We start from the raw sequence: 114,815 nt of genomic DNA on the forward strand, positions 1-114,815 counted from the left end.
GAGCTGATGCACCGGCACAAGACCGGGGCGCTCATCGAGGCCAGCGTGCAACTCGGCGCCCTCGCCAGTGGCCGTGCCGATGCCGACAACCTCGCCTCGCTGAGCCAGTATGCACGCGCCATCGGCCTGGCCTTCCAGGTCCAGGACGATATTCTCGACGTGGAAAGCGACACCGCGACGCTCGGCAAGCACCAAGGCGCCGACATCGCCCGGGACAAACCGACCTACCCGGCCCTGCTCGGCATGGACGCGGCCAAGGCCTACGCACTGGAGTTGCGCGACCAGGCACTGCACGCCCTGCGGCCGTTCGATACCGCCGCCGAGCCGCTGCGCGAGCTGGCGCGCTACATTGTCGAACGACGCAATTGACCTTTCGCCGAAATCGCAGTCAAACCCCTACCGGACCCGGGGCCGTTCTTATCGAGGGGCCCATCGGGTAAACTGCCGCTCTTTTTTCCAACGACAACGATCCGCCTGATGCCCAAGACGTTCTATGAGATTCCTCGGGTGCGCCCCGCGACGCCCGTTCTTGACCGAGCGGCGACCCCCGAGCAGCTGCGCCGACTGGGCGAGGCGGAACTCGAAGAGCTTGCCAACGAACTGCGCCAGGAGCTGCTGTACAGCGTCGGCCGCACCGGCGGGCACTTCGGCGCCGGCCTCGGCGTGATCGAACTGACCATCGCCCTGCACTACGTCTACGACACACCGGACGACCGGCTGGTCTGGGACGTCGGCCACCAGGCCTATCCGCACAAGATCCTCACCGGCCGCCGCGAGCGCATGGGCACCCTGCGCCAGAAGGACGGCCTGGCCGCCTTTCCGCGCCGGGTCGAGAGCGAGTACGACACCTTCGGCGTCGGTCATTCCAGCACCTCGATCAGCGCCGCCCTGGGCATGGCGGTCGCCGCGCGTCTGAAAGGCGAGCAGCGCAAGTCCATCGCGGTGATCGGTGACGGCGCACTGACCGCCGGCATGGCCTTCGAGGCGCTCAACCACGCCCCGGAAGTCGGCGCCAACATGCTGGTCGTGCTCAACGACAACGACATGTCGATCTCGCGCAACGTCGGCGGCCTGTCCAACTACCTGGCCAAGATCCTCTCCAGCCGCACCTATTCGAGCATGCGCGAAGGCAGCAAGAAGATCCTCTCGCGCCTGCCAGGCGCCTGGGAAATCGCCCGCCGCACCGAGGAATACGCCAAGGGCATGCTGGTGCCTGGCACCCTGTTCGAGGAACTGGGCTGGAACTACATCGGCCCCATCGACGGCCACGACCTGCCGACCCTGATCGCCACCCTGCGCAACATGCGCGACCTCGACGGCCCGCAGTTCCTCCATGTGGTGACGAAGAAGGGCAAGGGCTTCGCCCCGGCCGAGGCCGACCCCATCACCTGGCATGCGATCAGCAAATTGGAACCGGTGGGCGCGCCGCCAGCGCCGAAGAAGCCCGCGGGGCCGAAATACTCCAACGTCTTCGGCCAGTGGCTGTGCGACATGGCCGCCGCCGACCCGCGTTTGACCGGCATCACCCCGGCGATGAAGGAAGGCTCCGACCTGGTGGCGTTCAGCGAACGCTATCCGGACCGCTACTTCGACGTCGCCATCGCCGAGCAGCACGCGGTCACCCTGGCCGCCGGCATGGCCTGCGAAGGCATGAAGCCGGTGGTGGCGATCTACTCGACGTTCCTCCAGCGCGCCTACGATCAGCTGATCCATGACGTCGCGGTGCAGAACCTCGATGTGCTGTTTGCCATCGACCGCGCCGGCCTGGTCGGCGAGGACGGCCCGACCCATGCCGGCAGTTTCGACCTCTCCTACCTGCGCTGCATCCCCGGCATGCTGGTGATGACGCCCAGCGACGAGAACGAGATGCGCCGCATGCTCACCACCGGCTACCACTTCGAAGGCCCGGCCGCGGTGCGCTACCCGCGCGGCAGCGGCCCCAACGCCAGCATCGAGCCGGCCCTGGAACCGCTGGAAATCGGCAAGGCCGTGGTGCGCCGTCAAGGCAGCAAAGTGGCGCTGCTGGTGTTCGGCGTGCAGCTGCCCGAGGCGCTGCAGGTCGGTGAGGCGCTGGACGCCACGGTGGTCGACATGCGCTTCGTCAAACCACTGGACGAAGCCCTGCTGCGCGAACTGGCGGGCAGCCACGAGCTGCTGGTGACGGTCGAGGAGAACAGCATCATGGGCGGTGCCGGCAGCGCGGTGGCCGAGTTCTTAGCCGCCGAAGGCGTACTGCGACCGATCCTGCACCTGGGCCTGCCGGACTACTACGTCGAGCACGCCAAGCCCAGCGAAATGCTCGCCGAATGCGGCCTGGATGCCGCCGGTATCGAAGCGGCGGTGCGCAAGCGTCTGGCGGCACTCGGCAAAGCCTGAGGTCGTTTCGGTGGATGGGTGGAGCGTCATCCACCCTACGTTTGACGCAGCCGTAGGGTGGAAAACTGCGAAGCATTTTCCACGGGTGGCCATCCGTCTTTTACACGCCTGCCCCACCCCTGAACCTACACCGTGTTCACGGCGCTGCGGTGGATGGGTAAAGCGTCATACACCCAACGTCTGACGCGGCCGTAGGGTGGAAAACTGCGAAGCATTTTCCACCAACCAGCGCCTCGACCATCTCCTCCGCGCATTCACCGCAACAGCAAATCCCCCTCGATCGGCACATAACGCGTCGCCGCGCGAATCAACGACTGCGCGGTGAGCCCCGGCACGCCGTAGGCAGTGGCCTCGACGCCAGCAGCGCGCACCCGTTCGAGCAGCAGGTCGAAATCACCGTCACCAGATGCCAGCACCACCTCGTCGACCCGCGCAGCTGAATCCAGCACATCGATGGTGATACCCACGTCCCAGTCGCCCTTGGCCGAGCCGTCGCTGCGCTGGATATAGGGCTTGAGCTTCACCGTGAAGCCAAGGTTGCGCAGTATCTGCTGGAACTGCTGCTGACGTGCGTCACCGCGCTCGATGGCGTAGGCATAGGCCTCCACGATGCTGCCGCGCCGGCTGACATCGGCCCACAGCGCCGAATAATTGAAATGACAGCCATGGGCCTGGCGCACGGTGTAGTAGAGGTTCTGCACATCAACGAACAGGGCGATCTTCTTCACGCGGCAGCCTGAAATCTGAATGGACCGCCAGTATGGACGGCGACATCGCGCATGTCCCGTCCTTGCCGCATCCGTTACAGTGGCGCCCCGAAACGACTACCTCACCTTCGGTCTGCAATGAACGTTCTTGCCATCCTGCGTGACGCCTGGTTCTTCTACTCCCGTCACTTCCTGACCATCGTCCGGCTCTGCCTGCCGCTGATCCTGCTCGAAAGCGCGACGCGCCTGGCGCTCGATCACTGGCTCGGCGAAGACGTGCTGCCCGCCCTGGACCTGCTGGTGGGCCTGATCTTCTATCCGCTGTACGTTGGCGCGCTGATCCTCTTTCTGGACGCGCGCAGCCGTGGCCATGATCCGGCTCTGGGCGCGGTCTATGCCCGGGCGCTGCCGTTGTGGCCGGCGTTGGCGGTGCTCTCGGGGCTGGGCACGCTGTTGATCCTGCTCGGCGCCTCGCTGTTCGTGCTGCCGGGCATCTGGGTAATGGTCAAAATCGCCTTCGCCGAGTACCTGCTGGTCTTGCGCGGGCTGACACCGCTGGCAGCGCTGAAGCAGAGCTTCCTCCTCACCCGCGGGCATTTCCTGCTGATCCTGGGCTGTGTGATGACCGTGCTGTTGCCGGTCTGGATGCTCGAGGTCTGGATCGCCGCTCAGCTGTTCGCCGAGCAGACGCCGCCACTGCTGCCGGCAATGCTGCTGGATGGCGTGGTCGGCCTGCTGCAACTGCTGCCGACCATCATGCTGTTCCGCTGCTTCATGCTCTGCAGCGAACCGCCGGCAAGGCAGTCGGAGCCCGGCTGAGTCGCCGTTCGGCTGGTCCCGCGGCCAGGCGCCGATGGCCTGCTAGGCTTGCTTGGCCATTCAAGGAGAACGCACCATGGCCGAACAGAACCCCAGCATCCTTTCCCACATTTCCCTGGGCAGCAATCGCTTCGACGAGGCGGTTGCCTTCTATGACCAGGTCCTCGCCACCCTCGGCTGCAAACGCATCCTCGAACACCCGGGTGCGGTCGCCTGGGGCCGCGAATACCCGGAATTCTGGGTCCAGCGCCCGTTCGACGGCGGCACGGCCTCCGTCGGCAACGGTACCCATGTAGGCTTCTTCGCCGCCGATCAGGCTGCCGTGGATGCCTTCCACCGAGCCGCCATTGCCGCCGGCGCGGTCGATGAAGGCGCCCCGGGGCCACGGCCGGAGTATGGCGAGCCCTATTACGGGTGCTTCGTCCGTGATCTGGATGGCCACAAGATCGAGGCGGCCTACTGGGACGCCGCGCTGATGGAGCAGCTCTACGGCAGCGGCGAGTGACCGCGGAGCATCAGGTTCGACTGCCGAGCAGCCGTGGCAGCAGCAGCTGCTGGTACAGCCGCGGACACCAGCGCGCCAGCAGTCGCGCCTTCCAGTCGAGATTGGAGTGCACCAGCAGCGGGCGCCGACGCAGCGCGCCCTGGTAGATCGCCTCGGCGACATCCTGTGGCGAGGCGACCCGGCCGATGTCCAGCACCGGCGACGGCGCGGTGGAGCCGTCGCCGACCAGCACGTTCTTGCGCAAGTCGGTGGCGGTGTAACCGGGGCAGACCAGCATCACATGCACCCCGGTATCGCTCAGCTCGCCGCGCAGCGTCTCGAACAGCCCGTGCAGTGCGTGTTTGCTGGCGTTGTAGGCGGCGCGGTTGGGCACCGGGGCATACTGCGAAAGCGAGCTGAGCACGATGATCTGCCCGTCCCGGGCGATCAGGCTGGGCAGTGCCGCCTGGGTGCAATGCAGCGCGCCGTAGAAGTTCACCGCCATCACCCGCTGGAACACCGCCAGACTGGTGCTCGCCACCGGGCTGCGATGGGTAATGCCGGCATTGTTGACCAGCACATCGATGCCGCCATAGCGCTCAATCACCAGCGTCACCGCGCGCTGCACCGCCTCGGCATCGCTGACGTCGCAGCACAGCCCCAGCGCTTCGGCGTTGTGGTGATCGGCCAGGTGCTGCACCAGGCCATCCAGCGCATCCTGATGCAGATCGAAGATCACCAGCCGCGCGCCGGCCTGGGCCATACGCACCGCCAGGGCACGGCCGATTCCGGCGCAGCCACCGGTGATCAGCACCAGTTTGCGGTTGAACACCTTGCGATCGAACACCTTGCGCTGCATATCTTTACTCCTCGCCCGCGACATCGCGCCTTGCCTTGAGCATAGGTCGAGATAAGCAGACATACCTCACGCCGCCGCAATATGCCTCATGGACAACGGCGCAACGCCTGCGCATGCTTGCCGGAACAGCGCAAGCCAGTGATCGATCCTTTGAAAGCATTCCTCCAATTGGGCGTGGCCCTGCTCTGCAGCCTGTCTGCCGTGGCGATGGCAGATTCCGTTTCGCCACGAGTCCTCAATATCGGCTATTACGAATTCGCGCCTGCCATCTATACCGACGCCCACGGCACGGCACGCGGCGAGCTGGCCGAGCTGACCCGCCGCGTGGCGCGCCAGGCCGGCTATGAGGCACGCTTCCGTCCGCTGCCCAGCGCGCGCCTGTATGCGGCACTGGAAAACGGCAGTATCGACGTCTGGCCAGGTGCCCGGGGCAAGCCTGAGCTCACCGCGCATACCCTGGAGGGGCGGCATACCCTCAGTCAGATCAACCTCAACCTGTACCACCGTGCAGGCACACCGGCGCCGCGCATTCCCGAGGATCTGGCCGGCAAGTCGCTGATCCTGATCGGCGGCTACAGCTACTGGCCGAACGTCAACACGATGCTCGAGAACCCGGCGCTCGATCTGCGCCTGCTGCGCACCAGCAACCACCTTTCGGCGCTGGAAATGCTGCGGCGCAAGCGTGGCGACTATCTGCTGGACTATCAGATTCCCGTGGAGCAGGCCCGGCAGCGGCTGCAGATGGAAGAGCTGCCCTACCTGCGCCTGACCCAGGTGCCGATCCACTTCATCGTTTCGCGCCACGCGCACGACGCCGAAACCATCGTCGATGCACTGGACCAGGCCTACGAAACGCTGCGCCAGGCCGGCGAAGACCTCAGCCTGCCCTCCGACTGAGCCTCACTGCCCGCGGGGCTTGGCCCGGGCGGTGGGCTCGGCGACCAGCGGATCGTCCGGCCAGTAGTGCTTGGGGTAGCGCCCCTTCAGATCCTTCTTCACCTCGGCATAGGTATTGGCCCAGAAGCTCGCCAGGTCCTGGGTGACCTGTACCGGCCGGCGCGCTGGCGACAGCAGGTGCAGCTTGACGACCTGCCGGCCGCCGGCGATACGCGGCGTGTCGGCCAGGCCGAACAGCTCCTGCAGGCGCACCGCCAGCACCGGCGGCTGCTCGCTGTAGTCCAGCCTGATGCGCGAGCCGGAGGGCACCGTCACGGCCACCGGTGCCTGCTCCTCCAGGCGCTGCGGCAGCGGCCAGGGCAGCAGGGTGGCGAGCATCGCGGCGAGATCCAGCTGGGCGAAGTGCGCCAGCCGCGTGACCTTGCCCAGGTAAGGCAGCAGCCAGTCCTCCAGGCGTGCCAGCAGCGCGGCGTCGCTGACATCCGGCCAGTCGCTGATGCCACCCGCAGCCAGATCGAGCTGGCGCAGCAAGCCGATACGCGCCTGCCACTGGCGCAGCTCCGGCGTCCAGGCCAGCAGTTCCAGCCCCTTGCGCCGCACCAGGGCGAGCAGTGCCTTGCCGCGTGCCGCTTCATCCAGCGTCGGCAGCGGTTCACGACCGAGCACCAGCTCGCCGACCCGCCGCTGTCGCTCGGCGCGCAGCACGCCCTCGCGCTCGTCCCATTCCAGCTCGTCACGCACGACGACCTGCTCGGCCAGCGCCCCCTCGAACAATGCCGCGTCCAGCGCCACGGCGCGATAGATGCGCTCCTCACGCTGGCCCTGATGGCTGCCCAGCTCGGCGATCACCAGCCACGGCTCCTTCATCAACTGGTCCGGCTCGCCGAACTGCGCCGCGCGGCCGTTGGCCAGCCGATAGCCACCGCCGCCCTCGCGGCGCTGTCGGGCCACCCGGTCCGGATAGGCGAAGGCCAGCAGCGCGGCCAGCGCGTGTTTCTCATCGAGTTGAGCAGCCGGCGCCGCCGCGGCACCGCGCAGCAAGCTGCGAAACTGCCGGGCCATCTGCCGGACGCGCTGTACCCCAGCACCACGACCATCCTGCAACTGATGCAGGCGCAGGGCGAGATCGGCTCCGCCGCCGCGCTGCCCGCCGGGTTGAATGTCACGCTCGACCAGCAGCGCCGCGACATCCGCCGCCAGCGCGCCAATACCCAAGCCATGCCCGCGCAGCAGCATGTGCGCCAGGCGCGGATGCACCGGCAGCCCGGCCATCGCCTGGCCGTGGCGGGTCAGCTGCCAGCCGCCGTGCTCGCTGCGCTGCAGCGCACCGAGGCGCTCCAGCAGGGCCTGCGCCTGGCCGTAGGCGGCGGTCGGCGGACGATCGAGCCAGGCCAGCTCGTCCGGCTCGACACCCCAGCGCGCCAGCTGCAGCGCGACGCTGGCGAGATCCGCCTGGAGAATTTCCGCCTCACCGTAGGCCGCCAGCTGCCCGTGCTGCTCCTCCGACCACAGCCGGTAGCAGGCGCCCGGCTCCAGCCGCCCGGCCCGCCCCGCCCGTTGCGTGGCCGAGGCGCGGGAGATGCGCCGGGTTTCCAGGCGGGTCATGCCACTGCCGGGATCGAAGCGCGGCACCCGCGCCAGCCCGGCATCCACCACCACGCGCACGCCTTCGATGGTCAGGCTGGTCTCGGCGATATTGGTCGCCAGCACCACCTTGCGCAGGCCCGCCGGTGCCGGCTCGATCGCCGCGCGCTGCTGGGCCAGCTCCAGCTCGCCGTGCAGCGGGCAGAGCAGAATGTCGCCGCGCCCCTCCAGCTGTTCGGCCAGCGTCTCGTTCACCCGGCGGATCTCCGCCTGCCCGGGGAGAAACACCAGCACGCTGCCATGCTCGTCCTGCAACGCCTGCAGCACCGTCTGCACCACACGCGGTTCGATGCGCTCGCCCGGCGCCAGCGGCCGGCCCCAGCGCTGTTCCACCGGGTGCATGCGACCCTCGCTGCGCACCACCGGCGCATCGTCGAGCAACGCCGACAGGCGCTGGCCCTCCAGCGTCGCCGACATCAGCAGCAGCTTCAGCGGCTCGTCGCGCAGCAGCTGACGCGCATTGAGCGTCAGCGCCAGGGCCAGATCCGCATCCAGGCTGCGCTCCATTCGTCGAAGATCACCAGCCCGACGCCTTCCAGTGCCGGATCGTCCTGCAGGCGGCGCGCAAGGATGCCCTCGGTGACCACCTCGATGCGGGTACTCGGCCCGACCTTGCTGTCCAGGCGGATGCGGTAACCCACCGTCTCGCCGACCCGCTCGCCGAGCTCGCTGGCCAGGCGTTCGGCGGCGGCGCGGGCGGCCAGCCGGCGGGGTTCGAGCATGATGATGGTCTGCCCGGCCAACCAAGTTTCGCCGAGCAGCGCCAGCGGCACGCGGGTGGTCTTGCCGGCGCCGGGCGGCGCCTCGAGCACGGCTTCGTCGCGCTGCTGCAGAGCCTGGCGCAACGCCGGCAGGGCTTCGTCGATCGGTAGGGAATTCATGAGCACTCGCTTCGGGCAGACGATTCAACAACCGAAGCGCCCGCCCGAAGCTGGGCGCATCAGTTGACGCTGTAGCCGCGTCCGGTCAGGCAGGCACCGAGGGCACGCTTGTAGGTGTCGGCAACGCTGGCCGCCGGAGCCGTCCGGGCGCTGGCCGGGTCGAAACCGCTCTGGCTGACCGCCCAGCTATGGCACTCGTAGCGGTCGCGGCTCTGCTGCTCGGCACTCTGGCCCTTGGCCGGATAGGCGATCACATCATATCGCGCGGCCTCGCTGGCCGGCAGCGGCGGCTGGCTGACGGGTTCGTAGACGTTGCGCTCGGCATTCCACAGGTAATAGGTACCGGCGGCGATGAAGTAGAGCATGCTGCCGATCCAGATTTCCCGCGCACCGGCCGGAAGACCGTGGCCGTGACGCGGGCCCGGCACATGCTGCGGCCCCGGTCCCGCCGGCCCTCTATGCCCACCCGGCCCCGGACCGGGTGGTGCGGCGGTGACCGGCAAGGCGATGCAGAGGGAAAGAACGGCGCCAAGCGCGGCGCGCGGCAGTAACCTGGACATGATTGAACTCCGGGATGGGATGAAATCGCAGCGCGATTATCTGCCCGGCCGATGCAGCGGTCCGTCAGGCCTCGGTAAGGACTGGGTAAAGCCACCCCATGCGTCAGCGCACACGCCGAACACCCGAGCCCGCGGCATGGTCTGATATCGAGAAAACATCATCCAGCTGTCTTCCGGCCCTTGTATAGTTGCGCCACTTTTCCAGGAGGTCCTTATGCGTACTCGTAACCGATTCATCGGCGGCGTGTTGGCCGCTTCCCTGTTCACCCAGCTGACCGCCTGCGGCACGCTGTTCTACCCGGATCGCCGCGGGCAGATCGAAGGCCGCATAGACCCAGCGATTGCAGCTTTGAATGCGGTTGGTTTGATCTTTTACCTCCTCCCCGGCCTGATCGCCTTCGGCGTCGACTTCGCCACCGGCGCGATCTACCTGCCCGACGACGAGTACTCCATGGCCCCGGAAAAGCTGCAGGAAGCCATTGGCGCCGACGGCCAGATCGATCAGGCCCGCCTGAAAGCCATCATCGAGAAGGAAATCGGCCGCAGCCTGCCGCTGGACGACCCGCGCCTGATCCAGCACAACGGCAGCGTCGAGCAGCTGGCCGCCTTCGGTCTGCGCCCCGCGGCCTGATGACTCGCGCGGATAACGGCCAGCGATGAGCATCAATCGTGACCACGCCCGGCTCATGCGCCGGGCGACCGCCGCAGCCCTGGCGACGGCGATCCTGCTGGCGCTGAGCAAGGCCGTGGCCTGGTGGCTGAGCGGCTCGGTGAGCCTGCTCGCCGGCCTCACCGATTCGCTGCTCGACGGCGCCGCGTCGCTGCTCAACCTGCTCGCGGTGCACTACTCGCTGCGCCCGGCCGACGAGGACCATCGCTACGGTCACGGCAAGGCCGAGGCGCTGGCGGGGCTCGGCCAGGCGGCATTCATCTGCGTCAGCGCGATCCTCGTCGGCGTGCAGGGCGTTGACCGCCTGCTGCATCCGCAACCGCTGGGCGCGCAGGGCGTGGGTATCGCGGTGATGATCTTCTCGCTGCTGATGACCGCCATCCTGCTGAGCTACCAGCACCACGTGGTCAAGCTCACCGGCTCCACCGCCATCCGCGCCGACTCGCTGCACTACCGCTCCGATCTCCTGCTGAATACCAGCATCCTGCTCGCGCTGGTGCTGGCCAGCTTTGGTTGGGAGCGAGTGGACGCGCTGTTCGGCATCGCTATCGCGCTGTACATCTTCTGGAGCGCGATCAGCATCGTCCGCGAAGCCGGTGCCGTGCTGATGGATACCGAGCTGTCGCCAGAAATCAGCGAGCAGATGCAGCAACTGGTCTGCGAAGTGCCCGGCGTGCATGGCTGCCACGATTTCCGCACACGGGTTTCCGGCACGCGCTGGTTCGTGCAGTTGCATCTGGAGCTACCCGGGGACCTGCCGCTGTCACAGGCACATGATCTGTGCGTGGCGGTGGAGAACGCGATTCACGATCGCTATCCGAATGCGGAGGTGCTGGTGCATGCCGACCCGCTTGAGGTAGCGCCGCCTAAGCGGTGAGCAGTTCGACTAGCGTTTAGCGTTTGCGTCGGGGCGATAAAGCCCTACCTGTATCGCTTGTAGGGTTAAAGCGTTTTTGGTCACTTTTTCCGCGCTTGGAAAAAGTGACTCGCCCAGCAGGGCGAAACCATGCCAACAGCCAACTCGGCAATCGGCAATCGGCAATCGGCAATCGGCAATCGGCTCGACATCCAAACCACCACACCGCACAAAACGCACATAACGAAAAAGACCACGCCTGGGCGTGGTCTCTTCGATTCGTCTGGCCGATGGTAACGGCTGCTTCGCACGGTGCCTCGTGAGCGCCGGAGGCCCGGACCGTCGGTCTCGGTAAGACTTTCGGTGACCGCAGCGGGGATCGCGTGCCGTGGTCGTTCTGCCGGGGGCTGAAGTTGAGATAAAGCTTACGCCGCCCCGACCGGCACCGGATTGCGAAGATTGCTGATCACGGTATCACTTGCGCAATCGACAGCCCTGGATCCATCATCACGCGCAATCCGATCCCAAAGGCCTCCCTCCATGAGCAAACTCGACCGCTACGACCTGCGCATTCTCGCCGAATTGCAGCACGACGCCCGCATCTCGAACCAGGAGCTGGCCGAACGCATCGGACTGTCGCCCTCGCCCTGCTCACGCCGCGTCAAGCAGCTGGAAGACGACGGCTATATCGCGCGCCAGGTCGCCCTGCTCGACCGCAAGAAGCTCGGTCTGACGCTGACCGCCTACGTGCTGATCGGCATGGACCGGCACACCCCGGAGCGCTTCGAGCATTTCGAGGGGGTGATCGGACGCTGCCCGGAGGTGCTGGAATGCAGCCTGGTCACCGGCATGGATGCCGACTACCAGCTCAAGGTGGTCGTGCCCGACATGGACCACTACCAGCAGTTCCTGCTCGGCACCCTGACGCGTATCGAAGGCGTCTCCAGCGTGCGTTCCAGCTTTGTCCTGCGTCAGGTGGCATCGAGTACCGAGCTGCCGCTGGAGCATTTGCGCAGCTGAGACGCAGCGCACAGCTTGCACCCTACTTTTCGCAGGGTTACTGCCTATAATCCGCGCCCTTGTTTTCCGGCCCGCCTGGGCGAGCCGGACTGCCGAATGCGACGCCCCATGCAGGCGCCGTTCCAGATCCTTCGTGCAAGGGACGCCCCATGAACGACACCAACCGCGTCATGCAGAGCTATGGCCGCTGCTGCGCGAGCCCCAGCTTCTTCGATGATTTCTACGTGACTTTCCTCGCCAGCTCGCCGGCGATACGGGAGAAGTTCGCCCGCACCGACATGACCGCGCAAAAGCAGCTGCTACGCGCCGGCATTCTCAACCTGGTGCTGTTCGCCCGCGGCATGCCGGACACCAAGCTTCGCGCGCTGGGCGAGAGCCATTCACGGGCACGCCTGGACATCCGCCCGGAGCTCTATGACCTATGGATCGACGCGCTGCTCAAGACCATCCGCCAGCACGATGGCGAACTGCAGCAACAGGACCTGAAGGCCTGGCACATGGTCTTGAACAAGGGCATCGACGTGATCAAGGCGGCCTACTGAATACCGGTGAGACATTTCGCCGCACCGGCGCCCGGTCGGCGCGATCCGAACGCTTTCCGAGCTCGACCGTCCAACCAGCGGTGGCACACCCGCCACTCGCTGGCGGCGTATACTGCGCCGCTTTCGCGCCCGGCCTGCCACGGGCGCATTCGTCGAAGTCACTCAGGAGATCCCTGTGGAGCCCGAAGTTTTCGAAAAGTGGATGATGATCGTGCTCGTCGGTGGGCTGATGGCCTTCATGGCGTTCATCATCTGGGACCTGGCCAAGAAGTCGAAGGCCGGTCGCCTCGGCACCGCCATTCTCTTCCTCGGCCTAGGCCTGTGCCTGTTCGCCTTTCTCGCCAAGCCGGTCATCGGTTACGTCATCGAAGTGACTCAGGGCATCCCGCACTGAGTTGAGGCGCCAGCCGGTGCGCTACAGCTGCGCCGGCACCTCCCGCCACTCACCCGGCTGCAGGCCATCCAGCGCCCAAGGGCCGATGCGCACCCGCACCAGGCGCAGGGTCGGCAAGCCAACCGCCGCCGTCATGCGCCTGACCTGGCGATTGCGCCCTTCGCGAATCACCAGTTCCAGCCAGCAGGTCGGCACGCTCTTGCGAAAGCGTACCGGCGGGTTGCGTGGCCATAGCTCGGGCTCATCGAGCTGCCGCGCTTCGGCCGGCAGGGTCATGCCGTCGTTCAGCTGGACGCCATCACGCAAGCGCTGCAGCTGCTCGGCGCTGACCTCACCTTCCACCTGCACCCAGTAGGTCTTGGGCAGCTTGTGCTTCGGGTCGGCGATGCGCGCCTGCAACTGACCGTCGTTGGTCAAGAGCAGCAGCCCCTCGCTGTCGCGATCCAGGCGCCCGGCGGGGTAGACGCCCGGCACCTGCACGAAATCCTTCAGCGTCGCGCGGCCATCGGCATCGTTGAATTGCGTCAGCACGTCGAACGGCTTGTTCAACAACAACAGGCGTGGCTCGGCCGGCGGTGCCTTGGCGACGCGCCGCGGCGCGGATGCGCGCGCGGTTCGCGCAGGCGGACGCGAGGATGGAGGACGCGGTGGACGGGGCATGGCGACGGGTCTCGATACGGGTCGGCCATGCTAGAAGTGACACCCGGCAGCTGCAAGTGGCGCAGCCACTCGGCGCGGCACTGAAATCGGGCAAAGCGGCCACCCGCGGTGCACCACCGGCCTTCGCGTGCACCAGCATGGCTCACCGCGAAAGTTGCCCGATCGACCTTGGATCGGCGCAAAGCGGCGTCGCAGAAGGCTTTGCGCCATTTGGCACGGATGCTGCCATTGCTCCTGGCGTTCCGATGTTTTCAGCCCACAGTTGCGCACGGACAGCCAAGGAGCCCCACAATGAAACGCCGTCCCCTGATCAAGTCCACCCTCGCCGCCAGTGCCCTGATGCTCAGCGGCCTGTTCCCCTTCACCCTGCAGGCCGCAGAGACCATCAAGGTCGGCATCCTGCATTCGCTGTCCGGCACCATGGCCATCTCCGAGACCTCGCTCAAGGACATGGCGCTGATGACCATCGACGAGATCAACTCCAAGGGCGGCGTGCTCGGCAAGCAGCTCGAACCGGTGGTGGTCGACCCGGCTTCCAACTGGCCGCTGTTCGCCGAGAAGGGCCGTCAGCTGCTGACCCAGGACAAGGTGGCGGTGACCTTCGGTTGCTGGACCTCGGTATCGCGCAAGTCGGTACTGCCGGTCTATGAAGAACTCGACGGCCTGCTGTTCTACCCCGTGCAGTACGAGGGCGAAGAGCTGTCGCCGAACGTCTTCTACACCGGCGCGGCGCCAAACCAGCAGGCCATCCCGGCCGTCGAGTACCTGATGAGCGAAGACGGCGGCAGCGCCGAGCGCTTCTTCCTGCTCGGTACCGACTACGTCTACCCGCGCACCACCAACAAGATCCTGCGCGCCTTCCTGATCAGCAAGGGCGTGCCGGAATCCAGCATCGAAGAGGTCTACACCCCCTTCGGTCACAGCGATTATCAGACCATCGTCGCCAACATCAAGAAGTTCGCCGCCGGCGGCAAGACGGCCGTGGTGTCGACCATCAACGGCGACTCCAACGTGCCCTTCTACAAGGAGCTGGCCAACCAGGGCCTGGACGCCACCGACGTTCCGGTCGTCGCCTTCTCGGTCGGTGAAGAAGAGCTGCGTGGCATCGACACCAAGCCGCTGGTCGGCCACCTGGCCGCCTGGAACTACTTCCAGTCGGTGGAGAACCCGGTCAACGAAGCCTTCGTCAGCAAGTGGAAGGCCTACGCCAAGGCCAAGAACCTGCCGGGCGCCGACAAGGCCGTGACCAACGACCCGATGGAGGCCACCTACGTAGGCATCCACATGTGGGCGCAGGCGGTCGAGAAGGCCGGCAGCACCGAGGTGGACAAAGTGCGCGATGCACTCGCCGGGCAGACCTTCAAGGCACCGAGCGGCTACACCCTGACCATGGACGAGAAGAACCACCACCTGCACAAGCCGGTGATGATCGGCGAGGTCCAGGAGGACGGCCAGTTCTCGGTGGTCTGGGAAACCGAAAGCCCGGTCCGCGCGCAGCCGTGGAGCCCGTACATCCCGGGCAACGACAAGAAGCCGGATTACGCGGTGAAGTCGAACTGATCGACGCCGTTGTGGTGGATGAAGCGCCATCCATCTGACGAGCACTGCCCTACGGCCCTGCATTCGTAGGGTGGGCTTCAGCCCACCATCAGCCCTCGGTGGGCTGAAGCCCACCCTACAAACAGGCCACCTTCGACGCTGTAGCGGCGGATGAATGTCGCTTTTCTCATCCGCCTGCCAGCCGTCACTAGCTCCATTAAGAGAGCCCGCGACCTCCCCTGGGGAATGCACAGATGAACACTGCCCTGCACCGATTATTGCTGCTGCTCCTGCTCGCCCTGCCCTGGGCAGTGCACGCCGGAGAAGCAGCCGACTACGCCAAGGCCAGCCCGGCCAAACAGGCCAGGCTGCTGGAAAGCTGGGCCGCCGCGCCCGCGCCTGAGCGGCTGCCGCTGATCGAAGCGCTGCGCGCCAATCGCGTAGCCATCGACCAGAACAAGACGCCCTTCATCGAGGAAAACGGGGCCTACCGTGCCCTCGAAGGTGATGCCGAGCCGGTCGGCACGCCGAAGAAGCTGCGTCTGAACAACCGCCTGCGCGGCCTGCTCAACACCGCCCTGGCGAGCCACCAGCTGTTCGCCGAAGACCCCGCGCAGCGCCTCGCCGCGGCCAAGCGCCTGCAGCGCAGCGGCCAACCGGAACAGCTCGAGCTGCTCCAGCAGCGCCTGGACGCCGAGTACGATGCCGCCGTCAGCGAAGCGCTGACCCTGGCGCTGGCCAACCTGCAGCTGACCGCAAGCGACCCCGCCGTACGCCTCGCCGCGGTGCGCCTGCTCGGCGAAACCGGCGCGCCCATGGCCCGGGTGCGCCTGGAGAACCTGCTGGCCGACGAGGCGGAAACCGACGCCAACGTGCGCAAGGCCGCCGAGACCAGCCTGGCTCAGGTCAAGCGCAAGCTCCTGATCGGCGAACTGCTCGGCCAGGCTTTCAGCGGCCTGTCGCTGGGCTCGATCCTGCTGCTCGCCGCCCTCGGCCTGGCGATCACCTTCGGCCTGCTCGGGGTGATCAACATGGCCCACGGCGAGATGCTCATGCTCGGGGCCTACACCACTTACATGGTGCAGGTGCTGATGGCGCGGCTCGCCCCGGAGGCCCTCGCCTTCTACCCACTGGTGGCGCTGCCGGTGGCCTTCTTCGTCACCGCCGCGATCGGCATGGCACTGGAACGCACGGTGATCCGCCATCTGTACGGCCGCCCGCTGGAAACCCTGTTGGCGACCTGGGGCATCAGCCTGATCCTGATCCAGCTGGTACGGGTGCTGTTCGGCGCGCAGAACGTCGAGGTCGCCAACCCGGCCTGGCTGTCCGGTGGCCTGCAGGTGCTGCCGAACCTGGTGCTGCCGTACAACCGCATGGTGATCATCGGCTTCGCGCTGTTCGTGGTGCTCCTGACCTGGCTCTTGCTGAACAAGACGCGCCTGGGCCTGAACGTGCGCGCGGTAACGCAGAACCGCAACATGGCCGCCTGCTGCGGCGTGCCCACCGGGCGCATCGACATGATGGCGTTCGGGCTGGGCTCCGGCATCGCCGGGCTCGGCGGCGTGGCCCTGAGCCAGATCGGCAACGTCGGCCCGGACCTCGGCCAGAGCTACATCATCGATTCCTTCCTGGTGGTGGTGCTCGGCGGTGTCGGCCAGCTGGCCGGCAGCATCTTCGCCGCCTTCGGCCTCGGCATCGCCAACAAGATCCTCGAACCGCAGATCGGCGCCGTGCTGGGCAAGATCCTCATCCTCGCGCTGATCATCCTCTTCATCCAGAAGCGTCCGCAGGGGCTCTTCGCTCTCAAGGGGAGGGTCATCGATTGAACCAGCCACTTACCCTCACCGCCGCGCAGAAAGCCGGGCCGAAAGCCACGGTCATCGCCCTCGGCCTGGCGCTGGCCGTCCTCGTCGCCATGCCGCTGCTGCACCTGCTGCCGGCCGAGCATGCCCTGCACGTTTCGGCCTACACCCTTACCCTGGTGGGCAAGATCCTCTGCTACGCCATCGTCGCCCTGGCGCTGGATCTGGTCTGGGGTTACGCGGGGCTCTTGTCCCTCGGCCACGGCCTGTTCTTCGCCCTCGGCGGTTACGCTATGGGCATGTACCTGATGCGCCAGAGCGCCGGCGACGGCCTGCCGGCGTTCATGAGCTTTCTCGCCTGGAACGAGCTGCCCTGGTACTGGTACGGCACGTCGAGCTTTCTCTGGGCCATGTGCCTGGTGGTGCTGGTGCCCGGCGTGCTGGCCTTCGTCTTCGGCTTCTTCGCCTTCCGCTCGCGAATCAAGGGCGTGTACTTCTCGATCATGACCCAGGCGCTGACCTTCGCCGGCATGCTCCTGTTCTTCCGCAACGAGACCGGCTTCGGCGGCAACAACGGCTTCACCGATTTCAAGACCATCCTCGGTTTCTCGATCTCGGCGCCGGCGACCCGCGCCACGTTGTTCCTCGCCACCGTGGCGCTCCTGGCCGGCAGCCTGTACCTGGGCTTTCGCCTGGCGCGCAGCAAGTTCGGCCGGGTGCTCACCGCCCTGCGCGATGCCGAGAACCGGCTGATGTTCTGCGGCTACGATCCGCGCGGCTACAAGCTGTTCATCTGGACGCTGTCAGCGGTGCTCTGCGGCCTGGCCGGTGCGCTCTACGTGCCGCAGGTCGGCATCATCAACCCCAGCGAGATGGCACCGACGCAATCCATCGAGGCCGCCGTCTGGGTCGCACTCGGCGGACGCGGCACGCTGATCGGCCCGCTGCTCGGCGCCGGCCTCGTCAACGGCATGAAGAGCTGGTTCACCGTGGCCTTCCCCGAATACTGGCTGTTTGCCCTCGGTGCGCTGTTCATCGTCGTCACCCTGTACCTGCCCAAGGGCGTCATCGGCCTCATCAAGCGGAGGGGCGAAGAATGAAAACCGTACCCTGCAGCGCCGTCATCGACGGCTTCGACCCCACCGGCGGTGGCCTGACCCGCGATGCCATCGGCCTCGGCCGGGTTGCCGAGAAGGGCCTGGACGTACGCCACGGCACCATCCTCAGCCTGGAAGACATCAACGTCAGCTTCGACGGCTTCAAGGCGCTGACGGACCTCAGCCTGTACATCGGCGTCGGCGAGCTGCGCTGCATCATCGGCCCCAACGGCGCCGGCAAGACCACCATGATGGACGTCATCACCGGCAAGACGCGCCCCACCAGCGGCAGCGCCTGGTTCGGCGAAACCCTGGACCTGACCCGCATGAGCGAGGTGGACATCGCCCAGGCCGGCATCGGCCGTAAATTCCAGAAGCCCACGGTGTTCGAGGCGCTTTCGGTGTTCGAGAACCTGGAGCTGGCGCAGAAGACCGATAAGTCGGTATGGGCGAGCCTCAGGGCCAGGCTTTCCGGCGAGCAGAAGGACCGCATCGACGAAGTGTTGGAGACCATCCGCCTCGGCCAGTCGCGTCATCGCCCGGCCGGGCTGCTGTCCCACGGGCAGAAGCAGTTCCTCGAGATCGGCATGCTGCTGATGCAGTCGCCGCAGCTCTTGCTGCTCGACGAGCCGGTAGCCGGCATGACCGATGCCGAGACCGAGTTCACCGCCGAGCTGTTCAAGTCCTTGGCGCGCAAGCATTCGCTGATGGTGGTCGAGCACGACATGGGCTTCGTCGAAACCATCGCCGACCACGTCACCGTGCTGCACCAGGGCCAGGTGCTGGCCGAGGGTTCGCTGCAACAGGTGCAGGCGGACGAGCGGGTGATCGAGGTGTATCTGGGGCGTTGAGCAAAAAGGTGGATGGCTTCGGCCATCCACCCTACGCCCGTCGAATCGTAGGGTGGATAACGCCGCAGGCTTATCCACCGAAAGCGGCGCAGCTTTTTCCACGCGTCACGAAAGAAACAAGGACATCGACATGCTGCAAGTCCAGCAACTGCACCAGTACTACGGCGGCAGCCATATCCTGCGCGGCCTCTCGTTCGAGGCGAAGGTCGGCGAAGTCACCTGCCTGCTCGGACGCAACGGCGTCGGCAAGACCACCCTGCTCAAGTGCCTGATGGGCCTGATCCCGGCCAAGGAAGGCGCGGTGAACTGGGAGGGCAAGCCGATCACCGGCTTCAAGCCGCATCAGCGCGTGCACGCCGGCATCGCCTACGTGCCGCAGGGGCGCGAGATCTTCGGCCGCCTGACCGTCGAGGAAAACCTGCTGATGGGCCTGTCCCGTTTCAGCGCCAGGGAAGCCAAGGAAGTCCCCGAGTTCATCTACGAGTTGTTCCCGGTTTTGCAGGAAATGAAGCACCGTCGCGGCGGCGATCTCTCCGGCGGCCAGCAACAGCAGCTCGCCATCGGCCGCGCGCTGGCGAGCAAGCCGCGCCTGTTGATCCTCGACGAACCCACCGAAGGCATCCAGCCCTCGGTGATCAAGGAGATCGGCGCGGTGATCAAGAAGCTCGCGGCCCGCGGCGACATGGCGATCTTCCTGGTGGAGCAGTTCTACGACTTCGCCGCCGAACTGGCCGACCAGTACCTGGTGATGAGCCGCGGCGAGATCATCCAGCAGGGCCGTGGCGAAAACATGGCCGCCGAGAGTGTGCAACGCCTGGTGGCGATCTAGCCTTGCTGCAGCGCCCTCACGGGGGTGCCTGATCGGTGTCAATCTCCGGCTCTCCCGCCGGGCCGATGATTGACAGCGTTGGCTCCAGCAGGGGGTGCACGGCATGCACGATGCGTTCGACTCTTCCGCCCCGACCGAACATGCCAGGCCGCTGATCTGGCTGTCCTGGCTGTTGGGCGCGGCCATGCTCGGCGCACTGGTGGTCGGCGTCCTGCAGCTGGCCGACGCCAGCCACTTCGCCCTGGTTCTCAGCCAGGCCGAGCCGGCCTGGCTGCTGGTCGCCATTGCGCTGCAGGGGCTGACTTACGTCGTCCAGGGTCAACTGTATCGCCAGGTACTGACGGCCGCGGGCACGTCGCTGCCGTTGTGGGACGCCACCAAACTCAGCCTGACCAAGCTGTTCATCGACCAGGCCCTGCCTTCCTCCGGATTCAGCGGCGCGGTGGCAGTGGTCGCCCTGCTGCAGCGCCGCGGCATCGCTGCGTCTCAGGTTTCCAGCTGTTTCATCGTCAGCGTGTCGACCTATTTCGTGGCCTACCTGCTGGCGCTCGGCGCCGCCCTCTTCATCGCGATCGACAGCGGCCATGGCAGTCTCGCCGTGATCGCCACCAGCGCAGCCTTCATGCTGTTCTGCGGCCTCATGGCGATCGCCGCACCGTTGATCGCCGGGCTGCCGCAGGGCGCCCTGGCCAGGCGCCTGCAACACGTGCGCTGGATGCAGCGCCTGCTGGCGATGGTGTTCGCGGCCGAGCCCCGGCTCACGCGCAATCCGCGCCTGCTGAGCTGGGCCAGCGGCTATTCCCTGCTGATCGTCCTGCTTGACGCCCTGACCCTCTGGGCGCTGCTTCACGCGGTCGGCCACGCGGCGCCCTTCGCCGGCATCTTCGCCAGCTTCATGCTGGCCAGCGTGTTGCGCAGCGTCGGCATCGTGCCGGGTGGGCTGGGTGCGTTCGAGGCCGCCGCAGTAGCGACCCTCAGCTGGGCCGGCGTGCCGCTGGCGGCCGGCCTGTCGGCAACGCTGCTGTTTCGCGTGTTGAGCTTCTGGCTGCCGATGCTGCCCGGCTTCTGGCTCTCCCGGGACGCCTTGCGGGCCGGGGCCGCAGACCACCACGAGACGGTCACGCCGGACTACTGGAGCCAGCCGCTGGATGAGCTCTATGCCAGCCTGAAGAGCGGCCCGAACGGGCTCGCCAGCGACGCTGCCGCCGCGCGTCAGCCGTCGGTCAGGCGTACGTACCGGCCGAACCTGGCGCGGCAGGTCGGCGCCTCGCTGCTGCGCCAGCTGTCCAGCCCGCTGGTGCTGATCCTGTTGATCGGCGCGCTGGTGGCGCTGATCGCCCATGACTGGCTGGATGCCCTGATCGTGCTGGCCATCGTCATCGCCAGCGCGCTAGTCGGCAGCCTGCACGAGGTCCGTTCCAACCGCGCGATTGCGCGCCTGCGCGAACAGGTGGCCAGCCGCGCCGATGTCTGGCGCGACGGGCGCCTGCAGAGCCTGACCGCGGATGAAGTGGTGCCCGGCGATATCGTCGAGCTCTCGGCAGGCAGCCTGATTCCGGCCGATGGCCGGCTGGTCGAGGCGCGCGACTGCTTCGTCAACCAGGCCCTGCTGACCGGCGAGACCTTTCCGGTGCAGAAGCAGGCGAGCCGGATCGCCAGCGACGCCGCCCTGGCGCAGCGCGACAACTGCCTGTTCCGCGGCACCTCGCTGCGCAGCGGCACGGCGCGCCTGCTGGCCGTGCGCTGCGGCCTGCATACCGAGCTGGGCCATATCGAGCGCTCGCTGGTGTTGCGCCCGCCGGAAACCGAGTTCGAGCGTGGCCTGCGCCAGTTCGGCGGTCTGCTGCTGCGCGTGATGCTGGTGATGGTCACGGCGGTGCTCGGGCTCAACCTGTTTCTCGACCGACCGCCGCTGGACACCCTGATGTTCGCCATCGCCCTGGCCGTCGGGCTGTCGCCGGAGCTGTTGCCGGCGATCCTCAGCGCGACCCTTTCGGCCGGCGCGCGACGCATGGCGGGGCGCGGCGTGATCGTGCGCCATCTCAACGCCATCGAGAATCTCGGCGCGATGGACACCCTCTGCACCGACAAGACCGGCACCCTCACCCGCGGCGTGGTGGCCCTCGACGGCGCGCTGGACGCCGACGGCCAGCCCAGCACCACGGTGCTGCGCATGGCCTGGCTCAACGCATCGCTGCAGACCGGCCTGCGCAACCCGCTGGACGAGGCGATCGGCGACTACGCCCGCGACAAGGCGCCGGCCATGACTGGCGCCGACAAGCTCGATGAAATTCCCTACGACTTCGTCCGCAAGCGCCTGAGCGTGCTCTTGCGCGACGCCGGCGAGCCCACGCCACGGCTGATCTGCAAGGGTGCGCTGGATAACGTGCTGCAGGTGTCGGCGTTCGTGCAGCAGGGCGATGCCGTGTTGCCGTTGACCGCCGAGCGGCGTGAGGCACTGGCGGCCCGCTTCGCTGCCTGGAGCGCCGCCGGCTATCGGGTGCTCGGCCTTGCCTGGCGCTCCATGGAAGGCGAGCGCTGCACCGTCGATGATGAGCAGGCGCTGGTCTTCGCCGGCTTCCTGCTGTTCTTCGACCCACCCGAGCCCGGTGTGCGCGAGGAGCTGGCAACGCTGCGCGAGCTGGGCGTGGCGGTGAAGATCATCAGCGGCGACAACCGCCTGATCGCCCGGCAGGTGGCCGAGAGCGTCGGCATCGATGTCGAGCGCGTCATCACTGGCGCCGAGATCGGGCAGATGCGCGACGAGGCGCTGATCAACCTGGCGCCGCGGGTCAGCCTGTTCGCCGAGGTCGATCCCAACCAGAAGGAGCGCATCATCCGTGCGCTGCAGAAGACCGGCCACGTGGTGGGCTTTCTCGGCGACGGCATCAACGACGCGCCGGCACTGCATGCCGCGGACGTCGGCATCTCGGTGGACAACGCGGTGGACGTGGCCAAGGAGGCGGCCGATTTCGTCCTGCTGCGCCACGAGCTGGGCCTGGTCCGTCAGGGCATCGACGAAGGCCGGCGTACCTTCGCCAACACGCTGAAGTACATCTACCTGACCACCAGCGCCAACTTCGGCAACATGATAAGCATGGCCGTGGCCTCGTTCTTCCTGCCCTTCCTGCCGCTGCTGGCCAAGCAGATCCTGCTCAACAACTTCCTCTCCGACATTCCGGCCATCGGCATCGCCGGTGACCGCGTCGATGCCGACTGGTCACGCACGCCGCATCGCTGGGACATCGGCGAGGTGCGTCGCTTCATGATCCTGTTCGGCCTGATCAGCTCGGCCTTCGATCTGCTCACCTTCGGCGTGCTGCTGTACCTGGTGGGCGAGCAACCGGAGCTGTTTCGCAGCGGCTGGTTCGTCGAATCGCTGATCACCGAACTCGCCATCATCTTCGTGGTGCGCACGCACAAGCCGTTCTACCGCAGCCGGCCGGGGCGCTTCCTGCTGGTCAGTTCACTGCTCATTGCGCTGCTGACCGTGCTGCTGCCCTACACGCCGGTGGGCGGCTGGTTCGCCCTGCAGCCACTGCCGGCCACGGTGCTCGGGGCGGTTCTGCTGATCACGCTGCTCTATGCGGCCTGTTCGGAATGGACCAAGCAGCGCTTCTTCGCCCGGCTCGGCGCATCCCGTCAGCCCTGAGCAAGAGCGCAGCAGGCGCACCACGAAAGGGCATGGCGAACGGGTCGGCAGCAGATCGCACCGTAACGGTGCATATCCCCACAGGTCTCGTCGTCGACGAGGCCTTGCACGCCCCGAAGCTGCGCATACCGTCGGATGGAGGCACGACTATTGCTGTCTGCCCAGTCAACTACCACCGGCAGCCGCGCATGACCGTTCTGACTCACCCCTTCACTCCGCACTGGCAGGCCGAGCTCGAGCTCGGCTATACCCGCATCGGCGACGCGACGCGCCCGGTGCTGCGCCGCCATAGCGGACCGCTACGGGTGCAGAAGCATCTGTATCCCGAAGGGCCGGAGGTCTGTCAGCACATCATCGTGCACCCACCGGGCGGCATTGCCGGTGGCGATCGGCTGGATATCAGCGCCTCGGTTGCAGCCGGTGCCTGGGCGCAGCTGACCAGCCCCGGTGCAGCCAAGTGGTATCGCGCCGCCAGCCCGGCCTTTCAGGACCTGCGCCTGCGCGTCCAAACCGGTGCCACGCTGGAATGGCTGCCGCAGGAGACCATTGTCTATTCCGCAGCGCAGGCCGAGCTGAGCACGGTCATCGAGCTGGAAGGCGATGCGCGGCTGTTCTACTGGGACATGGTTGCCCTCGGCCGGCCGGCCGCGGGCGAGCGCTTCGACGCCGGGCATTTCCAGGCGCGCCTGGATATCCGTCGCGACGACCAGCTGATCTGGCACGAGCGCCAGCGCATCGCCGGCGCCGATGCGTTGCTCGGCTCACCGATCGGCCTCGACGGGCGTTCGGTGTTCGCCACCCTGATCGCCAGCGGCGAGCTCGACGCGGACCTGCTGGAACGCTGCCGTGAATTGCCCAGCCGCGTGCGCGGTGACCTGACGCAACTGCCAGGGCTCATCGTGGCGCGCTGTCTGGCCGACGAGGCGCTGCACGCCCGCGCCTGGCTGATCGACCTGTGGCGAATGTTGCGCCCTGAACTGCTGGGCCGCGAGGCGGTGCCGCCTCGCATCTGGAGTACCTGAATGACCGGTGGGCACGGCTGCGCCGCTGCCCTCCCTACGCCGGCGCGCCTGCGTGCACGTCGCCCTGAACAACGCTGCGTGGTCTCGACCACCGGCCGGTGGATACGAAGAGCGACATCCACCCTACGACTGGAGCGGTTATGGATCTGTCACCAAGAGAGAAGGACAAGCTGCTGATCTTCACCGCTGGCCTGGTGGCCGAGCGCCGACTGGCGCGCGGCGTGAAGCTCAATTATCCGGAGGCCATGGCCTACATCTCCGCGGCGCTGCTCGAAGGTGCCCGCGACGGGCAGACGGTCGCCGAACTGATGCACTACGGCACAACGTTGCTGAACCGCGAACAGGTGATGGAAGGCGTGCCGGAAATGATCCCGGAGATTCAGGTCGAGGCGACTTTCCCGGACGGCACCAAGCTGGTCACCGTGCATCAACCAATCGCCTGAAATGTCGGTCAATGTCTACTGCAAAGACCCAAGACCCGCTTTGAAGGATTTGAACGTGCAGATACGTGACGCCCTGGATGCCGACCTCGAAGGCATTCTGCATATCTACAACGACGCGGTGCAGAACAGCACGGCGATCTGGAACGACCACACCGTCGACCTCGCCAACCGCCAGGCCTGGCTGGCCGAGCGCCACGAACAGAATTACCCGGTGCTGGTGGCCATCGACGAGCAGGGACAGGTGGCCGGCTATGCCTCGTTCGGCCCTTGGCGGCCCCACGACGGCTTTCGTCATACGGTGGAGAACTCGGTCTACGTCAGCCCCGACCATCGCGGCAGCGGCATCGGCCGCAGCCTGATGAAGGCCCTGATCGAGCGCGCACGGGGATTGGAAAAGCACGTGATGATCGCCTTCATCGAAAGCGAGAACCGCGCCTCGATCCATATGCACCAGCAGCTCGGCTTCATCCATGTCGGCCAGATGCGCCAGGTAGGCTGCAAGTTCGGCCGCTGGCTGGATCTGACCATGATGCAACTGACCCTGAACAGGACGCCCCAGCCATGATCCCCGGCGAATACCAGATCCAGGACGGCGATATCGAGCTAAACGCCGGCCGCCGCACCCTCACGCTGAGCGTGGCCAACAGTGGCGACAGGCCGATCCAGGTCGGCTCGCACTATCACTTCTTCGAAACCAACGACGCGCTCGCCTTCGACCGCGCCGCGGCGCGCGGCATGCGCCTGAACATCCCGGCCGGCACCGCGGTGCGCTTCGAACCGGGCCAGAGCCGCGAGGTGGAGCTGGTCGAGCTGGCCGGCGATCGCCGGGTATTCGGCTTTGCCGGGCGGGTAATGGGCGCGCTCTAGAGCGCAGCCGCAAGCGACAAGCAAGCTTCGTAGGGTGGAAAACGCCGAAGGCTTTTCCACCACCCAGATTGCCGGTGGACAAGCTTCGCGTTGTCCACCCTACGGACAGGATGAGATGCAATGAAGATTTCCCGCCAAGCCTATGCCGACATGTTCGGCCCCACCGTTGGCGACAAGGTGCGCCTGGCCGACACCGACCTGTGGATCGAAGTCGAAAAAGACTTCACCACCTATGGCGAAGAGGTGAAGTTCGGCGGCGGCAAGGTCATCCGCGACGGCATGGGCCAAAGCCAGCTGTGCGCCGCCGAGGTGGTCGATACCCTGATCACCAACGCGCTGATCCTCGACCACTGGGGCATTGTCAAGGCTGACGTGGGTCTCAAGGACGGCCGCATCGCCGCCATCGGCAAGGCCGGCAACCCGGACATTCAGCCCGATGTGACCATCGCCATCGGCGCCAGCACCGAAGTGATCGCGGGCGAAGGCATGATCCTCACCGCCGGCGGCATCGATTCGCACATCCACTTCATCTGCCCGCAGCAGATCGAAGAGGCGCTGATGAGCGGCGTGACCACCATGATCGGCGGCGGCACCGGCCCTGCTACCGGCACCAACGCCACCACGGTGACGCCCGGCCCCTGGCACATGGCGATGATGCTCAAGGCCGCCGACGCCTTCCCGATGAACATCGGTTTCACCGGCAAGGGCAACGCCTCGCTGCCGGAACCGCTGATCGAGCAGGTCAGGGCCGGCGCCATCGGCCTCAAGCTGCACGAGGACTGGGGCACTACGCCGGCGGCCATCGACAACTGCCTGTCGGTCGCCGATCAGTACGACGTGCAGGTGGCCATCCATACCGACACGCTGAACGAATCGGGCTTCGTCGAGACCACCCTCGGCGCGTTCAAGGGCCGCACCATCCACACCTACCACACCGAAGGCGCCGGTGGCGGCCACGCGCCTGACATCATCAAGGCCTGCGGCTTCGCCAACGTGCTGCCCAGCTCGACCAACCCGACCCGGCCCTTTACCCGCAACACCATCGACGAGCACCTGGACATGCTCATGGTCTGCCACCACCTCGACCCGAGCATCGCCGAGGATGTGGCCTTCGCCGAGAGCCGCATCCGCCGCGAGACCATCGCCGCCGAAGACATCCTGCATGATCTCGGCGCGTTCTCGATGATCAGCTCCGACAGCCAGGCCATGGGCCGCGTCGGCGAGGTGATCACCCGCACCTGGCAGACCGCCGACAAGATGAAGAAGCAGCGCGGCGCCCTGCCCGGCGACGGCGCGGGCAACGACAACTTCCGCGCCAAACGCTACATCGCCAAGTACACCATCAACCCGGCAATCACCCACGGCGTCTGCCACGAGGTGGGCTCGATCGAAGTGGGTAAGTGGGCCGACCTGGTGCTCTGGCGCCCGGCGTTCTTCGGCGTGAAGCCGAGCCTGATCCTCAAGGGCGGCGCCATTGCCGCGAGCCTGATGGGCGACGCCAATGCCTCGATCCCGACACCGCAACCGGTGCACTACCGGCCGATGTTCGCCAGTTACGGCGGTTCGCTGCACGCGTCGAGCTTTACCTTCATCAGCCAGGCAGCCTTCGAGGCCGGCGTGCCTGAGCAGCTGGGCCTGAAGAAGAAGATCGGCGTGGTGAAGGGCTGCCGCTCGGTGCAGAAGAAAGACCTGATCCACAACGACTACACGCCGGACATCCAGGTCGACCCGCAGAACTATCAGGTGCGCGCCGATGGCCAGCTGCTCTGGTGCGAGCCGGCCGAAGTGCTGCCGATGGCGCAGCGCTATTTTCTGTTCTGATCGACTGATGCGTAACCAGTCGCCGCTCACCGGCGCGGCGCAACCCGCTGCGCTCGGCTGACCGCCGCCTGCAGAAGAGGTTGGCCATGTTAAAGTGGCCGGCCTTTTTTCGCCGCTCAGGGCCTGCAGATGGTGCGATCCATCCTCGACGACCTGCTCACTGTCCAGCGCATCAGCGCCGTCCCGGCCATCCTGCAGGTGGTCAGCGAAACCACCGGCCTGCGCTTCGCTGCGGTTGCCCGCGTCACCGAGACGAACTGGACCGCATGCGCCGTGCTCGATCGCATCGAGTTCGGCCTGAAGGTCGGTGGCGAGCTGGATATCACCACGACGCTGTGCAGCGAGATCCACGCCTCGCACCAGCCGATCATCATCAGCCAGGTCAGCGCCGACCCCGATTACTGCAACCATCACACGCCGCAGATGTATGGCTTCGAAAGCTATATCTCGGTGCCGGTGCTGCGCGCCGACGGCGGTTTCTTCGGCACGCTCTGTGCGCTCGATCCACTGCCACGCGACCTGTCCAGCCCGGCAACGCGGGCAATGTTCGAATCCTTCGCGCGCCTGCTGACCCTGCAGATCGAAGCCGAGGAGCAGCAGCAGGCCACCCGTGCAGCGTTGGCCGACGAGCGCATCACTGGCCACCAGCGCGAGCAGTTCATCGCCCTGCTCGGGCACGACCTGCGCACCCCGCTCGCCTCGATCCAGGCGGCCAGCGATCTGCTGGTCCGGCGCTCGACGGAACGCGGCACGCAGCAGCTCGCCGAGCATGTGCGCACGTCCAGCCAGCGCGCCTCGCGCATGGTCGATGATCTGATGGATTTCGCGCGCGGCCAGCTGGGCAATGGCATACCGCTGAACTGGACCGCCGCAGCCAACCTGCATCTCACGCTGATGCAGGTGGTCACCGAACTGCGCACCGCCCATCCACGCCGAGTCATTCTCGAACAGGTGCCGGAGCTGCCGGTGTTCGAATGCGACCCGGACCGGATCGCCCAGCTGCTGGCCAACCTGATCACCAACGCGCTGCACCATGGCGCCAGCACAGGTCCGGTGATCGTGAAGGCCGAGGTGATCGACGAGCACTTCCAGCTGGCGGTGCACAATCGCGGCACGCCAATCCCGGCGCAACGGCTGGGACGACTGTTCCATGCCTATTCCCAGGAAGACGACACCTCGCGCAACGGGCTTGGACTGGGGCTGTTCATCGTTGACCAGGTGGCCAAAGCCCATGGCGGCGGCATGCAGGTAACCTCCAGCGCCGAGGCCGGTACCACCTTCACCTTCCGCATGCCGCTGCAGCGCGCCTGATCAGCGCAGCTGGCTGTCCTTGCTGCCACGGCGGTTATAGCCGCTGAACCTGGCGTCTTCCTTGTCCTGCTCGGCCTGGCACTTGATGCACAGCCTGACGCCGGATACCGCCTGGCGCCGTGCTTCGGGAATGGCCGCGCCGCACTCCTCGCAATGCTTGAGGCTCTCGCCGCGGGCGAGCTTGCTACGGGCACGCTGCACCGCGTCTTCGACTGTGCTGTCGATCTGCTCCTGGACGGCACCGTCACCTGCCCAACCTGTCGCCATGCTCCACCTCCCGCATCGGCTCGATGCTGTTCTGCGTTGGAGTCGCTGCGCCGCCGGATGCTCACCCCGGGTGGTACCGCCCATCGAATGACGCCGGGCAATCGACGGATGGCGCAACCCGAGCGGCACAGTCACCTATCCTGCCTCGGTTCACGCCGACGGCTTAGTGCCTCGGGCATTTGCGAACCGGCAGGGCAGCCAGCATGAAGCGCATCTTACCGATCATAACCAGCCTGCTCCTGGCAGCGGGCTGCGCCAGCGAACCACAGGTGCTGGAACGCGATCTGGGCACCTTCGATCTCAAGCTGGGCACCGAGCCCGCCCGCAGCATGGCTCAGGGGCTGGTGCAACCGAGTACCGGCAATGCATTCCATGGCGGGCTCGATCTCACCCATGCCAGCGGGCTGTATGTCGGGCAGTGGTCCCCCAGCGTCGGCCTGGTCGAGGGAAGGCAACTCGAGGTGAACTCCTATCTCGGCTACGCACAGCAGAACGATCATGGCCAACTCGGCTACGAGATCGGCCTGATGCGCTACAGCTTTCCGGAACTGCCCGAATGGGATCGACACGAATACTACGGTGGCCTGACGCTGGGCGATCGCCGCCTCGGTGCGGCGCTTAACAGTGCCGCCGGGCGCACCGACAGCACCTTCTACTTGGACTTGGGCACGGTGACGCCATTCGCCGTCGGCGTCCGCGTGAAGTACTCGAGCCACGCGCTGGCCACACCGCATTATCTCGACGGTGGCGGCAGCGTGGACATGTTCAGCGACTGGTCGCTCGACCTCTCGCGGCCCTGGCTGGGCCTGCAACTGAACCTGTCCTACAGCGGCTCCAGCCTGAGCGGCCAGGCCTGCAGCGCCTACTCGGGACAGAACCCGCGTTGCGACGGCCTGCTGACCTTCCGTGCCGAGCGGCAGCTGTTCTGAGCGCGGCTCATTCCTTGACCTGCATGTACTCCTCGGCCCAGACGACGTATTCATCGGCCGTGGAGTATTTGACCGACAGCTGCGAAGCGTTCAGGTCCAGCGCATCGACCTGGCGTTGTTCGCGCAGGCAGTCGTAGGTCGCCTTGATCGCGGCGAAGTAGGCCGCGTGACCGTTGACCACGATGCGTACGCCGAGCGCCGCCAGCCGCGCGTTGTCGCGCAGGTTGGGGTTGCCGTAGGTGACCAGCATCAGCGGCTTGCTGAGTTGGCTGGCGATGCTCTCCAGGTGGTCGAAATCTTCGATGCCGACCAGGCAGATGGCATCGGCACCAGCCTTTTCGTAGGCCTGGGCGCGGGCGATGACTTCCTCGAAGCCGATCACGCCAGCATTGGTACGGCCGATGATGGCCATTTCCGGGTCGACTCGCGCCTCCAGCGCCGCGCGGATCTTGCCGACGGCCTCGAACATGCCGATGAGGTCGGTGGAGCGGCGGCCGAATTTGGGCGGCAGCAGGGTGTCCTCGATGGTCAGCGCGGAAATCCCGGCGCGTTCCAGTTCGGAAACGGTGCGCATCACGTTCAGCGCGTTGCCGTAGCCATGATCGGCGTCGGCCAGCACCGGCAACTGGGCGACACGGCAGATACGCGTGGCCTGCTCGACGAATTCGCTCAAGGTGATGAGGTTGAAGTCCGGCGCGGCGAGGACCTGCAGCGAGGCCACCGAGCCACCGAGGATGCCCACTTCGAAGCCGAGGTCGGCGGCGATGCGCGCGGACATCGGGTCGAACACCGAGGCGGTGTGGAAGCAGCGGTCGGCGTTCAGCAGCTCGCGAAAGTTGCGGCGCAGGTCGTGATGAGAGAGTCGCGGCATATAGGCTCCATGGGTGCACGCAAGGGTCGATTCGCCCTGTCTTTTCATTTCAGTGTTGTTGAGAAGCTGCCTGGTCGGCCGAATGGCACATTCGCTGTTCTATCCCATGACTGGCCGCTGGCGGCGCTGCACATAAGCCATGCACAGGCCGCTGGCGATGATCACCGCCATGCCGATCAGCGCCCCGGCATCCGGCGCGTGATCGAAGGCGACATAGCCGACCACCCCGGCGAAGACGATCTGGCCGTAGGTGAACGGCGCCAGCGTCGCCGCGCTGGCGAAGCGGAAGGCGTTGGTCAGCAGCAGGTGGCCGAGCATCGCCATGCCACCGAGCGCGCCCATCAGCAGCGCGTCGTGCAGCGTTGGCGTGCGCCAGTTGAAGACCACCAGCACGCTCAGGGTCACGCAACCGACCAGGCTGGTCAGGTAGTTGCTGGTCACCGGGTGATCGGTGCCGGCCAGACGCCGGGTCACCAGCTGGTATACGGTGAACGACAGCGCCGCGCCGAAGGGCAACAGCACCGCCGGGGTGAACAGCGCCGAACCGGGGCGCACGATGATCACCACCCCGAGCAGACCGAAGGCCACGGCCAGCCACTGGCTGCGACTGACCCGCTCGCCCAGCAGCGCCGAGGCGATGGTTACCAGCACCGGTGTCAGAAAGATCACCGCAGTGGCTTCGGCCAGCGGAATGAAATGCAGGCCGTTGATGAACAGCAGGCTGACGCTGACCAGGCTCAGCCCGCGCAGCAATTGTGGCCACGGGCGCAGGGTGCGAAATACGCGCTGGCCCATGCGCGGCACGAACAGCGCGGTCATCAGCACCGTCTGCGCGACGTAACGAGCCCAGATGACCAGAAACACCGGGTAGATTTCCGAGAGGTGTTTGGCCAGCCCGTCATGACTGGCCAGCAACAGACCCGACAGCAGTATCAGCAGGACGCCGTAGAGCGGGTGATGGTGATCGTTCAACGCAGGCCTCAAACCACTTGTTAGCAGGCTAACCATTATGCCTGTCATCTTGTCGCACCGCTGTACCAATCAGCTGAAACCTTTCACCTGAGCCTGGGCACGGTCGCGACTGTCCGGCTGCGGGTGACAACGGAGCTGCGGATGGGCCGCCCGGCGGCAAGCGGAGCGCCGGCATTTCGCGTATGATCGCCGGCTTTTTGCCGAGCCGCGCGGCGTTTCGCGGCGTTCGAGTGTAGTCGTGATGTACCAGTTGAGAGCGATGCAGGAGCGCGATATCCCTGCCGTCCTGGCGATCCAGGAAGAATCCTATGCCGCCGAGGTCCTCGAAGACGAGGCGGTGATCCGTTCGCGTCTGGCGGCATTTCCGCAGCTGGCGTGGGTGGCCGAGGATGACGACGGCGTATGCGCCTACCTTTTCGCCTATCACTCGCGCCTGGGCAAAGTGACCCCGCTGGACGGGGAGTTCTGCACCGACGGCGAAGCCGATTGCCTCTACCTGCATGACCTCGCCGTGGCCGGACGAGCCGCAGGCCGCGGCATAGGCCCGGCACTGGTGCGGCACAACCTGCAACAGGCCGGCACCGCACAGCTGCGCTATTCGGCACTGGTCTCGGTGCAGGATTCCACCGGCTTCTGGTCGCGCCTGGGCTACGAAGCCCACGACGAACTCGACCCGCCGCAGGCCGGCAACCTGGCCAGTTACCAGATCCCGGCGGTGTATATGGTGCGCGATCTGCACCAGTAAGGCGCACGCATCAGACCCGCCCCCGACACGTGCACCGTGAAGGTGCGCCCAAAGCCCCATTATCAGGCACGCAGGCCCGACAGCCGCCGTGATCGCGATACATGGGCTCGGTTGGCAAGCCACTTGCTCTTGTTCCGGAAACGATCCGACCGGAACTCTGCACATGCTGGTGATTCGCCAACGCATCGAGGCCCGCCCCGAGTGGCAGGCCGAACTCGAACTGACCTACGACGCGCGCAGCAAGAGTCGCCTGCGCTGCTTCAGTACCAGCGGCGAAGACGTCGGCCTGTTTCTCGAACGCGGCCAGCCGCCGCTGCACGATGGCGAATGCCTGCTCGCCGGTGATGGCCGCGTGGTGCGCGTACGCGCTCGGCCCGAACAACTGCTGCACGTCACCTGCGCCAGCGCTTTCGAACTGACCCGCGCGGCCTACCACCTGGGCAATCGCCATGTCGCCCTGCAGGTCGGTGACGGCTGGCTGCGCCTGCTCGACGACTACGTGCTCAAGGACATGCTGTTGCAGCTGGGCGCCCAGGTCGAACATATCGAAGCGCCCTTCCAGCCGGAGCATGGCGCCTACGGTGGCGGCCATCACCACTCCCACGCCGGCGAGGCGGAGTTCAGCTACGCACCGCGCCTGCACCAGTTCGGCGTACGCCCGTGAACGCAGCGGCCGCACCCGGCTCGGCCTGGGCTCTGCTGCGGCTGGCCAGCCCGCAGCTGCCGATCGGCGGCTACAGCTATTCCCAGGGGCTGGAAATGGCGGTGGAGAACGGCCGGGTGAGCGACGCCGACAGCGCCCGGCGTTGGCTGGAGGATCAATTGCTGCTCAACCTCGCCCGCTTCGAGGCGCCGCTGCTGCTGGCGCATTGCGAAGCCGCCGAGCGGGATGACTGGCCGCGCCTGTTGCAGCTCGCCGCCGAGCACCGCGCCAGCCGCGAAACCCGCGAACTGCAGCTGGAAAGCCGGCAGATGGGCTATTCCCTCGCGCAGCTGCTCGACGGCCTGCCAGAACTCGACCCGCCGGCACGTGACTGCCTCGCGGCCGCCGGCGAGCCCGGCCTGGCCCTCGCCTGGGCACTGGCCGCCCGCGCCTGGCAGATCATGCCCGCCGATGCCGTCGTCGCCTGGTTGTGGGGCTGGCTGGAAAACCAGCTGGCGGTGCTGATGAAGACCCTGCCGCTGGGGCAGCAGGCGGCGCAGCGGTTGACCTCGCAGTTGTTGCCGGTCCTGAGCCAGGCGCAACGGGAAGCCAGTCAGCTGCCGGAGCGGGAATGGGGCAGTGCGCCATTTGGACTGGTGCTGACCAGCATGGCGCATGAGCGGCAGTACAGTCGGTTGTTTAGGTCATGAGAGAACTGGCGCGAGCCCCGTGCTACGGGCGCAGCTGCACAGGAGCAGGCCGAGGCGGTGCACAGGTGGTGGCGGGAGCAGCTTCCCTCGACGGCGCGGCGTCGTTATGGGCACTGACCTTAGGTTTCGCCCTGTTGGGCGACTCGCTTTTTTTCAGTCGCGAAAAAAGTAAGCAAAAACGCTTGCCCCTGCATTCGGCCCTTCGCTTCGCGAAGGGTTCGTTCTCTCCGCCGCCGCTCCGAGGGTCGCCGTACAAGGGCCATCCATGGCCCTTTACGGCTCTTGCGGCATCCATGCCGCTCGCCCCTCTCCACAACGACTCCGTTCACCCTCCTGAAGGGGCAATTGATGTCGCCTGATCGTCCGTATAAGAAAAAACAAGCTGAGGGTAACGCCAGCGACCTACAGACAGCCCTGCCGCTATCTCTCGCCCGCGATGTAGGGTGGAAAACTGCGCAGCATTTTCCACCGCAGGCTACAAGCACGCTCTCGCCGAGCCATGGCGTATTACTTTTCAAACCGGTGGGTAAGCTTCGCGCTACCCACCCTACGGACCCGTTTAGAAACTTCCAACCGGCTCGGACCACATCCCCCGGAGTAATGCCGGAGGGAGGGGAGTTTTGCGTAGCAAACCGGGGACGCCCAGTCCGGATGTCGGGGTCGCCTTCTCTTTGGTTACTTTCTCTTGGCGAGACAAGAGAAAGTGACGCGCCGTGCAAGGCGCAACCGGTAGTCCCAGCCGAGGAAAGCGCGGCGCCTGACAACACTGCGTACGCCACCATCGATCACCCAACGATTTCTATTCCCCCCTGCCCCAATCGGCAGCGGCACGCCCTTCGCATCAACCCCGAGGCAGCCTCTCTGCCTTCCAGAGGAGAACTCCCATGAACACCCAACCCCTGCGCGTCGGCATTGGCGGGCCGGTCGGTTCCGGCAAGACCGCCCTGACCCTCGCCCTGTGCCAGGCCCTGCGCGACCGCTACAACCTCGCCGTGGTGACCAACGACATTTACACCCAGGAAGACGCCCAGTTCCTCGTGCGTAACGAGGCCCTGGCGCCGGAGCGGATCATCGGCGTGGAAACCGGCGGCTGCCCGCACACGGCAATCCGCGAGGACGCCTCGATCAACCTCGAAGCCGTGGAGCAGCTCAACCGGCGCTTTCCCGGCCTGGATCTGATCATTGTCGAGTCCGGCGGCGACAACCTCTCGGCGACTTTCAGCCCGGAGCTGTCGGACCTGACCATCTACGTGATCGACGTGTCGGCCGGCGACAAGCTGCCGCGCAAGGGTGGCCCGGGCATCTGCAAGTCCGACCTGCTGGTGATCAACAAGATCGACCTGGCACCGATGGTCGGTGCCTCGCTGGAGGTGATGGATCGCGACGCCCGCAAGATGCGCGGCGAACGGCCGTTCGTCTTCAGCAACCAGAAGGTCGGCCAGGGTCTTGAGGAAATCATCGCCTTTATCGAAAAACAGGGAATGCTCAGCGCCGCCTGACGTCCGACCGCTCACCCCAAGGAGTCTTTATGAACCTGCGCAAACCACTGCTCGCCACCCTCCTGCTGCTCAGCCCGGCATTGGCGCTGGCTCACCCCGGGCATGACCATGCCGGCGTGCTGTCCGGTATCGCCCACCCGATCTTCGGTCTCGACCACCTGCTGGCGATGGTTGCCGTCGGACTGTGGGCGGCCCAGCAGACTGGCAAGGCGCGCTGGGCGCTGCCGCTGACCTTCGTCGCCACCATGCTGCTCGGCGGGCTGGCCGGTTTCGCCGGAATCGAAATGCCGCTGATGGAAACCGGTATTGCCGGCTCGGTTCTGGCCCTCGGCCTGCTGGTAGCCCTGGCAATTCGCCCGCCGCTGGTCGTTGCCGCAGCGCTGACCGCGCTGTTCGCCGCCAGCCACGGGGTCGCCCACGGACTGGAACTGCCGGAGCTGTCCAGCCCATGGGGGTATGCCGCCGGTTTCGTTGTTGCCACCGCCGCTCTGCATGCCGCCGGTTACGCACTGGTTCGCTTGCTGCCGCAGGCCGCCGCACCGCTGGTGCGCATCGCCGGTGCCGCCTCGGCAGTCACCGGCGCCTGGCTGCTGGCCGGCTGAGAACCAGCCATGCCTCAGTGATAGCGCCGCCGCAGCGCGACATTGAGGCGATCGACCACCTCGGCCCAGTCGGCATCCTCGAGAATCTCCTCGCGCAGGAAAGCCGCCTGGGCCGGCGTCCAGAACGACGCGTCGGCCAGATAGACATCGTCTGCCAGCGGCGAATGGGTTTCGATGAATCGCCTGATCGAGACATCGTCGTTGGGCAGGCCCAACTGCTCGAACAGGTTGTGGAAGGCGTGGATCGACTGTTCCATGTTGACCTCCGGTGCTCGCGGGAATGAACGCTATGAGTATTGCTCATTCCCGCGAAAGCGCCGGCGTCAGCGGAACGGTGGCTCGTCGAAGCTGCGCAGCTTGCGCGAGTGCAGCGAGTTGAGCTGGTTGCGCAGCAGTTCGAGTGCGGTGATACCGATCTTCAGGTGCTGGGTCACGGCCCGCTCGTAGAACGCGTTGGCCGAGCCGGGCAGCTTGATTTCGCTGTGCAGCGGCTTGTCCGATACGCACAGCAGTGTCCCGTAGGGCACCCGCAGGCGGTAGCCCTGGGCGGCGATGGTGCCGCTCTCCATGTCCACCGCAACGGCCCGCGACAGGTTGATCAGCGGTCGCTCCTGCGCCCAGCGCAGTTCCCAGTTGCGGTCGTCGTAGGTGAGCACGGTGCCGGTGCGCAGGCGCTTCTTCAGCGCCTCGCCCTGCTCGCCGGTGACCTTGGCTGCGGACTCCTGCAGCGCCTGCTGGACCTCGGCCAGGGCCGGCAGCGGAATGTTCGGCGGCAACACGCGATCGAGGATGCCGTCGCGGCGCATGTAGGCGTGGGCCAGCACGTAGTCGCCGATGGACTGCGACTGCCGTAGCCCGCCGCAGTGTCCGATCATCAGCCAGCAATGCGGACGCAGAACGGCCAGGTGATCGGTGATGTTCTTCGCGTTGGACGGGCCGACGCCGATGTTGACCAGGGTGATGCCGTGGCCGTCCTCGGCGATCAGGTGATAGGCCGGCATCTGGTAGCGGTGCCACATCACGCCACCGATGATCGCCTGCGCCTCGCCCTCTTCCATGCCGCGCTCGATAACCACGTTGCCCGGCAGCACCATGCGCACGAAGCGGGTTTCGTCGCGCAGCATGTCCAGGCCGTGGCGGATGAACTGGTCGACGTAGCGGTGGTAGTTGGTCAGCAGGATCCACGGCTGTACGTGGCGCCAATCGCTGCCGGTGTAGTGCACCAGCCGGCGCAGCGAGAAATCCACCCGCGCGCCATCGAACAGTGCCAGCGGATAGGGATCGGCGTGCTCCCAGTCGTAGAGCCCGTCGGCGATATCGTCGGTAGCGGCGGACAGGTCGGTGCTGGGGAATACCCGCGCCAGCTCGGCGGCGGTCACGCCGGTGCCGGCCAGCTCGTCGCCCTGCTCGATGACGTACGGATAAGGGATGTTGCGGTCGCTCATGCCGACCTCAACGGTGACGTTGAAGTCCTGGATCAGCGGTTTCAGCTGATCGAGCAGATAGGCGCGGAACGCCGCCGGATGGGTCACGGTGACGCTGTACACGCCGGGTGCCTGGACCTTAGCGTAGGCACGGGTCGAGGCCGGCACTTCGCCGTGGCACTCGTAGGTCAGGCGCAGCTGCGGGTAGCGGAACAGGTTGCGCTCCGCGGCGCTGGGCTCGGTGCGGCTGGCGACGTAGCGTTTGAGCGCCTGGTTGAGCGCCGCTGTGGCCTGCGCGTGCAGCTCGGCCAGCTTGTCGACCGCCTCCTCAGCGCAGGTGGCGACGGTGAAGGATCTGGATTCGTTGGAAGTCATGGCTCATCCTGGCTTAACACACAGGCCTATCTTGGCTGCATTTGGTGACGGATGTATACGCAGCCGAGCGGATGGAGCCGCACCGGAGACGCCGCGCGCTGGAAATGTGCGCCGTCATCGGCGAAAAAAAATCCGACACCAGAGCCTGGCGTCGGATTCGGGCACCGCTTCGAGCCCGCCGCCGATGCATTGCTGCATCAGCCGCACAGGCTCCTACCGATTACTTGTCCAGCAGCATGGTACCGTTCTTGGCGAAGTTGGCATGCCAGGAGAAGGCTTTTTCCAGCACGTGCGGGGTGTGGCCGCCACGCTGTTTCGCCTCTTCGAGGTAGGCGAGCGCCTGGGCCCTGTAATCCGGGTGCATGCAGTTGTTGATGATTCGCGCCGCCGCCTCGACGGGCGCCAGCCCGCGCAGATCGGCATAGCCCTGCTCGGTGATGATCACGTCGACGTCGTGGTTGGTGTGATCCACATGGGTGACGAACGGTACGATGGAGGAGATCTTGCCGTCCTTCGCCGTCGAAGTCGTCACGAAGATGCTGATACGTGCGTTGCGGGCGAAGTCACCCGAGCCGCCGATACCATTCATCATGTGGGTGCCGTTGACGTGCGTGGAGTTCACGTTGCCGTAGATGTCGGCTTCCAGCGCAGTGTTGAAGGAGATGATCCCCAGCCGACGGATCACTTCCGGATGATTGGAGATCTCCTGCGGACGGAACACCACCTTGCCGGCGTACTTGGCGAGGTCCGAGGCCAGGTTGTCCACGCGCTTCTTCGACAGGGAGAAGGCGGTGGCGGCGGCGAACTTCACCACTCCGGCGTCGATCAGGTCGAAAACGCCGTCCTGCAGCACTTCGGAAGCGACGGTCAGGTCCTTGAACTCGGAAGTCTTCATGCCGGCCAGCACCGCGTTGGCCACCGAGCCCACACCGGACTGCAGCGGAGCCAGGCTGTTGGTCAGGCGTCCCAGCTTCACTTCCTCGCGCAGGAAGTCCAGCAGGTTGTCGGCGATCTTCTGGGTTTCGGCGTTCGGCTCGAACAGCGGGGAAGGAATGTCCGGCTCGCTGGACAGCACGATGCCGCGCACCTTGGCCGGATCGACCGGGATACCGATCGAGCCGATGCGCTTGCTGACGTTGTAGACCGGGATGTCCTTGCGCGAATCCTCGCCGGCCGGGCCGGGAATGTAGATGTCGTGCATACCTTCGTACTCGCGCGGAGCAGAGGTGTTCAGCTCGATGATCACGTGCTTGGCGTTCTGCACGAAGATCGGTGAGTTACCGACCGAACCGGTCGGGATGATCTGGCCATCCTCGGTGATCGCCGCCGCCTCGATGATGGCGTAGTCGACCTGCGGCAGCACGCCCTGACGCAGCAACTCGGCGGTGTGCGACAGGTGCTGATCGATGTAGAGCACCTCGCCGGCGTTGATCTTCTTGCGCTGCACCGGGTTGCCCTGATACGGAATGCGCTTGTTGATGATGCCGGCTTCGGCCATCGACTGGTCGGCTGCCGGGCCCATGGACGCGCCGGTGAACAGGTTGACCTTGAATTTCTCGCGCTGGCCGCGTTCGGACAGTGCCTTCGGAAACACCTTCGGCTCCCCGAACAGGGTGAAGCCGCTCATGCCCAGCGTCATGCCGTCCTCGATCCACGACGCGGCCTCTTCTGCCGAGACGACCTTGTCGAGAAACGCTGCGTTGCGGATGTACTTGTTTAGATCGGTTGCCATGAACTCACCTCAGAAACTCATCGAATGCTCGTCCGTGAAGGCTCTGCAAAGAAATTCGCCAGGCCTGACGAGGCAGGGAGACGGCCACTTGATGTCCGGAGACAAAGCGCCCATGTCTTTTGCCGCTCAATATCGGAACCTCAAAAAATCATGCGGCACTTGCAACCCCGTAACGTAGTCGCTCGCCCCATTCTAGGAGCACCAGCTCGTTTGGCTGTTATACAAAGGTACTAGCAGGCCGCCGCACAGGAGAGGTCATAGCCGGTATCCGCGCCCAGCGCAACCACGAGCGGCCGACTGTGCAGCATTCACCCGCCGCCGTACGCCGTGGAATCGGGGCGCCCGGTCTGTCACCGCGCTCAAAGCGCCGCCCGACCTCTGTCAAATCTGGAAACGAACCGGACACCGCCGTCACTTCCCGAGCAGGTCTTCGTCGCCATGCTCGCACCCGGCCGGGCGTTTACAACGGCACAGTCCCACGTCCCCCATCACAGCTGCGGAGCGCTCCGGGCCAGCACTGCGTCGATGTCGAGCCCGCGCGGCAACGTCCCATAGACCCGTCCGTGCCCTGCAAGGCGGCTGGCGATGAAGGCATCGGATACGGCCGCGTTGCCGGCTTCGAGCAGCAGCTTGGCCTGCAGGCCAACGGCAACGTCCTCGGTGAGCTGGCGGGCGCGGTACTGGATGTCCTCGGTGTCGCCGAAGGCCGCCTTCAAACGCTGGATATGCGCCTTCAGCCGTGCATCACCGTGGCCGTCGCCTAGTTCGGCGAACAGCACCTCCAGCACGCCCGGCTCCTTCGATAGCGCGCGCAAGACATCGAGGCACTGCACGTTGCCGGAACCTTCCCAGATGGAATTCACCGGCGCCTCACGGTACAGCCGCGGCAGGATGGTTTCCTCGACATAACCAGCGCCGCCCAGGCATTCGCTGGCCTCGGCGATCATGTTCGGTGCGCGCTTGCAGATCCAGTATTTGCCGACGGCGGTGACCAGCCGGGCGAACTTGTCTTCGTGCTCGTCATGGTGATTGTCCTGGGCGCGGCCCATGCGCAGGGTCAGCGCCAGCGCCGCCTCGCTTTCCAGCGCGAGATCGGCCAGCACGTTCTGCATCAGCGGCTGCTTTAGCAGGACCCGGCCGCCGACCTGGCGGTGCGCGCAGTGATGCAGGGCCTGGGTCAGTGCCTGACGCATCAGCGAGCTGGAGCCGATCATGCAGTCGAAACGGGTCGAGGAGACCATTTCGATGATGGTCGGCACGCCGCGCCCTTCCTCACCGACCATCCAGGCCAGCGCGCCACGGTACTCGACTTCGCTGGAGGCGTTGGCCCAATTGCCCAGCTTGTTCTTCAGGCGCTGGATGTAGAACTGGTTGCGCGTGCCGTCCGGGCGATGCCGCGGCAGCAGGAAGCAGGTCAGCCCCTTGTCGGTCTGCGCCAGGGTGAGGAAGGCATCGCACATCGGCGCCGAGCAGAACCACTTGTGCCCGGTCAGCTCGTAGGCCTGCCCCGGTCCCCCGGCACCGACTGCAAAGGCACGGGTCGTGTTGGCGCGCACATCGGTGCCGCCCTGTTTCTCGGTCATCGCCATGCCGATGGTGACGCCGGCCTTCTGCTCCATCGGCAGGTTGCGCGGGTCGTATTCGGTGGCGAGGATCTTCGGCAGCCAGCGCTCGGCGAGATCCGGCTGCAGGCGCAGCGCCGGCACGCTGGCGTAGGTCATCGTCAGCGGGCAACTGCTGCCGGCTTCGGCCTGGTTGTGCAGGTACATCAGGGCGGCGCGCGCCACCTGCGCGCCGGGCTGCGGATCGGTCCACGGCAGCGAGGGGATGCCGTGCTCGATAGCTGCACGCATCAGCTCGTGATAGGCCGGGTGAAACTCCACCAGATCGATGCGATGACCGTAGCGGTCATGGCTCTTGAACACCGGCTTGTTCTCGTTGGCGAGAAAACCGGCCTGCATCAACGGGCCGCCGGCAAGCGCACCGTAGGCGTCCAGACGTTCCGCCGCCCAGCCGGCATGGTAGCGCTGCACCCATTGCTGCAGCGGCAGGTCGAGACGGTAGAGGTTGGCGCCGTCGAGGGGCGGAACCTGATTGGTGACCTCGTGGGTTTCGGCGCAGCTTTGCGGATTCATCCAAACGTCCTCCTTCTTGACCGATGCGGCGTTTTCCAGCAAGCGTAGCCGGCAACCGGCGACGCACAGGCAGTGAAGCATGTGCTGACGCGACGGTTGAAGCGAGGTATCGGCCAAAAGGTCCGCGCGTCAGGCAATCACCTGGTGCGGATCGATGAGCGCCAGGCGAACGCTGATGCGGAAACGGCTGCCCAAGCCGGGACGCGACTGCTGATCGAGCTGTCCGCCGATCACTTCCAGCAGACCGCGACTGATCGCCAGGCCGATGCCGAGGCCGCCATAACGCCGGGTCATAGAACCATCCACCTGGCGGAACTGGTGGTAGAGGAACGCCTCATCGGCGTCGCTGAAGCCGATGCCCGTGTCGATGACCTCGGCCTGCAGCAGCAGGTGATGCTGCCCTGGTTCGCCACCGAAGCGCAGCGTGATGTGTCCGCGCGACGTGAACTTGAGCGCGTTGTCGAGCAGGTGGGTCAGGCTCTGTTCGAGCTTTTCGCCGTCGCCGAAGACGCGGTCCGGCAGGTTGGCGGCGACCTCCAGCTCGAACTCCAGGCCCTTTTCCTGCGCCGCGGGAGCGAATTGCTGGTGCAAGCGCTCGGCCATCTGGCGCAGGCGGAACTCTCCGATACGGGGCCGCAACTTGCCTGCACGCAGCTCGCTCAGCGCCAGAATGTTGTTGACCAGACGCATCATGTCGCGCGCCGAGCCGGTAGCGATGTGCTGGTACTGCTGTAGCTCGTCAGCCGACTCTGACGTAGGCAGCAGCTCGAGCGCGCCCATCACGCCCATCATTGGGGTACGCAGCTCGTGACTGATGTTGGAGAGGAATTCGTCCTTGAGCCGGTTGCTCTCGGCCAGCTCGCGGTTCAGCTGTTCCAGGTCGGAGCGGGCATTCTCCAGGATCTTTGCCCGCTCGTCCTTCAGCGCATTGATGCGATCGGCCAGCGCCATCGAAAGCAGCACCACCTCCAGCGCCGCCCCCAGCTGGCTGGCGTACATCGTCAGGAAGTTGTGCGGCAGGTGGCCGAGCACCATCAGGGTGTTGATCTGCCCTCCGACCAGCAACGCGCTCCAGGCAATGATGAAATAGCGCGCCACACGCATGCCGCGCAGCCAGGCCAGGATGCCGGCGGCGAACACCGCCAGGGTGAAGAGCAGCGCCAGCGCGGTGGCCAGGCGCAGCGACAGGCCATAGTCGGTGGTCAGCGCCAGCACCATGACCACCACCGAAAAACCGATGATCAGCCGCAGCAGCCGGTCGATCCAGCGACTGTGCTCGGCCGTACGCAGGAAGCTGCGGGTGAACAGCGAGCCGAACAAGCCGGTCGCGCCGATCAGCAGCGGCGTCGCGGCGTTGGTCCACCAAAGTCGATCAGGCCAGAGAAACTGCACGCCCGCGCCGTTCACCGAGACCTGATAAAGGCCGAACGCGGCGATGTAGAGGATGTAATACAGATAGCTGGGGTCGCGGATGCTGACATAGATGAACAGGTTGTAAACCAGCATCGCCAGCAGCACACCGTAGATCATGCCGAGCACATAGAGTCGCCCGGGCTGCGCCTCGAGATAGGCGTGGTGCGACCAAAGACTCAGCGGGACCTGGACCGACCCCTCGCTCTGCACGCGCAAATACAGGGGCTGCGTCTGGTTGGCCGGCAACTCGAGTTCGAACAGGTAATTGCCCTGCCCGATCTCGCGGCTGGCCCAGGGCTGGATGTCGCCCGTGTCGCGAGCCAGGCGGTAAGAGCCGGAAGCGTCCGGCAGATACAACTGCAGGCTGTCGAGTGGTGGATAGGCCACCTCCAGCAACCAGCGCCGCGCGTCTGGCGACGACTGCGGTCGATAGTGCAGATCGACACGCACCCAATGCACGGAGCGCGAATAACCGGCGTTCAGCACATCCTTGCGATGCGCCTGGAAACGCTCCTCGAAAGCCGCCGCGGCGACATCCTCGATCCGCAGCTGGCCGTGCGGATCCTCGAACACCTGCATGTGCCGTCCGAGCGGCAGATGGCGAGTGGTTTCGTCGAGTTCGACGGCAACGGCCAGGACGGGCAGGAAGGCCAGAATGAACAGGAAGACGTGCCGCATGTTGCCTCGTGCTGGCCGAGTGCCGAAAACGAGCTCATGTCCCATGAACTCCGCCACCCAGACCGTAATCAAAGTGCCAGCAATCTACCACAGCAGTTGGGCCAGCCGGAAAAGCGGACGTGCAGCGTCGCGATCGTTCCGATGGCCGGCAGGCACCGCCGGATGACCGTTCGACCTGCAACTGCCGCGTCCCGCCGCCTCTGTTTGGTGATAAGCTCGCACGCCATGAAAAACTTCACTTCCCGTCCCGTCGTCCTCTGTCTGTCCGGCCACGATCCCAGTGGCGGCGCCGGCCTGCAGGCTGACATCGAAGCCCTGCTGGCGCAGGCCTGCCACGCCGCGCCGACCGTCACCGCGCTCACCGTGCAGGACACCGTCAACGTCACCGACTTCCGCGTGCTCGACCGCGAATGGGTACTCGCCCAGGCCAACGCGGTGATCGCTGACCTGCCCATCGCCGCGGTGAAGCTGGGCATGCTCGGCTCGGTGGAGATGGTCGAGACAGTGCTCGAGATCATGGCCAAGTTGCCCGGTGTGCCGCTGATCTGCGATCCGGTGCTGCGCGCTGGCGGCGGCGGTGCACTGGGCAAGGACGATGTTGGCTACGCCATGCGCGAGCGGCTGTTCCCGGTTTCCACCATCGCCACGCCGAATCTGCCGGAAGCTCGGATCCTTGCCGAACTGCCGGAGGGCAGCGCCGACGAGTGTGCCGAGCGCCTGCTGCCGCATATCCGCCACCTGCTGATCACCGGCGGCCATGGCGACGAGAGCGAAGTGCACAACCGTCTGTATTGCCGCGACGGCAGCCGTCACGACTTCACCTGCGCGCGCCTGCCGGGCAGCTATCACGGCTCCGGCTGCACCCTGGCCAGCGCCTTGGCCGGCCGTCTGGCACTGGGCGAGGAACTGACCAGCGCGGTCCGCTCGGCGCTCGACTACACATGGCGCACGTTGCGCGATGCCGAGGCCCCCGGGCACGGCCAGTACGTGCCGCGCCGCCTGCCCCTGGACCTGGCCTGACTGGAGAGCAGCGCATGAAGGAAGCGTCCCGCCTGCGCGGCCTGTACGCCATTACCGACAGCACATTGCTGGCCGATGGTCGCCTGCTGCCCTATGCCGAAGCCGCACTGAAGGGCGGCGCCCGCCTGCTGCAGTACCGCGACAAGACCGGCGACGAAGCGCGGCGGCTGCGCGAGGCCGATGCGCTGCAGGAACTCTGCGCCCGCCACGGCGCACAGCTGATCATCAACGACGATGCCGAACTGGCTGCGCGCCTGGGCGTCGGCCTGCACCTGGGCCAGGAAGATGGTTCGCTGGCCGCCGCGCGGGCCCTGCTCGGGCGTCAGGCGATCATCGGCGCCACCTGCCATGCGCAACTGCCGCTAGCCGAGCAGGCCGCTCGCGAGGGTGCCAGCTACGTTGCCTTCGGCCGTTTCTTCCAGTCCCACACCAAACCCGGCGCACCGGCAGCCAATCAAGAACTGCTGCGTGAAGCTCGCGCCCGTATCGGCCTGCCCATCGTCGCCATCGGTGGCATCACGCTGGACACCGCGCCGTCACTGATCGCCGCCGGCGTGCAGATGATCGCCGTGATCCACGCCTTGCTCGCCGCCGACAGTGCCGCCGAGGTCGAGCGCCGCGCCCAGGCCTTCAGCCAACTGTTCAACACGCCCTGATTCCGCCACGGCGGGCTGCTAACGCCGTCCGCCCCTGTTTTGCGAGGCCCGCATGTCCCGTTCCGAAATCCTCTTCGCCAGCGCTCAGACCCACATCCCCGGCGGCGTCAACTCGCCGGTTCGTGCGTTCCGCAGCGTCGGCGGCACCCCGCTGTTCCTCAAGCACGCCGAAGGCGCCTATGTCATCGATGAGGACGACAAGCGCTACGTCGACTACGTCGGCTCCTGGGGTCCGATGATCCTCGGCCACAGCCACCCGCAGGTACTGGATGCGGTCCGTCGCCAGCTCGAGCACGGGCTGTCCTACGGCGCGCCAACCGCGATGGAAACCGAGATGGCCGAACTGGTCTGCCGCCTGGTGCCGTCCATGGAGATGGTGCGCATGGTCAGCTCCGGCACCGAAGCGACCATGAGTGCGATCCGCCTGGCCCGCGGCTACACCGGGCGCGACGCCATCATCAAGTTCGAAGGCTGCTACCACGGCCACTCCGACAGCCTGCTGGTCAAGGCCGGCTCCGGCGCCCTGACCCAGGGCGTACCCAGCTCAGCGGGCGTGCCGGCGGACTTTGCCAAGCACACCCTGACCCTGGCCTACAACGACCTCGCCGAAGTCGAAGCCACGCTGAAGGAAAAGGGCGAGCAGGTCGCCTGCATCATCGTCGAGCCGGTCGCCGGCAACATGAACTGCGTGCCGCCGGCACCGGGCTTCCTCGAAGGCCTGCGCCGCCTGTGCGACACGCACGGCGTGGTGCTGATCTTCGACGAGGTGATGACCGGTTTCCGCGTCGCCCTCGGCGGCGCCCAGGCCTACTACGGCGTGACGCCGGACCTGTCGACCTTCGGCAAGATCATCGGCGGCGGCATGCCGGTCGGCTGCTTCGGCGGCAAGCGCGCCATCATGGAACGCATCGCCCCGCTCGGCCCGGTCTACCAGGCTGGCACGCTATCGGGCAACCCACTGGCCATGGCCGCCGGCCTGACCACCCTCGAGCTGATCAGCCGCCCCGGCTTCCATGATGCCCTGAGCGCCTATACCAGCCGCATGCTGCAGGGTCTGCAGGATCGCGCCGATGCCGCCGGCATCCCCTTCGTCACCACTCAGGTCGGCGGCATGTTCGGCCTGTATTTCAGCGGCGCCGACGACATCGTGACCTTTGCCGACGTCATGGCCAGCGACGCCGATCGCTTCAAGCGCTTCTTCCACCTGATGCTCGAGGGCGGTGTGTACCTGGCGCCGAGCGCGTTCGAGGCCGGTTTCACCTCCATCGCCCACGGCGATAAGGAGCTGGCCATCACCCTCGACGCCGCCGAGCGCGCCTTCGCCAAGCTCAAGTGAATACGCCGATGGAACTGCTGCAGGCCCTGCTACTGACAGTTGCCGCGGCCACCAGCGCGATCCTTGTCGGTCGCGCCCGGCGCCGTTACGGCGAAGCGGATCAACCGGCGCTGTTCAGCGCGATGCTCGCCTTCATCCTTGCCGCGGCCAGCGGGGCAACCGCCCTCGCCGGTGGATTGGCCGAGGCCCAGCAGTGGCTGGAACGCGCCAGCCTGCTGCTCGGTTTGCCCCTGCTCGCCCTGGCTGCACTGACCCTGGCGCGACGCTGGGCCTGGAGCCGGCCGAACTGGGGCCGCGTGGTGCTGGGCCTGTGCGTGTTTTTCGAACTGGCACGACAGCTCGGCTGGAGCGAGCCCTATGCGCTCGGCCTGCTGCTGGCCAGCGCGTTGCTGGTGATCTATGCCGCCGTGCTGCAATGGCCGGACCGTCTGCCGAGTGGCGCCGGCGTCACGGCCGGCGTGCTGTTGCCGCTCATGCTGCCGTTGCCTGGCAGCATGGCGATCGGCAACCCGTTCGCCGGGGCAGAGCCGCTGCTGCTGGCGATCGCCAGTCCGCTGCTGGCAGTCCTGCTGCTGCGGTTACCGGGCAGCGCGCGCGAGCAACAGCCAACGGCCGCATAAAAAGCCGATGGCAGGCCGTTAAAGCCTTTGTAAGCAGACTGCAGCTTATCCATAATGTGACGGCTGGCTCGTTCCAGCCTTTCATTATCGCCCTGCTCCTCGAGGCGCCAGATTTTCATGATCCGCACCGGCCGCATCCTGTCTTTGGGCTGTCTGCTGCTTCTCTCGCCTCTCACGGCTTTGGCTGGCGGGAACACCCTGCTGATCCCGGCGACCGCCCGTTGTGCCCTCGATACGCTGCCCGAGGAATTGCCTGAAGCGCTGCGCAGCTGCCAGCAGGCGGCCAGCGATGGCGACGTGCAGGCCGCCTACGAGCTGGGCGAATTCCACTACGACGGCAAACGTGCGCCACGCGATCTGGCCAAGGCGCTGTACTGGTTCGAACAGGCATCGCTGCGCGGCCATGCGGCGGCGCAGCACCGTCTCGGTGTGATGTTCTTCCGCGGCGAAGGCGTCAAGGCCAACAATGTGCAGGCCTATATTGTGCTGAAGATGGCCGCGGTCAACGGCGAGGATGAAGCGCTGGATACCGCCGACCGCGTCTCCGCGCAGATGCGCCGGGATGAGCTGGAGATTGCCAGCCAGGTGCTCGGCCAGATCTTCCGCGACTACCTGATGCAGCTGCAGGCCGCCGACGCCCCGCAGATCCCCTGAGAAACCGGTGCCCCCTGCGGTATCCGTCCGCGCTTTCCCCTGCCCGGCCATGGGCATATAATCGCCGGTCATTTTTTGCACAACGCCGGCCCGTAACATGACCCGCAAGCTTTTCATCGAAACCCACGGCTGCCAGATGAACGAGTACGACAGCTCGCGCATGGTGGACCTGCTGGGCGAACACCAGGCCATGGAGATCACCGAGAATCCGGCAGAAGCCGACGTGATTCTTCTTAATACCTGCTCGATCCGCGAAAAGGCCCAGGAAAAGGTCTTTTCGCAGCTGGGCCGCTGGCGCGAACTGAAACAGGACAATCCGCAACTGGTCATCGGCGTCGGTGGCTGCGTCGCCAGCCAGGAAGGCGCGGCGATCCGCGACCGCGCGCCTTACGTCGATGTGGTCTTCGGCCCGCAGACGCTGCACCGCCTGCCGGAAATGATCGACGCCGCGCGCACAACCAAGACGCCGCAGGTGGACATTTCCTTCCCCGAGATCGAGAAATTCGACCGCCTGCCCGAACCCCGCGTCGACGGCCCCAGCGCCTTCGTCTCGGTCATGGAAGGCTGCAGCAAGTACTGCACCTTCTGCGTGGTGCCCTACACCCGCGGCGAGGAAGTCAGCCGGCCGCTGGCCGATGTGCTGGCGGAAATCGTGCACCTGGCCGAGAACGGCGTGAAGGAAGTCACCCTGCTGGGGCAGAACGTCAACGGCTATCGCCACGACGGCCACGACTTCGCCGACCTGCTGCACGCGGTAGCGGCGATCGAAGGTATCGGTCGCATCCGTTACACCACCAGCCACCCGCTGGAGTTCTCCGACGCCATCATTCAGGCCCATGCGGACATCCCGCAGCTGGTGAAGTACCTGCACCTGCCGGTGCAGGCTGGCTCCGACCGAATCCTCGCGGCGATGAAGCGCAACCACACCGCGCTCGAGTACAAGTCGCGCATCCGTCGGCTCAAGGCCGCCGTGCCGGATATCCTGATCAGCTCGGATTTCATCGTCGGCTTCCCCGGCGAGACCGATAAGGACTTCGAGCAGACCATGAAGCTGATCGAGGACGTCGGCTTCGACTTCTCCTACTCCTTCGTCTACAGCGCACGCCCCGGCACCCCGGCAGCGGACCTCGCCGACGACACGCCGGAAGAGGTCAAGAAGCAGCGTCTGGCCATCCTGCAGCAGCGCATCAATCAGCAGGGTTTCGAGAATAGCCGACGAATGGTCGGCACCACCCAGCGCATCCTCGTCAGCGACTATTCGAAGAAGGACCCAGGCATGCTGCAGGGCCGTACCGAGCACAATCGCATCGTCAACTTCCGCTGCGACAACCCGCGACTGATCGGCCAGTTCGTCGACGTACACATCGATGACGCGCTGCCACACTCGCTGCGTGGCACCTTGCTAGCTTGAGAAGCCGGAATGCGGCCCCCATGTGAATGCATCGGGGCCGCGACTGCGCTTTTCGCTTCGCGCCCGCAGCGCTATTCTTCTTTCATCATTTCGCCGATATCGGCCACATATAAAAGCCCTTGAACGCACCCATAGAACCGCATCGTTTCACCCTCGAACCCTTTGAAGCCCGTCGCTTCGCCAATCTCTGCGGCCAGTTCGACGAGCATCTGCGCCTGATCGAACAGCGCCTGGAGCTGGAAATCCGCAACCGCGGCAATCAGTTCGAACTGGTCGGCCCGAGCAACGTGGCCAAATCCGCCGAGAATCTCCTGCGCCGCCTGTACCGCGAGACCAAGACCACCGAGCTGTCCCCGGACATGGTGCACCTGTACCTGCAGGAATCCGGCATGGAGGAACTGGCCAACCCGAACGCCCACCAGGGCGTGGCGCTGCGCACCAAGAAAGGCATGATCCGCCCGCGCGGTGCCAACCAGCAGCGCTATGTAAAGGCCATTCTCGACAACGACATCAACTTCGGTGTTGGCCCGGCCGGTACCGGCAAGACCTACCTGGCGGTGGCCTGCGCGGTGGACGCACTGGAACGCGAGCAGGTGCGCCGCATCCTCTTGGTGCGTCCGGCGGTGGAAGCCGGCGAGAAGCTCGGTTTCCTGCCCGGTGACCTGGCGCAGAAGATCGACCCCTATCTGCGCCCGCTCTATGACGCGCTCTACGAAATGCTTGGCTTCGAGCACGTGGCGCGACTGATCGAGAAACAGGTGATCGAGATCGCCCCGCTGGCCTACATGCGCGGGCGCACGCTGAACAACAGCTTCATCATCCTCGATGAAAGCCAGAACACCACCCAGGAACAGATGAAGATGTTCCTCACGCGGATCGGCTTCGGCTCCACCGCGGTGATCACCGGCGACATCACCCAGGTCGACCTGCCGCGGGGTACCAAGAGCGGCCTGGCGCATGTCATCGAGGTGCTCAAGGACGTCAACGGCATCAGCTTCACCCACTTCAAGCCCAAGGACGTGGTGCGCCACCCGCTGGTGCAACGCATCGTCGAGGCGTACGAGTCGTTCGAGGATCGTCAGTCGCCGGCCAGCAAGCGCGCCGCGCGGGATGCCGCCGATGATTGAACTCGACCTGCAATGCGCCAGCGATGGCGCCACGCCCGCTGCGGCAGACCTGCAACGCTGGTGCGAACTGGCGTTGCGCCAGCGCAGCGGCGATTCAGAACTGACCATTCGCCTGGTCGACGAAGCCGAAGGCCGCGAGCTGAACCGCACCTGGCGGCAGAAGGACTACGCCACCAACGTGCTGTCGTTCCCGGCCGACGTGCCGGACGAGTTTCTCGACATCCCGCTGCTCGGCGACCTGGTGATCTGCGTGCCGGTGGTCGAGCGCGAGGCGGCGGAACAGGGCAAGGCCCTCGACGCGCACTGGGCCCACCTGGTCATCCACGGCTGCCTGCATCTGCTCGGCTACGACCACATCGAGGATGCCGAAGCCGAGGAAATGGAAGCGCTGGAGCGCCAGCTGCTGACCGAACTGGGGCATCCCGACCCCTATGCTGAAGATTCGCCCGAAACGGGCATTTGCAAGGACTCTTGAGTCAAACGACATGAGCGAAGATCGATCGATCAGCGGGCAGAAGACCTGGCTGGAAAGAATCACCCAGGCTTTTGCCCATGAACCCAAGAATCGCCAGGAGCTTCTGGAGATCCTGCGCGAAGCCCACCAGAACAAGCTGCTCGACAACGAGGCGCTAGCCATCGTCGAAGGCGCCATCCAGGTCGCCGACCTGCAGGTACGCGACATCATGGTGCCGCGCTCGCAGGTGATCAGCATCAAGGCCGACCAATCGCCACGCGAATTTCTGCCCGCCATCATCGCCGCCGCGCATTCGCGCTACCCGGTGGTCGGCGAGAGCCTCGACGAGGTGATCGGCGTGCTGCTGGCCAAGGATCTGCTGCCGCTGATTCTCAAGGATGAGCATCACAACTTCGACATCAAGGACCTGCTGCGCCCGGCCACCTTCGTGCCCGAATCCAAGCGTCTCAATGTGCTGCTGCGCGAGTTCCGCGCCAACCACAATCACATGGCCATCGTCATCGACGAGTACGGCGGCGTGGCCGGCCTGGTGACCATTGAGGACGTGCTCGAGCAGATCGTCGGCGACATCGAGGACGAGCACGACGTCGAGGAAGACAGCTATATCCGCCCGCTGCCGAGTGGCGACTTCCTGGTCAAGGCGCTGACACCGATCGACAGCTTCAACGAGTACTTCGGCAGCGCCTTCCCCGACGATGAGTTCGATACTGTCGCCGGCCTGGTGATGAGCACCTTCGGCCATCTGCCCAAGCGCAACGAGGTGACCGAGATCGACGGCTTCCGCGTTCGCGTATTGAACGCCGACAGCCGCCGCGTGCACATGCTGCGCCTGAGTCGCCTGGAAAGCGCATGACCTGCGACTTGCCGCCCACCTACGGGCGGCGAGCCGCCGGGCAGCTTGCCCGATCGCGACGTTGCCCGTAGCCTGCGCCGCAATCCCTGCGCAAGGAAACCTCATGCACTGGTTCACCCGCCCCGGCTGGCCGGGCAATCTGCTGGCCCTGCTGGCCGGCACGCTGACCACCCTCTCCCTGGCGCCCTTCGACATCTGGCCACTGGCCCTGTTGTCGGTCGCACTGCTCTACCTCAGCCTGCGCGAAACCGGGCCAAAGCAGGCGGCGCAACGCGGCTGGTGCTACGGCTTTGGCCTGTTCGCCTCGGGCGTCAGCTGGGTCTATGTCAGCATCCATGATTTCGGCGCGGCGTCGCCGCCACTGGCCGGCCTGCTCACGCTCGGCTTCGTCGCCGGCCTGGCGCTGTTCTTCGCCCTGCTCGGCTGGCTTTGGGTGCGGCTGCTGCGCAATCGCCATTCCGCGCTCGGTGACGCGCTGGCCTTCGCCGCGCTCTGGCTGGCCTTCGACGCACTGCGTGGCTGGCTGCTCACTGGCTTTCCCTGGCTCTATATCGGCTACAGCCAGCTCGACGGCCCGCTATCCGGGCTGGCGCCGGTGGGTGGCGTCTGGCTGCTGAGCTTCGCCATCGCCCTGAGCGCCACCCTGCTGGTCGCGCTGCCGCGACTGCGTGCCGACAAGCCGCGCCTGCTGGCTGGCGTCCTGTTGCTGATCGCCCCCTGGCTGATCGGCCTGGCGCTCAAGGATCGCGCCTGGACCCAAGACAAGGGCGAGCCCTTGAGCGTGGTTGCCGTGCAGGGCAACGTCGAGCAGAGCATGAAGTGGGACCCGAAGAAGCTCGAGATGCAGCTGCTGCTGTATCGCGACATGACCTTTCGCAGCCGTCCGGCGGACCTGATCGTCTGGCCGGAAACCGCCGTGCCTATCCTCAAGGAACACGCCGAAGGCTACCTGACAATGATGGCCGGCTTCGCCAAGCAGCGCGGATCGGCGCTCATCACCGGCGTGCCGGTGCGTCAGCCCAACGCCGAGGGCGAGCTGCGCTACTACAACGGCCTGACCACCACTGGCGAGGGTGCCGGTACCTACCTCAAGCAGAAGCTGGTGCCGTTCGGCGAGTATGTGCCGCTGCAGGAACTGTTGCGCGGGCTGATCGCCTTCTTCGACCTGCCGATGTCCGATTTCGCCCGCGGCGAACCCGGCCAGCCGCTGCTACAGGCCAGAGGCCTGCAGATCGCGCCCTACATCTGCTATGAGGTGGTCTATCCGGAGTTCGCCGCGGGCCTCGCGGCGCAAAGCGACCTGCTGCTGACGGTGAGCAACGACGCCTGGTTCGGCCGCTCCATCGGCCCGCTGCAGCACCTGCAGATGGCGCAGATGCGCGCCCTGGAGGCCGGACGCTGGATGATCCGCGCAACCAACAGCGGCATCACCGTGCTGATCGACCCGTACGGGCGCATCACCGAGCAGATTCCGCAGTTCGAACAGGCCGTGCTGTATGGCGAGGTCACGCCGATGCAGGGGCTGACGCCCTACCTGCGCTGGCGTTCCTGGCCGCTGATCGTGACATGCGTGTTGCTGCTCGGCTGGGCACTGGTCAGACGCAAGTCCGCATAGGGGCCCCCTGAGCCCCTACGAATGAAAGCGTTCCGCTCAATCGTTCTCCGAGCGATAAACCAGCGGGTACACCGCCATGCCGACGATTTCATTGAGCAGCATGCCGTTCTGCCAGTAAGCCTTGGCCTCCGGCAGCCAGCCGTTCAAAGGGCGGCCGTTGGGCACGCCCATGAAGCCCACTGGCGCGGCAATCACTTCGATGCCGTTCTGCTCGAAGCACCAACGCGAACGAGGCATGTGCGCGGCCGAGGTGACCAGCACCACCCGCTCGATGCCAGCCGAGCGCAACATCTCGGCACTGAACACGGCATTCTCCCAGGTCGTACGGCTGCGCTCCTCCAGCCAGCGCGTGGCGACGCCTAGATCGCGCTGCAACACCTCGGCGCCAAGCATAGCTTCGCTGGGCGGCTGGCCGTAGTGCAGGCCCCCGCTGGTGAGAATCGGCAGGCCAGATGCCTTGGCGACGCGCGCGGCATAGCGCAGGCGCTCCAGCGCTACGTAACCGGGCTGATCTCCACCCCAGGCCGGATCGTTCTGCTCCCGGCCGGCGCCCAGTACCACGATGGCACCAGCCTGCCCGCTCAACTTCGGCCAGTGCGCCTCGGCCAGTGCCGGCTCGCGCTCCACCGCGCGCGCCGTCCATTCGACGACGATCGGCAGGCTCATCAGCCAGAGCCCACCGAAGCCGGTGACGAAACACAGCGCCGCCAGCCTCGGAGCGCGTCGGCGCAGCCACCAGCCCAGCAGCAACAGGAGCAGCAGTCCCCCCGGCGGCAACAGCAGTTGCTTGAAGAAATAACGAATGGGCATCCCAGCTCTCCGGCAAAGGTCGACACTCTAGCGGCTGTCGGCCGATTTGTCGGCGCAGGGGGCGCTCAGTGGCGCGGGTAGGTCTGCAGACGTTGCCGTGCACGTAGCAGCTGCGAGCCGCAGGCCGGACACATCGCAGGCCCGGCACCTTCCGGCCAGGTCACCTTGGTATTGCAAAGTGCGCAGCTGAGGCTCTGCTGCAGGTGCAGCGGCGCATGCCTGAGGCGTGCGCCATGGCGCTGCCGCCCGCCACCACGCACGGCTGGCCGCATCGCCTGGCGCGTGAGATGAGCCTGTTCCTCGGCAGCCGCATGCCAGCCGGAAAGCCATTGGGAATCACGTTGCAGATAGGCGCGAATCAACTCGAATTCCGCCGGCGTCAACCCGCCGACCTCCAGTTCGCCAGCGGCACCTGATTCGCCACGCTCTGCCTCCTGCAGCGCCGAACTCAAGCGCTGCAGCACCCGCGCATACAGACTGCTGTCCTCTGATTGCGACTCTCTTTCCATTGGACATACCTCGCATTTGTCCGGCCCCTGGATCAAGCGTAGCTCAGCCTGGCTCGCTCAAGCCGGACGCGACGGACGGAACCCTCGGCGCTGACGGCAAATCGGGTTTCCCTAGGCTGCGGGGGGTCATGTATGCTACGGCGCTTCCATGCCTCCGTCCGCCACCCGCCGGGTCGCGTTTGCACAAGGTCGTTCCGACCTGCCAGCCGAGCCTGCGCCAGCGCATTCGCGGAGAGCCAGCCCCTATCCAACGCCAGTAGCCATGCACGAACAGTATCAGCCCCGCGAGATCGAAGCCGCCGCGCAATCCCACTGGGATTCGCAGAAATCCTTTGAAGTGAGCGAACAGCCCGGCAAGGACACCTTCTATTGCCTGTCGATGTTCCCCTACCCCAGCGGCAAGCTGCACATGGGCCACGTGCGCAACTACACCATCGGCGACGTGATCGCCCGCTACCAGCGCATGCAGGGCAAGAACGTCCTGCAGCCCATGGGCTGGGACGCCTTCGGCATGCCGGCCGAGAACGCCGCGATGAAAAATCAGGTGGCGCCGGCGAAGTGGACTTACGAGAACATCGCCTACATGAAGGCCCAGCTGAAAAGCCTGGGCCTGGCGGTCGACTGGACCCGTGAAGTCACCACCTGCAAGCCCGACTATTACCGTTGGGAGCAGTGGCTGTTCACCCGCCTGTACGAAAAGGGCGTGATCTATCGCAAGAACGGCACCGTGAACTGGGACCCGGTGGACCAGACCGTGCTGGCCAACGAGCAGGTCATCGACGGCCGCGGCTGGCGTTCGGGCGCGCTGATCGAGAAGCGCGAAATCCCGATGTACTACTTCAAGATCACCGCCTACGCGGACGAGCTGCTGGAAAGCCTGGACGAGCTGGATGGCTGGCCCGAGCAGGTCAAGACCATGCAGCGCAACTGGATCGGCAAGTCGCGCGGCATGGAGATCAGCTTCCCCTACGACGTCGCCAGCATCGGCAGCGAAGGCGTGATGAAGGTCTTCACCACCCGCCCCGATACGCTGATGGGTGCGACCTACGTGGCCGTTGCAGCGGAACATCCGCTGGCCACTCTCGCCGCGCAGAACAACCCCGAGCTGCAGGCCTTCATCGACGAGTGCAAGCGCGGCGGCGTCGCCGAAGCCGACATCGCCACCCAGGAAAAGAAAGGCCTGGCCACCTCCCTGCGCGTGCAGCATCCGCTGACCGGTGAACTGCTGCCGGTATGGGTCGCCAACTACGTACTGATGAACTACGGCGAAGGCGCAGTCATGGCCGTGCCGGCGCATGACGAGCGCGACTTCGAATTCGCCAGCAAGTACGGCCTGCCGATCAAGCCGGTGGTGCGCACCAGCGCCGGCGACGAGACGCCCGCGCCCTGGCAGGACGCCTACGGCGAGCACGGCCAGCTGATCAACTCCGGCATCTATGACGGCCTGGATTTCGAAGGTGCCTTCGACGCCATCGAAGTGGCGCTGCAGAAGAAAGGCCTCGGCCAGGCGCGCACCCAGTTTCGTCTGCGCGACTGGGGCATCAGCCGCCAGCGCTACTGGGGCTGCCCGATCCCGATCATCCATTGCGACAGCTGTGGCGACGTGCCGGTGCCGGAAGACCAGCTGCCGGTGGTGTTGCCCGAAGACGTGGTGCCGGACGGCGCAGGCTCGCCGCTGGCCAGGATGCCCGAGTTCTACGAATGCACCTGCCCGAAATGCGGCGCCCCGGCCAAGCGCGAAACCGACACCATGGACACCTTCGTGGAGTCGTCCTGGTACTTTGCCCGCTACGCCAGTCCGAACTATGACAAGGGCATGGTCGACCCGCAGGCGGCCAACCACTGGCTGCCGGTGGATCAGTACATCGGCGGTATCGAACACGCCATCCTGCACCTGCTCTACGCACGCTTCTTCCACAAGCTGATGCGCGACGAAGGGCTGGTCAGCTCCAACGAACCGTTCAAGAACCTGCTGACCCAGGGCATGGTGGTCGCCGAAACCTACTACCGCACCCTGGAAAACGGCGGCAAGGACTGGTTCAACCCGGCCGACGTCGTGGTCGAGCGTGATGCCAAGGCCAAGGTCATCGGCGCCAGGCTGAAGACCGACGGGCAGCCGGTGGAAATCGGCGGCACCGAGAAGATGTCCAAGTCCAAGAACAACGGCGTCGACCCGCAGGCGATGATCGACGCCTACGGCGCCGACACCTGCCGCCTGTTCATGATGTTCGCCTCGCCGCCGGACATGAGCCTGGAGTGGTCCGACTCCGGCGTCGAGGGCGCCAGCCGCTTCCTGCGCCGCGTCTGGCGTCTGGCCCACGCGCACGTCAGCGCCGGGCTGCCGGGTACGCTCGATCTGGCCGCATTGAACGACGAACAGAAGGCCGTGCGCCGCGCGATTCACCTGGCGATCAAGCAGGCCAGCACCGATGTCGGCCAGCACCACAAGTTCAATACCGCCATTGCCCAGGTGATGACGCTGATGAACGTGCTGGAGAAGGCGCCGACCACCAGCGAGCAGGACCGTGCTCTGCTGCAGGAAGGCCTGGAAACGGTCGCCCTGCTGCTGGCCCCGATCACTCCGCACATCTCTCACGAACTCTGGCAGCGGCTGGGCAAGAGCGGCACGATCATCGATGCGCAATGGCCGAAGGTCGACGAATCCGCCCTCGTGCAGGACAGCCTGACTCTGGTGGTGCAGGTCAACGGCAAGCTGCGTGGCCAGATCGAAGTGCCGGCCAGCGCCAGCCGCGAAGAGGTGGAGACCGCCGCGCGCGGCAACGAGAACGTGCTGCGCTTCACCGAAGGCCTGACCATCCGCAAGGTCATCGTGGTGCCGGGCAAGCTGGTCAACATCGTCGCTAACTGATTCGGTCCCGGCGCCTGCGCCGGGCCTGCAAGGGGATAACAATATGAACAAATGGAATCTGGTGGTGCTGGGTCTGACATTGCTGCTGAGCGCCTGCGGTTTCCAGCTGCGCGGCACCGGTGATGTGGAGTTCGGTCTCAAGGAAATCGATCTGCAGGCCCGCAACAGCTATGGCGAGACGGTCCAGCAGCTCGAAGCGCTGCTCGAAAGCAACGACGTGCGGGTTTACCCGGGGGCCAAGTACAGCCTCAACCTGGCCCGCGAGCAGACCCGCCAGCGCACCGCCAGCTACACCAGCTCGGCACGCAGCGCCGAGTACGAGCTGACCAGCACGCTCGATTATGAATTCCGTGGCCCGCGGAACCTGCTGTTGCTCGAAGACAGCATCGAGGTGCAGAAGGTCTACGTGCACGACAGCAACAACCTGATCGGCTCGTCCCAGGAAGGCGACCAGTTGCGCCAGGAAATGCGTCGCGAGCTGCTTCAGCAGCTCGTTCTGCGCATCCAACGCGTCACCCCGGCACAGCTCGACCGCCTGCAGCAGGAGGCCGAAGCCAAGGCCCGTGCCGAAGCGGAGGCCGTCGAAGCCGCCCGCCGCGCCCAGGATGCGCAACCGCAGCAGTCGCCCATCCAGCTACCCGTCCGCTGAGTCTGCACGGGGGCCTCGCGCCCCCGTCTCCGCACCCATGAAGCTCTCTCCCGCTCAACTCGGCAAGCACCTGCAAGGCACCCTTGCGCCCATCTACGTGGTCTGCGGTGACGAGCATCTGTTGTGTCAGGAAGCCTGCGATGCGATTCGCGCGGCAACCCGCGCGCAGGGTTTCGGTGAGCGTCAGGTCTTCCACGTCGAGACCGGCTTCGCCTGGGGCCAGCTCATCGAGGCCGGCGCCAGCCTGTCGCTGTTCGCGGAGAAACGTCTGATCGAACTGCGCATTCCCAATGGCAAGCCGGGGGACAAGGGCGCCGCGGCGCTGCTGGACTACCTGGCGCGCCCGGCCGAAGACACGGTGCTGTTGATCAGCCTGCCCAAGCTTGATGGCAGCACGCAGAAGACAAAGTGGGCCAAGGCGCTGATCGACGGCAAGGACGTGCAGTTTCTGCAGATCTGGCCGGTAGACGCCGCGCAACTACCGCAATGGATCCGCCAGCGGCTGGCCCAGGCCGGTCTGTCCGCCGATCAGGAAGCCGTCGAGCTGATCGCGGCACGTGTCGAGGGTAATCTGCTCGCCGCCGCGCAGGAGATCGAAAAGCTGAAACTGCTGGCCGACGCCGGCCAGATCGGTGCTGACACTGTGCAAGCCGCCGTCGCCGACAGCGCCCGCTACGACGTCTTTGGCCTCATCGACGCGGCGCTCCAGGGGCAGGCCGCTCATGCGCTGCACATGCTCGAGGGCTTGCGCGGCGAGGGCGTGGAGGCACCAGTGATCCTCTGGGCATTGGCGCGCGAGCTGCGCCTGTTGGCCAACATCTCCCAGCAGTATGGTCAGGGCGTTCCGCTCGATCGCGCCTTCAGCCAGGCTCGCCCACCAGTCTGGGACAAACGACGCCCGTTGGTCTCCAAGGCACTGCAACGGCACGACGCCGCAGGCTGGAGCCGCTTGCTGATGGCTGCACAGCGCATAGACGAGCAGATCAAGGGCCAGGCCGAAGGCGACCCCTGGATCGGGCTGGCCAATATCTGCCTGCAGCTGAGCGGCCGCCGGCTGGGCGCGGGCTGACATCGCCGCCTGCTGGACATTTTTTGTACAAGCCCTATGATGCCCCTGTCCGATACCGGGCTACTCAGGGATACGTCATGAGCACACGCAAGAAAAGAACGAACAAGGCCAAACGCCTGGTCGCGCAGCCGCTGTTCCGCCAGCGCCAGGAAACGCCAAAGAAAGGCAAAGGCAGCTACCGCCGCGAAGCCTCCCAGTCCACCAACTGGGAGGCTTCGGTCCTTCTGGCGGCCTGAAAACCCAACACCCCGAAAGCGTGATAATGTCTGCGGCCGACGACACCTTTCGAGAGTGGTGCATGTTTTACACCTTCGTTCCCGTTCTGCTGCTGCGAACGCTGGTCGCCGCCTCGGCGACGAGCCTGGTGGTCGCCTGTGCCGCCGAACCCCTTGCGCAGTCCTCCCTTGTCAGCAACGCACCCGCGCCCTCTGTTCAGAGTAGCGACAAGCCCGTCGTCGACGCGCCAGCAGAAGCCAATCATCTCAGCTTCAGCCAGTGGCGCGAGCAATTCCGTGCCGAAACCCTGGAAGCGGGCATCTCCGCCACGACCTTCGACCGCGCCTTCGCCGGCGTGCAGCCCGATCCTGCAGTGATCGAAGCCGATCGCAGCCAGCCGGAGTTCACGCGCCCCGTCTGGCAATATCTGGAAAGCGCGATTTCACCCCAGCGGGTCCGCAGCGGACAGCGCCTGCTGAACCAGCACGCCGCGACCCTGGAGCACATCGAAGCCCGCTACGGCGTCGATCGCGAGACCCTGGTCGCCGTCTGGGGCCTTGAGAGCAGTTTCGGCCAGATCATGGGCGACAAGTCGGTGATCCGCTCGCTGGCCACCCTCGCCCATGAAGGGCGCCGCCCGGCCTTTGCCAAGAGCCAGCTGATCGCAGCGTTGGAAATCCTCCAGCACGGCGACGTGTCACCGCAGCAGATGCGCGGCTCCTGGGCCGGCGCCATGGGCCAGACACAGTTCATCCCGACCACCTACAACACCCATGCGGTGGACTTCGACGGTGACGGCAAGCGCGACATCTGGAACAGCTCGGCCGATGCCCTGGCGTCCGCCGCACACTACCTGCAGGCCTCTGGCTGGAAGCAAGGTCAGCCCTGGGGCTTCGAGGTGCAACTGCCCAGCGGCTTCGACTACGCCCTGGCCGACAACGAGATCCGCAAGCCACTGGCCGAATGGCGCCGCCTCGGCCTGCGCGGCCTGCCCGGCGGACGAGACGAAGCCAATGCCAGCCTGCTGCTGCCTGCCGGCCACCGCGGCCCCGCGTTCCTGATCATGGACAACTTCCGCGCGATCCTGCGCTACAACAATTCCTCGGCCTATGCGCTGGCCATCGGTCTGCTGTCCGAGAGCTTCCAGGGCAAGGGCCAGGTTGCCGGCAGCTGGCCACGTGGTGAGCAACCGCTCAGCCGCTCGGAACGCCTGGAGCTGCAGGAGCGCCTGGTCGCCCAAGGCTTCGACCCGGGCACGCCGGACGGCATCATCGGCGCCAATACACGCAAGGCCATTCGCGGCTTCCAGCAGCAGCTGGGTTGGCCGGCCGACGGCCATCCCACTCAGGAGCTGCTCGGTCGCCTTCGCGCTCAGCCTTGAGCGCAGCCTGTGCTCCGAGCGGGGCGAAAACTCGGCAAACAAAAAAAGCCCGGCATGATGACCGGGCTTTTTCGTTATGGCAGGTTGCATCTCAGTGCTTGACCGCCACCTCGTAGAGGTAGTCTGGTAGCGGATCGATGACCACTTGCTGCCCCTGATAGTGCGCCTGGACAGCCTCGCGCGGAACGACGCCATGGGGCACACGCTGATCGCCACCCAGCCGCTGGCGCGCTCGGTAATCGATCACACAGCCATCAGCCTCGACCCAGAAGTGTGGCGACAGCACCTTACCGTCCAACTCCACCTGCCCCAACATCGCACGATATGGAATGTGCTGCTTGGCCAGACGCGTCACCACCAGACGGCTCATCGCGTCGCACTCGACCTTGGCGGCATCCAGATCATCAAGCAGGTTCTTCAACTGGGGTTCGTTCATCTGCTGTGGCCCTCGGTTGGCCTCGTGGTGTAAACCGAGCCACTATAGACCAAAGTCTAATGCGGTGAAATGCCGCAATTTTCCTGCCAACGCTTCGGCTGCAGCCTTCGCCGACTCCAGTGTGCGGGCAGAAAAAAAGCCGCGGAGGCAATCTCGATTACCTTCGCGGCTTCCTTTTCAACGGCAGAACGCCGGTACGGATCAGTCGTGCTTGGCGCCGTGGGCTTGCTGATCGGCATGGTACGAGGAACGCACCAGCGGGCCGGACGCGATGTTCTTGAAGCCCATCTTCATGCCTTCCTCGGCGAACCAGGCGAAGGTGTCGGGATGGACGAAACGCTGCACCGGCAGGTGATTGCGTGACGGCTGCAGGTACTGGCCGAGGGTCAGCATGTCGATGTCGTGCTCGCGCATACGCTGCATGACCTCGATCACCTCTTCATCGGTCTCGCCAAGCCCGAGCATCAGTCCCGACTTGGTCGGCACGCCCGGCACGCGCTGCTTGAACTTCTCCAGCAGATCCAGCGACCACTCGAAATCCGAGCCTGGGCGCGAGGACTTGTACAACCGCGGCACGGTTTCGAGATTGTGGTTGAACACATCCGGCGGCTCAGTGGCAGTGATATCCAGGGCGATTTCCATGCGCCCGCGATAATCCGGCACCAGGGTCTCCAGCTGAATGGACGGCGACAGCTTGCGGATCTCGCGCAAGCAGTCGGCAAAATGCTGGGCACCGCCGTCGCGCAGGTCGTCGCGGTCCACCGAGGTGATGACCACGTACTTCAGGCGCATGTCGGCGATGGCCTGGGCGAGGTTCTTCGGTTCGTCCGGGTCCAGCGCGTTCGGCCGGCCATGGCCGACGTCGCAAAATGGGCAGCGACGGGTGCAGATGTCGCCCATGATCATGAAGGTCGCGGTGCCGCTGGAGAAGCACTCGCCCAGGTTCGGGCAGGACGCCTCCTCACAGACGCTGTGCAGCTTGTGCTTGCGCAAGGTCTGCTTGATCTGGTCGACCTCCGGCGATACCGGGATGCGCACGCGGATCCAATCGGGCTTCTTCGGCAGTTCATCGGTGGGGATGATCTTCACCGGAATCCGCGCGACCTTTTCGGCACCGCGCAGTTTGACGCCAGCCTCTACCTTGGCCGGGCGCTTGCCTGCCGTTTCTACACTACTCATAAGCTTCGATTCCGCCCGCAAGGGTCTTCTGTTGCGCGTATCCGAGCTGCCGGACCAGATGATCACGCAGTCGATCGGCCACTTCAGAGATGTCGATCGGCCCGATCAGGTCACGCAACTGGGTCATGGGCAGCCCTGCATAACCGCAGGGGTTGATGCGCCGGAAAGGTTCGAGATCCATGTCCACGTTCAGCGCCAGGCCGTGGAAGGACCGGCCATTGCGAATGCGCAGGCCCAGAGACGCGATCTTTGCACCATCGACATAGACGCCCGGTGCATCCGCTTTGGCAGCCGCCTCGACACCATAGCCGGCGAGCAGATCGATCAGACTCTGCTCGATGCGACTGACCAGCTCCCGTACACCGATACCGAGTCTGCGTACATCCAGCAGCAGGTAGCCGACCAGCTGGCCGGGCCCGTGATAGGTCACCTGACCGCCGCGGTCCACCTGCACCACCGGAATATCGCCGGGGAACAGCAGATGTTCGGCCTTGCCGGCCTGGCCCTGGGTGAACACGGGCGGGTGCTGCAGCAGCCAGATTTCGTCGCCACTGGCGGCATCGCGCGTATTGGTGAAATGCTGCATGGCCTGCCAGGCAGCCCGATACTCGATCAGGCCGAGCTCACGCACACCCACTTCGTGGGTCATCACAGCACCATGTGGACACGACCAGTGGCCCGCAGGTCGACATGGATGGCCTGCAGCTGTTCGACGCCGGTGGCGGTGATCAGCACCTGCAGCGAAAGGAAGCGTCCGTTGCGGCTGTCACGGGTGACCACGGTGGTCTCGTCGAAGTCTGGCGCGTGGCGCTGGATGACTTCGATCACCACCTCACGGAAGCCTTCGCCCGCGTCGCCGATCACCTTGATCGGGTAGCGCTCGCAGGGAAAGTCGATCTTGGGTGCAGCGACATCTTGATTATCGGTCATGGCGTAACGGACTCGTGATCCGCACGTGCGCCGCGGCGGGATCAGCCGCGGCGCACGCGAGCGTGGTCAGTTGAACAGACTGTAGAAGAACAGGCGAATGCTATCCCAAAAACGGCGGAACAGCCCACCCTCTTCAACCGTTTCCAGCGCCACCAGGTCGGTGCTACGCACGACCTTGTCATCCAACTTGACCTCGACCTTGCCAACGACATCGCCCTGCTGGATCGGCGCGGTCAGCGTACCGTTGAAGCTCATGACGGCTTGCAGCTTCTCGACTTGGCCGCGCGGCAGCGTCATGGTCAGGTCCTGGGCCAGGCCGGCCTTTAGCTTGCTCTGCTGCCCCTTCCAGACCTGGGCTTCGGCCAGCTCGGTGCCCTTCTGGTAGAAGGTGCGGGTCTCGAAGAAGCGGAAGCCGTACGTCAGCAGTTTTTGCGTTTCCGCGGCACGCGCCTGCTCGCTGTCGGTGCCGAACACCACCGAGATCAGACGCATGTTGTCACGCACCGCAGAGGCCACCAGGCAGTAGCCAGCCTCCTCGGTATGACCGGTCTTCAGACCGTCGACAGTCTTGTCGCGCCACAGCAGCAGGTTGCGGTTGGGCTGCTTGATGTTGTTCCAGAGGAACTCCTTCTGCGCATAGATGGCGTAGTGCGCCGGATCCTCGTAGATGATCGCGCGGGCCAGCTTGGCCATGTCGTTCGCCGAGGAGTAGTGCTCCGGATCCGGTAGACCGGTGGCGTTCATGAAATGACTATTGGTCATGCCCAGGCGCTGAGCCGTCGCGTTCATCAGGTCAGCGAAAGCCTCTTCGCTACCGGCGATATGCTCGGCCATTGCCACGCTGGCATCGTTGCCAGACTGAATGATGATGCCGTGCAACAGATCATCCACCGAAACCTGGGTATTGACCTGGATGAACATCCGGGAGCCACCGGTACGCCAGGCCTTCTCGCTGACAGTGACCATGTCGCTATCGCTGATCTGGCCCTTCTGTATTTCCAGGGTGGCGATGTAGGCGGTCATCAGCTTGGTCAGGCTGGCGGGAGGCAGGCGCTCGTCACCGTTGTGCTCGACCAGCACCTCACCACTGGCCGCATCCATCAGCATGTAGGACTTGGCCGCCAGCTGTGGCGGCGACGGCAGGATCTGCGCCGCCCAGACGGTCGGAGCGACCGCCAGCATAATCAGGACTAGGGAGCGTTGCACGAGGCTGGTGATGTTCATCCGAATCTCAAGTTAGTCAGGTAAAACAAGGCAAGAATTGCAAAAGGCTCAGTCGACCGCGACGCGGCGCGGCTGTCCGAGATTGGCCAGGCGTACGCTCTGCTCGAGCTGCAAGGCCTCATCCGGCGTGTCGATGGGTCCCAGCCGCACCCGGTGCAGGGTCTGCTGGTTGTGTACCACCGAGCTGATGAACACCGGTGCAGACACCACGCCGCTCAGCTTGTCCTTGAGCAGCTGCGCCGCATCCGGATTGGCGAAGGCGCCAACCTGGAGAAACAGGCCAGAGGCTGCGGGCGAAGCGTTTTTTTTTGCTTCGATTTCCAGCGGCACCGTCGCCGCGGCGTGCTGCTGCGGCGGCGGGGTGTACTGCTCGATCGGTTGCGCCATGTTGCTGGCCGGCTTGGCCGCGGCAACCTGCGGCTGCGCCATCATGCTGGGCACCGGTCGGCCCTGCTCGGCCCACCACTGTTGCGGATCGATCCCCTCGACCTTGACCTTGGCGGTGCCACGTTCGGCGTAGCCGAGCTTTTTTGCAGCGGCAAACGACAGGTCGATGATTCTGTCCGAGTAGAACGGCCCCCGGTCGTTGACGCGCAGCGTCACGGTGCGTCCGTTTTCCAGGTTGGTGACCTTTACATAGGTCGGCAATGGCAGTGTCTTGTGCGCTGCGCTCATGCCGTACAGGTCATACTTCTCGCCATTGGCGGTGGGCTGCCCGTGAAACTTGGTGCCGTACCAGGACGCCGTCCCGGTCGCCGAATAACGGCGTCCGTCGCTGATGGGGAAATAGGTCTTGCCGAGCACCGTATACGGGTTGGCCTTGTATGGCCCGTAATGCGGCATCGGCACCGCGTCCGGAATCTGCGAGACGTCCACGTCCCACCAGGGCGCGCCATCCTTGTGCGGACGAGCGTAATCACCTGGACCGCTGATGCCGCTGCCCTTGCTCGGCGTAGTGCTCGGTGCAGGAGTCGACGAGCAGCTCGCCAGCAGTGCTGCCGTCATGCTCAGGGCAAACACTCTTGTCCAGAGAAGGCTCATTGATCGCCTCGCGCTTCAGCCAGCTGCTGGGACAGCTGATGCACGGCCATGGCGTACATCACGCTGCGGTTATAGCGGGTGATCACGTAGAAATTCGGCAGGCCCAGCCAGTATTCATCGCCATCGGCACCTTCCAGACGGAACGCCGTGACGGCGGTCTCGTTGGCCACAGATTTGTCGAACTGCCAACCCAGGACGCGTATCTCGCCGGCGTTCTTCTGCGACTCGAGGCCGACGGTCAGGCCTTCCTCGACACGCTCGCCGGAAACCTTGGCCCGCGCCACCACCGGTTCGCCGGCAGCCCAGCCATGCTGTTTGAAGTAGCTGGCGGCACTGCCGATGGCGTCGGTGGGGTTGTTCCAGATGTCGATATGGCCGTCACTGTCGAAGTCCACCGCGTAGGCGCGGAAGCTGCTCGGCATGAACTGCGGCAGGCCCATGGCTCCGGCGTAAGATCCCTTGAGCGTCAGCGGGTCGACCTGCTCCTCGCGGGTCAGTAGCAGAAACTCCTTGAGCTGCTGGCGGAAGAAAGGCTGCCGCGGCGGATAGTCGAAGCCCAGCGTCGACAGTGCATCGATCACGCGATGGCTGCCGGTGTTGCGCCCGTAGAAGGTTTCCACGCCGATGATCGCGACGATGATCTCGGCCGGCACGCCGTACTCGGCTTCGGCACGGGCCAGCGCCACCTCGTTCTCGCGCCAGAAGTCGACGCCCTGGGCGACACGCGAGTCGGTGAGGAAGATCGGCCGGTATTCCTTCCACGGCTTGACTCGTTCGGCTGGCCGCGAAATCGCATCGAGAATGGCCTGCTTACGTTCGGCCTTTGCGAACAGCTCGTGCAGCTGCTCGCTGGCGAATCCGTAGTCACGCGTCATTTCAGCGACAAACTCGTCCACGTTGGGACCGACGTAGTCAGCGGCCTGTAGCGGCAGGCTTCCCAGCACGGCACCAGCCAAGCCCACGCTCCCCAGCATTCGCACCACCCAACCACGCCGTAATGAAGTCAACAAATTCACTCTCGTCAAACCTGTGCGATCCACTTGCGATGGGTGTGGATCGACATCAAAACCCCGAACCCTGACAGCAGGGTCACCAATGAAGTTCCACCGTAACTGATGAAAGGCAACGGCACCCCCACCACGGGCAACAGCCCACTGACCATACCGATATTGACGAAAACGTAAACGAAGAATGTCATCGTCAAGGCGCCAGCCAGCAGTTTTCCGAACAATGTTTGCGCCTGCACCGTGATCACCAGCCCACGCGTGATCAATAGCAGATAGACCAGCAGGAGCAAGCAGACACCGACCAGGCCGAACTCTTCGGCAAGCACGGCGATGATAAAGTCAGTGTGGCTTTCCGGCAAAAAATCCAGGTGCGACTGCGTCCCGGCCAGCCAGCCCTTGCCGAACACTCCGCCCGAGCCAATCGCGGCCTTCGACTGGATGATGTTCCACCCCGTGCCCAGCGGATCGCTTTCCGGATCGAGAAAGGTCAGTACGCGCTGCTTCTGGTAGTTGTGCAGGACGAAGTACCACATCGCCACGGCGATGGGCACGACCGCCGCTACCGCCCCGATGATCCAGCGCCAGCGCAGACCGGCGATGAACAGCACGAACGCGCCGGACGCCAGAATCAGTAGCGAGGTGCCCAAGTCAGGCTGCTTGAGGATCAGCACGAACGGCACGAAGATCAGCGACAGGCTGATCGCCGTATGCTTGAGACTTGGCGGCAGGCTGCGGGTCGAAAGGTACCAGGCGATCGTCATCGGCATGATGATCTTCATGAACTCCGACGGCTGGAAGCGAATCACGCCGGGAATGTTGATCCAGCGCGTCGCGCCCATCGCCGTGTGCCCGACCACCTCGACCGCGACCAGCAGCGCCACCACGCCCAGATAGCCCAGCGGTACCCAGCGCGCCATGAAACGCGGCTCGAACTGTGCAATCACCAGCATGGCACCGAGGCCGAGACCGAAAGACGTCGCCTGCTTGATCACCAGATCCCAGTTCTTGCCACTGGCCGAATAAAGGATGAACAGGCTACCGGCGGCCAGTACCAAGAGCAGCACCAGCAGCAGCCCGTCGATGTGCAGGCGCTGCAGCAGGCTGGCGCGGCGGCGCAACACATCGTCGCGGGACAGGGTGCGATCGAAATTGCCGCTCATGGCTTCTTCCCTTCGGCAGTCAGCGGCGGTGCGAACTCGGGCTTGAGCTTGCCCTCTTCGTCGAGCAACCAGGCATCCATGACCTGCTTGGCAACGGGCGCGGCAACACCGGAACCGGACTCTCCATTTTCCACCATCACCGCCACGGCAATCTGCGGGTCGTGCACCGGCGCGAACGCGACGAACAGCGCGTGGTCGCGATGGCGCTCGGCCAGTTTGGCGCTGTCGTACTTCTCGCCCTGGCGAATCGCCACGACCTGGGCGGTGCCGCTCTTGCCAGCGATGCGATAGACCGAATCGTCACCGACCTTGCGCGCCGTACCGCGCGCGCCATGCAGCACCTGCTCCATGCCATGGGTCGCATAATCCCAGAAGCGCGGATCGCGCAACTGAATGTCCGGAATCGGTTCCGGATCCACCGGCGCCTTGCCACCGATGCTGCGCGCCAAATGCGGACGAATCCATTTACCGCGCGTGGCCACCAGCGCCGTGGCCTGGGCCAGCTGCAGTGGCGTGGCCTGCATGTAGCCCTGACCAATGCCGAGAATGACCGTCTCGCCGGGATACCAGGGCTGCCGGTAGCGCGCCCGCTTCCAGTCGCGCGATGGCATCAGGCCTGCGGTCTCTTCGTACATGTCCAGCGATACCCGCTGACCCAGGCCGAATCGAGTCATGTAATCGTGCATGCGGTCGACGCCCAGCTTGTGCGCCATGTCGTAGAAGTAGGTGTCATTGGAACGGGCAATGGCCAGATCGAGATCGACCCAGCCGTCGCCACTGCGATTCCAGTTGCGGTACTTGTGCTTGACGTTGGGCAGCTGGAAGAATCCCGGATCGAACACCCTGCTGGACGGCGTGATCACCCCGGCATCGAGCCCGGCGACCGCCATCATCGGCTTGATCGTCGAGCCCGGCGGGTACAGGCCGCGCAGCACGCGGTTGTACAGTGGCCGGTCGATCGAGTCGCGCAGCTCGCCGTAGTCCTTGAAGCTGATTCCCGTGACGAACAGGTTAGGATCGAAGCTCGGCTGGCTGACCATGGCGACCACCTCGCCGGTGTCCGGCAGCAGCGCGACGATGGCGCCACGGCGCCCGCCCAGGGCCGCCTCGGCCGCTTCCTGCAGATCCAGGTCGAGCGACAGGGTGATGTCCTTGCCCGGGATCGGATCGGTTCGCTTGAGCACGCGCAGAACCCGCCCACGAGCGTTGGTCTCAACCTCCTCGTAACCGACCTGGCCGTGCAGCTCGTCCTCGTAGAACTTCTCGATTCCGGTCTTGCCGACGTGGTGCGTACCGCTGTAGTTGACCGGATCGAGCTGCTTGAGCTCCTGTTCATTGATCCGCCCGACGTAGCCGACCGAATGCGCGAAATGCGGCCCTTGCGGGTAATGACGCACCAGCTGCGCCGCGACCTCGACGCCGGGTAGACGGAACTGGTTCACCGCGATACGGGCGATCTGTTCCTCGGACAGTTCGTACATGATCGGCACCGGCTCGAACGGCCGCCGACCCTGCAGCACGCGCTTCTCGAACAATCCGCGCTCTTCCTCGCCCAGTTCGAGAATCTCCACCACCGAGTCGAGCACGACCCGCCAGTCGCCGGCACGTTCGCGGGTCACGGTCAGGCTGAAACTCGGCCGGTTGTCGGCAATGACCCGCCCCTGGCGATCGAAGATCAGCCCGCGGTTGGGCGGGATCGGCTGAACGTGGACGCGGTTGTTCTCCGACAGCGTCGAGTGATGCTCGAACTGCACCACCTGCAGGTAGTACATGCGCGCCACCAGCACGCCGATCAGCAGCAGCACGACGGCAAGCCCCACGATCACGCGTCGGCGTACCAGCACGGCGTCCTTTTCGTGATCCTTGAGCTGAATCGGTTGCGGCATGTCGGAAGTGTTCGCGTACTACTTGTGATAGGGATGACCGGACAGCAACGTCCAGGCGCGATAGATCTGCTCGCCAATCAGGATACGCACCAGCGGATGCGGCAGGGTCAGCGGCGAAAGCGACCAGCGCTGCTCGCTGCGTGCACAGACCTCGGGTGCCAGGCCCTCCGGGCCGCCAACCATGAGATTGACGTTGCGCGCATCGAGCCGCCAGCGTTCCAGCTCGGCGGCCAGCTGCTCGGTGCTCCACGGCTTGCCGTGCACCTCGAGCGTGACGATGCGCTCGCCCGGCTGCACCTTGCCCAGCATGGCCTCGCCTTCCTGGCGGATCAACCGCGCCACATCAGCGTTCTTGCCACGAGTGTTGAGCGGAATCTCGTGCAGCTCCAGCGGCAGCTCGGAGGGCAGGCGCTTGGCGTATTCCTGCCAACCGTCCTCGACCCAGCGCGGCATCTTCGAGCCAACCGCGACCAGCTTGATCCGCACAGCTTACTCCGCGTCGTGGGCGTGCTGCGCGCGGCTCTGCTCGGCGCCCTGCCACAGGCGCTCAAGGTCGTAGAACTGGCGGGTCGGCACCTGCATCACATGCACCACCACATCGCCCAGGTCGAGCAGCGCCCATTCGCCGCCATCCAGACCTTCGCTGCCGAGCGGGCGCACGCCCTGCTCCTTGGCCTTCTCCAGAACGTTCTCGGCCAGCGACTTGACGTGCCGGCTGGAGCTGCCGCTGGCGATGATCATGTAGTCGGTGACACTGGTCTTGCCCTGGACATCGATGGTGGTGATGTCCTGGCCTTTCAGATCTTCCAGGGCGGCGACCGCCAGCTGGACCAAAGCTTCAGTTTGCATAACGTGAAAACAACCTCAGTTCGACGCCCGGTACAGTCCGTGCGCGTTGATATAAGCCAGTACGGCATCGGGAACCAGGAATCGGACCGACTTGCCGCTGGCCAACAATTGGCGAATCTGCGTGGCCGATACTTCCAGCGGCGTCTGCCAGACGAAAGCGATCTGCCCTGCCCCACCGCACAGCGCCTGCGGATCGGTCACGCTGCGCGCCGCGAGCAGATCACGCAGTGCCTGCGGCGCCTCGGTGCCGGCATCCGGCCGCTGCAGCACGAGGATATGGCAGTAATCGAGCAGCTCCTCCCAGCGATGCCAGGTGGGCAGACCACAGAAGGCGTCCCAGCCCACCACCAGCAGCAGCTGGTCGTCGGCACCGAGCTCGGCACGCAAGGAAATCAGCGTATCGATGGTGTAGGACGGTCTCTCGCGCTCCAGCTCCCGTGCATCCACACACAGCGGCGGCAGGTCCTGCACCGCCAGGCGGACCATCGCCAGGCGATCCTGTGCCGAGCAATTGGGCGTATCGCGGTGCGGCGGCCGCGCATTGGGTATCAACCGCAGCTCGTCGAGCCCGAACATCTCGGCCACTTCGAGCGCGCCGCGCAGGTGGCCGATGTGCACCGGATCGAAGGTGCCACCGAGAATGCCGATGCGCCGGGCGCCGCCTGCGTGATTCATCAGGTACGGACGTGACCGTCGCCGAAGACCACGTACTTCTCGCTGGTCAACCCTTCCAGGCCGACCGGACCGCGCGCGTGCAGCTTGTCGGTGGAGATACCGATCTCCGCCCCCAGCCCGTACTCGAAGCCATCGGCGAAGCGGGTCGAGGCGTTGATCATCACCGATGCCGAATCGACCTCGGTGAGGAAGCGACGGGCGTCGGTGAAGTTCTCCGTGACGATCGCATCGGTGTGCTGCGAGCCGTAGCGATTGATGTGCTCGATCGCCTCATCCAGCGAGTCGAGGATGCGGATCGAGAGGATCGGTGCGTTGTACTCGGTAGACCAGTCCTCTTCGCTGGCCGCCAGCACTTCGTTGCCGAGCAGCGCGCGCGTGCGCGGGCAGCCCCGCAGTTCGACGCCCTTGTCGCGATAAATGGCCGCCAGCGGCGGCAGCACCTGCTCGGCGATGCCCTGGTGCACCAGCAGCGTTTCCATGGTGTTGCACGGCGCGAAGCGCTGGGTCTTGGCGTTGTCGGCGATGCGGATGGCCTTGTCCACATCCGCCGCGACGTCGACATAGACGTGGCAGATGCCGTCCAGGTGCTTGATCACCGGCACCCGGGCGTCGCGACTGATGCGCTCGATCAGACCCTTGCCACCACGCGGCACGATCACGTCGACGTATTCCGGCATGCTGATCAGGGCGCCCACCGCGGCGCGGTCAGTGGTGTCCACCACCTGCACGGCAGCAGCCGGCAGGCCGGCTTCGGCGAGGCCGAGCTGGATGCAACGGGCAATCGCCTGATTGGAATGGATCGCCTCGGAGCCGCCACGCAGGATGGTCGCATTGCCCGACTTCAGGCACAGGCTGGCGGCGTCGATGGTCACGTTGGGCCGCGATTCGTAGATGATGCCCACCACGCCCAGCGGTACGCGCATCTTGCCGACCTGAATGCCGGACGGCATGTAGCGCATGTCGCGGATCGCGCCGATCGGATCCGGTAGCGTGGCGACCTGGCGCAGGCCCTCGATCATGCCGTCGATGACCTTGGGCGTCAGCGCCAGGCGATCGAGCATGGCGGCGTCCAGGCCATTGGCACGGCCGCCAGCCAGGTCCAGTTCATTGGCCCGCACCAGCTCGTCGCGAGCAGCGTCGAGCGCCGCGGCGGCGGCCTGCAGGGCACGATTCTTCTGCGCCGTGCTGGCACGCGCAAGCACTCGCGAGGCCTCGCGCGCGGCGCGGCCCAGGCGGGTCATGTAGTCGAGTACGGACTCGGTCATGGATCTAGCTGGCCTGACTAAAGGGAAAGCGGCTGATTATAGCCGTCCTGGCAGCCTACGCACAGCGACGACGGGGCGAAAGGGCTCCGATCGCGCCGCTCAGCATGACACCAGCGGGGTATTATCGGCACACAGGAAACCCGCCGCCCTTTCGTCAGGTCGAAAGGCGATCCCGATCCAAGGAAGCATGCATGGGCCAGTGGCTCGACCCCCTTACTCAATGGCTGGCAAGCCACCCACACTGGCTGGGCCTGGCACTGCTGCTCGTTGCCTGCATGGAGAGCCTGGCAGTCGTCGGCTTGCTGATCCCGGGTACCGTACTGACCTTTTCCATCGCCCTGCTGGCCGGTAACGGCGTCCTCACGCTCGGCGAAACCCTGCTGCTGGGCTTCATCGGCGGCCTGATCGGCGACCTGCTCTCGTATGGTCTGGGCCGCCGATACCATCAGGGCATACGTCGCCTGCCCGGCCTGCGCAACCACCCCGAGTGGCTGCTGCGCGCCGAGCATTACTTCCAGCGCTACGGCGTTGCCAGCCTGCTGGTCGGCCGCTTCATTGGGCCGCTGCGACCGATGCTACCAATGACCGCCGGCATGCTCGACATGCCCTTCGGCCGCTTTTTGCTGGTCAGCCTGTGTGCCGCCGCTGGCTGGTCGATGGCCTATCTGCTGCCCGGCTGGAGCGCTGGCGCGGCCATGCGCCTGCCGCTGCAGGAAGGCTTCTGGAGCGAGGCGGCGATCGTCGCCGGCGGCCTGCTGGCTCTGGCCGCCAGTACCGCGTACGGCAGCCTGCGCCAGCTGCGCTGGGTCAGTGCGCTGTCGGCAGCAGTCAGCGTAGCGATCCTGCTCGGGCTGTTTTTCGGCTGGCCACATTTCAAGGAGCTCGACGAAGGACTGCTCGCGGTAATCCAGAGCGAACGCAGCAGCGTGCTCGATCGCATCATGGTCGTCATCACCCGCTTAGGCGACTTCCACACCCAGCTCTGGGCCGGTGTCTTGCTGTGCGTGCTGCTCCTGATCCTACGCCAGTGGCGTGCAGCAATCTTTTCCATCCTCACGCTGCTGGGCACGGCCACGGCCAACGGTGCGCTCAAGGCCTCCTTTGCCCGCGTCCGTCCAGAGGTCTTGATGGAGCCGCTGAGCAGCTACAGCTTTCCCAGTGGACACAGCTCGGCCGCGTTCGCCTTCTTTCTCACCCTCGGCGTGCTCGCCGGCCGCGACCAGCCGCCGCGCCTACGCCTGGCCTGGCTGGTGCTGGCCAGCCTACCGGCCACGGCGATCGCGCTATCACGGGTCTACCTGGGGGTGCACTGGATGACCGACGTCACCGCCGGTGCACTGCTCGCGGCGAGCATCTGCGCGCTCAGCCTGACCCTGGTGCAATGGCGCGCCCCGATGGCAGCACTACCAGCCAAGGTATGGTGGCTGATCCTGCCCGCCTGCCTGGGACTGATCGGCGCGTTCAGCGTGTGGGCGCTGCCGGCCGCGATGCAAATGTATCGGTACCAGTGAGCATCTAGCGAAGGTGTGATCAGCTAGATTTCTGGTCACGAGCCAAGAATGTGCGACGTGTCGTTGCGCATATCACACCACCGGTGGTTAGTGCGCATCTAGCGCCGAGCAACCTTCCGACGTTGAGTTTCGGATAACTCAATAAGTGTCCAGGGAACTAGGATTAGTCCGATGCGAGAGTCACACCTTCTAACATTCAGCAGCCACGATGCCGTACCACTTTCCTACCGCCATTGGCCCGCGCTCTTGTCGGTAGAGACAACGAAAAGGCGGGCCGTCGTAATGTTCCATCGAGGACATGAGCATTCGGGTCGACTGGCCCACCTCGTTGATGAACTCGACCTTCCTGACTGTGATTTCTTTGCCTGGGATGCGCGCGGGCACGGTCTGTCGCCTGGCGCTCGCGGAGACAGCCCGAGCTTCGCGACGAGCGTGCGAGATGTGCAAACGTTCATTGAACACATCGGCTCGACCCACAACTTCGACGAGGAGGACTTAGCCATTGTCGCGCAAAGCGTAGGGGCGGTTGTCGTTGCGACATGGGCCCACGACTATGCGCCCAAAGTTCGCGCGCTGATACTGGCCTCACCGGCGTTCAGCGTGAAGCTGTACGTACCGTTCGCACGGGCGGCTTTGAGGCTGATACGAGCGTTTCGCGGCAACTTCTTCGTTGACAGCTACGTCAAGGCACGCTTCCTGACGCACGATCCCGCGCGGATTCAGAGCTATCAGCAGGACCCGCTTATTACCAAGGCCATTTCCGTCAACATGCTCCTTGGACTGCATGAAGCGGCGCGGCGCGTGGTTGCAGATGCGCAGGCGATCCAAATCCCGACGCAGCTCCTCATCTCAGGCGCGGACTTCGTCGTCGAGCGCAAACCGCAGGTGATGTTTTTCGAAAGACTCGGCTGCTTACGGAAAGAAAAACACCTTCTCCCCGGCTTCTTTCACGACACGCTTGGTGAGCGAGATCGTGAACGGGCAGTAAGCCAGGCCCGTCGCTTCATTCTTCACAACTTTGAAACGCCAACGGCACCTCCATCGCTCTTAGATGCGGACCGAATAGGCCCGATGCGAGCAGAAGCAGAAGCACTGGCCGCCCCTGTTGCCCCAAACTCAATACAAGAATGTTACTGGCGCGCCATGCGTGCAGGAATGCGCCTTGGTGCCCGGCTTTCCCATGGAATGAAGCTCGGCTTCGAGACCGGTTTCGATTCCGGCAGCACGCTCGATTATGTCTACAGAAACGAACCAGCAGGCCTGACCCTGCTAGGGCGCAAGATCGACCAGCTCTATTTGAATTCCATAGGCTGGCGAGCAATACGCCCGAGAAAAGCGCATGTAGAAGAGCTGTTACGCGGAGCGATAAGTCGGCTGCGAAGCACCGATCAGCCAGTACATATCGTAGACATCGCTGCCGGCCACGGTCGCTACATTCTTGAGGCAGTACAGAGTCTCGAAGAGCGCCCTGCTTCGATTGTTCTACGCGATTACAGCGACATCAACGTACGCGATGGTAGCGCCCTGATCCAGGCAAAGGGTTTCGAAGACGTCGCTCGGTTCATCAAGGCTGACGCATTCGATCAGGCCAGTCTGGCCTCACTCTCGCCGCGCCCAACGCTTGTAGTGGTATCGGGACTCTACGAGTTGTTCGGCGACAATCAGATGATCAGCCGCTCTTTGGCCGGCATCGCCGAAGCACTGCAACCGGGCGGTTACATCGTTTACACAGGACAACCCTGGCACCCACAGCTGAATCTCATCGCCCGAGTGCTGACCAGCCACCGAGATGGACAGGCATGGGTGATGCGGCGGCGTACCCAAGCAGAGATGGACCAATTGGTAGCAGCGGCAGGCCTGGCTAAAATCACCCAGCGTATAGACGATTGGGGGATCTTTACGGTGTCGTTGGCACAAAAGCCGCACTGACAAAGCCGACCTTTTCTAGCGAAACCAATTGGCCGGTGCGGCTCCAGGTCAAGTCGCCCAACACACGGGGCGACAGGCCTAAGCCCCGTCCTGCAATTGCTCGAGCAGGCTTTGAATCTGCTCCAGCTGGAGCTCCGGCTTGTCCAGCCTCAGCAACTCGATCTTCTGCGTGACCTCGAATGGCAGCAGGTAAGCCAGCTGATTGGCCAGGGTGGCCTGATCGTCGACGGGGCCGCCGAGCCCCAACGTCTTGACCATCGGATGCTGACCGAGCGCTTCGAGCAGTACCAGCAGGTCGGCGTGCCGCTCGTTCAGCGGTTGCAGGGCGGGCTCAGCGCGCCAGGCGACCTGGGCGACGGTCAGCTGGTCGTCCTGCACTTCGGACGACTGAACATCGAAGCGTCGCCCGCCTTCCACGCGTATGCCCAACAGGCCATTGGACAACTGCTGCCAGTCCCGAATATGCGCCTCGCAGCCGATGCTGGCGAAGGCCGTTGGCGCCGCGCCGACTTCACGACCATCCAGAATGTGCACCACGCCAAAGCCATGACCAGCCTTTAAGCACTGGCTGACCATGTCCAGATAGCGCGCCTCGAATATCTGTAATTCGAGCGCACAACCGGGAAACAGCACGGTATCCAGCGGGAACAGCGGCAATCTCATGCGGACTCCATCACAGCAGCAGGGCGACCACCAGCGGCAACAGCACCGCGGTCAGCACCCCCATCAGACTCATGGCCAGCGCCGCGAAAGCACCGCACTCGTCGCTTTCCTGCAGCGCCTGCGCCGTGCCCACGGCGTGAGCGGTCAGCCCCAGCGCGATGCCGCGGGCTGCAGGATGCTGAACGCCAAACCGGCGCAACAGTTCCGGACCGATAATCGCGCCGAGCACACCAGTGATCATCACGAACACCGCGGCCAGGGCCACAACGCCACCGATCTGTTCGGCGACCAGCATGGCGATCGGCGAGGTCACGGATTTCGGCGCAAGGGTCATGAGGATCATCTCGTCGGCACCGAACGCCCAGGCCAGGGCCATGCCCAGCGCCGTGGCGAATACGCCGGCGACCAGCAGGGTGACCACGATCGGCCCGAACAGCTCGCGGATGCGCCGCAGGTTGAGGTAAAGCGGCACGGCCAGGGCCACGGTGGCCGGCCCAAGCAGGATGGTTAGCCACTGGGCGCTGATGCGGTACTCCTCGTAGGCGATACCGCATGCCAAGAGGATGCCGACCACCAGCGCCATCGACACCAGCACTGGCTGTAGAAACACCCAGCGAGTCTTCTCGTAGGCGGCAAATGCCAGCTGGAACGCCGCCAGGGTGATGCCCACGCCGAACAGCGGATGGTGGATCAGCGCCTGCCAGGCCGCATACCAATGCAACTCGATCATGTCCCCTCCTGACGGCGCTGCTTGCGCCGGATCAGCGCCTGCATCAGCCAACCGGTGAAGACCAGCGAGATCACCAGCGAAATCACCAGCACGCCGATGATGGCCCAGAAATCGTCCAGGATCGCCTCGGTATAGGCCATCACACCCACTGCCGGGGGCACCAGCAGAAGCGGCAGATAGCGCAGCAGGCTACTCGCCGCCAGCTGAAGCGATTCGCTTGCCCTGCCACGCGCCAGCAGACCAGCGAACAACAGCACCATCCCAATGATCGGGCCTGGCAGCATGGGCAGAAACAGCACGTTCAGCACGGTGCCAAGCAGCTGGAATGCGACCAGCCAGGTCAGGCCTCTGAGCAGCATGGGAGCCTCCTGCAAAAATGCGGACAGTATAAGGGCCAACGCTGCCAGCTGCCCGCGCGGCGCTATGACGGGCCATTCGCGCTGCCGATGCTGGTTTGCAGTTGCTAGTGCACGTGCTGATCTAGCCCCGGTGCAGTCGCCTACTGCCCATGGCCGCTCATCCTGCAATCACAAGAACAACCCGGAGGATTCATGCCACAGGTACCCGTCGCACAACTGAAGGACTTCATCGGCAAGGAACTCGGTCACTCCGACTGGCTGACCATCGACCAGCAGCGTGTCGATCAGTTTGCCGACTGCACCGGTGACCACCAGTTCATCCATGTCGACGCCGAGAAGGCCGCGCAGACCCCGTTCGGCGGCACCATCGCCCACGGCTTCCTGTCACTGTCGCTGCTGCCGATGCTCTCCGGTGACCTGATGGTGGTTCCCGAGGGCACGCGGATGGGCGTCAACTATGGCCTGGACAGCCTGCGCTTCATCCAGCCGGTACGCGTCGGCTCGCGGGTGCGGCTGGGGCTGACGCTGATCGATGCCCACGAAAAAAATCCCGGCCAGTGGCTGCTCAAGGCCCGCGCTGTGATGGAGATCGAAGGCTCGGAGAAACCGGCCTACATCGCCGAAACCCTGGCTCTGTGCATCCTCTGAGCGGCAACCCTGCGCGATTGTCGCAGCCCGCCCGGTTTGCGGCATACTGCGGACGTCCTGCCTGAGCGGATGTCCGCATGCTGCGTCTTATTCCCTTCCTGTTACTCGGTCTGCTCACCGCCTGCGGCGAGGGCGAGCCTCTAACCCCTGCCGATGGAGTGCTGCCGGACGGCGGCCGCTACCGCGGCGAGATCGTCGACGGCCTGCTGCAGGGCAGCGGACGCATCGATTACCCGAACGGCAGCTACTACTTCGGCGAGTTCAAGGACGGCCAGTGGCATGGCTTCGGTACCTGGAACGGCGCCACCGGCGATCGCTACGAGGGCGAGTTCAAGCATGGCCTGTTCGACGGCCTCGGCCGCTTCAGCTACGCCGAGGGCGGCGTCTACGAAGGCGAATTCCAGGCCGGTCGCATGCACGGCCACGGCCGTTTCAGCCAGGACGGCACGGTCTACGAAGGCGAGTTCCGCAACAATCTCTACCACGGCCAGGGCAAGCTCGAGTATGCCGATGGCTACGTCCATCAGGGCCAGTTCAGCCGAGGCCAGCCGGATGGTCCTGGTACCCGCAGCGACGTCGATGGCCAGCTCAGCGGCGATTTCAGCGCCGGCAGCCTGAACGGCGAAGGCAGCTACGTGACCGGCCAGGGCGAACGCTACAGCGGCCAGTTCGAGAATGACCAGTTCCATGGCCAGGGCCGCTACGAGGACAGCGACGGCAACGTCTGGAGCGGTACCTTCGTCCATGGCGAACTGAGTGGCACCGGCAGCCACCTCGCCAGCGATGGCAGCCGTTACGTCGGCCAGTTCCGCGGCTGGCGCTACCACGGCCAGGGCCGGCTCGACCGTGCCGATGGCAGCTTCTACACCGGCGGCTTTCGCCAGGGACGCTTCGCCGGCGAGGGTGCGCTGACCGATGCCGTAGGCCGCGAACTGCGCGGCACCTGGCACAACGGCCGGCGCATCCGCGACGAACAGGGCCACGCACTGCCCGACCCGTTGGAGATCGCCCTACTGGAGCAGGGTGACCTGCTCGACAGCGCCATCGAGGCACTGCCGCCATCCACCCCGGCGGCCGAACTCTATACGCTGACGTTCGCCGGCGACGGTCGCCAGAGCGTGTTCATGCGCGAAGCGGATTACGTGCAGCGGCTGCTGGCCGAGCGCTTCGAGGCCCGCGGCCAGCTCAGCCTGGTCAACCATCGTGACCACCTGGCCGACCGCCCGCTGGCGACCCGGGAGAACCTGGCGCGGGCCATCCGCGCCCTGGCCGAGCGCAGCGGCGAGGAAGACCTGATCTTCCTCTACTTCACCAGCCACGGCTCGGCCGAGCACGAACTGGTGTTGAGCCAGCCGCGTCTGAGCCTGGACGACTTGCCCGCCGGCGACCTTGCCGAACTGCTCACGCCGCTGGCCGGGCGCAAGGCGATGGTGGTGATATCCGCCTGCTACTCCGGTGGTTTCATCGAGCCGCTGAAGAATCAGCAGACGCTGATCATGACTGCCGCGCGTGCCGACCGGGTGTCGTTCGGCTGCTCCGAGCAGAGCGACTTCACCTACTTCGGCCGCGCGCTGTTCGCCGAAGCATTGCAGGAAACCGACGATATCGTGCAGGCCTTCACGCTGGCGGCGGCAAAGGTTGCCGAACGCGAGCAGGCCGACGACTATCAGGCATCGGAACCGCAATTATGGGCACCGGAACCGGTCGTCCAGCGCTGGCAGGAACTGCAGCAACGACGTGCCGCCCAATGATCGCCACAGGAGCACAACCATGTATTTGACGCCACAGCGCATTCTGCTTGCCGGCGCCACCGGACTCACTGGCGAGCATCTGCTCGATCGCCTGCTCAACGAACCCACCGTCGAACGCGTGCTGGCGCCGACGCGCAAGCCGCTGGCCGCGCACCCACGCCTGGAAAACCCGGTCGGCGAGCTGCTAACAGTGCTGCCAACTCTGAGCGGCGCGATCGACACGGCCTTCTGCTGCCTGGGCAGCACACTCAAGCAGGCCGGCAGCCAGGAGGCCTTCCGCGCCATAGATCATGACCTGGTGCTGGCATTCGCCCGCCGCGCCAAGGAAATGGGCGCCCGCCATCTGCTGGTGATCAGCTCACTGGGCGCCAGCACGGACAGCTCAATCTTCTATCTCAAGGTAAAGGGCGAGACCGAGGCCGCACTGCAGCAGCAGGACTGGCCACAACTCACCATCGCGCGACCTTCGCAACTCATCGGCCCACGCCTGGAGTCGCGCCTGAGCGAGCGCATCGCCGCGCCGCTGTCGCAGCTGCTTCCAGGCAAGTACCACGGAATCGAGGCCTGCACGCTGGCGCGAGCGCTCTGGCGCCTGGCGCTGGAAGAAGGCGACGGCCTGCGCATCGTCGAGTCGGACGAACTGCGCAAATTGGGCAAGTAACTTTCGGCCGGACTTCTGGCCGTGATCGTCGCGAGGGCCGGCTTGCCGCCGGCTCGCAGGCGTAGCGCGGATGTCGCTATTTACTTCCGGCTCGCCCGGCGGGGCGGATCGGTGCCGCGCGATCCACCCTGCGAACCTGCGCGAGCTTTAGTGGCCGCTCATACCTTGATGAAGTGCTCGCGGTAATGCCGCAGCTCGGCGATGGAATCGCGGATGTCGTCCAGCGCCAGGTGAGTACCACCCTTCTTGAAACCTTCCATGATTTGTGGCGCCCAGCGTGCCGCCAGCTCCTTGAGCGTCGAGACATCCAGGTTGCGGTAGTGGAAATAGGCTTCCAGCGTCGGCATCTGCCGATAAAGGAAACGACGGTCCTGGCAGATGCTGTTGCCACAGATCGGCGACTTGCCCTTGGGCACCCACTGCTCGAGGAACTCCAGGGTCAGGCGCTCGGCTTCCGCCGTGGAAATCCGGCTCTCGCGCACACGCTGGGTCAGCCCCGAACCGCCGTGCTGGCGGGTGTTCCACTCATCCATGCCGGCGAGGACTTCGTCGCTCTGGTGCACGGCGATGACCGGTCCCTCGGCCAGCACGTTGAGCTGGCTGTCGGTGACGATGGTGGCCATCTCGATGATGACGTCGTTGTCCGGATCCAGACCGGTCATTTCCAGGTCGATCCAGATCAGGTTCTGTGGGTTCTGCATGAGGGGCTCCTTGGCTGTGCGGCGCAGTTTAGCCGCTCGCGCCGGCGCCGTCAGGTGGGCCGGCCGGGTACCAGATCAGCAAGCGTGAGCCGCGCCAGTCGCCGATCGACAGCACCTCGGCCGGCTCGACACCGGGCACCGCGAAACTGTTACTGATCAGCATCGCACCGGGGCGCATTTCCGCCCGCGCCTTTTCCCACAGCGCCGCCATGGGCGCCGGTGAAAGGAAGCAGTAGACAACATCGTACTCGCCGAGATCGACGCGCCACAGGCTGAGCGGCTGGACATGGCAGTTGCGCCGAGGCAGGCAGCGCAGCCAGGACAGGGCGAAGGTCAGCGGTGCGGTTTCCACTCCGACGAAGCGCGCCGCCGGATATGCCCGTGCCAGCCGCACCAGGGTACCGGCCAGCCCACTGCCCAGATCGATCAGACGAAAATCGTTCGGCAGCACCGCCAGCCGCACACGCAACCGGCGCTCGGTCTGCGAGCCGGTCAGGTAGAGCGGCACCCGCTCGCCGAAGGCGTTCCAGTTGAGCAGCAAGAGCAGCGCGAGGCCGCTCAGCGGCGCCCATGCCGGCACATTGAGGTCGCCGAACAGCAGCAGACCAGGCACGAAGAGCAGGTTGATCGGCAACCACCAGACCGACAGGCCGAGTCGCGCCCCGATCAGCGCGGCCAGAGCGCCCTGCGCGAGCGCGGTGGGGAGCAGCCCTGGGCGCACGGCAAAGCCCCAGAGCAGGCCGAACGCCAGTAGCCAGACGAGCAACAGCGCCAGCAACTGGGCCAGCAGCGCGCGTAGAACAGGCAAGCGGGTAAGCGTGGTGGCGGACATGATCAGCGGTCGTCGAACCAGGGCCGGTCAGTCTAACCGTCTGCCGACGCGCCATACAGGCCGCAGCCAGCCGGCATGCTAGACTCGCCCACCAAAACTGCGAGACAACCCCCACCCATGGCCAAACGCCAACTCAACCGCCGGCAGAGCTGGCGCATCGAGAAGATCCAGGAAGAGCGCGCCGCCCGTGCCGCACGCCGTGAGAGCCGTGCCCTCGAGGAGCTGGAAGGCGGCGACCTCGGCCCGGAACAGACCGGGCTGGTCATCGCGCATTTCGGCGTACAGGTCGAGGTCGAGGCACTGGAGGGCGAACACAGCGGCCAGGTGTTCCGCTGTCACCTGCGGGCCAACCTGCCGGCACTGGTCACCGGCGACCGCGTGGTCTGGCGCCCGGGCAACCAGGGCATCGGCGTCATCGTCGCGCAGCTGCCGCGACATTCGGAGCTGTGCCGGCCGGACATGCGTGGCCAGCTCAAGCCGGTGGCGGCCAATGTCGACCTGATCGTCATCGTCTTCGCACCGCTCCCCGAGCCGCACGCCAACCTGATCGATCGCTATCTGATCGCAGCCGAGCACGCTGGCATCGCGCCGCTGCTGCTGCTAAACAAGGCCGACCTGATCGACGAGCAGAACGAGGCAGCACTGAACCGCCTGCTGGACGTGTATCGCCAGCTGGATTATCCGCTGCTGGAGGTCTCCGCCCATGGCGGCGCCGGCATGGACGAGCTGAAGGCGCGCCTCGACGGTCACGTCAGCGTGTTCGTCGGGCAGTCCGGAGTTGGCAAGTCGTCGCTGGTCAACAGCCTGCTGCCGGGCGTCGATACCCGTGTCGGCGCGCTGTCGGAAATGACCGGCAAGGGTACGCATACCACCACCACCGCGCGGCTGTTCCACTTCCCCGGCGGCGGCGAGCTGATCGACTCACCCGGCATTCGCGAATTCGGCCTCAGCCACGTCAGCCGCGCCGATGTGGAAGCAGGCTTCATCGAATTTCAGGAGCTGCTCGGGCACTGCCGTTTCCGCGACTGCAAGCACGATCGCGAACCGGGCTGCGCGCTGCTCAAGGCTCTGGAAGAGGGGCGTATCCAGCCACAGCGCATGGCCAGCTATCGACATATTCTCAGCAGCCTGCCGGAATCGGACTACTGAGTTCATCCCGGCCGGTCAGCGACCGTCGGGTTGGCCGAATTGCAGCACCCCGTCTTCAAAGATGTTCAGCCGCTCGCGCAGCTGTTCGGGCTGCAACGGCTCCTCGACGGGTGCTGTCGCGCCGGGCGAAGACTGGGCAGGCACCGCACCGCCCTCATCGTCGCGCTGCGCGCCGGGCTGCTCGCCCTCGATCGAACGCTGCGCCTTCTTTGTCAGCACCAGGATATCGATGCGACGGTTCACCGGGTTGAACGGATCCTTGCGATCGAACAGTGCCGATGAGGCATAGCCCACCACCCGCGCAATCTGCTCCTCGGGATACCCACCTGCTACGAGCGTGCGGCGCGCGGCATTGGCGCGGCTGGCCGATAGCTCCCAGTTGCCGAAATCGCCGCGCCCGGAAAACGGCTTGGCGTCGGTGTGTCCGCTGATGCTGATCTTGTTCGGCACGGCGGCGATGGTGTCCACCAGCGCCAGCAGGATGTCCTCGAAGTAAGGCTGTAGCTGGGCGCTGCCGAGGGCGAACATCGGTCGGTTCTCGGCATCCATGATCTGGATGCGCAGGCCATCCTGGGTGATCTCGAAGAGGATCTGGTCCTTGAACTTCTGCAGCTCGGGGTTCTCGTCGACCTTGTTCTGCAGTTCCTGCAGCAGCAACTCCAGCCGCTCGCGCTCGATCTGCTCGGCGAACGTCTCGGCCTGCTGCGCGTCGATCTGCGCCTCGCTCTGTGCCGGCTCCAACTCGGGGTTGAGGGTGCGATCCGGTGACGGCGTCGGCGTGCCGCCCAGGTCGATCACATGCGGGCTGGCGCTTTCGGTGAAACCGATGGGGTCCTGGAAATAGCCGGAGATGAGTTTCTTCTGCTCCGGCGTGGCCGAACTCATCAGCCACATCACCAGGAAGAACGCCATCATCGCCGTGGCGAAGTCGGCGAAGGCGATCTTCCAGGCGCCACCGTGATGACCGCCCGCGACCTTCTTGACCCGCTTGACGATGATCGGTTGGGTATTGTCCATGGCGAACCTTTAGCTGCCACGCATGGCTTGCTCGAGCTCGGCGAAGCTCGGGCGGTGCGCCGGATAGAGAACCTTGCGGCCGAACTCGACGGCCAGGCTCGGCGGCATGCCCGAGGCCGAGGCGACCAGCGTCGCCTTGATTGCCTCGTAGACGTTGAGCTCTTCCTTGGCGTCGTGCTCCAGCGCCGCGGCCAGCGGACTGAAGAAGCCATAGGAAGCCAGGATGCCGAGGAAGGTGCCGACCAGAGCGGTAGCGACCTTTTCGCCAATCTCGGCGTTGTTCGCTTCAGCCAGGATCGACATGGTGATCACGATACCCAGTACCGCCGCGACGATACCCATCGCCGGCAAACCATCAGCGACCTTGCTGACGGCATGAGATGGGTGCTCCAGTTCTTCCTTCAGGCTGGTCAGCTCCATGTCGAACAGGCCTTCGAGTTCGTGCGGCGCCATGTTGCCGGAGGACATGATGCGCAGGTAATCGCAGGTGAAGGCGGTCATCCGCTCGTCCTGCAGGAAGCCGGGGTACTTGCTGAACAATGGACTGGCAGCCGGATCCTCAAGATCGGCCTCGATGGCCATCATGCCCTCGCGGCGGCTCTTGTTCAGGATCGAATAGAGCAGGCTGAGCACTTCCAGATAATAGGTATGGGTGAAGCGCGTGCTGAACATCTTCAGCGACTTCTTGAAGACGATCATGGTGGTACTGCCGGGGTTGGCCTGCAGGAAGCCGCCCAGGGCGGCGCCGCCAATGATCATCACCTCGAATGGATGGATCAGTGCGCCGATCTTGCCGCCCGAAAGCACGAATCCGCCCAGCACACTGGCGAACACCACGATGATGCCGATTATCTTGACCATAGGAGGTACGTCTGAAACCTGGTTACGAGCCGTCCGGATCAGGGCAAAACAGCGCCCCAAGTCGCTACCAGACGACCTTGCAAAAGGAATGTTGGAAGAATTGTTCTGGTTATCGGAACTTTTGCGCCAGACTAAAGGCCATCCCGATGAAAAGCTAGTTCGGCCATGACCACCACGCCCCCGCTACCACGCACCCTGCCCGCCTGGATCAAGGCACTCGACGATGCTCCCCTGCCCGCCTTTGCTGCCGTTCATGAACGGGTTCGCCTGGCGTTGTGCGACAGCAGCAAGTCGATGCGGCAGATCGCCGAACTCATCCAGGACAGCCCGGTGCTGGCGCTGCGCTTCATTCAGGAAGCCAACCGCGGCATCGGCGATGGCCAGCCGGCCGAAAGCCTGGAGGTCGCGCTCAGGCGCATCGGCGTGCAGCGCGCCGAAGCATTGCTGGCGCGCATTCCGGCCATGGAGGCGGCCGACATGCCGCGACCGCTGCGGCAACTGGTGCTGATCAGCCGCCATGCCAGCCAGCAGGCCAACGGGCTGTTCGCCGCCCGCCTGGCCCGGCTGTGGCAGGACATCCACTGGGGCAGCCTGCTGTTTCTGGCGCCGGCCTGGGCACTGATCGGCACCTATCCGCACCTGCTGGAGAGCTGGGAACAGCGGGTATTGGTCAAGGGCGAACCAGCCAGCCGCGTCGAGCGTGAACTGCTCGGCGTTTCCCTGCTGGAGCTGTGCCTCAGGCTTGCCGAGCATTGGCGCCTACCCGACTGGATCGCTCAGGGCTATCGTCTGCTCGGTGCCGATCGGCGCCGGCTGATCAGGGCCCTGCATATCGCCCACGACAACGAACACCCGCTGCACCAGCAGCAGATGCTCGACGCCGACCCCGAGCTACGCCGCTGGCTTACATTGCCGAGCAACACCATCGTGCTGGCCAACGGCTTGGCGCTATCGGCACACCACAGCTGGAGCGGCGTGCACAGCCTGCGCTGGCAGCGGCTGGCCGGACTGTACCTGCAGGTGCCACTGGACGAGATGCAACAAATGGTGCACCAGCAAGCGGTCATCAGTGCCCGCGAGTTCGGCCCGACCGACCTCTGGCACCCGGCCCAGGGCCTGCTGTGGCCCACCGGCAGCCGCTTCCAGACCCTGCGCGAAGCACCGACCCCGAGCGCGGCCGACCTGGCCGAGTGGCGCGACCAATGTCGCCGCCTGCTGGGCGATCCCTCACCGTTCAGCAACATCCTGCAACTGACTGCCACGGCCAGCCGCGCACTGACCTGCGCCGGCCTTCAGCGCTCCCTGGTGATGCTGGTCGACCGCAAGCAGAATCGCCTGGTCAGCCAGCAGGGCAACGGCCTGCCTGCCGATGCCACGCGCCTGACGCTGGCTCCGGAGCAGAGCCAGATTGTTCGGCGCCTGCTGGAAAAACCTGCCCAGCTGCGACTGCAACCATCCAACATGGCGCAGTTCTCGGCCCTCCTGCCCGGCACGCTCAAGAAACTGTTCGCCGGCGAGCACCTGCTGTTGCGCTCGCTGGGAATCGACGGGCGAGTACTGATGCTCATTGTTGCCGATCAGAACGGCGCGCCCATGTCGGACACGGTACTGCAAACATTCGTTAAAACATCCCAGTGCATCGAGCGCGCGCTGAGCAATTTCAGCAGGCGCGGGGGCTGATCTTTTTCGCTAGACTTCGTCCCTTCCATGACTGAGTCGAGGCCCGCCGTGTCCGTCTTTTCCCACCTGCCGCTGGTGATCGAGCCTGCCGATCTGGCCGCTCGCCTCGATGCGCCGGAACTGATTCTGGTCGATCTGACGAGCGCCGCTCGCTATGCCGAAGGCCATCTGCCGGGTGCTCGCTTCGTCGACCCCAAGCAGACCCAGCTCGGCCAACCGCCAGCGCCCGGCCTGCTTCCCGACATCGCGCAGCTGCAGCAGCTGTTCGGCGCACTGGGGCATCGCTCCGACGCGGTCTATGTGGTCTACGACGACGAGGGCGGCGGCTGGGCCGGGCGCTTCGTCTGGCTGCTGGATGTGATCGGCCATCACCACTACCACTACCTCAACGGCGGCCTGCACGCCTGGCTGGCCGAGGGCCGGTCACTCACCCAGCAGGTACCCGCGGCCGCCGCCGGCCACCCGAGCCTGACGCTCGACGAAGCGCCCACAGCCACCCGCACCTACATCGAGAGCCGCCTCGGCGCGGACGACCTGGCTATATGGGACGCTCGCTCACCGGCTGAATACCGCGGCGAAAAGCTGTTCGCCGCCCGCGGTGGCCACATCCCCGGGGCGGTCAACTTTGAGTGGACCGCCGCCATGGACCCAGCACGTTCGCTGCGCATCCGCGAGGACATCGCCGAGCACCTGCGGGCACTCGGGATCGTCCCGGAGAAGGAAATCATCACCCATTGTCAAACCCACCATCGCTCAGGCCTCACCTACCTGATAGCCAAGGCGCTGGGCTATCCGCGCGTCAAAGGCTACGCCGGCTCCTGGGCCGAATGGGGCAACCTGCCTGACACCCCGGTGCAGCAATGAAAAGGACCAACATGAAAGAACGCCTGTTCGTCGCCAGCCAGTATGTGCTGCCGCATCACCTGATCTCACGACTGGCCGGCTGCCTGGCTGAATGCCGGCTGCCCTGGGTGAAGAACACCTTCATCAAGTGGTTCGTCCGACATTTCCAAGTCGACATGCGCGAGGCCCAGACGGAAGAACCTACGGCCTACGAACATTTCAACGCCTTTTTCACCCGCGCGTTGAAAGACGACGCGCGCCCACTGGACACCACGCCTGGCGCCATCCTCAACCCCTGCGACGGGGCCATCAGCCAGCTAGGCCGCATCGAGCAGGGCCGCATCTTCCAGGCCAAGGGGCACAGCTTCAGCGCCATGGAGTTGCTCGGTGGCGATCATGAGCGCGCGGCGCCGTTCATGGGCGGCGCATTCGCTACCGTGTACCTGTCGCCCAAGGATTATCACCGTGTGCATATGCCGGTCAGCGGCACGCTGCGCGAGATGGTCTATGTACCGGGACGGATTTTCTCCGTGAACACCGTTACCGCCCAGGGGGTACCGGAGCTGTTCGCGCGCAACGAGCGGGTGGTCTGCCTGTTCGATACCGAGCATGGGCCGATGGCGATGGTGCTGGTCGGCGCGATGATCGTTGCCAGCATCGAAACGGTCTGGGCCGGACTGGTCACGCCGCCCAAGCGCAGCCTCCGGACCTTCCGTTACGACGAAGCCGCGCGCGCGCCGATCCACCTGGAAAAGGGTACGGAGATGGGGCGCTTCAAGCTTGGTTCGACCGTCATCCTGCTGTTCGGTCCGGACCGTGTTCGCTGGGCCGAGCAGCTCGGCCCGCTAAGTCCCGTGTGCATGGGCCAGGCCCTGGGGCAGGCGGAATCGAGCGCAGTGGTCGCCGAGCCGCTCGACCAGCTCTAACGCCCTCAGCCGACGTTCGGCCGGCAGCTGCTGCCGAATGTCGGCTAATATCACCAGGCCATTATTCAGTTCTGCCCGCTGCGGCAGATATTGATAGAGTTCTCATTACTCATGCCTTAAATCGCTGCGGAGCCATCGTTGGATAGACAGAGCCATCATCTGCTGTTGCGCGCACCCGCACCGACTCGGCAGAGCCTGTCCTTCTGCGATGCCAGCGTGCGCGGCGTATCCGCCTGGCTCGCCGGGCTGCCCAAAGCCAACATCGGTGAGACCGCACGTCAGCTGTATCAGGCCCTGATCGAGCTCAACCAGCTTCGCATTGGGTCCGAAACCAGGCTGCAGATACTCGAGCTGCTGCGCCCGGACGTGCACTTCGTCTGCCGGCAGCTGGAAAAGCACTACGTCAACCAACCAATCGTGCTGGCCGAGCGCCCGCGCAAGGTCGCCGGCCTTTGCCAGGCACTGCAGAACCACCTGGCGGTCGGCTACAAGCTGATCGTCGTTCGCGTGGTCTCCCAACCCAATCGCGACCGCCACCAGCTGTTTTCCGTCGCACTGCAGCGTGCGGTTCACAGTCTGGGCGCGCTGCTCGTGCGCTCGACTCAACTCTACGGGCCGCCCGCACCCGGTCTCTGGCTGGAGATGCATCAGCTCTATCAATTGGCGGTCGAACACGGCGTCGAGCGTCTCCTGGTCCGCGATCCGCTGGCGCAGCACGGCCCCGGCCTGAGCACCGAGCAGAGCTATATCGCCGCGCTGCTGCTCGGCTGTGCGCGCTGCAACCAGATGCGTCAGCAAAACATCATCAAGCTGGCCGCGGCGCTCGAAGCCTGGAGCGCGCTGCCATTGATCCAGGCCGGCAGCCTGGCCAGCAGCCTGTTCCTGTTTTCCCCGACGGTAGACGGCCCACCACGCTATCGCTCGTTGTTGCCAGATGCACAACAGCTGCATCTGCTCGGTATCGATACCCGTCCACTGGTCGACCTGATCGAGGAACATCTGCGCCTGGCTCAGGAAAACCGCCAGCTGACCAACCTCCCGGCGGCCAACGGTCTCGATGACGATCTGCTGCGCCATCTGAGCTCGGCCTGGGGCGCGATTTCCGAACGCACCTTCCAGCGCACCCCGGCACAGGGTGTACTCAGCCTGTGCATCGGCATGACCGCGCTGCATTTTCAGCTAGCCGGCCAGCGACCGTTCAATGAGGTACTGGAGCAGCCCGACGCATCGAACCGCGCGGTATTCAAGCTGCACAATGGCGCAACAGATGTCTGGGCCAGCGCTTTCGACGCCCAGAGCACCGCTACCGAGCTGCCGCCGGACCAGGATCATATCGAGTTCATCAGCCCTACCCGCGTACGCGCCACTCCCACTCCCACTCCAGCGGCTCGCGCAAACAACACCGATCCGGTCCCGGCAAGCAGATCGACAACATGCGAAAGCCACCCGATTCATCAGGTCCAGCTGGTCGATCACAGCCCGGGCGGCTACTGCCTGGCCTGGGAAGGCGAAGTCCCCGGCCTGCTGCAGACTGGCGAGTTGCTGGGGCTGCGCGAAGGTGACGGGCAGAGCTGGAGCATCGCCGTGGTGCGCTGGATTCGCCAGATCCGCGGGGGCGTCACGCAGATGGGTGTCCAGCTAATCGCACCACAGGCCCAACCCTGCGGCCTGCGCCTGTTGCGCAAGGTCGATCAGGGTAGCGAGTACCTTCGTGCCCTGCTGTTGCCCGAGATCGGCGCCATCTCCCAGCCGGCGATGCTAATTGCGCCACGCCTGCCCTTCCAGGAGGGGCACAAGGTCCTGATCAATCACAACGGCGAGGAACAGCGCGCCATTCTGCACCGACGCAGTGGCAACAGCGGAAACTACAACCAGTTCGAGTATCGCTCGCTTGGCCAGCTGGCACCGGAGCGAGAGACCTCGTTCACAGGCTGGAAAGCCCACACGAGCGGCGGGGATGAAGATTTTGACTCACTCTGGAAGTCGCTGTAGATTGCCGATTCTCGCATTCTTGCCTGCCCACGCCGCACCGGCGCGCACTTAAGCTGTTGCCATGGCCCTGCAAAAGAAAACCATCCGCCTGCTGATTCTTGAAGACTCGCAGAACGAAGCCGAGCGCCTGGTCAGCCTCTTCCGCAATGCCGGACAGGCGACCCGGGTGCATCGACTCACCTCCAGCGACGATCTGGCCGAAGCCCTGAAACAGATCTGGGATCTGCTGATCAGTGCGCCGCAGAGCGAGAATCTCGACCCCAGCGAGGCGATCAGCGCTATTCGCCGGCAGGCCAAGGATATCCCGATCATCCAGCTGACCGCCGGCAACGACGCCGAAGCAATCACCGATGCGCTGATGCTCGGCGCCCAGGACGCATTGCCACAGGGCGAGGATGAATGGCTGCTGCTGGTGGCCAACCGCGAACTGGCCAACCTCGAGGAGCGACGCGCCCGACGCTCGGCTGAAGTCGCGCTGCGCGAGGCGGAGAAACGTTGCCAGCTGCTGCTCGACAGTTCCGTTGACGCCATCGCCTACGTTCACGACGGCATGCATATCTATGCCAACCGTGCCTACCTCGAGCTGTTCGGCTACGACGACGTCGAGGATCTGGAAGGCATGCCGATGATCGACCTGATCGGCGGTGCCGACCAGAGCCGGTTCAAGACCTTCCTGAAAAACTACCAGACCCTCGAAGGCAGCGCCGAATTGGCCTGCGGCGGGGTTCGCGCCGACGGCGAAGCGCTGAAGATGCGCATGAGCTTCTCGCCAGCCGCCTATGACGGCGAGCCTTGCATCCAGGTGGTGATCCGCGCCGAGAGCGACAGCGCCGAACTGCAGAAGCTCCGCGAGATCAGCAGCCAGGATCCGGTGACCGGCCTGCTCAACCGCAACAGCTTTTTCGAAGTCATGGATACTGCGGTCGAGCGCGCGGTCAACGCAGGCCAGAGCGCGACCCTGGCATACATCCGCATCGACCGTTTCGCTGCATTGCAGGCCGATATCGGCCTGACCGACTCCGACCAGCTGCTCAGCCAGCTGGCCACCCTGCTGCGCGGGCACTTCCCGAGCGACACCCAGCTGGCGCGCTTCGCCGATGATGTGTTCACCGTGCTGCAACCCGGCGTCATACCGCAGCAGGCCGAAGCGGAACTGCGTGCGCTGCTTGGCAAGGTCGAAGGGCATCTGCTCGATGTAGGCGGGCGCACGGTGCAGGTCACCCTCAGCATCGGTGTCGCCGGCCTCGACGAAAAGACCGCCAAGGCCCAGGACGCCATCGAGCGCGCGCACCGCTGCGCCGATGAGCTGAGCGACGGCAATGCGCTGAAGATCTATAACCCCGCCGACGAGCTGGCCGCCGCGGCGAACCGCGGCGATATCGCCGCCATGCTCAAGCAGGCACTGGAGAACAACAGCTTCCGGTTGCTGTTCCAGCCGATCATCAGCCTGCGCGGCGACAACTTCGAGCATTACGAAGTCCTGCTGCGACTGCTCGATCCCCAAGGCGCGGAAGTACCGCCCAACGAGTTTCTCAGCGCCGCCAGCGAGGCCGGCCTGGCCAGCAAGATCGACCGCTGGGTCATCCTCAATTCCATCAAGCTGCTCGCCGAACATCGCGCCAAGGGCCATAGCACCCGCTTGTTCCTGCACCTGTCCGCGGCCAGCATCCAGGACGCCAGTCTGCTGCCCTGGCTCAGCGTCGTACTCAAGGCCTCGCGCCTGCCCGGCGACTCACTGGCCTTCGAGTTCGGCGAAGCCGATGCCGTCACCTATCTCAAACCAGCCAAGGCATTAGCACAGGGCCTGAGCGGCCTCGGTTGCCGAATTGCCCTGGCCCAGTTCGGTTGCGTGCTGAACCCCTTCAACACGCTCAAGCACCTGGATGCCGAGTTCATCAAGGTCGACGGCTCCTATACCCAGGATCTGAGCCGCCAGGAAAATCAGGAAGCGCTCAAGACGCTGCTGGCCGAGCTGCACGAGCAGCGCAAGCAGAGCATCGTGCCTTTCGTCGAAAGCGCCACGGTACTCGCCACGCTCTGGCAGGCCGGCGTCAGCTATATCCAGGGGCATTACCTGCAGGGTCCCAGCCAGTCGATGGACTACGACTTCTCCTCTGACGAGGAGTGAGCCCGGCTGGCCCAGCGGCCAAGACAGACTCCTCCTGCCAACTCGCCCTGAGTTGATCGTGGTCATCCGCTGGCCGCAACGCTGGGCTAGAGTGTCCGGACGTCTTCACTTACAGGAGGAGTCGTGCCATGGCCATGATGAAAGCCGCCGTGTTCGTCGAACCCGGGCGCATCGAACTGCAGGACAAACCCATACCCGAGATCGGCCCGAACGATGCGCTGTTGCGGATCACCACGACAACCATCTGTGGCACCGATGTTCACATTCTCAAGGGCGAGTACCCGGTTGCACCGGGACTGACCATTGGCCACGAGCCGGTGGGCGTCATCGAAAAGCTGGGCAGCAATGTCAGGGGCTACCAGGAGGGCCAGCGCGTGATCGCCGGCGCCATCTGCCCGAGCTTCACCTCCTACGCCTGCCAGGACGGCCTGCCGTCGCAGGATGGCGGCTGCTCGTGCCACGGTTACAAGCCCATGGGCGGCTGGCGCTTCGGCAATACCATCGACGGCACCCAGGCCGAATATGTGCTGGTGCCCGACGCCCAGGCCAACCTGGCGCCGGTGCCGGACGGCCTGACCGACGAGCAGGTGTTGATGTGTCCGGACATCATGTCCACCGGGTTCGCCGGCGCCGAGGCCGCCAACATCAAGATCGGCGACATCGTGGTGATCTTCGCCCAAGGCCCCATCGGCCTGTGTGCTACTGCCGGAGCCAGACTGCGTGGCGCCGGCACCATCATCGCAGTGGACGGCGTCGATGCACGGCTGGATATCGCGCGGAAGATGGGTGCGGATGTCACGCTCAACTTCCGCAATGTCGACGTGGTGGACGAGGTGCTCAAGCTGACCGGCGGCCGCGGCGTCGACGCTTCCATCGAGGCGCTGGGCCTGCAATCGACATTCGAGAGCGCGTTGCGAGTACTCAAGCCGGGCGGCACGCTGTCCAGCCTCGGCGTCTATTCCAGTGACCTGACCATTCCGCTCGGCGCCTTCCACGCCGGCCTGGGCGACAACAAGATCGTCACCTCGCTCTGCCCCGGCGGCAAGGAGCGCATGCGCCGGCTGCTCAACGTGGTGGCTTCAGGAAGAGTCGATCTCGGCCCGCTGGTGACCCATCAGTATGCGCTGGCCGATATCAATGACGCCTACGATCTCTTCGCCAACCAGCGCGACGGGGTACTGAAGGTAGCGATCAAGCCCTGAGACCTGACCGCGACGGGCTGATGCCGCAGTATCAGCCCGTCGCCGTCACTCGGAGCCTTCGCGATCGCGGAAGCCCAGCAGATAGAGGATGCCGTCGAGCCCCAGCGTGGAGATCGCCTGCTTGGCCGACTGCTTGACCAGCGGCTTGGCGCGGAAGGCGACGCCGAGGCCGGCCAGACCGAGCATCGGCAGATCGTTGGCGCCATCGCCAACGGCAATGGTCTGCTCCAGACACAACCCTTCCTGCTCGGCCAGCTGACGCAACAGATCGGCCTTGCGCTGGGCATCGACGATGGGCTCGACCGCCACGCCGGTGACCTTGCCATTCTCGATCTGCAATTCGTTGGCGAACACGTAGTCGATGCCCAGCTTGGCCTGCAGCTGCTTGGCGAAGTAGCTGAAGCCGCCGGACAGAATCGCGGTCTTGTAGCCCAGACGCTTGAGCTCGGCGAACAGCACCTCGGCACCCTCGGTCAGCCGCAGGCTGGCGCCGATATCGGCGAGGACGTTCTCTGACAGCCCCTCGAGCAGCGCCAGGCGCTCCTTGAAGCTGGCGCGAAAGTCCAGTTCGCCGCGCATGGCGCGCTCGGTGATCTCGGACACCTGCTCACCGACGCCGGCGGCCTTGGCCAGCTCGTCGATGACCTCGGCCTCGATCAGCGTCGAATCCATGTCGAACACGGCCAGGCGGCGGTTGCGCCGGTAGACCGAGTCGCGCTGAAAGGCGATGTCGACGTTCAGCTCCTGAGCCACGCTGAGAAACTCGGCGCGCAATGCGGCGGTGTCGGCAGGCTCGCCACGCACCGAAAACTCGATGCAGCCCTTACCTTGTTCTTCGGGCATGTCCAGCGGCATGCGTCCGGACAGACGATCGATGTGATCGATGTTGAGGCCATACTTGGCGGTGATCGAACTGACCCGTTGCAGCTGCTCGGCGGTGACCTTGCGAGTCAGCAGCGTGACGATGTGCCGAGCCTTGCCCTGGCCGGCCACCCAGTGCTGATAATCGGCCTCGGAGACCGGCGTGAAGCGCACCTGCTGGTCGTGCTTGTAGCCCATGAACAGCACGTCCTTGAGCACCGACGAGGCGCGCTCATTGTCGGGTATCTCGATCAGGATGCCGAACGACAGAGTGTCATGGATCACTGCCTGGCCGATGTCGAGAATGTTCACGCCTCCCTGGGCGAGCACGCCGGTGATGGCCGCGGTCAGGCCCGGACGGTCTTCACCGGTGATGTTGATCAGGACGATTTCGCGCAAGGCGCAGCTCCCATGACAGGCAATGAAGGCCGGCATTCTACATCAGCTCGCCGTGCGCCAGGACAGCGTCTACGACTCCCGCTAGCAAGCCCTGCGTGCCGCGTCCTCTTTAGCTAGACACTCCCACGCAATTCGTCAGCTGATAGCTGCAGACCTTCAGCGCCCACCGTGCTTTCCGTATACTGCTCGGCAATTTCCCGACGAGAAGAGCCGCGCTCTGTGAACCGGCCCGCATCCGTAAAGCCCGACAACTTCTTTCTCATGCTCTACCGCGCAGTGCGCCAGCATCGCGTGCCACTGGTGCTGCGTATCGCCAGCCACACGCTGCTGCTGGTGGCGCTGGCGCTGATCATCTATGCCTGGGTGATCGGCATGCAGTTCAAGCACGCCATGGAACAGCAAGCCGACGCCCTCGGCCAGAGTCTGGTGACACAGACGGCGGCGTCGGCCACCGACCTGCTGGTGGCCAACGACATCCTCAGCCTCAACGTGCTGCTGAGCAATCTGGTGAAGAACCCGCTGGTCGCCCATGCGGCGATCTACAGCGTGGACAATCGCGTGCTGGCCGAGTCCGGCACGCGCCCACAGCAGGGCTTGCTTGGGGACGACAATGGCCTCTACTCGACGCCGATCAGCTTTCAGGAGGTGATCGCCGGGCATCTGCGTGTCAGCCTCGACATGCAGCAGTTCCAGCAGCCGATGACCATCAGCCTGCAAAGCATGGGCCTGCTCAGCCTGATTCTGCTGGCGCTGACCCTAACCCTGAGCATGCGCCTCGGCCGCCAACTGTCCACGCCGCTGATGCAGATGCGCCTCTGGCTGCGCGACCCGGACGACCCGGCACCGGGCGCCGGGCGGCAGGACGAGATCGGCGACCTCGCCCGGCAACTGCAGGCACGTCTGGTGCCGGAGAAGCCAGAGCCGGAGCTTGACCTCAGCGATGCACTGGACGAGGACTATTTCGAGCAGGACGCAGATCGCTCCGCCCAAGACAGCCCGGCTCGGTCTCACCCCGAACGCTTTGAGGTCGACCTGGACGAAGACCAGCCGCAGCGTCAGGTGCGGCTGTCGGCGAACAGCGACGACGATCTGGAGATAGCGGACGACGAACCGCCTTTCGACAGCCCCGCCAGCCGGGCTCCGCAGCCGATCGCTGCGCCACGCTCGACGCGCAGCGCCGTGCTGGCCATCCAGCTCGGCAATCAGGATCAGCTGCGCCGCCTGCCGCGCGAGCGCCTGACCGAACTGCTGCAACGCTATCGTGATTGCCTGCAGCAGGCGGCGACGCTCTACCAGGCCGAGCTGCATACACTCAACGACGGTAGCAGCCTGATGCTGTTCCATAGTCAGGACGACGAGCAGAATTACCTCACCCATGCCATCTGCTGCGGCGAGCTGATGCGCGCGCTTGGCCATGCCCTGCAGATCGACCTCGCCGACAGTGGTATCACCCTGCAGCTGCAGCTCGGCCTGACCCAGGGCGACAACCTGTTCGATCTCGGCCAGGGTGACCTGCTGCTCAGCGAAGCGGCACAGGCTGCACTGGAGATGTCGCTGCACAGCCGTAACCTGCTGCTGGTCGAGCGCAGCATCAGCGACGACCGCCTGATCCAGCAACGTGCCCGCATCCGCCCGATCGCCAGCCCGGAAGGCGCCTGTTGCGTCGAGCGCCTGCTCGACCCGTACCCGTCATTGCTGGAGCGTCAGCTCGCACGCATGCACGAGCTACGTAGCCGCACCCACTGACGCAAGCCATACGATCGCTTTCAAGCGAGTCGCGCGGCGAGCATGCCCGCAGAGGCAACCAGCCCGAGAGAACGAAAAAGCCCGACCAGATCGCTGGCCGGGCTTTGTCATAGCACGGGCTGCAACAGCCGCCGCAACAGGGTCAGAAGCGAAACACTTCCATGTCGGTACGAATGGGTTCGGCGGCAGGGATCCGCGGTGCCGGCGCTTCGGCAGATTTGACCGGCGGCTTGGCTGGCGCAGGCTTGGGCGCCGTCTTCGCCACCAAGGTCGGCTCAACCGCCTGCGCCAACATCTCGCTCAGTCGCTGAAGCAACTGACTCTGCGCACGTACCTGGTCGGTTGCCGTGCCCTGATGCTCCTCCTGCAGCCGCACCAGGCGAGTGCCCAGATGCTTGCCCGCCTTGTCCCTGAGCCGCCACTGCGCCTCGAGCACCGCCGGGTACTGCGGACCGGAATCCAGACGCGAGATCGACAGCTCGATCTGTACCTCCGCCGCGAAACCCTCTTCAGCCGGGCCGAGCACGAGGCTCTGGGTGTCCAGGCGCCAGGCCAGCTGACGCAGCAACACCTGCTCGATGTCACCCTTCAGGCTGCCCGCCCAGCGTGCCTGCTGATCATCGGCAGCCAGGCTGCCATCGGCCAGGCGCTGCAGCAGAGCATCGCGCTGCAGGTAGTCGGCCAACGCCACCGGCGCCAGCAGCACGGACGCTCCATCGGTTCTTTCAGGCACCTCGGTCGTACCGCTGTCGAGCCGATACATCGGCGCCGGCTTGAGCCCGATGCAGCCTGTCAAGCCAATGCTGGCCAGCAACAAAACAGTCGGAACACGCAGCAAGTTCTTCATTACCGTCATAACACCATAATTCTTCTGGCCGCCTGCGGCCCTACGGCCAGCAATGCCTCGTGCATATGTAGCGCGCCGGAAAATGAATAAGCGACGCGAAAAAGCACCGGAGACATGCCGCAGGCTGGAAAGGCCGCTATCTTCCGTGAAAGCGGCCGTCGATTCCAGCGCCAATGCGCTTGTCAGACCTCGACCTGCAGCCCTTCGACACGCTGGAAGCCGCGTGGCAGCTTGTTGCCGCGCCGCCCGCGCTCGCCCTTGTAATGCTCGAGATCTTCGGCTTTGAGCGACAGCGTGCGCTTACCGGCCTGCAACAGCAACGTCGCACCGGCGGGCAATACCGCCAGATCGACCAGATACTCCTCGCGGCTGGCCACCCGCTCGCCGGGAATGCCAATGATCTTGTTGCCCTTGCCCTTGCCCAGCTGAGGCAAATCGCGCACCGGGAACACCAGCAGGCGGCCTTCGGTCGTCACGGCAGCCAGCCAGTCCTCCTCGCGATTGGCCAGGGGGCGCGGGGCGACGACGCGGGCGCCGGTCGGCAGCGAGAGCAGTGCCTTGCCAGCCTTGTTCTTGGCCTGAAGGTCCTCGCCCTTGACGACAAAGCCATAGCCGGCATCCGAGGCGATCACATAGAGCGCCTCGTCGTCGGGCAACAGCACGCATTCGAAGCTGGCGCCTGGCGGCGGGGTCAGCCGGCCGGTAAGCGGCTCGCCCTGGCCACGTGCCGAAGGCAACGAGTGCGCCGCTAGCGAATAGCTGCGTCCAGTGGAGTCGATGAACACCGCATATTGATTCGAGCGCCCGGCCGCAGCCGCCTTGAAGCCATCCCCGGCCTTGTAGGACAGACCGCTGGCATCGACATCGTGGCCCTTGGCGCAGCGCGCCCAGCCCTTGTCGGAGATCACCACGGTGACCGGCTCGGACGGCAGCAGCTCGTTCTCCGACAGCGCACTGGCCTCGGCACGCTCGACGATCGGCGAGCGACGGTCATCGCCGTAGGTTTCCGCGTCCTCGATCAGTTCCTTGCGCACCAGCTTCTTCAGCTTGCTTTCGCTGCCCAGCAGCGCCAGCAGTTTCTCGCGTTCCTTGGCCAGCTCGTCCTGCTCGCCGCGGATCTTCATCTCTTCCAGGCGCGCCAGCTGGCGCAGGCGGGTATCGAGGATGTAGTCGGCCTGCAGTTCGGACAATTCGAAACGCGCCATCAGCACCGGCTTGGGCTGATCCTCGGTCCGGATGATGTGGATCACCTCGTCGAGGTTGAGGAACGCTACCAAGAGGCCTTCCAACAGGTGCAGGCGCTTCTCGACCTTGTCCAGGCGGAACTGCAGACGACGGCGCACGGTACCGATGCGGTAGGTCAGCCACTCGCTGAGCAGGGTGCGCAGGTTTTTCACCTGTGGACGCCCATCGAGGCCGATGACGTTGGTGTTGACCCGGTAACTGGACTCCAGATCGGTGGTGGCGAACAGGTGCTGCATCAGCGCCTCGACATCGACCCGGTTGGAGCGCGGGATGATGACGATGCGGCAGGGGTTTTCGTGGTCCGACTCATCACGCAGGTCGGCGACCATTGGCAGCTTCTTGGCCTGCATCTGCCCGGCGATCTGCTCGAGCACCTTGGAGCCGGACACCTGGTGCGGCAGCGCGGTGACCACCACGTCGCCGTCTTCGACCCGGTACACCGCACGCATACGCACCGAACCACGACCGGTTTCGTAGATTTTCAGCAGGTCCGCGCGCGGCGTGACGATCTCGGCCTCGGTCGGGAAATCCGGCCCCTGCACATGCTCGCAGAGCTGCTCGACGCTGGCACTCGGCTCGTCGAGCAGACGGACGCAGGCGGCGGCGACTTCACGCAGGTTGTGCGGCGGCACGTCGGTGGCCATCCCCACGGCGATGCCGGTGGTGCCGTTGAGCAGCAGATTGGGCAGCCGCGCCGGCAGGGTCGCCGGTTCGTCGAGGGTGCCGTCGAAGTTCGGTACCCAGTCCACCGTGCCCTGCCCCAGCTCGGACAGCAGCACCTCGGAATAGCGTGACAGGCGCGCCTCGGTGTAGCGCATGGCGGCGAAGGACTTGGGATCGTCCGGCGCACCCCAGTTGCCCTGACCGTCGACCAGCGGGTAGCGATAGCTGAACGGCTGCGCCATCAGCACCATCGCCTCGTAGCAAGCGCTGTCGCCGTGCGGATGGAATTTACCGAGCACGTCGCCGACCGTGCGCGCCGACTTCTTGTGCTTGGCGTCGGCGTTCAGGCCGAGCTCGCTCATGGCATAGACGATGCGTCGCTGCACCGGCTTCAAGCCATCGCCGATATGCGGCAGTGCGCGATCCATGATCACGTACATGGAGTAATTGAGGTAGGCCTGCTCGGTGAAGTCGGCGAGGGAGCGCCGCTCCACGCCATCGAGGCTCAGGTCGAGGGATTCGCTCATGGTCGATCCGTTACATGCTGGCGCAGCACCAGAGTGCCGGCGCGCTGGGTGAATTCAAGTTGTTTCAGGGCGCTCATGCCGAGCAGAACCTGTTCGCTGCGAAAGCCGGGGGCGACGATGGCGCGCACATCGCGCAGCCTGATTTCGCCAAGTTCGAGACTTGGCAGCACGGTGCGATAGCCGGTGGTCTGGCCATTGGCGGTGTGCAGCATCACCGGTGCGCCACGCTCCAGCCCCAGCCGTTCGGCCAGCTCGGCCGGCACCGCGACATCGGTGGCGCCGGTATCGAGCAGAAAGGTGACTGCCTCGCCGTTGATCTTGCCGCTGGCGACGAAATGTCCCTGGACGTTGCCAGCCAGCTGCACCTCGATCTGCTCGCCCTGCAGCTGGGATACCGGTTGGCGGTTGGGGTTGACGCGATCTGCCTCCCAGGCGGCAAAGAAGCGTGTAGCCAGGAACAGCCCGATACCCCAGGCGAGCACCAGCATCACCCGCCCGGCACGACGCCCGGCCGTCTGGCTCAAGGCTTCGCACCCCAGCCGCCTTTCGGCGCGGAGAATCGCCAGACAATGGGACGCTTCTCGCCGTCACCGCGAGCCTTGCCGTTGTTGTCGACGCCAATCCAGGCGCCCTCTTCGTCGATCCACAGCGCTTCGGCATTACCGTAGGGCTCTGCGTAACGGCGCTCTTCGGTCAAAGCCTCCTCGGCAAATGACCAGCAGCGCTCGACCGCACCGGTGGTGAGGCTGCGACGACAGACGCGGTAGGCCGAGGGCTCCAGCACGAAGACCTTGTCGCCGAAGAAGGCCACCGCCGAGAAGCTTTTCGGCAGCGGTGCATCGCCCAGTGCAGGGGGCGGCGGCTGATCGCCACCCTCGGCCATCAGCACGCAGCCGCCCGTGCACTGCCAACTGCTCTGCTGGCGATGCAGTACCAGCAACCCTCGGCGCTCACGCTCGGCGGCGAGCCAGAGGCGCTCGGCCTTCGGATCGACGGCGATGCCCTCGAACAATGTATTGAAATGCCAGAGCATGCCGCTGGCCCGCGCCTGGCGCACCAGCGATTCGGGCAGGCGCAGCCACTCCGCCGTGCCCGCCGGGCTCACCCGCAGCACGGCGGCATGCGCCTCGCTGACCAGATAGCGATTGCCCAGGCTGTCGCAGCTCAGCCCTTCGAAATCCAGGTGACCACCGCGTACGTGGCCACTGAGCCAGGTGCGCATGCGCATGCCCCAAGGCAAACCGCTATCCGGCGGAGGGCCGGCTTCGAAGCGCTCAGGCTCCGCCTGCCAGGGCGATACGCTGGTATCCAGACGATAGAGAACGTCATCCTCGCGGTCGGAAACGGCCCACAGCGCATCGCCACACCAGGCTATTCCGGACAGGTTGCCACCGCTCATACCCGCCACCGGATGCTCGCTCAACAGCTTCAGCTCGGGCGCCGGCTCGGGCGCCGGCTCGTTGGCCCAGAGCGGTGCCGAGGCCAGACTCAGCAGCGCTAGCCAGCGACGGATCAAACCAGCACCTCCGCCAGGTTGCCCTTGGACTCGAGCCAGCTCTTGCGATCGCCGGCGCGCTTCTTCGCCAGCAGCATGTCCATGATTTCGCGGGTACCCTCGAAATCATCCAGGGTCAGCTGTACCAGGCGGCGAGTATTGGGGTCCATGGTGGTTTCCCGCAGCTGCGGCGGGTTCATTTCACCGAGGCCCTTGAAGCGCGTCACCTGAGGTTTGCCGCGGCGTTTCTCGGCCACCAGCCGCTCGAGAATGCCGTCGCGCTCGGCCTCGTCGAGCGCATAGAAGATGTCCTTGCCCAAGTCGATGCGGTACAGCGGCGGCATGGCGACATAGACATGGCCGGCCTCGACCAAAGGGCGGAAATGCTGAACGAACAGGGCGCAGAGCAACGTGGCGATGTGCAGGCCGTCGGAGTCGGCGTCGGCGAGGATGCAGATCTTGCCGTAACGCAGCTGGCCCAGATCGGCCGCGCCCGGATCGACGCCGATGGCCACGGCGATGTCATGTACTTCCTGGCTGGCGAGCACCTCGCCGCCGTCGACCTCCCAGGTGTTCAGGATCTTGCCACGCAGCGGCATGATCGCCTGAAACTCCTTGTCCCGTGCCTGCTTGGCGGAGCCGCCGGCCGAGTCGCCTTCGACCAGGAACAGCTCGGCGCGCATCGGGTCCTGCCCGGCGCAGTCGGCCAGCTTGCCGGGCAGCGCCGGGCCCTGGGTGATCTTCTTGCGTTCGACCTTCTTGCCAGCCTTGAGCCGGCGCCCGGCGTTGCTGATCGCCTGCTCGGCCAGTTGCATGCCCAGCTCCGGGTGGGCATTGAGCCAGAGGCTGAAGGCATCCTTGACCACACCGGAGACGAAGGCGGCGGCTTCGCGGGACGACAGGCGCTCCTTGGTCTGCCCGGAGAACTGCGGCTCCTGCATCTTCATCGAGAGGACGAAGGCGATGCGCTCCCATATGTCTTCCGGGGCCAGCTTGAGCCCGCGCGGCAGGAGGTTGCGGAACTCGCAGAATTCGCGCATGGCATCCAGCAGGCCCTGGCGCAAGCCATTGACATGGGTGCCGCCCTGAGCCGTGGGAATCAGGTTGACGTAGCTTTCCTGAACGCTCTCGCCGCCCTCCGGCAACCAGAGCAACGCCCAGTCCACCGCCTCGGTATTGCCGGCCAGGGCACCGACAAAGGGTTCGTCCGGCAGGCGCAGATACTCGCTGACCGAGTCCACCAAGTACGAACGAAGACCATCCTCGTAATGCCACTCGACCTTCTCACCGCTGGCCTTGTCCTCGAAGCTGACGCTCAGCCCCGGACAGAGCACAGCCTTGGCCTTGAGTACATGCTTGAGCCGGCTGATGGAGAATTTGGGGGAATCGAAGTATTTCGGATCGGCCCAGAAGCGCACGCTGGTACCGGTGTTGCGCTTGCCGACGCTGCCGATGACTTCCAGGTCGGTAGCCTTGAAGCCATCGGCGAAGCTCATGCGGTACTCGTTGCCGTCACGCTTGACGGTCACTTCGACCCGCGTCGACAACGCGTTGACCACCGAGATGCCGACGCCGTGCAAACCACCGGAGAACTGATAGTTCTTGTTGGAGAACTTACCGCCCGCATGCAGCTTGGTGAGGATCAGCTCGACGCCCGGCACGCCCTCTTCCGGGTGAATATCCACCGGCATGCCACGGCCGTCGTCGATCACTTCCAGCGAATTGTCTTGATGCAGGATCACCTGGACCGAGCGAGCGTGGCCAGCGAGGGCTTCGTCGACGCTGTTGTCGATGACTTCCTGGGCCAGGTGGTTGGGCCGCGAGGTGTCGGTGTACATGCCGGGGCGCTTGCGCACCGGATCGAGGCCGGAAAGAACCTCGATGGCTTCTGCGGTATAAGACATCTGTCTGGCACTGTCCTTATGTTCTGAACAATCGGCCCATGCGAGCCACGAATAATCGGCGAGTCATGCGGTATCGCCAGTGCGCACTCGCGCTACCGTTTCCGCCGCAACACGCTGTCAGAGCCGCCCCAACCAAAGCTGCGGGTCGAAACCGGCGAAGGCCAGCAATGCCGGCAGGCGCTCCTCGAACCCCTGGAAACCATGGTCGCCACCCGCCTGGATACGCAGCGCACAGCCACGGTAGAACTGCGCCGCGTCACGGTAATCCAGCGTCTCGTCGCCTGTCTGCAGCCAGACCTGATAGCGCTCGGCATCCTCGGGAGACGAGGTCTCCAGCTCCGCCAGTGCGGCCACATGGTCCTCGGTCAGGTCCCAGACTTCCCCACTGTAGAGATTGGTCTGCGGCCCGAGATAACCGTCGAAGCGGCGATGCGGCATCACCGCCGGATTGATGAGCAACGCCTTGAGGCCATGGCGCTCGGCGAGGTGGGTCGCATAGTAGCCGCCGAGCGAGCTGCCGACCAGCAACGGCCGGCCGAGCTCGGCGATGCAGGCTTCGAGCTGGGCGATGGCCTGGCGCGGGTGGTGATGCAGCGCCGGCACCCGCAGCCGATCGGCAAGGCCAAGCTGGTCCAACGCAGCGGACAGCTGGCTCGCCTTCTGCGAAAGCGGCGAACTGTTGAGGCCATGGAGATAGAGTATCGAGGGCGGGTAACTGGACATGAATACAGTTCGTTGAAAAACCGCAAGGCTACAAGGCGCATACCGCCGACTGCAAGCGAACCGCCCGGGACGAACGCCACTTACGCCTGCCCCGAACCGATCAAGACCGCCGACCAAACGTTATGCAGCGCGAGCTGCAGTACGCTCAATAGCCCTTGACGCTGTAATCCACTTCGAAGGCGATGCCGCTGACCCGCGACACAGCCGTTTCCAGTCTCCCGTCGGCATACAGACGGAGCCAGCGATAACCCGGTGCCGCGCTATCGACCTGGAAGTCCTCGCTCTGCGGCGTGAACTGCACGCCCGTCGACGGCGTGGCTAGCAGCCGAACCCCATTGCGCGACTGATCGAACGCCTGATGGATATGACCCCAAAGCAGCGCACGCACGTTGTCGTGGCGGTCCAGCACCTCGAACAGCGCCTCGGGATTGCGCAGCCCGATGCTGTCCATCCAGCGGCTGCCAATGGATACGGGATGGTGATGCAAACAGACCAGGTGATGCCGCTTGGGCGCCTCGCCCAGGGCGCGATCCAGCAGCTCGAGTTGATCGCCACGCAGCATGCCATACACCGAGCCTGCAACCAGGGTGTCGAGCATCACGACGCGCCAGCCACCGATCTCAAGCACTGGCTCCATCAGCTCACTGCCACGGGTGGCCTCGCGCATGGCGCCGAGTTCATCATGGTTGCCGGGACACCAGCGCGCTGGCGCCTCGATGCGCCCGGCCAACTGGCGGAAGCGCTGGTAGGACGCCACCGAACCGTCCTGGGACAGATCACCGGTAGCCAGGATCAGGTCGATGCGCGGCTGCTCTTCGATGGCCAGCTCGACCACCCGCTTCAGACTGTCGCAGGTATTCATGCCCAGCAGCTTGCCGTCCGCTTCGGCAAACAGGTGGCTATCGGTGAGCTGCACCAGCAGAACCGAATCTTCAACAGCAGTCAGGGGCGCACCAGGCAAGGCCCTTCTCCTTGAGCGAAATCGCAACGGAATTATGGTAGGAGCCCATCCGGAGGGTAAACCTCGGGTTGTGGGCCTGGGTCACAGAACCGCGTTGCGATGCGCGTGTGCCTGCTTCGTCAATCGATCAACGGCTTCAGAGCACGGGCTCCAGCTCATGGCCACAGGCCAGGCAGTGCCCCAGCCACTCGCCGAGAAAGAGATTGAGCTGGTTCTTCTCATCAGGCTGGTGCATCTGCGCGTTGGGGTAGTGATAGATGCCGCGGAAGCGCCGGGCGTTCTCGGCACGAACCACTTCGGCCATGCGTGCATCGTGATAGACGCGCACTTCCATCTTCGGCACCGGCAACCAGGTCAGGCAGTGCTCCTGGCTCACCCGCACGGTGGTGGTGTAAGGGCAGCTCTCCAGCACCTCGAGTACCAGTACGCCGAGCAGCAGGTCACCCTGGCTGATGGCGATGCGCCGCGCTTCGCAGCCGCTGCGCATGCCCGGCAACAGACGCATCAGACGCATCAGACGCAGATAGTTGGCTTCGCAGGCCGCCTGCAGTTCGAGCAGATCGACTCGGTATCGCTCGCGCGTCTTCCTCATGCCCACTCCCCCCGCACCTGCTCGCGATTCAAGGCCAGCCACTGCAGTGCAATGATGCTGGCCGCGTTGTCGATTCGACCGTCGGAAATGGCGCGCAGTGCCTCTTGCAACGACCAGACATGCACACGGATGTCCTCGCCCTCTTCGGCCAGCCCGAACACACCGTCGGCCCCTTCGCTGTCGCAGCGACCTATATAGAGGTGTACGCGCTCGTCGCTGCCGCCCGGCGATGGAAAATAACGCGTGATCGGCCACAACTCGCCCAGCTCCAGCCCGGCTTCTTCCACCGCCTCGCGACGGGCGACTTGATCCGGCGCCTCGTCCTTGTCGATCAGCCCGGCGACCAGTTCGATCAGCCAGGGATTGTCGACCTTGCCCAGCGCCCCGACACGAAACTGCTCGATCAGTACCACTCGGTCACGCAGCGGATCGTAGGGCAGCACGCATACGGCGTCATGCCGCACGAACAGTTCGCGGCTCAGCTCGGCGCCCATGGCACCACTGAACTGACGGTGGCGCAGGTGGACGCGCTCCAGCCGATAGAAACCGCTGAAGCATTGCTCTCGACGGAGGATCTGGACATCATCCGGACCGGGTTTGAAGGTCTCGCTCATGGGTACCACTCATATCGGTTTGATTCGCGCCTTGCCGGCGGCGAATGACTGCAACCGTCACGTCGTGAGCGGCTTTGTGGCCATCCTAACGCGGCATCGTCTCTGACGCAGCCCTTTGCAGACCGCCGTAACCGAAGAACGCTCCACTGCGCCAGCGCACGAACTTCGCGCAAGCGCGGCGATCGAAAGCGCACTGTCATCCCTGGACCAACCATGTATTCAATCGCATCCATCCGCCACCTCATCCTGCTGGGCTGCCTTTTCCTGCTGCTCGGCGGCTGCCAGCACCTGGTCGCCGAACGCCCCGTCGAAGTCCGTCAAATCGTCACCGAGCATCGCCCCCAAGGCTGCGAGGGCGACAGCTGCCCACTGGTGAACATCGATACCCTGACCTTTGCCGACGAACCTGTACTCGACCGCCTGATCGATGCACGGCTGCGGCGGATGACCATCAACGGCCCGGATGACCGTCTGCCCGCGTCGCTAGAGGATTACCAGCAGCGCTTTCTGAGCACCGCCGAGCCGGGCTGGAGCAGCTACCTGCAGGCCAAGCTGCGCGAGCAGCACGGCGACATCCTGGTGGTCGAGTTCTCCAGCTACCTGTATGTCGGTGGCGCCCACGGCATGCCCGGACGCGGCTTCATCAACTACGATCGCGAGCAGAACCGCGAGCTGCGCCTGGAGGACCTGTTGGTTCCGGGGCAGGAAGGTAACTTCTGGCGCGTCGCACGCCAGGCGCACCAGCGTTGGCTGGTGGAGAACGAACACGATCAGGACGCCGAGTTCGTCGACTTCTGGCCCTTCCAGCAGACGCCGAATATTGCACTGCTGAAAGACAGCGTGTTGCTCAAGTACGACGTGTACAGCATCGCGCCCTACTCCAGCGGCCACCCGGAGCTGTTCATCCCGCATGAGCAGCTCGAAGGCATCCTGAAGGCGGAATATCTCTGATCGAGCCTAGGCCAGCGGCATCCGTCCCCGCTGCCGGTGGATCCAGTCGACGATCTCCTCGCGTGGCGAGTAGCCATCGACCGTGGCACGCATGACCAGCCTGACCTGCTCGAAGTCATCACGGTCCAGCCCCTGCAGGAGCCTGTCCAGCACATCGCAGAACTCGGCCCATGGCAGGCAGGCTTCGTTCGCCGACATGATCATCGGATGCTGGGTCGGAGTGACGTTGTCGCCGATCAGCAATTCCTCGTAAAGCTTCTCGCCCGGCCGCAGGCCGGTGAACTGTATGGCGATGTCGCCGGCAGGATTGCTTTCGCAGCGCACGGACAATCCCGACAGGTGGATCATCTTCTCGGCAAGCTCGACGATCTGCACCGGAGAGCCCATGTCAAGCACGAACACGTCCCCGCCCTGCCCCATTGAGCCTGCCTGCAGCACCAGCTGGGCAGCCTCGGGGATGGTCATGAAATAACGGGTGATCTTCGGATGGGTCACAGTGACAGGCCCGCCCCGGCGAATCTGTTCGCGAAACAGCGGTATCACCGAGCCGGACGACCCCAGCACATTGCCGAACCTGACCATGGTGAAGCGTGTCCGGTTCACATGGTTGACCCCCGCCTGCCCGTACAGCACCGGCGCCGTTTCCCTGCTCAGGGCCTGCAGGGCCATTTCCGCGAGGCGCTTGGTGCTTCCCATGACATTCGTCGGGCGCACCGCCTTGTCGGTCGAAATTAATACGAAGTGCGCAACACCCGCCTGAATCGCCGCCTGCGCACAGTTGAGCGTGCCGATCACGTTGTTCATCACGCCTTCGGCGATGTTGTGCTCGACCATTGGCACATGCTTGTAGGCCGCAGCGTGATAGACGCTATCGACGCCCCAGGTGCGCATCACGTCGAGCAGCCGATCGGCATTGCCGACCGAGCCCAGGATGGGGATCAGCTCCAGCTGAAGCGCCCGCTCACTGACCTGCTGCTCGAGCTCGGCGTGGATGGCGTACAGGTTGTATTCACTGTGGTCGAGCAGAAGCAGCACCGTAGGCGACAGCCGCAGGATCTGGCGACTGAGCTCGGAGCCGATCGAGCCCCCCGCGCCAGTGACCAGCACGACCTTGCCCTGTATGCAGTGTGCCAGCAGCCTCTCGTCCGGGGCGACGCTGTCACGCCCAAGCAGGTCGGCGATATCGACCTCCTGGAGATCTTCCACCTTCACCCGGCCGCTTGCGAGGTCCATGAACCCGGGTACCGACCGGACGTGCAGCGGGTATCGTTCCAGATCGGCAAGGATCTCCCGACGCCGCGCCCGGCTGGCGGAGGGAATCGCCAGCAATACTTCGCTCGCCCCGGTGTCGCAGATCATCTGATCGATATGCCTGGGCTTGTACACCTTGAGCCCGGCGATGACCCGATTGGCCAAGTCGCCATCGTCGTCGATGAAGGCAGCAGGACGCATGGCACGGCCCATTCGCAATGCCGCCGCCAGCTGATTGCCGGCCGCGCCTGCGCCGTAGATGGCTACACGCGTCAGGCCGTCGTCACGTCCGAACGGGACGGCCAGCATGCCGGCGTACCAGTCGCCCAGCACGTACTGTCGCAACAACAGGCGCAGCCCGCCGAGCAGCATCAGGCTGATCCACCAGTAGTTGAACACCAGCGAACGCGGCACCAGCGCTGGCGCATCGCGATACCAATAGATCGCCAGCGCCAGCAGCAGCGAAGAAAACGTCACCGCCTTGGCAATGGTGATCAGCGCATCATTGCCGAGATAGCGCATCACCGCTCGGTACATGCCGATGCGGATGAACAGCGGAATAGCCAGCACCGGGGCAAGCGCGAACAACCAGGTATGCCCCCCAAGCGGCTCGATCTCGTCGAACGAGCCCAGCCGCACCACGAACGCCAGCCACAACGAGATCCATACCAGAACGACATCGGCCAGGACCTGCAGCAGTCGCTTGTACCGTCGGGGCAGGCCCAGTAGGCGATCACGCAACATTCATTTCATTCTCGTACGTCAATGTCATTCGCCCCAACACCGTGCAACATGCAAATCGTCACTCGCAACGCAAAACTACGCCATCATCCGCCCGTTTCAGCCGCACCGGCGTCAAACCATATGCAGAGGCACAACAATGGCACATAGGCAATCAGCATGGCCGTCGCACCGTCAACTCCGCCCAAGGCCACTCCCATCGCCCAGGGCAGAAGCCAACCCAGATTGATCAGTCCAACCACAACCGTCACCGGCGCATGGCGGCCAAAGCGACGCGCCGCAGCCTGATACGCGTGGCTGCGATGAGCCTGATAGGCAGCCTCGCCCCGCAAAAGACGACGGAACAGGGTGAACGTTGCGTCGACGATGAACACGCCGAGCAAAATTAGCCAGCTCCAGAGCAGCTGCGGGTGCTGCCAGCTGGCCTGCAGCACAAGAATGCCGATCACAATGCCCAGAAATCCGCTCCCGGCATCCCCCATGAAAATACGTGCCCGTGGAAAATTCCAGCAGGCAAAACCCACCACGGCGGCGATCAGCAGCCATTCGACGTAGCCCAGGGCCTTGCCTACCGCCCCGACCACGGCATAACAGAGCAACGCTCCTGCGCACACGCAAATCGCCTCGATGCTGGCGATCCCATCGATGCCATCCATGAAGTTGTAGAGATTGAGCAGCCATACGATGAATACCAGCGCCAGCAGATGACCCAACCAGCCAAGTTCCAGCGTAGAACCAAAAAGCTGCACGGGCGGCAGCCCCCCCAGCCAGAACAGCGCCCAGGCCGCCGCCATAAAGTGACCCAGCAAGCGCCAGCGCGCAGCGATGTGACCATGATCGTCGGCGAAGCCCAGCACCGCGACCGCTGATCCCGCACCCAGCACTGCCCAGGCCAACGACATATCCGCTAGCCCGGAACCGGCCAGAATGGACAGCAGCACAGCCACCACCAAGACAATCGCTACGCCACCGCCCCGAGGCGTCGGTACCGAGTGGGAGCTTCGCGCGTTCGGCACATCAATCAGGCTGCGTTGCAACGCGTAGGCCCGCAGCACCGCCGTGAGGGCGAAGGACGCAATGAAGGCAAGCGGCAGGATCAGCCAGAGCATCATGAGCGCACCTGGTCCAGATAATGCTGGGCTGTCTGCGCCAAGGCCTCATCCACCCGTAGTGGGGGAGCCCAGCCGAGCAACTCGCAGGTCTCGCTCGCGTCAACCTGCAGGTTTCCCACCAGACGCTGATAAACATGCTCTTGCCCGAAGAGCCGCGCAGCCTTTGCGATCCATCTCTCCGGGATCGACAGCAATCTTGCGCGCCGCCCCAGCGCCCCGGCCAGACGCTGCAAAAGCTCGCTAGTGGAAAGGTCTTCACAATCGCTGACCAGCAGCGTCCGGTTTGCCGCAGCCGGATGATCGATGCACACATAAATCAAGTCGACCAGATTATCCAGAGCCACCAGACTGCGTCTGTTGTTCAGACCGCCCAAGGGCAGCGGCACCCCGGCAACGAGCCAACGCATCATGCTGCGGAAATTTCCCTTCACGCTAGGTCCGTAGACCAGAGGTACCCGAATGACGACCAACTCGAGGCCGGTTTCACTCGCCAGAGCGCGCAATTGCTCTTCCGCTTCAAGCTTGGAAAGGGCATAGGGGTCAGCGGGGCGAGGTATATCACACGCAGTGAAGGGCGCTCCAGCGCCACTGCATTCCCCGTGAACCTTGATCGTACTAAGGAAAATGAACCGCGTTGCACCTGCTGCGATAGCGGCACGCGCGAGATCGAGCGTCAGCTCGACATTGACCTTGCGAAACTCGGAAAGCGGATCCGAGGCTGTCTCGTTCATCACATGCACCCGCGCCGCGCAATGCACCACGGTATCCACGCGCCCCGTCAGCGAACCGACGGCAAAGATACGATTGAATGATGCAACCACCGGGACGACACCGGCGGGCAACACCTTATCCGGGCGCCGCACCCATGCCAGAATGCGGCTCCCCGGGCGTTTGACGAGACGCTGTAGAAGGGCATTGCCAACAAAGCCTGTGCCGCCGGTGACGAGAATGTATCTTTTCAAACAAGCCTCGGTACGTTTGTTGGCACCTGAATCAGGTGATGCGAGAAACAGAACGCGCACAAGCGATGCATGTCAGCCAGCCAGCAGCTTGAGACCGCTCACGATAAGCAGGCAGCCAATCGCCAAGTTCAACCACTGAAGCGCCAACCGCCGACTCAGCCAGACCCCGATCAGTACGCCTGGGATCGACCCGGTAAGCAGTATTCCCAGAAGTACCCAGTCGATTGTTCCGATGAACCAATGTACTCCCGCAGCGACCAGAGCCAGTGGTATGGCATGCGCCAGATCCGTGGCCACTAGCCGAACGCCCTGCAAGCGAAAGGGATACAGATAGAGCAAGACAACGGCCCCCAGAGCCCCGGCACCAACAGATGTCAAGCTCACGCATACGCCAATGAATGCACCCGCCGCAACGGTGAGACCTTCTTGCCAGCGCTTGAATTGCTCAGCTCGCTCTGTACGCAGAAGGCTGCCCAGCCGATGGAGCCATTTGCGACAGAATATCCCCACTGCAGACAGCAGAAGCAGCCAAGCCAGGGTGTCACGCATCAGCGGGTCCAAGGCACCGGCCGTCCCATCCCCGCAGTACGCCAGGCCGATGCCAACCAGTAGCGCCGCCGGCAGGCTACCGAGCAGCAGACGCCGCAGCACAAGGGTATCTATCGTGTCTGCGCGGTAATGAACAGCAACCCCGCAGGTCTTTGTTACCGCAGCGAACAGCAGGTCGGTCGCAACGGCGACGCCTGGGGCATAGCCGAAAAGCAGCACCAGCACCGGCGTCATCAGCGCACCACCGCCTACACCAGTCAGGCCGACCAGCGCACCAACACCAAACCCCGCCACGATCAATGGATCAAGCATGAACACTTACCCCAGGCCGTATACCTGCGGCTCCATCCTTTTTTCGGCTCAACTGACGGAGGAGCGCTTGTCCAGATACGCCAGAATCTGGTTAACGACCTCAGGAAGGCTCTGCTCCAAGGTCCCGACTCTGATTTCCGGGTTCAATGGCGGCTCGTAGACGGAATCGATACCGGTGAAATTCTTGATAAGCCCCGCGCGCGCTTTCCCATACAACCCCTTGGGATCGCGACGCTCGCACTCGGCCAATGGCGTATCAATGAAGACCTCAATGAAGGAGTCCTCTCCGATGATCCCCCGTGCCAACGCTCGATCAGCCCGGAATGGCGAGATGAACGCCGTTATGACAATGAGACCTGCATCGACGAACAGGCGCCCCAGTTCGGCAATGCGACGTATGTTCTCTACCCGGTCTTCGTCAGTGAAGCCCAGATCCCGGCATAATCCCAGGCGCACATTATCCCCATCGAGCAGATAGGTATGCCGGCCGCGTTCGGCCAGCGCCACCTCGAGCGCATTTGCAATGGTGGATTTTCCGGCCGCGCTCAACCCGGTGAGCCAGATGGCGACGGGCCTCTGCCCCTTCAACCGCGCACGGGTGGCTGCACTTACATCCATCCGCTGCATGACGACGTCCGTACTCCCGCTCTTCATACTGGCTCCATATCCGGCTCGACGAAGGCCACACGCATGACCTCTTCAATGCTGGTCAGCCCTCGGCTAGCCTTGATCAGGCCATCCTCCAGCAAGCCACGATGACCTTGTTTGCGAATCAGCGCCTTCATTTCTTGCAGCGGCGCCTGGCGATTGACCAATTGCTGCAGCGCACCGGTCAGCGGAATCAGCTCATAAATCCCCATTCGCCCTCGATAGCCAGTGTTATGGCAACGCGGACACCCGACAGCGCGCTTCCAGAGGCCGTGCCCGACCAACATCGCGACCTCGCTGGGAAGCACAGGCGCATCGTCCGGCTCTGCGCAGTGCTCGCAGAGTTTGCGCACGAGTCGCTGGGCCTGAACGCCACGAACCGAAGCGGCCACGAGGAAAGGCTCCAGCCCCATGTCCACCAGACGCGTGAACGCTGACGCAGCATCGTTCGTATGCAGCGTCGACAACACCAGATGGCCGGTGAGCGCCGACTGGATGGCGATTTGCGCGGTATCCAGATCACGTATCTCGCCGATCATGATCGTATCCGGGTCCTGCCGCAGGATCGCGCGCAACGCCCGGGCGAACGTGTAACCGATTTCCGCATGAGCCTGAATTTGCGTCACCCCAGGGACCTGGTATTCCACCGGGTCTTCGACCGTAATGATCTTGTTGCTCCCATCACGCATCTCCCCTAGTGCGGCGTAGAGCGTCGTCGACTTGCCCGACCCGGTGGGACCGGTCACCAACACGATGCCATTGGGAAAGCCCAGCCACTGCTTCAACATCTGCAAATGATCGGGCTCGAACCCGAGCCCGCCAAGCGATAGCTCCTCTCGGTTCTTCGGCAGCAAGCGCATCACAATCGACTCACCGAACACGCCAGGTGCCGTCGAAACCCGGATATCCATGTCCTTGCCGCTCAACCGGAGCGTGATACGTCCGTCCTGCGGCAAACGCTTTTCCGCGATGTCCAGCCCGGCGATCAACTTAATACGCGAACCGACCGCCGGATACCGCTCGAACGGTTGAACCATGCGCGTATGCAGAACACCATCCACCCGCATGCGCACAGTGAAGCGCGTTTCTTCTGGCTCCACGTGAATGTCCGATGCGCCGGAATCCACCGCTTGGGCAAGCAGATTATTTACCAGCTCGACAACCGGAGCCTCCTCGATGAGGCTCTTAAGCGTCTGGCTATCGTCTCGGAAAAGATCGGACACCGCACTCTCGCGCCGGATCTGACCGATCAACCCGTCGATGTCCTGGGCCCGCCCCAGATACTGCCTCGGCAAGCACTCCGGAAACAGATAGGCGATCAGATCGATGACCCGCGAATCGGCAGGGTCCCGCGCGACCATCTGGACCTGATTGTTTACGCTCCACAGCACGATATCGTTATCGAGCAACCATTCCAGGCGCACCGGAAGCTGCGCCATGAAGGCATAGGCGTCGCCAGCTGCCGGCATCTCATCTGCCGACAACAATGACAACCCCGACTGCTCGACCAGCGCGCCGAGCAGCGCATCCTCGGACAAAGCCCCCATACGGATCAGAATCGAGCCCAGCCGGCCGCCTGCCTGCCGCTGCAGACTCAGCGCACGCTGCA

The 114,815-nt window shown here is 64.9% G+C and carries 107 protein-coding genes and 1 pseudogene (2 of these 108 running past the window's edge); 57 read left to right on the forward strand and 51 right to left on the reverse strand.

Features of this window, described 5'->3' with window-relative positions; all coding sequences use genetic code 11:
* Both HZR81_RS01060 and dxs read left to right on the forward strand, forming a co-directional pair.
* Window positions 1–369, forward strand: the 3' end of a protein-coding gene (locus tag HZR81_RS01060; RefSeq protein ID WP_500127253.1) for a polyprenyl synthetase family protein. 519 nt of this gene lie to the left of the window's left edge; 369 of the gene's 888 nt are visible here — the last part of the coding sequence; the start codon falls outside the window, past its left edge; the stop codon is at window positions 367–369.
* A 108-nt stretch (window positions 370–477) separates the two neighbouring features.
* Complete coding sequence (gene dxs, locus HZR81_RS01065) at window positions 478–2,376, forward strand: 1-deoxy-D-xylulose-5-phosphate synthase (protein ID WP_500127084.1); 1,899 nt, start codon at window positions 478–480, stop codon at window positions 2,374–2,376.
* A gap of 254 nt (window positions 2,377–2,630) precedes the next feature.
* Here the strand turns inward: dxs and HZR81_RS01070 are convergent, their stop codons facing one another.
* Entirely contained in the window at window positions 2,631–3,104 is a 474-nt protein-coding gene (locus tag HZR81_RS01070; protein WP_500127085.1) for a LabA-like NYN domain-containing protein, read from the reverse strand.
* A 117-nt stretch (window positions 3,105–3,221) separates the two neighbouring features.
* Between HZR81_RS01070 and HZR81_RS01075 the strand changes: the two genes are divergently transcribed.
* Together HZR81_RS01075 and HZR81_RS01080 are read left to right on the forward strand one after the other, a co-directional pair.
* Complete coding sequence (locus tag HZR81_RS01075; protein WP_125875678.1) at window positions 3,222–3,902, forward strand: YciC family protein; 681 nt, start codon at window positions 3,222–3,224, stop codon at window positions 3,900–3,902.
* Window positions 3,903–3,978: 76 nt separating this feature from the next.
* Window positions 3,979–4,407, forward strand: a complete 429-nt coding sequence (locus tag HZR81_RS01080; protein ID WP_011914724.1) for a VOC family protein — start codon at window positions 3,979–3,981, stop codon at window positions 4,405–4,407.
* A gap of 10 nt (window positions 4,408–4,417) precedes the next feature.
* Here HZR81_RS01080 and HZR81_RS01085 read toward each other — a convergent pair whose 3' ends face one another.
* Window positions 4,418–5,245, reverse strand: a complete 828-nt coding sequence (locus HZR81_RS01085) for an SDR family oxidoreductase (RefSeq protein WP_110775827.1) — start codon at window positions 5,243–5,245, stop codon at window positions 4,418–4,420.
* A gap of 81 nt (window positions 5,246–5,326) precedes the next feature.
* Between HZR81_RS01085 and HZR81_RS01090 the strand changes: the two genes are divergently transcribed.
* A complete protein-coding gene (locus HZR81_RS01090; RefSeq protein WP_200597549.1) occupies window positions 5,327–6,142 on the forward strand; it encodes a substrate-binding periplasmic protein in 816 nt (271 codons plus the stop codon).
* 3 nt (window positions 6,143–6,145) lie between these two features.
* Here HZR81_RS01090 and hrpB read toward each other — a convergent pair.
* Both hrpB and HZR81_RS01100 read right to left on the reverse strand, forming a co-directional pair.
* Window positions 6,146–8,667, reverse strand: a pseudogene (gene hrpB, locus HZR81_RS01095) (ATP-dependent helicase HrpB).
* 59 nt (window positions 8,668–8,726) lie between these two features.
* Window positions 8,727–9,227, reverse strand: a complete 501-nt coding sequence (locus tag HZR81_RS01100) for a hypothetical protein (RefSeq protein WP_500127086.1) — start codon at window positions 9,225–9,227, stop codon at window positions 8,727–8,729.
* 214 nt (window positions 9,228–9,441) lie between these two features.
* Between HZR81_RS01100 and pmcY the strand changes: the two genes are divergently transcribed.
* The 5 genes from pmcY (at window position 9,442) to HZR81_RS01125 (ending at window position 12,709) form a co-directional block, all read left to right on the forward strand.
* Window positions 9,442–9,858 (forward strand): periplasmic Zn2+ metallochaperone PmcY, encoded by a 417-nt coding sequence (gene pmcY / locus HZR81_RS01105; protein WP_500127087.1) that lies wholly within the window; start codon window positions 9,442–9,444, stop codon window positions 9,856–9,858.
* A gap of 25 nt (window positions 9,859–9,883) precedes the next feature.
* Window positions 9,884–10,774 carry a cation diffusion facilitator family transporter gene (locus HZR81_RS01110; RefSeq protein ID WP_500127088.1) on the forward strand — a complete coding sequence of 297 codons (891 nt, stop codon included), beginning with the start codon at window positions 9,884–9,886 and terminating at the stop codon, window positions 10,772–10,774.
* Between the two features lie 519 nt (window positions 10,775–11,293).
* A complete protein-coding gene (locus HZR81_RS01115) occupies window positions 11,294–11,773 on the forward strand; it encodes an Lrp/AsnC family transcriptional regulator (RefSeq protein ID WP_017246503.1) in 480 nt (159 codons plus the stop codon).
* Between the two features lie 149 nt (window positions 11,774–11,922).
* Window positions 11,923–12,315, forward strand: coding sequence for a globin (locus HZR81_RS01120; RefSeq protein WP_063540890.1), 393 nt, complete (start codon window positions 11,923–11,925; stop codon window positions 12,313–12,315).
* Between the two features lie 175 nt (window positions 12,316–12,490).
* Entirely contained in the window at window positions 12,491–12,709 is a 219-nt protein-coding gene (locus HZR81_RS01125) for a DUF2788 domain-containing protein (protein WP_003298283.1), read from the forward strand.
* A gap of 21 nt (window positions 12,710–12,730) precedes the next feature.
* On the opposite strand, the gene HZR81_RS01130 is transcribed toward HZR81_RS01125, so the two are convergent.
* Entirely contained in the window at window positions 12,731–13,369 is a 639-nt protein-coding gene (locus tag HZR81_RS01130; protein ID WP_125870226.1) for a pseudouridine synthase, read from the reverse strand.
* 291 nt (window positions 13,370–13,660) lie between these two features.
* Between HZR81_RS01130 and urtA the strand changes: the two genes are divergently transcribed.
* From urtA to HZR81_RS01190, 12 genes are all read left to right on the forward strand, one after another.
* Complete coding sequence (urtA, locus tag HZR81_RS01135) at window positions 13,661–14,929, forward strand: urea ABC transporter substrate-binding protein (protein WP_500127089.1); 1,269 nt, start codon at window positions 13,661–13,663, stop codon at window positions 14,927–14,929.
* A gap of 233 nt (window positions 14,930–15,162) precedes the next feature.
* On the forward strand, window positions 15,163–16,734 hold the full coding sequence (urtB, locus tag HZR81_RS01140; protein ID WP_500127090.1) for an urea ABC transporter permease subunit UrtB: 1,572 nt from the start codon (window positions 15,163–15,165) through the stop codon (window positions 16,732–16,734).
* Entirely contained in the window at window positions 16,731–17,810 is a 1,080-nt protein-coding gene (urtC, locus tag HZR81_RS01145) for an urea ABC transporter permease subunit UrtC (protein WP_003283037.1), read from the forward strand. Before urtB ends, urtC begins: the two co-directional genes overlap by 4 nt.
* Window positions 17,807–18,658, forward strand: a complete 852-nt coding sequence (gene urtD, locus HZR81_RS01150) for an urea ABC transporter ATP-binding protein UrtD (RefSeq protein ID WP_003283036.1) — start codon at window positions 17,807–17,809, stop codon at window positions 18,656–18,658. Before urtC ends, urtD begins: the two co-directional genes overlap by 4 nt.
* A 130-nt stretch (window positions 18,659–18,788) precedes the next feature.
* Window positions 18,789–19,487 (forward strand): urea ABC transporter ATP-binding subunit UrtE, encoded by a 699-nt coding sequence (urtE, locus tag HZR81_RS01155; protein WP_500127091.1) that lies wholly within the window; start codon window positions 18,789–18,791, stop codon window positions 19,485–19,487.
* Between the two features lie 103 nt (window positions 19,488–19,590).
* Window positions 19,591–23,139: a magnesium-translocating P-type ATPase gene (gene mgtA / locus HZR81_RS01160; protein ID WP_500127092.1), complete on the forward strand. Its 3,549-nt coding sequence runs from the start codon at window positions 19,591–19,593 to the stop codon at window positions 23,137–23,139.
* 188 nt (window positions 23,140–23,327) lie between these two features.
* Window positions 23,328–24,161, forward strand: a complete 834-nt coding sequence (locus HZR81_RS01165) for an urease accessory protein UreD (protein ID WP_500127093.1) — start codon at window positions 23,328–23,330, stop codon at window positions 24,159–24,161.
* Window positions 24,162–24,301: 140 nt separating this feature from the next.
* Complete coding sequence (gene ureA / locus HZR81_RS01170) at window positions 24,302–24,604, forward strand: urease subunit gamma (RefSeq protein WP_181090153.1); 303 nt, start codon at window positions 24,302–24,304, stop codon at window positions 24,602–24,604.
* 1 nt (window position 24,605) lies between these two features.
* Window positions 24,606–25,169 carry a GNAT family N-acetyltransferase gene (locus HZR81_RS01175; protein WP_427756697.1) on the forward strand — a complete coding sequence of 188 codons (564 nt, stop codon included), beginning with the start codon at window positions 24,606–24,608 and terminating at the stop codon, window positions 25,167–25,169.
* Entirely contained in the window at window positions 25,166–25,471 is a 306-nt protein-coding gene (locus HZR81_RS01180; protein ID WP_427756699.1) for an urease subunit beta, read from the forward strand. Before HZR81_RS01175 ends, HZR81_RS01180 begins: the two co-directional genes overlap by 4 nt.
* A 120-nt stretch (window positions 25,472–25,591) precedes the next feature.
* Complete coding sequence (gene ureC, locus HZR81_RS01185) at window positions 25,592–27,292, forward strand: urease subunit alpha (RefSeq protein WP_500127094.1); 1,701 nt, start codon at window positions 25,592–25,594, stop codon at window positions 27,290–27,292.
* A gap of 129 nt (window positions 27,293–27,421) precedes the next feature.
* Window positions 27,422–28,603 (forward strand): GAF domain-containing sensor histidine kinase, encoded by a 1,182-nt coding sequence (locus HZR81_RS01190; RefSeq protein WP_500127095.1) that lies wholly within the window; start codon window positions 27,422–27,424, stop codon window positions 28,601–28,603.
* On the opposite strand, the gene HZR81_RS01195 is transcribed toward HZR81_RS01190, so the two are convergent.
* Entirely contained in the window at window positions 28,604–28,870 is a 267-nt protein-coding gene (locus HZR81_RS01195) for a DksA/TraR family C4-type zinc finger protein (RefSeq protein ID WP_500127096.1), read from the reverse strand.
* Window positions 28,871–29,073: 203 nt separating this feature from the next.
* On the opposite strand from HZR81_RS01195, the gene HZR81_RS01200 reads away from it, so the two are divergent.
* Window positions 29,074–29,799: a TorF family putative porin gene (locus tag HZR81_RS01200; protein ID WP_500127097.1), complete on the forward strand. Its 726-nt coding sequence runs from the start codon at window positions 29,074–29,076 to the stop codon at window positions 29,797–29,799.
* Between the two features lie 7 nt (window positions 29,800–29,806).
* Here the strand turns inward: HZR81_RS01200 and HZR81_RS01205 are convergent, their stop codons facing one another.
* The gene (locus tag HZR81_RS01205) at window positions 29,807–30,670 is read right to left on the reverse strand and encodes an isocitrate lyase/PEP mutase family protein (RefSeq protein ID WP_003301755.1); all 864 of its coding nucleotides are present in this window, start codon (window positions 30,668–30,670) and stop codon (window positions 29,807–29,809) included.
* A gap of 99 nt (window positions 30,671–30,769) precedes the next feature.
* Window positions 30,770–31,642 carry a DMT family transporter gene (locus HZR81_RS01210; protein WP_102838740.1) on the reverse strand — a complete coding sequence of 291 codons (873 nt, stop codon included), beginning with the start codon at window positions 31,640–31,642 and terminating at the stop codon, window positions 30,770–30,772.
* A 259-nt stretch (window positions 31,643–31,901) separates the two neighbouring features.
* On the opposite strand from HZR81_RS01210, the gene HZR81_RS01215 reads away from it, so the two are divergent.
* The 5 genes from HZR81_RS01215 (at window position 31,902) to HZR81_RS01235 (ending at window position 35,841) form a co-directional block, all read left to right on the forward strand.
* Window positions 31,902–32,387, forward strand: a complete 486-nt coding sequence (locus HZR81_RS01215; RefSeq protein WP_500127254.1) for a GNAT family N-acetyltransferase — start codon at window positions 31,902–31,904, stop codon at window positions 32,385–32,387.
* A 163-nt stretch (window positions 32,388–32,550) separates the two neighbouring features.
* Window positions 32,551–33,051 (forward strand): urease accessory protein UreE, encoded by a 501-nt coding sequence (ureE, locus tag HZR81_RS01220; RefSeq protein WP_500127098.1) that lies wholly within the window; start codon window positions 32,551–32,553, stop codon window positions 33,049–33,051.
* On the forward strand, window positions 33,048–33,740 hold the full coding sequence (locus HZR81_RS01225) for an urease accessory protein UreF (RefSeq protein ID WP_500127099.1): 693 nt from the start codon (window positions 33,048–33,050) through the stop codon (window positions 33,738–33,740). The genes ureE and HZR81_RS01225 overlap by 4 nt, the downstream gene beginning before the upstream one ends.
* A gap of 884 nt (window positions 33,741–34,624) precedes the next feature.
* The gene (gene ureG / locus HZR81_RS01230; protein WP_014818985.1) at window positions 34,625–35,239 is read left to right on the forward strand and encodes an urease accessory protein UreG; all 615 of its coding nucleotides are present in this window, start codon (window positions 34,625–34,627) and stop codon (window positions 35,237–35,239) included.
* Window positions 35,240–35,268: 29 nt separating this feature from the next.
* The gene (locus HZR81_RS01235; protein ID WP_125872334.1) at window positions 35,269–35,841 is read left to right on the forward strand and encodes a HupE/UreJ family protein; all 573 of its coding nucleotides are present in this window, start codon (window positions 35,269–35,271) and stop codon (window positions 35,839–35,841) included.
* A gap of 14 nt (window positions 35,842–35,855) precedes the next feature.
* Here the strand turns inward: HZR81_RS01235 and HZR81_RS01240 are convergent, their stop codons facing one another.
* From HZR81_RS01240 to HZR81_RS01260, 5 genes are all read right to left on the reverse strand, one after another.
* A complete protein-coding gene (locus HZR81_RS01240; protein WP_063540874.1) occupies window positions 35,856–36,098 on the reverse strand; it encodes a DUF2789 domain-containing protein in 243 nt (80 codons plus the stop codon).
* Window positions 36,099–36,164: 66 nt separating this feature from the next.
* Complete coding sequence (gene amn, locus HZR81_RS01245; RefSeq protein WP_500127100.1) at window positions 36,165–37,640, reverse strand: AMP nucleosidase; 1,476 nt, start codon at window positions 37,638–37,640, stop codon at window positions 36,165–36,167.
* 220 nt (window positions 37,641–37,860) lie between these two features.
* Entirely contained in the window at window positions 37,861–39,372 is a 1,512-nt protein-coding gene (gene scpC / locus HZR81_RS01250; RefSeq protein ID WP_023444942.1) for a succinyl-CoA:acetate CoA-transferase ScpC, read from the reverse strand.
* Window positions 39,373–39,860: 488 nt separating this feature from the next.
* A complete protein-coding gene (locus tag HZR81_RS01255; RefSeq protein ID WP_500127101.1) occupies window positions 39,861–41,507 on the reverse strand; it encodes an acyl-CoA dehydrogenase family protein in 1,647 nt (548 codons plus the stop codon).
* Between the two features lie 129 nt (window positions 41,508–41,636).
* Complete coding sequence (locus HZR81_RS01260) at window positions 41,637–43,598, reverse strand: sensor histidine kinase (RefSeq protein ID WP_500127102.1); 1,962 nt, start codon at window positions 43,596–43,598, stop codon at window positions 41,637–41,639.
* Window positions 43,599–43,823: 225 nt separating this feature from the next.
* On the opposite strand from HZR81_RS01260, the gene HZR81_RS01265 reads away from it, so the two are divergent.
* The 10 genes from HZR81_RS01265 (at window position 43,824) to lnt (ending at window position 53,365) form a co-directional block, all read left to right on the forward strand.
* Window positions 43,824–44,618, forward strand: a complete 795-nt coding sequence (locus HZR81_RS01265) for a hydroxymethylpyrimidine/phosphomethylpyrimidine kinase (protein ID WP_500127103.1) — start codon at window positions 43,824–43,826, stop codon at window positions 44,616–44,618.
* Between the two features lie 14 nt (window positions 44,619–44,632).
* The gene (gene thiE, locus HZR81_RS01270) at window positions 44,633–45,274 is read left to right on the forward strand and encodes a thiamine phosphate synthase (RefSeq protein WP_500127104.1); all 642 of its coding nucleotides are present in this window, start codon (window positions 44,633–44,635) and stop codon (window positions 45,272–45,274) included.
* Window positions 45,275–45,326: 52 nt separating this feature from the next.
* Entirely contained in the window at window positions 45,327–46,610 is a 1,284-nt protein-coding gene (hemL, locus tag HZR81_RS01275; protein ID WP_500127105.1) for a glutamate-1-semialdehyde 2,1-aminomutase, read from the forward strand.
* Window positions 46,611–46,618: 8 nt separating this feature from the next.
* Window positions 46,619–47,230 carry a hypothetical protein gene (locus HZR81_RS01280; protein WP_500127106.1) on the forward strand — a complete coding sequence of 204 codons (612 nt, stop codon included), beginning with the start codon at window positions 46,619–46,621 and terminating at the stop codon, window positions 47,228–47,230.
* A 117-nt stretch (window positions 47,231–47,347) separates the two neighbouring features.
* The gene (locus HZR81_RS01285; RefSeq protein WP_063540866.1) at window positions 47,348–47,884 is read left to right on the forward strand and encodes a tetratricopeptide repeat protein; all 537 of its coding nucleotides are present in this window, start codon (window positions 47,348–47,350) and stop codon (window positions 47,882–47,884) included.
* A 97-nt stretch (window positions 47,885–47,981) separates the two neighbouring features.
* Window positions 47,982–49,295 (forward strand): tRNA (N6-isopentenyl adenosine(37)-C2)-methylthiotransferase MiaB, encoded by a 1,314-nt coding sequence (miaB, locus tag HZR81_RS01290; protein WP_063540865.1) that lies wholly within the window; start codon window positions 47,982–47,984, stop codon window positions 49,293–49,295.
* A gap of 119 nt (window positions 49,296–49,414) precedes the next feature.
* Window positions 49,415–50,422: a PhoH family protein gene (locus tag HZR81_RS01295; protein WP_156245125.1), complete on the forward strand. Its 1,008-nt coding sequence runs from the start codon at window positions 49,415–49,417 to the stop codon at window positions 50,420–50,422.
* Window positions 50,415–50,897: an rRNA maturation RNase YbeY gene (gene ybeY, locus HZR81_RS01300; protein ID WP_500127107.1), complete on the forward strand. Its 483-nt coding sequence runs from the start codon at window positions 50,415–50,417 to the stop codon at window positions 50,895–50,897. The genes HZR81_RS01295 and ybeY overlap by 8 nt, the downstream gene beginning before the upstream one ends.
* Window positions 50,898–50,907: 10 nt before the next feature.
* Window positions 50,908–51,750, forward strand: a complete 843-nt coding sequence (locus HZR81_RS01305) for a CorC family transporter (protein WP_063540862.1) — start codon at window positions 50,908–50,910, stop codon at window positions 51,748–51,750.
* Window positions 51,751–51,853: 103 nt separating this feature from the next.
* Entirely contained in the window at window positions 51,854–53,365 is a 1,512-nt protein-coding gene (gene lnt, locus HZR81_RS01310) for an apolipoprotein N-acyltransferase (RefSeq protein ID WP_500127108.1), read from the forward strand.
* A 36-nt stretch (window positions 53,366–53,401) separates the two neighbouring features.
* Here lnt and HZR81_RS01315 read toward each other — a convergent pair whose 3' ends face one another.
* Together HZR81_RS01315 and HZR81_RS01320 are read right to left on the reverse strand one after the other, a co-directional pair.
* Window positions 53,402–54,175 carry a YdcF family protein gene (locus HZR81_RS01315; protein WP_500127109.1) on the reverse strand — a complete coding sequence of 258 codons (774 nt, stop codon included), beginning with the start codon at window positions 54,173–54,175 and terminating at the stop codon, window positions 53,402–53,404.
* 65 nt (window positions 54,176–54,240) lie between these two features.
* Window positions 54,241–54,684 (reverse strand): hypothetical protein, encoded by a 444-nt coding sequence (locus tag HZR81_RS01320; RefSeq protein ID WP_174214544.1) that lies wholly within the window; start codon window positions 54,682–54,684, stop codon window positions 54,241–54,243.
* Window positions 54,685–54,946: 262 nt separating this feature from the next.
* Between HZR81_RS01320 and leuS the strand changes: the two genes are divergently transcribed.
* From leuS to HZR81_RS01345, 5 genes are all read left to right on the forward strand, one after another.
* Entirely contained in the window at window positions 54,947–57,553 is a 2,607-nt protein-coding gene (gene leuS / locus HZR81_RS01325) for a leucine--tRNA ligase (protein ID WP_500127110.1), read from the forward strand.
* Window positions 57,554–57,596: 43 nt separating this feature from the next.
* On the forward strand, window positions 57,597–58,202 hold the full coding sequence (locus HZR81_RS01330; RefSeq protein ID WP_500127111.1) for an LPS-assembly lipoprotein LptE: 606 nt from the start codon (window positions 57,597–57,599) through the stop codon (window positions 58,200–58,202).
* 37 nt (window positions 58,203–58,239) lie between these two features.
* Window positions 58,240–59,271: a DNA polymerase III subunit delta gene (holA, locus tag HZR81_RS01335; protein WP_500127112.1), complete on the forward strand. Its 1,032-nt coding sequence runs from the start codon at window positions 58,240–58,242 to the stop codon at window positions 59,269–59,271.
* A 77-nt stretch (window positions 59,272–59,348) separates the two neighbouring features.
* On the forward strand, window positions 59,349–59,507 hold the full coding sequence (gene arfA, locus HZR81_RS01340; protein ID WP_102838758.1) for an alternative ribosome rescue factor ArfA: 159 nt from the start codon (window positions 59,349–59,351) through the stop codon (window positions 59,505–59,507).
* A 62-nt stretch (window positions 59,508–59,569) separates the two neighbouring features.
* Window positions 59,570–60,868 (forward strand): lytic murein transglycosylase, encoded by a 1,299-nt coding sequence (locus HZR81_RS01345; RefSeq protein WP_500127113.1) that lies wholly within the window; start codon window positions 59,570–59,572, stop codon window positions 60,866–60,868.
* Window positions 60,869–60,959: 91 nt separating this feature from the next.
* Here the strand turns inward: HZR81_RS01345 and HZR81_RS01350 are convergent, their stop codons facing one another.
* The 13 genes from HZR81_RS01350 to HZR81_RS01410 all read right to left on the reverse strand — a co-directional run bounded on the left by HZR81_RS01350 (window position 60,960) and on the right by HZR81_RS01410 (window position 72,520).
* The gene (locus HZR81_RS01350) at window positions 60,960–61,304 is read right to left on the reverse strand and encodes a hypothetical protein (protein WP_063540855.1); all 345 of its coding nucleotides are present in this window, start codon (window positions 61,302–61,304) and stop codon (window positions 60,960–60,962) included.
* Window positions 61,305–61,505: 201 nt separating this feature from the next.
* On the reverse strand, window positions 61,506–62,483 hold the full coding sequence (lipA, locus tag HZR81_RS01355) for a lipoyl synthase (protein ID WP_110775742.1): 978 nt from the start codon (window positions 62,481–62,483) through the stop codon (window positions 61,506–61,508).
* Window positions 62,476–63,132, reverse strand: coding sequence for a lipoyl(octanoyl) transferase LipB (gene lipB, locus HZR81_RS01360; RefSeq protein ID WP_063540853.1), 657 nt, complete (start codon window positions 63,130–63,132; stop codon window positions 62,476–62,478). Before lipB ends, lipA begins: the two co-directional genes overlap by 8 nt.
* Window positions 63,132–63,413, reverse strand: a complete 282-nt coding sequence (locus HZR81_RS01365; RefSeq protein WP_041015896.1) for a DUF493 domain-containing protein — start codon at window positions 63,411–63,413, stop codon at window positions 63,132–63,134. The genes lipB and HZR81_RS01365 overlap by 1 nt, the downstream gene beginning before the upstream one ends.
* Window positions 63,414–63,479: 66 nt before the next feature.
* Window positions 63,480–64,637, reverse strand: coding sequence for a D-alanyl-D-alanine carboxypeptidase family protein (locus tag HZR81_RS01370; RefSeq protein WP_500127114.1), 1,158 nt, complete (start codon window positions 64,635–64,637; stop codon window positions 63,480–63,482).
* 48 nt (window positions 64,638–64,685) lie between these two features.
* Window positions 64,686–65,678 carry a septal ring lytic transglycosylase RlpA family protein gene (locus tag HZR81_RS01375; RefSeq protein WP_102838763.1) on the reverse strand — a complete coding sequence of 331 codons (993 nt, stop codon included), beginning with the start codon at window positions 65,676–65,678 and terminating at the stop codon, window positions 64,686–64,688.
* Window positions 65,675–66,652: a lytic murein transglycosylase B gene (mltB, locus tag HZR81_RS01380; RefSeq protein WP_500127115.1), complete on the reverse strand. Its 978-nt coding sequence runs from the start codon at window positions 66,650–66,652 to the stop codon at window positions 65,675–65,677. The genes HZR81_RS01375 and mltB overlap by 4 nt, the downstream gene beginning before the upstream one ends.
* A gap of 47 nt (window positions 66,653–66,699) precedes the next feature.
* Complete coding sequence (gene rodA, locus HZR81_RS01385; RefSeq protein ID WP_174214583.1) at window positions 66,700–67,803, reverse strand: rod shape-determining protein RodA; 1,104 nt, start codon at window positions 67,801–67,803, stop codon at window positions 66,700–66,702.
* 38 nt (window positions 67,804–67,841) lie between these two features.
* Window positions 67,842–69,731, reverse strand: a complete 1,890-nt coding sequence (mrdA, locus tag HZR81_RS01390; protein WP_500127116.1) for a penicillin-binding protein 2 — start codon at window positions 69,729–69,731, stop codon at window positions 67,842–67,844.
* Window positions 69,732–69,749: 18 nt separating this feature from the next.
* A complete protein-coding gene (gene rlmH, locus HZR81_RS01395) occupies window positions 69,750–70,217 on the reverse strand; it encodes a 23S rRNA (pseudouridine(1915)-N(3))-methyltransferase RlmH (RefSeq protein WP_063540847.1) in 468 nt (155 codons plus the stop codon).
* Between the two features lie 3 nt (window positions 70,218–70,220).
* Entirely contained in the window at window positions 70,221–70,580 is a 360-nt protein-coding gene (gene rsfS, locus HZR81_RS01400; RefSeq protein WP_110775733.1) for a ribosome silencing factor, read from the reverse strand.
* Between the two features lie 15 nt (window positions 70,581–70,595).
* Window positions 70,596–71,255, reverse strand: coding sequence for a nicotinate-nucleotide adenylyltransferase (gene nadD, locus HZR81_RS01405; protein ID WP_110775731.1), 660 nt, complete (start codon window positions 71,253–71,255; stop codon window positions 70,596–70,598).
* A complete protein-coding gene (locus HZR81_RS01410; protein ID WP_500127117.1) occupies window positions 71,255–72,520 on the reverse strand; it encodes a glutamate-5-semialdehyde dehydrogenase in 1,266 nt (421 codons plus the stop codon). The genes nadD and HZR81_RS01410 overlap by 1 nt, the downstream gene beginning before the upstream one ends.
* A 191-nt stretch (window positions 72,521–72,711) precedes the next feature.
* Between HZR81_RS01410 and HZR81_RS01415 the strand changes: the two genes are divergently transcribed.
* Window positions 72,712–74,031 (forward strand): bifunctional DedA family/phosphatase PAP2 family protein, encoded by a 1,320-nt coding sequence (locus HZR81_RS01415; protein WP_500127118.1) that lies wholly within the window; start codon window positions 72,712–72,714, stop codon window positions 74,029–74,031.
* Between the two features lie 171 nt (window positions 74,032–74,202).
* Window positions 74,203–75,960, forward strand: a complete 1,758-nt coding sequence (locus HZR81_RS01420; RefSeq protein WP_500127119.1) for a bifunctional alpha/beta hydrolase/class I SAM-dependent methyltransferase — start codon at window positions 74,203–74,205, stop codon at window positions 75,958–75,960.
* Between the two features lie 78 nt (window positions 75,961–76,038).
* On the opposite strand, the gene HZR81_RS01425 is transcribed toward HZR81_RS01420, so the two are convergent.
* Genes HZR81_RS01425 through HZR81_RS01435 form a run of 3 tightly spaced genes read right to left on the reverse strand, consistent with a single transcriptional unit; the run spans window position 76,039 to window position 77,712 of the window.
* Window positions 76,039–76,623: an LON peptidase substrate-binding domain-containing protein gene (locus HZR81_RS01425; RefSeq protein ID WP_500127120.1), complete on the reverse strand. Its 585-nt coding sequence runs from the start codon at window positions 76,621–76,623 to the stop codon at window positions 76,039–76,041.
* Window positions 76,624–76,633: 10 nt separating this feature from the next.
* A complete protein-coding gene (locus HZR81_RS01430) occupies window positions 76,634–77,353 on the reverse strand; it encodes an LrgB family protein (protein ID WP_125867086.1) in 720 nt (239 codons plus the stop codon).
* On the reverse strand, window positions 77,350–77,712 hold the full coding sequence (locus HZR81_RS01435) for a CidA/LrgA family protein (RefSeq protein WP_125867087.1): 363 nt from the start codon (window positions 77,710–77,712) through the stop codon (window positions 77,350–77,352). The genes HZR81_RS01430 and HZR81_RS01435 overlap by 4 nt, the downstream gene beginning before the upstream one ends.
* Window positions 77,713–77,904: 192 nt before the next feature.
* Here HZR81_RS01435 and HZR81_RS01440 point away from each other — a divergent pair, with 192 nt between their 5' ends.
* The 3 genes from HZR81_RS01440 to HZR81_RS01450 all read left to right on the forward strand — a co-directional run bounded on the left by HZR81_RS01440 (window position 77,905) and on the right by HZR81_RS01450 (window position 80,772).
* Window positions 77,905–78,360 carry a MaoC family dehydratase gene (locus HZR81_RS01440; protein ID WP_458992227.1) on the forward strand — a complete coding sequence of 152 codons (456 nt, stop codon included), beginning with the start codon at window positions 77,905–77,907 and terminating at the stop codon, window positions 78,358–78,360.
* Between the two features lie 77 nt (window positions 78,361–78,437).
* A complete protein-coding gene (locus tag HZR81_RS01445) occupies window positions 78,438–80,111 on the forward strand; it encodes a C13 family peptidase (protein WP_500127122.1) in 1,674 nt (557 codons plus the stop codon).
* Window positions 80,112–80,130: 19 nt separating this feature from the next.
* Window positions 80,131–80,772, forward strand: coding sequence for an oxidoreductase (locus HZR81_RS01450; protein ID WP_500127123.1), 642 nt, complete (start codon window positions 80,131–80,133; stop codon window positions 80,770–80,772).
* Between the two features lie 158 nt (window positions 80,773–80,930).
* Here HZR81_RS01450 and orn read toward each other — a convergent pair whose 3' ends face one another.
* Both orn and HZR81_RS01460 read right to left on the reverse strand, forming a co-directional pair.
* The gene (orn, locus tag HZR81_RS01455; protein ID WP_133455525.1) at window positions 80,931–81,473 is read right to left on the reverse strand and encodes an oligoribonuclease; all 543 of its coding nucleotides are present in this window, start codon (window positions 81,471–81,473) and stop codon (window positions 80,931–80,933) included.
* Between the two features lie 28 nt (window positions 81,474–81,501).
* Window positions 81,502–82,305 (reverse strand): class I SAM-dependent methyltransferase, encoded by an 804-nt coding sequence (locus HZR81_RS01460; RefSeq protein ID WP_500127124.1) that lies wholly within the window; start codon window positions 82,303–82,305, stop codon window positions 81,502–81,504.
* 117 nt (window positions 82,306–82,422) lie between these two features.
* Here HZR81_RS01460 and rsgA point away from each other — a divergent pair, with 117 nt between their 5' ends.
* Entirely contained in the window at window positions 82,423–83,454 is a 1,032-nt protein-coding gene (rsgA, locus tag HZR81_RS01465) for a small ribosomal subunit biogenesis GTPase RsgA (protein WP_500127125.1), read from the forward strand.
* 15 nt (window positions 83,455–83,469) lie between these two features.
* Here rsgA and motB read toward each other — a convergent pair whose 3' ends face one another.
* Together motB and motA are read right to left on the reverse strand one after the other, a co-directional pair.
* Complete coding sequence (gene motB / locus HZR81_RS01470; RefSeq protein ID WP_152481821.1) at window positions 83,470–84,471, reverse strand: flagellar motor protein MotB; 1,002 nt, start codon at window positions 84,469–84,471, stop codon at window positions 83,470–83,472.
* Between the two features lie 9 nt (window positions 84,472–84,480).
* Entirely contained in the window at window positions 84,481–85,332 is an 852-nt protein-coding gene (gene motA, locus HZR81_RS01475) for a flagellar motor stator protein MotA (protein WP_500127126.1), read from the reverse strand.
* A gap of 165 nt (window positions 85,333–85,497) precedes the next feature.
* Here motA and HZR81_RS01480 point away from each other — a divergent pair, with 165 nt between their 5' ends.
* From HZR81_RS01480 to HZR81_RS01505, 6 genes are all read left to right on the forward strand, one after another.
* Entirely contained in the window at window positions 85,498–87,012 is a 1,515-nt protein-coding gene (locus HZR81_RS01480) for an HDOD domain-containing protein (protein WP_500127127.1), read from the forward strand.
* A gap of 48 nt (window positions 87,013–87,060) precedes the next feature.
* Window positions 87,061–87,876, forward strand: coding sequence for a rhodanese-like domain-containing protein (locus tag HZR81_RS01485; RefSeq protein ID WP_095460182.1), 816 nt, complete (start codon window positions 87,061–87,063; stop codon window positions 87,874–87,876).
* An 11-nt stretch (window positions 87,877–87,887) separates the two neighbouring features.
* Complete coding sequence (asd, locus tag HZR81_RS01490) at window positions 87,888–88,781, forward strand: archaetidylserine decarboxylase (protein ID WP_125867095.1); 894 nt, start codon at window positions 87,888–87,890, stop codon at window positions 88,779–88,781.
* Between the two features lie 138 nt (window positions 88,782–88,919).
* Entirely contained in the window at window positions 88,920–90,773 is a 1,854-nt protein-coding gene (locus HZR81_RS01495) for a cyclic-di-GMP receptor FimW-related protein (protein WP_500127128.1), read from the forward strand.
* Window positions 90,774–90,834: 61 nt separating this feature from the next.
* On the forward strand, window positions 90,835–92,901 hold the full coding sequence (locus tag HZR81_RS01500; RefSeq protein WP_500127129.1) for an EAL domain-containing protein: 2,067 nt from the start codon (window positions 90,835–90,837) through the stop codon (window positions 92,899–92,901).
* Window positions 92,902–93,029: 128 nt separating this feature from the next.
* On the forward strand, window positions 93,030–94,103 hold the full coding sequence (locus HZR81_RS01505; protein WP_063540825.1) for an NAD(P)-dependent alcohol dehydrogenase: 1,074 nt from the start codon (window positions 93,030–93,032) through the stop codon (window positions 94,101–94,103).
* A gap of 45 nt (window positions 94,104–94,148) precedes the next feature.
* On the opposite strand, the gene serB is transcribed toward HZR81_RS01505, so the two are convergent.
* On the reverse strand, window positions 94,149–95,363 hold the full coding sequence (gene serB, locus HZR81_RS01510; RefSeq protein WP_063540824.1) for a phosphoserine phosphatase SerB: 1,215 nt from the start codon (window positions 95,361–95,363) through the stop codon (window positions 94,149–94,151).
* A gap of 219 nt (window positions 95,364–95,582) precedes the next feature.
* On the opposite strand from serB, the gene HZR81_RS01515 reads away from it, so the two are divergent.
* Window positions 95,583–97,109: an AhpA/YtjB family protein gene (locus HZR81_RS01515; RefSeq protein WP_500127130.1), complete on the forward strand. Its 1,527-nt coding sequence runs from the start codon at window positions 95,583–95,585 to the stop codon at window positions 97,107–97,109.
* 142 nt (window positions 97,110–97,251) lie between these two features.
* Here the strand turns inward: HZR81_RS01515 and HZR81_RS01520 are convergent, their stop codons facing one another.
* From HZR81_RS01520 to HZR81_RS01560, 9 genes are all read right to left on the reverse strand, one after another.
* Complete coding sequence (locus HZR81_RS01520; RefSeq protein WP_458992219.1) at window positions 97,252–97,956, reverse strand: PqiC family protein; 705 nt, start codon at window positions 97,954–97,956, stop codon at window positions 97,252–97,254.
* 182 nt (window positions 97,957–98,138) lie between these two features.
* A complete protein-coding gene (gene parC / locus HZR81_RS01525) occupies window positions 98,139–100,391 on the reverse strand; it encodes a DNA topoisomerase IV subunit A (RefSeq protein WP_500127131.1) in 2,253 nt (750 codons plus the stop codon).
* Window positions 100,388–100,915, reverse strand: coding sequence for a retropepsin-like aspartic protease family protein (locus HZR81_RS01530; protein ID WP_110775683.1), 528 nt, complete (start codon window positions 100,913–100,915; stop codon window positions 100,388–100,390). Before HZR81_RS01530 ends, parC begins: the two co-directional genes overlap by 4 nt.
* Complete coding sequence (locus tag HZR81_RS01535) at window positions 100,912–101,907, reverse strand: esterase-like activity of phytase family protein (protein ID WP_500127132.1); 996 nt, start codon at window positions 101,905–101,907, stop codon at window positions 100,912–100,914. The genes HZR81_RS01530 and HZR81_RS01535 overlap by 4 nt, the downstream gene beginning before the upstream one ends.
* Complete coding sequence (parE, locus tag HZR81_RS01540; RefSeq protein ID WP_500127133.1) at window positions 101,904–103,790, reverse strand: DNA topoisomerase IV subunit B; 1,887 nt, start codon at window positions 103,788–103,790, stop codon at window positions 101,904–101,906. The genes HZR81_RS01535 and parE overlap by 4 nt, the downstream gene beginning before the upstream one ends.
* Before the next feature lie 117 nt (window positions 103,791–103,907).
* Window positions 103,908–104,513, reverse strand: a complete 606-nt coding sequence (locus HZR81_RS01545) for a YqiA/YcfP family alpha/beta fold hydrolase (protein ID WP_102838792.1) — start codon at window positions 104,511–104,513, stop codon at window positions 103,908–103,910.
* Between the two features lie 145 nt (window positions 104,514–104,658).
* Window positions 104,659–105,474, reverse strand: a complete 816-nt coding sequence (gene cpdA, locus HZR81_RS01550; RefSeq protein ID WP_500127134.1) for a 3',5'-cyclic-AMP phosphodiesterase — start codon at window positions 105,472–105,474, stop codon at window positions 104,659–104,661.
* A gap of 136 nt (window positions 105,475–105,610) precedes the next feature.
* Entirely contained in the window at window positions 105,611–106,066 is a 456-nt protein-coding gene (locus tag HZR81_RS01555; RefSeq protein WP_049325417.1) for a DUF1249 domain-containing protein, read from the reverse strand.
* A complete protein-coding gene (locus tag HZR81_RS01560) occupies window positions 106,063–106,680 on the reverse strand; it encodes an NUDIX domain-containing protein (RefSeq protein WP_014597852.1) in 618 nt (205 codons plus the stop codon). Before HZR81_RS01560 ends, HZR81_RS01555 begins: the two co-directional genes overlap by 4 nt.
* Before the next feature lie 213 nt (window positions 106,681–106,893).
* Here HZR81_RS01560 and HZR81_RS01565 point away from each other — a divergent pair, with 213 nt between their 5' ends.
* Window positions 106,894–107,631, forward strand: a complete 738-nt coding sequence (locus HZR81_RS01565) for an RsiV family protein (RefSeq protein WP_267931327.1) — start codon at window positions 106,894–106,896, stop codon at window positions 107,629–107,631.
* A gap of 6 nt (window positions 107,632–107,637) precedes the next feature.
* On the opposite strand, the gene HZR81_RS01570 is transcribed toward HZR81_RS01565, so the two are convergent.
* From HZR81_RS01570 to HZR81_RS01595, 6 genes are all read right to left on the reverse strand, one after another.
* Window positions 107,638–109,626: a polysaccharide biosynthesis protein gene (locus HZR81_RS01570; protein WP_500127135.1), complete on the reverse strand. Its 1,989-nt coding sequence runs from the start codon at window positions 109,624–109,626 to the stop codon at window positions 107,638–107,640.
* 83 nt (window positions 109,627–109,709) lie between these two features.
* On the reverse strand, window positions 109,710–110,735 hold the full coding sequence (locus HZR81_RS01575) for an MraY family glycosyltransferase (RefSeq protein WP_500127136.1): 1,026 nt from the start codon (window positions 110,733–110,735) through the stop codon (window positions 109,710–109,712).
* Window positions 110,732–111,697, reverse strand: a complete 966-nt coding sequence (locus tag HZR81_RS01580) for a UDP-glucose 4-epimerase family protein (RefSeq protein WP_500127137.1) — start codon at window positions 111,695–111,697, stop codon at window positions 110,732–110,734. The genes HZR81_RS01575 and HZR81_RS01580 overlap by 4 nt, the downstream gene beginning before the upstream one ends.
* A 72-nt stretch (window positions 111,698–111,769) precedes the next feature.
* Window positions 111,770–112,558: a sulfite exporter TauE/SafE family protein gene (locus HZR81_RS01585; RefSeq protein ID WP_014597857.1), complete on the reverse strand. Its 789-nt coding sequence runs from the start codon at window positions 112,556–112,558 to the stop codon at window positions 111,770–111,772.
* A gap of 48 nt (window positions 112,559–112,606) precedes the next feature.
* Window positions 112,607–113,212 (reverse strand): adenylyl-sulfate kinase, encoded by a 606-nt coding sequence (gene cysC / locus HZR81_RS01590; RefSeq protein WP_014597858.1) that lies wholly within the window; start codon window positions 113,210–113,212, stop codon window positions 112,607–112,609.
* Window positions 113,209–114,815: the 3' portion of a GspE/PulE family protein gene (locus HZR81_RS01595; RefSeq protein ID WP_500127138.1), read on the reverse strand. The gene runs 52 nt beyond the window's last position; 1,607 of the gene's 1,659 nt are visible here — the last part of the coding sequence; the start codon falls outside the window, past its right edge; it ends in the stop codon at window positions 113,209–113,211. Before HZR81_RS01595 ends, cysC begins: the two co-directional genes overlap by 4 nt.

This window comes from Pseudomonas sp. LM13 (genome assembly GCF_041381355.1).
Taxonomy (GTDB): domain Bacteria; phylum Pseudomonadota; class Gammaproteobacteria; order Pseudomonadales; family Pseudomonadaceae; genus Stutzerimonas; species Stutzerimonas frequens.

Coding starts and splice junctions, on each gene's coding strand:
- lipA (WP_110775742.1), bottom strand. CDS start 62,483: ATGAGTAGTGTAGAAACGGCAGGCAAGCGCCCGGCCAAGGTAGAGGCT.
- rsfS (WP_110775733.1), bottom strand. CDS start 70,580: ATGCAAACTGAAGCTTTGGTCCAGCTGGCGGTCGCCGCCCTGGAAGAT.
- lipB (WP_063540853.1), bottom strand. CDS start 63,132: ATGACCCACGAAGTGGGTGTGCGTGAGCTCGGCCTGATCGAGTATCGG.
- HZR81_RS01420 (WP_500127119.1), top strand. CDS start 74,203: ATGCGAGAGTCACACCTTCTAACATTCAGCAGCCACGATGCCGTACCA.
- lnt (WP_500127108.1), top strand. CDS start 51,854: ATGCACTGGTTCACCCGCCCCGGCTGGCCGGGCAATCTGCTGGCCCTG.
- pmcY (WP_500127087.1), top strand. CDS start 9,442: ATGCGTACTCGTAACCGATTCATCGGCGGCGTGTTGGCCGCTTCCCTG.
- HZR81_RS01110 (WP_500127088.1), top strand. CDS start 9,884: ATGAGCATCAATCGTGACCACGCCCGGCTCATGCGCCGGGCGACCGCC.
- parC (WP_500127131.1), bottom strand. CDS start 100,391: ATGAGCGAATCCCTCGACCTGAGCCTCGATGGCGTGGAGCGGCGCTCC.
- urtA (WP_500127089.1), top strand. CDS start 13,661: ATGAAACGCCGTCCCCTGATCAAGTCCACCCTCGCCGCCAGTGCCCTG.
- HZR81_RS01480 (WP_500127127.1), top strand. CDS start 85,498: ATGACCACCACGCCCCCGCTACCACGCACCCTGCCCGCCTGGATCAAG.
- ybeY (WP_500127107.1), top strand. CDS start 50,415: ATGATTGAACTCGACCTGCAATGCGCCAGCGATGGCGCCACGCCCGCT.
- urtE (WP_500127091.1), top strand. CDS start 18,789: ATGCTGCAAGTCCAGCAACTGCACCAGTACTACGGCGGCAGCCATATC.
- HZR81_RS01180 (WP_427756699.1), top strand. CDS start 25,166: ATGATCCCCGGCGAATACCAGATCCAGGACGGCGATATCGAGCTAAAC.
- asd (WP_125867095.1), top strand. CDS start 87,888: ATGAAAGAACGCCTGTTCGTCGCCAGCCAGTATGTGCTGCCGCATCAC.
- HZR81_RS01520 (WP_458992219.1), bottom strand. CDS start 97,956: ATGAAGAACTTGCTGCGTGTTCCGACTGTTTTGTTGCTGGCCAGCATT.
- ureC (WP_500127094.1), top strand. CDS start 25,592: ATGAAGATTTCCCGCCAAGCCTATGCCGACATGTTCGGCCCCACCGTT.
- ureE (WP_500127098.1), top strand. CDS start 32,551: ATGCTGGTGATTCGCCAACGCATCGAGGCCCGCCCCGAGTGGCAGGCC.
- HZR81_RS01500 (WP_500127129.1), top strand. CDS start 90,835: ATGGCCCTGCAAAAGAAAACCATCCGCCTGCTGATTCTTGAAGACTCG.
- HZR81_RS01375 (WP_102838763.1), bottom strand. CDS start 65,678: ATGAGCCTTCTCTGGACAAGAGTGTTTGCCCTGAGCATGACGGCAGCA.
- parE (WP_500127133.1), bottom strand. CDS start 103,790: ATGTCTTATACCGCAGAAGCCATCGAGGTTCTTTCCGGCCTCGATCCG.
- ureA (WP_181090153.1), top strand. CDS start 24,302: ATGGATCTGTCACCAAGAGAGAAGGACAAGCTGCTGATCTTCACCGCT.
- HZR81_RS01280 (WP_500127106.1), top strand. CDS start 46,619: ATGGAACTGCTGCAGGCCCTGCTACTGACAGTTGCCGCGGCCACCAGC.
- mgtA (WP_500127092.1), top strand. CDS start 19,591: ATGCACGATGCGTTCGACTCTTCCGCCCCGACCGAACATGCCAGGCCG.
- hemL (WP_500127105.1), top strand. CDS start 45,327: ATGTCCCGTTCCGAAATCCTCTTCGCCAGCGCTCAGACCCACATCCCC.
- HZR81_RS01305 (WP_063540862.1), top strand. CDS start 50,908: ATGAGCGAAGATCGATCGATCAGCGGGCAGAAGACCTGGCTGGAAAGA.
- HZR81_RS01255 (WP_500127101.1), bottom strand. CDS start 41,507: ATGAATCCGCAAAGCTGCGCCGAAACCCACGAGGTCACCAATCAGGTT.
- holA (WP_500127112.1), top strand. CDS start 58,240: ATGAAGCTCTCTCCCGCTCAACTCGGCAAGCACCTGCAAGGCACCCTT.
- nadD (WP_110775731.1), bottom strand. CDS start 71,255: ATGAATCACGCAGGCGGCGCCCGGCGCATCGGCATTCTCGGTGGCACC.
- HZR81_RS01585 (WP_014597857.1), bottom strand. CDS start 112,558: ATGCTTGATCCATTGATCGTGGCGGGGTTTGGTGTTGGTGCGCTGGTC.
- HZR81_RS01175 (WP_427756697.1), top strand. CDS start 24,606: ATGTCGGTCAATGTCTACTGCAAAGACCCAAGACCCGCTTTGAAGGAT.
- HZR81_RS01555 (WP_049325417.1), bottom strand. CDS start 106,066: ATGAGGAAGACGCGCGAGCGATACCGAGTCGATCTGCTCGAACTGCAG.
- HZR81_RS01265 (WP_500127103.1), top strand. CDS start 43,824: ATGAAAAACTTCACTTCCCGTCCCGTCGTCCTCTGTCTGTCCGGCCAC.
- ureG (WP_014818985.1), top strand. CDS start 34,625: ATGAACACCCAACCCCTGCGCGTCGGCATTGGCGGGCCGGTCGGTTCC.
- dxs (WP_500127084.1), top strand. CDS start 478: ATGCCCAAGACGTTCTATGAGATTCCTCGGGTGCGCCCCGCGACGCCC.
- HZR81_RS01115 (WP_017246503.1), top strand. CDS start 11,294: ATGAGCAAACTCGACCGCTACGACCTGCGCATTCTCGCCGAATTGCAG.
- urtB (WP_500127090.1), top strand. CDS start 15,163: ATGAACACTGCCCTGCACCGATTATTGCTGCTGCTCCTGCTCGCCCTG.
- motB (WP_152481821.1), bottom strand. CDS start 84,471: ATGGACAATACCCAACCGATCATCGTCAAGCGGGTCAAGAAGGTCGCG.
- orn (WP_133455525.1), bottom strand. CDS start 81,473: ATGCAGAACCCACAGAACCTGATCTGGATCGACCTGGAAATGACCGGT.
- rsgA (WP_500127125.1), top strand. CDS start 82,423: ATGGCCAAACGCCAACTCAACCGCCGGCAGAGCTGGCGCATCGAGAAG.
- HZR81_RS01200 (WP_500127097.1), top strand. CDS start 29,074: ATGAAGCGCATCTTACCGATCATAACCAGCCTGCTCCTGGCAGCGGGC.
- urtD (WP_003283036.1), top strand. CDS start 17,807: ATGAAAACCGTACCCTGCAGCGCCGTCATCGACGGCTTCGACCCCACC.
- HZR81_RS01345 (WP_500127113.1), top strand. CDS start 59,570: ATGTTTTACACCTTCGTTCCCGTTCTGCTGCTGCGAACGCTGGTCGCC.
- HZR81_RS01435 (WP_125867087.1), bottom strand. CDS start 77,712: ATGCTGCTCAGAGGCCTGACCTGGCTGGTCGCATTCCAGCTGCTTGGC.
- HZR81_RS01235 (WP_125872334.1), top strand. CDS start 35,269: ATGAACCTGCGCAAACCACTGCTCGCCACCCTCCTGCTGCTCAGCCCG.
- HZR81_RS01425 (WP_500127120.1), bottom strand. CDS start 76,623: ATGAGATTGCCGCTGTTCCCGCTGGATACCGTGCTGTTTCCCGGTTGT.
- HZR81_RS01215 (WP_500127254.1), top strand. CDS start 31,902: ATGCAGGAGCGCGATATCCCTGCCGTCCTGGCGATCCAGGAAGAATCC.
- HZR81_RS01240 (WP_063540874.1), bottom strand. CDS start 36,098: ATGGAACAGTCGATCCACGCCTTCCACAACCTGTTCGAGCAGTTGGGC.
- HZR81_RS01090 (WP_200597549.1), top strand. CDS start 5,327: ATGCCTCATGGACAACGGCGCAACGCCTGCGCATGCTTGCCGGAACAG.
- HZR81_RS01445 (WP_500127122.1), top strand. CDS start 78,438: ATGCTGCGTCTTATTCCCTTCCTGTTACTCGGTCTGCTCACCGCCTGC.
- HZR81_RS01560 (WP_014597852.1), bottom strand. CDS start 106,680: ATGAGCGAGACCTTCAAACCCGGTCCGGATGATGTCCAGATCCTCCGT.
- HZR81_RS01075 (WP_125875678.1), top strand. CDS start 3,222: ATGAACGTTCTTGCCATCCTGCGTGACGCCTGGTTCTTCTACTCCCGT.
- HZR81_RS01080 (WP_011914724.1), top strand. CDS start 3,979: ATGGCCGAACAGAACCCCAGCATCCTTTCCCACATTTCCCTGGGCAGC.
- mrdA (WP_500127116.1), bottom strand. CDS start 69,731: ATGCCGCAACCGATTCAGCTCAAGGATCACGAAAAGGACGCCGTGCTG.
- HZR81_RS01450 (WP_500127123.1), top strand. CDS start 80,131: ATGTATTTGACGCCACAGCGCATTCTGCTTGCCGGCGCCACCGGACTC.
- motA (WP_500127126.1), bottom strand. CDS start 85,332: ATGGTCAAGATAATCGGCATCATCGTGGTGTTCGCCAGTGTGCTGGGC.
- HZR81_RS01195 (WP_500127096.1), bottom strand. CDS start 28,870: ATGGCGACAGGTTGGGCAGGTGACGGTGCCGTCCAGGAGCAGATCGAC.
- HZR81_RS01410 (WP_500127117.1), bottom strand. CDS start 72,520: ATGACCGAGTCCGTACTCGACTACATGACCCGCCTGGGCCGCGCCGCG.
- HZR81_RS01365 (WP_041015896.1), bottom strand. CDS start 63,413: ATGACCGATAATCAAGATGTCGCTGCACCCAAGATCGACTTTCCCTGC.
- HZR81_RS01285 (WP_063540866.1), top strand. CDS start 47,348: ATGATCCGCACCGGCCGCATCCTGTCTTTGGGCTGTCTGCTGCTTCTC.
- arfA (WP_102838758.1), top strand. CDS start 59,349: ATGAGCACACGCAAGAAAAGAACGAACAAGGCCAAACGCCTGGTCGCG.
- HZR81_RS01100 (WP_500127086.1), bottom strand. CDS start 9,227: ATGTCCAGGTTACTGCCGCGCGCCGCGCTTGGCGCCGTTCTTTCCCTC.
- HZR81_RS01205 (WP_003301755.1), bottom strand. CDS start 30,670: ATGCCGCGACTCTCTCATCACGACCTGCGCCGCAACTTTCGCGAGCTG.
- HZR81_RS01545 (WP_102838792.1), bottom strand. CDS start 104,513: ATGTCCAGTTACCCGCCCTCGATACTCTATCTCCATGGCCTCAACAGT.
- cysC (WP_014597858.1), bottom strand. CDS start 113,212: ATGAAGAGCGGGAGTACGGACGTCGTCATGCAGCGGATGGATGTAAGT.
- HZR81_RS01440 (WP_458992227.1), top strand. CDS start 77,905: ATGCCACAGGTACCCGTCGCACAACTGAAGGACTTCATCGGCAAGGAA.
- HZR81_RS01505 (WP_063540825.1), top strand. CDS start 93,030: ATGGCCATGATGAAAGCCGCCGTGTTCGTCGAACCCGGGCGCATCGAA.
- HZR81_RS01315 (WP_500127109.1), bottom strand. CDS start 54,175: ATGCCCATTCGTTATTTCTTCAAGCAACTGCTGTTGCCGCCGGGGGGA.
- leuS (WP_500127110.1), top strand. CDS start 54,947: ATGCACGAACAGTATCAGCCCCGCGAGATCGAAGCCGCCGCGCAATCC.
- HZR81_RS01570 (WP_500127135.1), bottom strand. CDS start 109,626: ATGTTGCGTGATCGCCTACTGGGCCTGCCCCGACGGTACAAGCGACTG.
- HZR81_RS01415 (WP_500127118.1), top strand. CDS start 72,712: ATGGGCCAGTGGCTCGACCCCCTTACTCAATGGCTGGCAAGCCACCCA.
- HZR81_RS01370 (WP_500127114.1), bottom strand. CDS start 64,637: ATGAACATCACCAGCCTCGTGCAACGCTCCCTAGTCCTGATTATGCTG.
- HZR81_RS01320 (WP_174214544.1), bottom strand. CDS start 54,684: ATGGAAAGAGAGTCGCAATCAGAGGACAGCAGTCTGTATGCGCGGGTG.
- HZR81_RS01120 (WP_063540890.1), top strand. CDS start 11,923: ATGAACGACACCAACCGCGTCATGCAGAGCTATGGCCGCTGCTGCGCG.
- HZR81_RS01575 (WP_500127136.1), bottom strand. CDS start 110,735: ATGATGCTCTGGCTGATCCTGCCGCTTGCCTTCATTGCGTCCTTCGCC.
- HZR81_RS01130 (WP_125870226.1), bottom strand. CDS start 13,369: ATGCCCCGTCCACCGCGTCCTCCATCCTCGCGTCCGCCTGCGCGAACC.
- HZR81_RS01350 (WP_063540855.1), bottom strand. CDS start 61,304: ATGAACGAACCCCAGTTGAAGAACCTGCTTGATGATCTGGATGCCGCC.
- scpC (WP_023444942.1), bottom strand. CDS start 39,372: ATGGCAACCGATCTAAACAAGTACATCCGCAACGCAGCGTTTCTCGAC.
- amn (WP_500127100.1), bottom strand. CDS start 37,640: ATGACTTCCAACGAATCCAGATCCTTCACCGTCGCCACCTGCGCTGAG.
- mltB (WP_500127115.1), bottom strand. CDS start 66,652: ATGCTGGGGAGCGTGGGCTTGGCTGGTGCCGTGCTGGGAAGCCTGCCG.
- miaB (WP_063540865.1), top strand. CDS start 47,982: ATGACCCGCAAGCTTTTCATCGAAACCCACGGCTGCCAGATGAACGAG.
- HZR81_RS01565 (WP_267931327.1), top strand. CDS start 106,894: ATGTATTCAATCGCATCCATCCGCCACCTCATCCTGCTGGGCTGCCTT.
- HZR81_RS01330 (WP_500127111.1), top strand. CDS start 57,597: ATGAACAAATGGAATCTGGTGGTGCTGGGTCTGACATTGCTGCTGAGC.
- HZR81_RS01460 (WP_500127124.1), bottom strand. CDS start 82,305: ATGTCCGCCACCACGCTTACCCGCTTGCCTGTTCTACGCGCGCTGCTG.
- thiE (WP_500127104.1), top strand. CDS start 44,633: ATGAAGGAAGCGTCCCGCCTGCGCGGCCTGTACGCCATTACCGACAGC.
- HZR81_RS01085 (WP_110775827.1), bottom strand. CDS start 5,245: ATGCAGCGCAAGGTGTTCGATCGCAAGGTGTTCAACCGCAAACTGGTG.
- HZR81_RS01165 (WP_500127093.1), top strand. CDS start 23,328: ATGACCGTTCTGACTCACCCCTTCACTCCGCACTGGCAGGCCGAGCTC.
- HZR81_RS01430 (WP_125867086.1), bottom strand. CDS start 77,353: ATGATCGAGTTGCATTGGTATGCGGCCTGGCAGGCGCTGATCCACCAT.
- HZR81_RS01260 (WP_500127102.1), bottom strand. CDS start 43,598: ATGCGGCACGTCTTCCTGTTCATTCTGGCCTTCCTGCCCGTCCTGGCC.
- HZR81_RS01190 (WP_500127095.1), top strand. CDS start 27,422: ATGGTGCGATCCATCCTCGACGACCTGCTCACTGTCCAGCGCATCAGC.